This is a genomic window from Xanthobacter sp. DMC47 (assembly GCF_056313845.1).
In genome coordinates this window covers 110,409-207,777 of sequence record NZ_JBQUZM010000007.1, presented here as the reverse complement: position 1 = coordinate 207,777, position 97,369 = coordinate 110,409, and the positions used below count along the sequence as shown (strand labels likewise).

Here is a 97,369-nt window from a genome sequence, read left to right as displayed (position 1 = left end):
GGACGTGGTGGACTTGCCGATGCCACCCTTGCCGTAAAACGCGATCTGTCGCAGCGAAGCCATCTTGCTCTCCTTCGAACCTTCAAAACGAGGATTCGGTGGTCTCCGGACCGGTGCGCAGGACGCGGATCTGTCCGGGGACGTTGCACTCAGGCGCGGATGCGGACGGGGCCCTTCCGGAGCCCACCAGCCAGCAGCCTGGCGCCTGACAGGGGAGTAGCAACGACTGTGCCAGCGATTTTCAGGCGATTTTTTCTTTTTATAACAACTACTTACAGAAACACGTCGGGCATGTTCAAAACCCGACACACGGGTTTTGCGGCTGACACGCCAGTTTAGGGCTGTTTGAAACAGGACACTCCCGAGCCGGCGATCCGGCCTGTCGAAACCCGACAATGGCTGGTCCCGCCGACCTGTCGCGTTTTCGACCCTCCTGTTCGACATGGCATCGGGCGACGCAAAACGGGCCGGCGATGCCGGCCCGTTGCTGTCCATCAAACAGAGGTCTCGCTCCGGCGTCAGCCGATCAGCTCCTGCGCCTTGCTCAGCGCCGCGACGAAGCGGTCCACTTCCTCGCGGGTGTTGTAGAGGCCGAACGAGGCGCGGCAGGTGGCGGCGACGCCGAACCGCTCCAGCAGCGGCATGGCGCAGTGGGTACCCGCGCGCACGGCGATGCCGTCATTGTCGATCAGCGTCGCAAAGTCATGGGCATGGGCACCGGCGATCTCGAACGAGATGATGGCGCCCTTCTCCTTGGCCGTGCCGATGATGCGAACCGAGTTCAGCTCGCCGAGCCGCTCCTGCGCATAGCGGCACAACTCATTCTCATGGGCGCGGATGCGCGCCTTGCCGATGGACTGGATATAGTCCAGCGCGGCACCGAGACCCGCTGCCTGGACGATGGCCGGCGTGCCCGCCTCGAACCGGTGGGGCGGGTCGCCGTAGGTGACCGAATCCTGCCGGACCACCCGGATCATCTCTCCGCCGCCGTTGAAGGGCGGCATGGCCTGAAGATGCTCATACTTGCCGTAGAGCGCGCCGATGCCCGTGGGGCCATACAGCTTGTGGCCGGTGATGATGTAGAAGTCGCAGTCGATGTCCTGCACATCCACGTCGAGATGGACCGCGCCCTGCGAGCCGTCTACCAGCACGGGGATGCCGCGCGCGTGGGCGATCTTCACCACCTCTTTCACCGGCACGGTGGTGCCGAGCACGTTCGACATCTGGGTGATGGCGACGAGCTTGGTGCGGTCCGTGAGCAGCTTCTCGAATTCGTCGAGGAGGAAGTTGCCCTCGTCGTCCACCGGCGCCCACTTCAGGACCGCGCCCTGGTTTTCGCGCAGGAAATGCCACGGCACGATGTTGGCGTGGTGCTCCATGATGGAGAGGACGATTTCGTCGCCCTCCTGGATGCGGGCCTTGCCGAAGGTGGCGGCGACGAGGTTGATCGCCTCCGTCGCGCTGCGGGTGAAGATGATCTCTTCCGGCCGCGCGGCATTGAGGAAGCGCTGCACCGCGTGACGGCCGCCCTCGTAGGCTTCGGTCGCGGCATTGGCGAGATAGTGCAAGCCGCGATGCACGTTGGCGTATTCGGAGGTGTAGACCTGCTGGATGCGGTCGAGCACCGCCTTAGGCTTCTGGGCCGAGGCGCCGTTGTCGAGATAGACCAGCGGCTTGCCGTTGACCTTGAGGTCGAGGATCGGAAAATCCTCGCGCACGCGCATCACATCGTAGGAGCCGTTCGAGACCGCGGGGTGAAGAGCGGTCATGTTTCACTCCCGTCCCAGCAGCCAGGCGCGCGTCGCCTCGGCGAGGGCGGTGCGGATGCCCTCCTCGCCGATGGCGTCGATCACCTCGCCGACGAAGGCCTGGATGAGGAGCGCCTCGGCCTCCTTGGCGGGAATGCCGCGGGCCATGAGGTAGAACTTGATCTGCTGGTCGAGCGTGCCGGTGGTGCAGCCGTGGCCGCACTGCACGTCGTCGGCGAAGATCTCCAGCTCGGGCTTGTTGCAGGATTCCGCCGTCTCGGTCAGCAGCAGCGCGCGGCTGAGCATGCGCGCATCGGTCTTCTGGGCCGCCTGGCGCACGGCGATCTTGCCCTGGAAGATGTCCTGCGAGGCGCCGTCCAGCACCGCGCGGAAGGATTCGCGGCTCTCGCCGGCCAGCGCCGCATGATCGACGGAGAGCATCGTGTCGGCGTGCTGCTTGCCCGCGAGCAGGCTCACGCCGCCCATGTGCGCCTTCACGTTCTCGCCCGCGAGATGCACGAGGAGCTGGTTGCGCACCACGGCGCCGCCGGTGGTGAAGAAGGTGTTGGAGAAGGTCGCGTCGGCCTCCACCTTCGCCAGCATCGTGGCGAGATGCACGGCGTCGCTGCCCTCGGTCGTCACCTTGATGCGCTCGAAGGACGCACCAGCGCCGACCACCAGCTCAAGGGCCGTATTGACCTGATAGGCGATGCCCGCAGGCCCCTCGTGGCTCTCCACCAGGGTGAGCCTGGCGCCATCTTCCACCACCACCAGCGAGCGGGTGAAGGCGGCGACCGGCGTCTCCGCCGTGGTCACGAACACCAACTCCACCGGCCGCGCGATCGACGCGCCGGCGGTCACGTGCACCACCACGCCGTCGCCCATGAGCGCGGTGTTGAGGGCGAGGACGGCATCCGACGAGGCGACGGTGCGGCCGAGATGGATCGCCGGAAGGCCCGCAGGATCGGCCAGAGCATCGGCCATGGAGGTGATGGCGAGGCCGGCCTCCAGATCTGCGAGGTCGGACAGCTCCGGCACGAAAGCGCCGTTCACCACCACGAGACGGCGGAAGCCGAGCGTGGAGAACAGGCTGCCTGCAGCCACCGCCTTCGCCTTGGCATCCGCGTCCGGCAGCGGCGCCAGCGGCTTCGCATCGCGCATCAGCGCGCGCAGGTCGGTATATTTCCAGCTTTCCACCCGGCGGTGCGGCAGGCCGGCATCCGCGAAAGTGTCGAAAGCCGCGGTCCGCTGGGCTGCGACTTCAGGTCCGCCCGGCAGGCTGGCGCGCACGGCGGCGAAGGTCTCGGCCAGCGCCAGTTCGGCGCCGGTCTTCATGGGACGGACGATTGCCGGGGCTGCCGTGGCCATCACGCCGCCTCGCTCTGGTACTGGGCGTAGCCAGTGGCTTCCAGCTCCAGCGCCAGTTCCTTGCCGCCGGTGTGGACGATGCGGCCGGCGTTGAACACGTGCACCACGTCCGGCACGATATAGTCGAGCAGGCGCTGATAGTGGGTGATGACCAGCATGGAGCGCTCGGGCGAGCGCAGGGCGTTCACGCCGTTGGAGACCACCTTGAGCGCGTCGATGTCGAGGCCGGAATCCGCCTCGTCCAGCACGCAGAAATAGGGCTCCAGCAGCATCATCTGCAGGGTCTCGTTGCGCTTCTTCTCGCCACCGGAGAAACCGACATTCACCGGGCGCTTCAGCATCTCGGTGTCGATGCCGAGCTGCTTGCCCAGCTCGCGCACCTTGCGCACCAGCTCGGGGGAGGTCAGCTCCACCTCGCCGCGCTTCTTGCGCTGGCTGTTCACCGCCGTGTGCAGGAACGCCATGTTGGAGACGCCGGGGATTTCCAGCGGATACTGGAAGCAGAGGAACAGGCCCTGCGCGGCGCGCTCGTCGGGCGACAGATCGAGCAGGTTCACGCCCCGGAAGATGACCTCGCCCCCGGTGATCTCGTAGCCCGGCTTGCCGGAGAGAACGTAGGAGAGGGTGGACTTGCCGGCGCCGTTCGGCCCCATGATGGCGTGGACCTCACCGGGATTGATGGTGAGGTTCATCCCGTTGATGATCTTGCGCCCCCCAGCGATCTCGGCATGGAGGTCCTTGATTTCGAGAAGGGGAGCCATGGTGAAGATCCTCTGGTTATTGTTGCCCGGCGACGCGATCTGAAAAGGGATGGAAGGCGTCAGCCGACGCTGCCTTCCAGGCTGATGGAAATGAGCTTCTGCGCCTCGACGGCGAACTCCATGGGAAGCTGCTGGAGCACATCGCGAACGAAGCCGTTCACCACGAGCGCCACGGCATCTTCCTGCGAGAGGCCGCGCTGCATGCAGTAGAACAGCATGTCTTCCGAGATCTTCGAGGTGGTCGCCTCGTGCTCGAACTGCGCCGTGGGGTTCTTCGCCTCGATGTACGGCACGGTGTGCGCACCGCACAGGTCGCCAATGAGAAGCGAGTCGCAGTTCGTGAAATTTCGCGCTCCGGCCGCCTTGCGATGAGCCGACACCAGCCCGCGATAGGTGTTGTTGGACTTGCCGGCCGAAATGCCCTTGGAGATGATCCGGCTCGTGGTGTTCTTGCCGAGATGGATCATCTTGGTGCCGGAATCCACCTGCTGGCGGCCGTTGGAAATGGCGATGGAGTAGAACTCGCCGGAAGAGCCTTCGCCGCGCAGCACGCAGCTCGGATACTTCCAGGTGATGGCCGAGCCGGTTTCCACCTGCGTCCAGGAAATCTTGGAATTCTTGCCGCGGCAGTCGCCGCGCTTGGTCACGAAATTGTAGATGCCGCCCTTCCCTTCGGCATCGCCGGGGTACCAGTTCTGGACGGTGGAATACTTGATCTCGGCGTCATCGAGGGCGACCAGTTCCACCACGGCGGCGTGCAGCTGGTTCTCGTCGCGCATGGGCGCGGTGCAGCCTTCGAGATAGGAAACGTACGAGCCCTTGTCGGCGATGATGAGGGTGCGCTCGAACTGGCCCGTATTCTTCTCGTTGATGCGGAAGTAGGTGCTGAGTTCCATCGGGCAGCGCACGCCCGGCGGGATGTAAACGAAGGATCCGTCCGAGAACACCGCCTGGTTCAGCGTTGCGTAGTAATTGTCAGTCGCCGGCACCACGCTGCCCAGATACTGCTTCACCAGATCCGGATGCTCGCGCAGGGCCTCCGAGATGGGCATGAAGATCACGCCGGCGGCCTTCAGCTCCTCCTTGAAGGTGGTGGCCACCGAGACGCTGTCGAACACCGCGTCCACCGCGATCTTCGGCCGCTCGCCCTCGGGAATTTCCACGCCCGCCAGGATTTCCTGCTCGCGCAGCGGGATGCCCAGCTTCTCGTAAGTCTTCAGGATTTCCGGATCGACCTCATCGAGGGACTTCGGCGCCTTGAACTTCTTGGGCTGAGAATAATAGTAGAGGTCCTGATAATCGATGGGCGGGTAGCTGACGCGCGCCCACTCCGGCTCCTGCATGGTGAGCCAGCGGGCATAGGCGTCGAGGCGCCACTGCAGCATCCACTCCGGCTCTTCCTTCTTGGCCGAGATGAAGCGGATGACCTCTTCCGAAAGGCCCTTCGGCGCCTTTTCGGATTCGATCTGCGTCTCGAATCCGTATTTGTACTGGTCGACGTCGATGGAGCGAACCTGTTCGACTGTGTCCTGTACGGCCGCCATCGGGCCCTCCGTTCAACTGTCAGGCTGCGGCGCCGGGCGCCGCGCGCGGGGGTGGGGAGCGGAGCCCGAACGGCTCCGATCTCGTATCAGTGGAGGGAATACCCGCCGGGACCAGCAGGGATGGCTCCGAGCGGAGCCGATCGTGCCGACATCCCCACCGCGGCGCCGCCGGGCATCATGCCGGAACGCAGGTATTCTCCACCGGGCAAACCACGGCGCACTGGGGCTTGTCGAAATGCCCCTCGCACTCCGTGCACTTCTTGGGGTCGATCACATACATGTCCCGCTTGAGGCTGATGGCAGCATTCGGGCATTCGAACTCGCAGGCACCGCAAACGGTGCACTGGGACGCGACGATCTTGTAGGCCATGGGCTAGCTCCGCACTGTGCAGATTGGCAGGCGCAGACCCTCTTTCAAGCACCGTGCCATCGGGCAAATGATTGATTTTTAATTGTTATTCTTTCTGTTCGAAGACCTGCCCCGCTGTCGTTCACCCGACACGGTGTCGCAAGTGCGACAGCCCGACAGCCTCGCCCGGTTCGCCCCGCCTGATCGCCGGGGAATGGCAGCGGGCACAAAAAAGCCCTCCCCGCGGTGCGGAGAGGGCCGAACGTCGGTTGAGATGCCAAAGGCCGCTGACGGCGACCCAGGCGGATCAGAAGCGCTTGATTTCGATGTCGTGCTTCTTCAGGGCGTAGCCGATCTGGCGGGGCGTGAGGCCGAGAAGGCGCGCGGCCTTGGCCTGCACCCAGCCGGCGCGCTCCATGGCGTCCACCAGCCGCTCTCGCTCGGACAAGTCCTCATCCGGGATCGCGGCGCGCACCGGCACCGCCGGCGCCGGCGCAGGAACCGGAACGGTCAGCGGCGGCAGGCGCGGCACGGTGTTGGAATTGGCCGCCTCGCCGCTGATCGGGGAAAGCGGCGGCATCACCGGCAGGGGAATGTCCATCGGGCGGCGCGTCTGCGGAGCATCGGCCGGGCTGCGCCACAGAAGCGCCGACAGGCATTCGTTGTGACGGCAGGCGAAATCGTCGCCGACGATGTTGCCGCCCTGCGCGAGGGTCGCCGTCCGCTGCACGCAATTCTCCAGCTCGCGCACATTGCCGGGGAAGCCGCAGCCCATCAGCACGTCCATGGCGTCCTGATTGAAGTGCAGGTCGCGGCCGTTTTCGCGATTGAAGCGGTCGAGGAACTCGTTGGCCAGGAGCGGGATGTCGCCGCGCCGGTCGCGCAAAGAGGGCACGATCACCGGGATGACGCTGATGCGGTAGTATAGATCGGCACGGAACTCGTTCTTCGCCACCGCCTCTTCGAGGTTCTTGTTGGTGGCGGCGACGACGCGCACATTCACCTTCAGGGTGTGGCTGCCGCCGACCCGCTCGAATTCCTGCTCCTGCAGCACACGCAGCAGCTTCGCCTGGAAGGCGGGGGAAATCTCGCCGATCTCGTCGAGGAAGAGCGTGCCCTTGTCAGCCAGCTCGAAGCGGCCCTTGCGCGCGCCCACCGCACCGGTGAAGGCGCCCTTCTCATGACCGAACAGCTCGGATTCCAGAACGGATTCGGGCAGCGCGGCGCAGTTGAGCTTGATGAACGGCCCCTTGGCGCGGGGCGAAAGCTCATGGATCGCCTTGGCGATCAGTTCCTTGCCGGTACCCGATTCGCCGCGCAGCAACACCGGCGAATGGGACTTGGCGACGATCATGATCTTGTCGAGCAGGCCGCGGATCTCGCGGCTGTCGCCGATGATGCCATCCACATAGACGCGCTTGCGCTCGCGGCCGGCGTTCGACGGCTTCAGCTCCGACAATTCCTTCTGCAGGCGGCCGCTTTCCGCCATCAGCCGCTCGCGGTCACGCGAGACGACGCGATGAAGCTGGACCGTCTGGCCGATGAGGTTCGCCACCATGGTGAGGAAACGCACATCCGAATCGAGCCGGAAGACGGAGCGGCCGTCCCACACGCGGTCGATGGTCAGCGTTCCGATCACCCGGGAAGCGACGCGGATCGGCACGCCGATGAAGGACACGCGGGTGTCCTCGCTGGCGCCGAGCGCCTGCGCGTCGGCCTCGCTGAAGGCCGGGTGGGAGGCGACATTCTCAGCAATCAGCGGCACGGCGGTCGCGATCACCTGACCGATGGCCTTTTCCGGCAGACGCGCGCGATAACGCGCATCGGTGCCTTCGTTCCAACCGCCGCCGACCGTGATGTCGGGAATGCCGTCATCTTCCAGCAGCGAAATCACGCCATGGCGCATCTGCATGAAGGACGACAGAAGATTAACAACGCTGGAAAGCGTGGTCTCGAGGCGATTCGGGGCCGTCAGAATCTTCGAGATCTCGTAGATCCCGGTCAGAGCCACGTCGCTCAGTGAAACGAGGGGCACATGAGATCGAGGCTGCTCGCGCTCGATTTGCAACGCTTCCTGATGAACCATGGTGCTCTCTCCATCACCCCAGGCACCGTCCCCACCCATTTTGTATGATTAGCGACACTTTGATTTAGTTTCATTCGCATGTCGTGCCCAAGGTGAGGGCAAGATTTGATGCTTGTTTGGGCACGCCCCCGGCAATTGTCGCATTTGCTGCGACAACTTGGCCATTTCCGGCGTCCGCTTCGCCTTGGATTGTCTGAGAAGGGACGAATTGGCCACGTCGCCGGCAAAAAGATTTCGCGGCGCGAAATCATGCCGCCTCTACTTGCCGCAACTTTCCGCAGACTGCCTTTCGCAGTGCAGCGTGGCCCGCCACCCACGACCCGCCACCGCGCTCACGCCTGCGCGATCGGCGCCCCTGTAAACAGGGCCAGGCGGGCGGCGGCGGTGTCCGGGCGCTCGGCCCGCAACAGGTCGGTCATCTCCGGCGCGGCCAGGGGCCGGAAAAAGAGGAAGCCCTGCGCCAGCTCGCAGCCGTTGTCGCGCAGGAAGCGGGCTTGGCCGGCAGTCTCGAGGCCTTCGGCCACCACCCGCATGCCGAGCTTGCGGCCCAGCTCGATCACTGCACAGACGATGGCGGTGTCGAAGGCGTCGCGCTCGATGTCTTTCACAAAGCTCTGGTCGATCTTGATGGTGTCGATGGGCAATTGCTTGAGATGGATGAGGCCGGCGTAGCCGGTGCCGAAATCATCCAGCGCGACGCGCACGCCGGCGCGGTTCAGTTCGTCGAGGATCGGCGCCACGTGGTCGGAGCTGCGCCCGAGGAAGACGGTCTCGGTGATCTCCACGTCGAAATGCGACGGCTCGACGCCCGCGGCGTGGAACTGGCGCAACAGGGTGGGCGCGAGGTCGCGGTTGGTGAACTGGGCGGGCGCGAGGTTGATGGCGACACGCCCGCAGTCGTAGCCAAGCTCGATCCAACCGCGAACGTCGCTCGCCACCCGGCGCACCATGCGCTCGCCGATCAGCACCGCGAGTTCGGGGTCCGACAGCGCAGCCTCGAAGGCGGAGGGCGAGAGGATGCTGTGCGGCGAGCGCCGCCAGCGCACCAGCGCCTCCACCCCGGCGAGGCGCCCCGTGGTGAGGGAAACCTTGGGCTGGTAGTAGGGCACGATCTCGTCGTCGGCGAGGGCGCCGATCATGGCCCGGTTCAGCGCCACCCGTTCCAGCACGGCCTGGCGCATGGCCGGGGCATAGACGACCACGCGGTTACGCCCCTGCTGCTTGGCGGCATAGAGCGCGAGGTCGGCGTCCTTCATCAGCTCGCCGTAGCTACAATCATGCTCGGGACAGGCGGCGATGCCGATGCTGGCCCGCGTGGAGAAATGCCGGCCCGCATGCAGCAGCGGCCGGCGCAGCTCGGCGAGGACGCTCTGGGCCAGGCGGCGGCCGAGCCCGACCGGGTCCGGCCCCTCGACGGCGCAGACGAACTCGTCGCCTCCGAGCCGCGCGATCAGCGCCGGCTGGTCGATGAGGGCGTCGAGCCGGTGCGCCGTCTCCATGAGCACGGCGTCGCCCGCATCGTGGCCCAGGGTGTCGTTGACGTCCTTGAGTCCGTCGAGGTCCATTAGCAGCACGCAGATGCCCTGCCCCGGCTTGCGGCGGGCGAGCGCGGCCTCCAGTCCCTCGTGGAAGGCGGCACGGTTGGGCAGGCCGGTCAGGGCATCGTGGCTTGCCGCATAGCGCGCCTGGCGTTCTGCGGCGCGGCGGTCGGTGACGTCCACCAGCGCGGCGACGAGATTGGGCGCGGGGCCGGAGGGCGTCACCGCGGCTGCCAGCACGACCTGCCGCTCCTCGCCGTCGGCGAGCGTCACCGTGGTTTCAAACTCGGTGGCGATGCCATCGCGGCGCAGGCGATCACGAAGGGAGTGGGCATCCTTGCCACCGAGCGCCGCGTCGCACAGGCCCCCGCCGTCGGGCAGGTCGAGCGTCCCGCCGTAGAAGCGGCGCGCGGCCTCGTTGGACTTGATGTGCCGGCCGTCGTCCAGTCGCGCGACGACCAGCGGAATCGGCACCGCCTGGAACGTATTCTCCAGGATGTCCTCGCTGGCCCGGAGTTTCTCGTTGGCCTCGCGCTCGGCACGCACCACCGACCAGAAGCGCCGCTCCGTCCGGTTGGCGCGGGCCGCGATGAGGGCCAGCATGGTATTGAGGACCGCCACCGCGAGGGCGAGGCCCACGCCCATCTGCCAGCCCGTCGAACGGTCGAGATAGCCGAAGAGCAGCAGCGCACTGGCCCCGAACCCGCCGGACACAAGCCAGCCGAACGGGATGGGCACCGCCAGGTAGAAGACCGTTGGCAGCAGCATCACCACGAACAGGGCAAGGTCGCTGTGCGAACTCACCAGCACCGCAATGGCTGCCGATATGCCCCAGAGCCACACGAGGTAGATGGCGGTCATCCGCCCCGGCGTCGTCGCTATCTGCACCGCCACCAGGCAGAACAGCGACAACGCGACGACCGCGAAACGCGCGCTGACCGCCACCACGAAATGCGCGGTTCCGGCGAATCGCCAGTCGCTCATCAGGAACAAGGCATTGAGGATGACCGAGGCGGCGAACAGGAAACGCCCGTGGCGCCGCGCCTCTTCGAGGCAGGCGACCCTAAATTGCTGCTCCACGGCCCCGTCGACGAACTCGCCGCCGAATGCGCGAAGACGAACGTCTTCCGCGCCTCCAGCTCCGTCCGAGTTTCCGACCTGGCCCGTGATACCTCTCATGTGACGGATTCTAATGGCCAGTTCCGCGCGGCGCCAGCACGCGGCACGGGCGAACGGGGCGTAATCGTACCGCCGGCCACGATTTTCTTCGCACGTTCTTTACGGCCCCATGGCTCGACAGGCCGAAGGTGCCGGAAATGTAATTTCGGGTAGCGATACATCCGGAAACTACTCTGGGCTGCAGAATTACGATTCGCACCCGTCGCGCTCCCGATCCAGCTCGCAGGCCGGGCGCGTTGCATGGCGGCCACGGCGTGCTGTACTGCGACAGGACGACGCCAATGGAGCCGCAGATGCTGAAGGACAAGCGCATCCTCCTCCTCATCGGAGGGGGCATTGCCGCATACAAGTGCCTCGATCTGGTGCGCCGCCTGAAGGAGCGCGGCGCCACGGTCCGCGCCATCATGACCGAGGCGGCCGGGCGATTCGTGACGCCGCTTTCGGTGGGCGCGATCACCGGCGAACGGGTGTTCACCGACCTGTTCGATCTCACCGCCGAGCACGATATCGGCCACATCCGCCTCTCGCGGGAGGCGGACCTCCTCGTGGTGGCGCCGGCCACCGCCGACCTGCTCGCCCGCATGGCGCACGGCCTTGCCGACGACCTCGCCGCCACCTGCCTGCTCGCCACCGACAAGCCGGTGCTTGTGGCCCCGGCCATGAATCCGCGCATGTGGGCGCACCCCGCAACACGCCGGAACGTGGCCCAGTTGAGGGCCGACGGCATCTCGGTGGTGGGCCCCAATTCGGGCGCCATGGCCGAGCGGGACGAGTTTGGCGAGGGCCGCATGGCGGAGCCGATGGAGATCCTCGCCGCCATCGAAGCTCATTTCGGCGAAGGCGCGTCCCGGCGGCTCGCCGGCCGCCGGATCCTCGTCACCTCGGGCCCGACCCATGAGCCCATCGACCCGGTGCGCTATATCGCCAACCGCTCCTCGGGCAAGCAGGGCCATGCGATCGCCGCCGCGGCCCGCGCCGCCGGAGCCGAGGTCGTGCTGGTCTCCGGCCCGGCCGAAGTTCCGGATCCTACGGGCGTGCGGGTGATCCACGTGGAGAGCGCCCGCGACATGCTGGCGGCGGTGGAAGAGAATCTGCCCGTGGACGCCGCCGTCTTCGCCGCGGCAGTCGCCGACTGGCGGGTGGCCGACGCTTCGGAGCAGAAGATCAAGAAGGACGGTGGCGGCGCGCCCACCCTGACGCTGGTGGAGAATCCCGACATCCTCGCCTCGGTCTCGCGCCACCACACCCTGCGTCCGCGCCTGGTGGTCGGTTTTGCGGCGGAAACCGAGCAGGTGGTGGCGCATGCGCGGGACAAGCGCGTGCGCAAGGGCTGCGACTGGATCGTCGCCAATGACGTGTCCCCCGCCACCGGCATCATGGGCGGCGACAGCAACACCGTGCACCTCGTCACCGCCGCCGGCGTGGAGGATTGGCCCTCGGCCACCAAGGCCGAGGTCGCCCGCCACCTCGTCACCCGCATCGCCGACGAACTCTCGGGAACCCATCCGTGACACCGCCCCCTGTGAAGATTCAGCGCCTGCCCCATGCCGCCGGCTTGCCTTTGCCCGCTTACGCGACCCCCGGCGCCGCCGGCATGGACCTCGCCTGCGCCCTGCCGGCCGACGCGCCGCTTGTGCTGGCGCCGGGCGACCGCGCCGCCATCCCCACCGGCTTCGCCGTCGCCTTGCCGGACGGCTACGAGGCGCAGGTGAGGCCGCGTTCGGGCCTCGCCAAGAACCACGGGGTCACGGTGTTGAATGCCCCGGGCACCGTGGATTGCGATTACCGGGGTGAGATCGCCGTCCTGCTCGTCAACCATGGGCGTGAGAGCGTGGAAATCAGCCGGGGCATGCGGATCGCGCAGATCGTGGTGGCGCCCGTGGTTCAAATAATGCTGGAAGAAATCGGAGAATTGAGCCAAACTGCACGCGGTTCCGGTGGTTTTGGATCAACAGGCCTCGGTTCCACGTGATTTAGCCGTCGGTGGACGGCAGGGAGCAACCTCGCCTTTCGAGAAGCCCGTCCTTAAAGGAAGCCGTTCCTCCGATGCCGCGCCTTTCCGACAAGAGCCTCCTCGCCATCGCCGCCGTGGTGGATGTGGCCGTCCACGCCCGCGGCGCGCCGGTTGCCGCCAAGGCCCTGGCCGCCCGCCACGGACTTCCCCCCCGCCGGCTGGAGCCGGTGCTGCAGGCCCTCGTCCATGCCGGCGTCCTGAAGGGCGTGCGCGGCCCGCGCGGCGGCTACGAGCTGGCGCGGGAACGCCGCCGGGTGTCCGTGGCCGAGATCGTGCGGGTGGTCGAGGGCGCCGAGGAGGAGAAGGAGATCATCCTGCCGCCGCTGGTGACGGAAGTGGTGCAGCCGGCCGTGGCCGCGGCCGAGGACACGTTCGACACCGCCCTCGATGGCGTGACGCTGGAAGACCTCTGCCGCGCCGCCGACGACAAGGGCCACGGCTCCGAGCACGAGAGGATCGACTTCGCCATCTGACACCGGCCTCCGGCCGGACCGCCGATCCGGGATCGACCCGGAGGCAGAAAAGAGGTCTATTTCAGCGCGCGAGAGTTCCCCTTCGGGGAAGAGCGCTCCCCGCCTTCGAGGATCATCCCCGACCAAGCTGCCCGAAGCTGCGCCGGCGCACCCGGACCCCACGGCCCGCCCGCAGCGCACGAGACGAGACAAGAAGGAGATCGCCCATGGCACAACCTGCCGCCAAGATCGTGTCCTCCGCCCCCCTCGTGGGCCGGGGTCGGGTCTATGATTCCATCACCGAGACCATCGGCAACACGCCGCTGGTGCGGCTCAAGCGGCTGCCCGAACTGCGCGGAGCCAAGGCGGACATCCTCGCCAAGCTCGAATTCTTCAACCCCATCAACAGCGTGAAGGACCGCATCGGCGTCGCCATGATCGACGCGATGGAACAGGCCGGCGTGCTCGATGCCGACACGGTTCTCGTGGAGCCGACCTCGGGCAACACCGGCATCGCCCTCGCCTTCGTCGCGGCCGCCCGGGGCTACCGGCTCATCCTGGTTATGCCCGAGAGCATGTCCATCGAGCGCCGCAAGATGCTCACCCTGCTCGGCGCCGAGCTGGTGCTGACCCCCGCCAACCTCGGCATGAAGGGCGCCGTGGCGCGCGCCGAGCAGATCATCGCCGAGACGCCGAAGGCGGTGATGCCCCAGCAGTTCAAGAACAAGGCGAACCCCGAGGTGCACCGCCGCACCACGGCCGAGGAGATCTGGAACGACACCAACGGCAAGGTGGACGCCGTGGTGGCCGGCGTCGGCACCGGCGGCACCATCACCGGCATCGGCCAGGTGCTGAAGCCCCGCAAGGCCTCGCTCAAGATGATCGCGGTGGAGCCGGAGGATTCCCCGGTGCTCTCCGGCGGCCCTCCCGGCCCCCACAAGATCCAGGGCATCGGCGCTGGCTTCGTGCCGGAGGTGCTCGACCGCTCGATCATCGACGAGGTGGTGACGGTGGGCAACCAGACCGCCTTCGACACCGCCCGCGCCCTCGCTCGCTACGAAGGCATTCCCGGCGGCATCTCCTCCGGCGCCGCCGTGGCGGCCGCGCTGGAACTGGCGGCGCGGGAGGACATGGCCGGCAAGACCATCGTCGCCATCGTCCCCTCGTTCGCCGAGCGCTACCTCTCCACCGCGCTGTTCGAAGGCCTCTGAGCCTCTGCCCGCGCCCCGGCACCGGCCAGGGCGCGGGCGAAAACTGCTTTCTGCCCAAGCCGCTGGAGCCGCAGCAGCGCGGCATGGCGCGCCGGGTCATAGCCGGTGCCTCCGGCCCGCGCCGCCTTTCGGGCATGACGCAGGGCGCGGGCGATGCCCGCCGGCCCCTCGCAGAACACCTCGAGCCCTCGCATCAACCGCCCCACCTGCGCATCGGCCGCCTCCGCCGCGAAGGCGTGCGCCCGCCTGTCCTTCCCATCTGCACCACCCATGCCGGTTCCTCCAGATCCCGGCCGATGCTGGAGCGGCGCGGGAGACAGGAGGATAAATTCCTATTTCGCGAGCTTGGGCATGCCTCGCGACAAGTGGCATATATTGCTGTTTCTATTGAATTTTCTGTCGGTGAGATACAAACGGTGGTTGCACGCTCTATCCGCCTCCTCTTGCAAGAGCGGATGATTGATGTAGGAATTTTTACCTACAGTGAGCGTTTCCCATGAGCCCCTTGCCCGCCGCCGCCCCCTCGGCCTCCCGCCCTTCCGCCTCTGTCCACGCCTCGCGCGGGTATCCCCGGCCCGGGCTGAAACCCTGCTGCCATCTGGCCGTCGCAATGGCTGCGGCCGATGCCGGAATGACCGTGGAAGCCTTGCTGGCGCACAAACGCTCGACCGCACCTGTCGCCCTCGCGCGGCAGCTCGCCATGTACCTCGCCCACGTGGGGCTGGGGCTGCCGCAGGCGGCGGTGGCGGCGGCCTTCGGCCGGGATCGCTCGACGGTCGCCCATGCCTGCCGGCGCATCGAGGAATTGCGGGATGCCGTGGCCTTCGATCAGAAGGTCGGCCGGCTGGAATCCTGTCTGCGCTGGGCGGCGGAGGCGTGACATGGCCACCTCCGGACCGGCACACGAATCGCCCGTAAAATCAAAGCCTTCCAGCCAAGGGCGGCGACGGCCGGCGGCGGACGCGCCGGGCTTCAATCCGGCGGAAAGCCCCCTCGCTTGGCTGGCGCGGCGGCAGGGCAAGGACGGCCGCGCCATGGTGGATGCGGCCCAGTTGCAGGCGGGGGAACGGCTGAGAGCTGATTTCACCCGGGCCAATCTGACGCCCCGCGTCACCAGCCGCTGGAGCGAGGTGTCGGGGGCCGGCACGCCGGAAGCCTTCACAGACATGGTGCTGGCGGCCAAGCTCCGGGTCACCCGCGCGCTCACGGCGGTGGGGCCGGAATTGTCCGGCGTTCTGCTGGACGTCTGCTGCTTTCTCAAGGGGTTGGAGACGGTGGAGCGGGAGCGGGGATGGCCGGCGCGCACCGCCAAGGTGGTGCTCTGCCTCGCCCTCGACCGCCTCGCCGCCCATTACGGCCTCTCCGCCGCTGCGACTGGACGCAACCGGGCGCCGACCCGCGCCTGGCAGGCGCCCGAGGCAGTGGAAGCCGAATCGCAGTCAGGACAATGACTTGGCTGTCTCGCAAATAATCTGGAAGGCGGCGGCCACGTCGCCTTCCGTGGTCTCCATCGCCCCCGCCTGGAAGCGGATAGCGAGATGCCCGTCGATCCGGGTGGGGGTGAGATAGAGGGCGCCGCCGTCGTTGATGGCGGTCAGGATCGCCAGCATGTGGGCGTCGAGGTCGCGCCCGTCGCCGGGGTCGTGGCGGAAGGTGAAGAGGGAGAGCACCGGCGTGCTCGCGAGCGAGAAGCCGGGCTCCTGCGCCAGCCGCGCGGCCAGCCCCTGCGACCAGCGCACATGGTTGCGCATCATCTCCCGAAGACCGTTAAGTCCATGCGCCCGCAGGACAAACCAAAGCTTCAGCGCGCGGAAGCGGCGGCCGAGCTGGAGCGTCCATTCGCTGTAGTTGGTGATGTCGTCGTGGCCGTGGGTCTTCAGATATTCCGGCTGGATGGACAGGGTGCGCAGGTGGTCGTCCACGCTCCTGATGTAATGGGCAGAGCAATCGAACTGCACGCCCAGCCATTTGTGCGGATTGAGCACGATGCTGTCCGCCGCTTCCACCCCCGCCCACAAATCCCGGAACTCGGGGCAGATCATCGCCGTGCCGGCCCAGGCGGCATCGACATGAACGAACAGGCCATGCCGGTGCGCGATTCGGATGAGTTCAGGTGCCGAATCCATGGCGCCGGTGCCGGTTCCACCGATGCACAGCACGAGTCCGGCCGGCCGGTGCCCGGCGGCGCGGTCGGCGGCGATGGCGGCCTCCAGAGCGGCCGGGTCCATGCCCCGCAGCGGCCCCGCCGTCGGTATCCGGATGAGGTTGTCATGGCCGATGCCCGACACCCACGCCGCCCGGTCGATGGAGGTATGAACTTCCGCTGAGGCATAGACCCGCAGCCGCTCCCGCCCCGACAGGCCGGTGGCATTGCCGGTGAAGCCGAGTGCCCGCTCCCGCATGGTGAGGAAGGCACAGAGGGTGGCGGAGGAGGCGGAATCCTGGATCACCCCCGTGAAATCCGCCGGCAGGCCCACCGCCTGGCGCAGCCAGTCCAGCACCACGCCTTCCAGCTCGGTGGCGGCGGGCGAGGTCTGCCACAGCAGGCACTGCGCGCCCATGGCCGAGGAGAGCATCTCCGCGATCACGCTGGCGGGGCTGGCGTTTGCGGGGAAGTAGGCGAAGAAGCGCGGGTGCTGCCAATGGGTCATGCCCGGCACGATGATGCGGCGGAAATCCTCGAACAGCGCATCCATAGGCTCTGCCTCTTCCGGCGGGCTTTCCGGAAGCTGGGCCGCGATCTCGCCGGGCTTCGTGCGGGCGCGGACGGGCTGATCCCGCAGCGTCTCGCGATAGTCCGCCGCGAAGGTTGCCGCCTCGTGCGCCCAGTGGCGGAAGGTGTCCCCGTCCATCTTCGGTCCTCGTCACTACCCGAGGGGGGACATAGCCGACTTCACCGCGGTGGCAAACGCGACAGCTTGGGCGGGACGGCTTGCCCTCCCGCCTTCGTGTCCGCCGCCGGCCCTTCGCCATGCTAGTGTCTCTGGGGAAAGGGCTTTCCCCGGAGGCTCCGGCGCACTAAGACGGCGCGAAAGCTCCGGATGCAGGCGGCCCGCCGCCCGTCGCCGCAGAGCCCGAGAAGACCACAGACACGACCACAAGACGCGCCCGAATGCGCACGGCGCGACGCAAGAACGAGGCCCGCGAGGATATGCCCCAATACCGCTCCCGCACGTCCACCCACGGCCGCAACATGGCCGGCGCCCGCGGCCTGTGGCGCGCCACCGGCATGAAGGACGGCGATTTCGGCAAGCCGATCATCGCGGTGGTGAACTCCTTCACCCAGTTCGTGCCGGGCCACGTCCACCTGAAGGACCTCGGCCAGCTGGTGGCGCGCGAGATCGAGAAGGCCGGCGGCGTCGCCAAGGAATTCAACACCATCGCGGTGGATGACGGCATCGCCATGGGCCACGACGGGATGCTCTATTCGTTGCCGTCGCGCGAGATCATCGCCGACAGCGTGGAATATATGGTCAACGCGCACTGCGCGGACGCCATGGTCTGCATCTCCAATTGCGACAAGATCACCCCCGGCATGCTGATGGCCGCCATGCGCCTCAACATCCCGGCCGTGTTCGTCTCCGGCGGCCCCATGGAGGCCGGCAAGGTGCTGCTCTCCACCGGCGAGCGGAAGGTGGACCTCATCGACGCCATGATCTCGGCCGCCGACGACAAGGTGTCGGACGCCGACGTGACGGTGATGGAGCGCTCCGCGTGCCCCACCTGCGGCTCCTGCTCCGGCATGTTCACCGCCAATTCCATGAACTGCCTCACCGAGGCGCTGGGCCTCGCGCTGCCGGGCAACGGCTCGGTGCTCGCCACCCACGCCGACCGCGAGCGGCTGTTCGTGGAGGCCGGCCACCTCATCGTGGACCTCGCCCGCCGCTATTACGAGCAGGACGATGCCGGCGTGCTGCCGCGCGCCGTGGCCTCGTTCAAGGCGTTCGAGAACGCCATGACGCTCGATATCTCCATGGGCGGATCCACCAACACGGTGCTGCACCTGCTGGCCGCCGCCAACGAGGGCGAAGTGCCCTTCACCATGGCCGACATCGACCGTCTGTCGCGCAAGGTGCCGGTGCTGTGCAAGGTCGCGCCGGCGGTGGCCAACATCCACATGGAGGACGTGCATCGCGCCGGTGGCATCATGGCCATCCTCGGCGAGCTGGATCGCGGCGGCCTCATCCACACCGACCTCCCCACCGTCCACGCACCGACCATGGCTGACGCGCTGGACCGCTGGGACGTGAAGCGCACCAAGAGCGAGAGCGTCGCCACCTTCTACCGCGCCGCCCCCGGCGGGGTGCCCACCCAGGTGGCGTTCAGCCAGTCCCGCCGCTACGACGACCTCGACCTCGACCGCGAAGCCGGCGTCATCCGCGACGTGGAGCACGCCTATTCCAAGGACGGCGGCCTCGCCGTGCTCTACGGCAACATCGCGCTGGACGGCTGCATCGTGAAGACGGCGGGCGTGGACGCTTCCAACCTCACCTTCACCGGCAAGGCCCGCATCTTCGAGAGCCAGGACGCGGCGGTGGAGGCCATTCTCTCCACCGGGCGCATCCAGCCCGGCGACGTGGTGCTGATCCGCTATGAGGGACCGCGCGGCGGGCCGGGCATGCAGGAGATGCTCTACCCGACCTCCTATCTGAAGTCGAAGGGCCTCGGGAAGCTCTGCGCCCTCGTCACCGACGGGCGCTTCTCGGGCGGCTCCTCGGGCCTGTCCATCGGCCACGTCTCGCCGGAAGCGGCGGAAGGTGGCGCCATCGGCCTCGTGGACGAGGGCGACACCATCGAGATCGACATCCCGAACCGCATCATCCGCGTGGCGGTGTCGGACGAGGTGCTGGCCGAGCGCCGCGCGAAGATGGAAGCCAAGGGCGCCGCCGCCTGGAAGCCCGAGAACCGCAAGCGCGTCGTCTCCCAGGCGCTCCAGGCCTACGCGGCGCTCACCACCTCCGCCGCCCGCGGCGCGGTGCGCGACGTGAACAGCATCCGGCGCTGAGCGTTCGTCGCAACCGCCGCCGCCCTCCGGCTTGACCGGGGGCCCATCCAGCGGCTGCGACAAAACCTTGGAGCGCGGGGGCAAACATCACGATGGGTCCTCCGGTCAAGCGGAGGACGCAACGGCCGTCTCACCGGCAGGTGAGGCGGCCGTTGTCGTTGGCGATGTCACGGCCGGGGCTGCACCAGGAGACGGCGGTGGTGGCTTCCGACCAGCGGCCGTTGCGGTCCTGGCAGGAGGCCTTCAGCCACCCGGCCACCACGCGGATCTCGCGGCAGCTCGCCATGTAGGAGCCGGGCGGGGGACGGTCGCTGAAGCCCGACGAGCCGCCGCGCGAGCAACGCAGGTCGCTGTTGTCGTTATAGATGTCCGCCCCCTGCAGGCACTGGGAGAGCTGGAGCGGCACCGAAGTGCGGAAGGTGCCGCCGCGGTCCTGGCACATGGCGCGCAGGAAGCCGCCGCTCACGCTCACGTCCCGGCAGGTGGAGCGATAGGAACCGTAGGGCACCGGCGTGGTGTTCCAGCCGGAGCCGGACGACGCGGTGGAGGAGGCGCAGCGCAGGATGCCGTCGTCATTCACCACCTCCCGATTGCTGCACCAGGAGAGATAGAGCGAGGAGGCGAGCCACGCGCCACGGCGGCTGAGGCAGGTGCCGCGCAGGGTGCCGGAGTCGAGCGACACGTCCCGGCAGGTCTCCTGGTAGGAGCCGGGCGGGGGATAGTCCCCGGCGTGCTGGGAGGTGAAGGAGCGGCAGGCGAGCCGACCCTCCACATTGGCGATGTCGGCGCCCAGCGGGCAGCCGGTGAGGGAGAGGCCCGCCTCGCGCCAGTTGCCCCAGCCGTCGCGGCAGGTGGCGGAGAGCCAGCTGCCTTCCAGCCTCAGGTCGCGGCAGGAAGAGGTGTAGGAGCCGGCCGGCGGGCGCTGCACCACCGGCGGCGGAGCCGGCGGCTGGGGCCGCGGCGGCGGCGACGGGGCGAGCGTACCGTAGAGCGATCCCGGCGCAGGCATCTCCTTGCAGATGAGCTGGCCGTTGCGGTTGGCGATGTCGCCGTCGCAGGAGGGGAAATCATCAAGGCGCGAGACCACCCATTCCCCCGCGCGGGTGGCGCAGAAGGCGGCGAGATCGCGCCCCCAGCGGACCTGCACCTGACGGCAGCTCTCCAGATAGCTGCCCTGCGGCACGCCTTGCTGCGCCGTCGCCGGGGCCGCGGTGAAGGTGGCGGCCACGGCGATCACGCCGGCGAGACCCCTGAGCGCTGCACGGAACGTCATGCCGGAGCCTCCCGAATCGGCATCGAAGTACCACAGGAGGCATAGCAGGAATCGACGACACTTTCCGCTACGGCACAAAAGAAAAGGGGCGCCGCAGCGCCCCTTCCCCGTTCAGGCCACTCCGCTCAGAAGCAGGCGAGATTGCCGTTCTGGTTGGAGATGTCGCGGTAGTTGCGGCAATTGTTCATGTTGAGCGCGGTGGGGTTCCACGAGCCGTTCACGCGCTGGCACTGGGCGCGCAGCACGCCGCCGAGGCCCATGGTGATGCCGCGGCAGGTGCGCATGTAGGAGCCCGGAGGCGGCTGAAGCTGCTGGCGGGTGCGGCACCACAGCTGGCCGTTCTGGTTGGAGATGTCGGTTCCGGGCTGGCAGGTCAGCGTGTTCAGAACGGAGGGCTGGAAGTTGCCGGCGCGGGTGCGGCAGAAGGCGCTCAGCACGCCGTTGCGGAACTCCACGCGGGTGCAGCTCTGGCGATAGGAGCCGGGCGGGCCGAAGCCGGGGTTCGGCGGGATGGGACCGGGGCCAGGACCGGGACCAGGACCAGGACCAGGACCCGGGCGGCGCTGGCACCACAGCTGGCCGTCCTGGTTGGAAATGTCGCCCCGGCAGGACGGGAAGTCGTTGAGCCGCGTCACCACCCACTGGCCGTTGCGGGTGGCGCAGAAGGCGGCGAGGTTGACGCCTTCGCGCACCTGCGCGTCACGGCAGGACCGCAGATAGCTGCCGGGCGGCACCGACCGCGCCTCGGCCGCCGTGCCGGCCATCAGGCCGAGCGCCAGAATGAGGCCCGCAAGGCGCAGGCCTGTCGCCAAAAACGAACGCATGTTTTCCCCCCAGGCTTTCGTTACGTCGAAACCGCGCCGCTTCTAGCACGGCCCAGGTCCGGGCGCAGCATCGACACGGGCCGGCCGCTTCGCTAAAAGCCGAGGTCGAACAAGGCAAAAGACATCCGATGACCATCCGCCTCCACCGCGGCGACCTGCCCGCGGACTTCGTGGCCTCCCCCGTCGTGGCCATCGACACCGAGACCATGGGCCTCAACCCGTTCCGCGACCGGCTCTGCCTGGTGCAGCTCTCCAACGGCGACGGCAGTGCCGATCTCGTGCAGATCCCGCAGGGCGCCGGCCCCGGCAGCGCGCCCAATCTGGTGCGGCTGCTGACCGACCCGAACGTGACCAAGCTGTTCCACTTCGGCCGCTTCGACATCGCCGTGCTCCAGCACACCTTCAAGGTGATGCCGCAGCCGGTGTGGTGCTCCAAGATCGCCTCCCGGCTGGTACGCACCTATACCGACCGCCACGGCCTGAAGGACCTGCTGCGGGAGCTGCTCAACGTGGACATCTCCAAGCAGCAGCAAAGCTCGGACTGGGGCGCCGCCGACCTCTCCGATGCCCAGCTGTCCTATGCCGCGTCCGACGTGCTGCATCTGCACGCGGTGAAGGCCAAGCTGGAGGACATGCTGGCACGCGAGGGCCGCACCGGGCTCGCCGCCGCCTGCTTCGCCTTCCTGCCGGCCCGCGCCGCCCTCGACCTCTCCGGCTGGGCGGAAGAGGACATCTTCGCCCATTCGTGACCGGCACACGCCGATAAAGGCGTTGCAACCCAGAGGCTTGGGCACGGCCCTTGCCTCGGCGCGCCATTTCGGACACCTTGTGCCCCGCGCGTGGGGCGACGCGCCGGACGCCAGCTTCAGGGGGCGTGCAGCCGACGAGAGGCGCCAGCGGGGCAGGCCCGCCGCCGGAACAGGGCCATGAACCGACACGTGCCGCCACACGATTTCGATGCGCGGGAGGCCGAGGCCTTCACCCCGCCGCCCCCGCCGGACTTCACCAAGGCGCGGCGGCACAGCGCCCGCGTGCGCTGGATCAAGCGGCTGGTGCCGCTCGCCATCATTCTGGCGATTGTCGGCATCGGCACGGTCTCGATCCTGTCCCGGCTCAAGCTGACCATCGACCTGCCGTTCGACATCGGCCACCTCACCCTGTCCGGCTCGCGCCTGACCATGGAGCTGCCCAAGCTCTCCGGCTTCACCGACGACAACCGCGGCTACCGCATCACCGCCAAGACGGCCGTGCAGGATCTCACCCGGCCGGACGTGATCGAGCTTTCCGATATCGAGGCCCGCCTCGAACTCGCCGACAAGGGCTGGGCCAGCGTCAACGCCAAGACGGGCAGCTTCGACACCAAGAAGCAGTTCATCACGCTCGGCGACGGCGTGGACCTCGCCATGAACGGCGGCTACGGCGGCAAGCTGGAAGACGCCGAGGTGGACATCAAGGGCGGCACCATCGCCACCGCCCATCCGGTGGTCTTCACCTATCTCGACGGCAAGCTGGTGGCCGACCGCCTCGACGTGACCGACCGCGGCGCGCGGGCACTGTTCCAGGGCCACGTGCAGCTCGATTTCCGCTTGAACAACCTGCCCGGCCAGAAGCCGGATGGCGCCAGTGCGGGCGCCAGCCCGGCCGGTGCCGCGCCCGCCACCCCTGCGACGACCGCCCCGGCCCGCGCGGCCGATGCGACGCCCGTTGCGGCCCCCACCGCGCCCCCCGCCCCGGCGGCCACCGGAACCGTTACGGTCCCGCCCTCTCCCGCGGCCCCGGCGCTGGCGCCGGCGCCCCTTCCCCCGCGACGCCCGGTCCCTGCTCAATGATGTGTCATGCGACGGCCCTCCTGGGCCGCCTTCCGGTTTCGAGCCTCGCCTTGGCGCTGGCCGCCTTCCTCGTCGCCGGACCGGCTGCGGCGCAGGCGCCCAGCTCCAACGTGCCCAACGCGCTGCAGGGCTTCGCCCGCAACCGCGACCAGCCGGTGCGCATCAATGCCGACGGGCTGGAGGTGCGCGACAAGGACAAGGTCGCCGTCTTCTCCGGCAACGTGCTGGTGACGCAGGGCGACACCACGCTGCGCTCCAAGGACCTGCTCGTCTATTACGAGGGCTCCATGAGCGGGCAGGCCGGCGGTACTCCCCAGGCCGGCACCGATCCGGCGCAGAAGGGCCAGATCAAGAAGCTGGAGGCCACCGGCGGCGTGGTGGTGAAGACCAAGGAGCAGACCGCCACCGGCGACACCGGCGTCTTCGACATGAAGACCAACACCGTCACCATGGTCGGCAAGCCCGTGGTCCTGACCCAGGGCCCCAATGTCATCCGCGGCCAGAAGCTGGTGGTGGACCTCGTGAGCGGCGTCTCGAAGTTCGAGGGAGGCCGGGTGGAGAGCCTCATCGTTCCCGGCAGCTTCAAGGACATGGAGAAGCCCAAGCCCGAACAGGGCGGACAGCAGCCCCCCAAGCGCTGAGCCTCCTTGGCGGCGGTTCCGGCATTTGTCATGCCGCTGTCAAGTAAAATTATTCCCCTTTTGTTTCAACCGGCTAATCCAGCTTTCGCAGAACTGGCAAACGCTCGCGCCTGAAATCGGCCCGCCTCTTGCATGGAGGCGTTGCATCCCCGACTGGGACGTTCTAAACCTTCCAATCTGGGGGCCGGGTTTTCCGGAGGTCGCGTTGAACGTCCTGTCCATGTTCGGCAAGTCGAAGTCTGGGGGAAAGTCCGGCTCGGGCAGCGCCCGCGGCGCGGAGGATGCGCGCGACCACGATCCGAGCAACAGCCCAAGACAGCACGACCCACGTCAGCACGACCCACGCCACCAAAATCTCCCCTACGAGGCGGGCGCACGAGGCGCCCGCGAGTGGGAGGAGGACGATCCGCGCGCCGACGCCGGCTATGACGACCGCACCGCGCTGGACCCCCGCCATCGCGCCTACATGCCCCCCGATGCCACCTATGGCGACGACGCCGATGCGGACGAGGACTATCCCGCATCCTATCCGGGCGACGGGCGGGACGCCCTGCCCTTCAATTCCACCGGGGCGCTGGCCGCCTTCGGCCTCGCCAAGTCCTACGGCGGCCGCAAGGTGGTGAAGGACGTGAGCATGAACGTCCGCCGCGGCGAGGCGGTGGGCCTGCTCGGCCCCAACGGCGCCGGCAAGACCACCTGCTTCTACATGGTGACCGGCCTGGTGAAGGCCGATGCCGGCCGCATCGAGCTGGACGGCCACGACATCACGCCTTTGCCCATGTATCGCCGCGCTCGCCTCGGCGTCGGCTACCTGCCGCAGGAAGCCTCCATCTTCCGGGGCCTCTCGGTGGAGGACAACATCATGGGCGTCCTCCAGGTGTCGGAGCCCAACCGGGCCCGCCGCCGCGAGGAGACCGAGGCGCTGCTTGAAGAGTTCAAGATCACCCACGTGCGCAAGTCGCCCTCCATCGCCCTGTCGGGCGGCGAGCGGCGGCGCCTGGAGATCGCCCGCGCCCTCGCCACCAAGCCGGCCTTCATGCTGCTGGACGAGCCGTTCGCCGGCATCGACCCCATCGCTGTGGGCGACATCCAGGCGCTGGTGCGCCACCTCACCTCGCGCGGCATCGGCGTGCTCATCACCGACCACAATGTGCGCGAGACGCTGGGCCTCATCGACCGCGCCTACATCATCCATTCCGGCGCCGTGCTGATGGAGGGCGATCCGGAAGCCATCGTCTCCAGCCCCGACGTGCGGCGGCTCTATCTGGGCGAGGAGTTCCGTCTGTGAGCACCGCGCCCGCCATCGCCATTGAGGGGGCCGCATCATGGCGATGAGCCCCAAGCTGGAGTTCCGGCAGAGCCAGTCTCTGGTGATGACGCCGCAGCTCATGCAGGCCATCAAGCTGCTGCAGCTCTCCAACATGGAGCTGGTGGCCTATGTGGAGGCCGAGCTGGAGCGCAATCCGCTGCTCGAGCGCATCACCGAGGGCGACGCGGGCGGACCCGAGCCGCAGCCCGAGGTGCGCGAGACGCGCGGCGAGGAGATGGCACGCGGCGGGCTCGACGGCGAGCCGCCCCCGACGAGCGACTGGACCGGCCAGGACAATGAGCAGAGCCGGGCCGCCATGGAGACCCGCCTCGACACCGACCTCGGCAACGTCTTCCCCGACGATGCCCCCGCCGACCGCGGCGTCGCCGGCGGCGGCTCCACCGCCTCCAGCCCCTCCATGGGCGAGTGGAGCGGCGGCGGCGAGCGCGGCGACGACTACAATCCCGAAGCCTTCCTCACCGCCGAGACCACGCTCGCCGACCATCTGGAGGCGCAGCTCGCGGTGGCGGTGAACGATCCTGCGCGCAAGCTCATTGGCATCAACGTCATCGGCCTCATCGACGAGACCGGCTATTTCACCGGCGACCTCGACCTGCTGGCCGAGCAGTTCGGCGTGCCGCGCGCCGAGGTGGAAGCGGTCCTCAAGCTGATCCAGACCTTCGAGCCGTCCGGCGTGGGCGCCCGCAACCTCGCCGAATGCCTCGCCATCCAGCTACGGGAGCGCGACCGCTTCGACCCCGCCATGCAGGCGCTGGTGGCCAATCTCGAACTCCTCGCCCGCCATGACCGCAACGCGCTCAAGCGCATCTGCGGCGTGGACAACGAGGACCTCGCGGACATGATCGGCGAGATCCGCCGGCTTGATCCCAAGCCGGGACTGGCGTTTGGGTCCGGCGTGGTCCACCCGCTGGTGCCGGACGTCTATGTGCGCCCCGGCGCCGACGGCACCTGGATCGTGGAGCTGAATTCCGAGACCCTGCCGCGGGTGCTGGTGAACCAGAGCTACCACGCCACCGTGGTGAAGCACGCCAAGTCGCAGGAGGAGAAGAGCTTCCTCGCCGACTGCCTGCAGAGCGCGAGCTGGCTCACCCGTTCCCTGGACCAGCGCGCCCGCACCATCCTGAAGGTGGCGAGCGAGATCGTGCGCCAGCAGGACGCCTTCCTGCTGCACGGCGTGCGCTTCCTGCGGCCGTTGAACCTGCGCACGGTGGCGGATGCCATCGGCATGCACGAATCCACCGTCTCGCGCGTAACGTCCAACAAATACATCTCGACCCCGCGCGGCGTGGTGGAGATGAAGTTCTTCTTCTCCTCCGCCATCTCCGCCTCGGGCGGCGGCGAGGCCCACTCCGCGGAATCGGTGCGCCACCGCATCAAGACGCTCATCGAGGCCGAGGCGCCGGAGGATGTGCTCTCCGACGACACTTTGGTGCAGAAGCTGAAGGACGAGGGCATCGACATCGCCCGCCGCACGGTCGCCAAATACCGGGAGGGCATGAACATCCCCTCCTCCGTCCAGCGCCGCCGCGAGAAGATGGCGATGCGCAGCGAGGCGAGCTGAGGGGCGGTTCGCCGCGCCCACAAAGGCCAGCGGCGTTGACTTTCCGGGCCGTGGCGTATATCGCACCACCTTCGCGTGGGCCAATGGGCCTGCATCCCGAAAAACCGACCGAAGAAGCCCGTCCATGAGGCGTGGCTGAACACGAAAGCGAGACAAGAATGTTCGCGGTCATCAAGGCAAACGGCAAGCAGTATCGCGTTGCCGCCGCCGACCAGATCACCATCGACCACCTCGACGCCGAGGTCGGCTCCGTCTTCACCTTCCCGGTGCTGATGCTGAGCGGCTCCTCCGTCGCCATCGGCGCGCCCCATGTGGACGGCGCCACCGTGACCGGCGAGATCGTCGAGCACACCCGCGGCGACAAGGTGATCGCCTTCAAGAAGCGCCGCCGGCAGAATTCCCGCCGCAAGCGCGGCTTCCGCGCCGACCTCACCGTCGTGCGCATCACCGAGATTTCCGGCCTGGGCGAGAGCGTCAAGGCTGACGCCGCCGGCGTCGGCGCCTGATCGAGAACGAGGAGAGCAACAATGGCTCATAAAAAGGCAGGCGGCTCGTCCCGTAACGGTCGCGATTCCGATGGCCGCCGTCTTGGCGTGAAGCGCTTCGGCGGCCAGGACGTCATCGCCGGCAACATCATCGTGCGCCAGCGCGGCACCAAATGGCATCCCGGCACGAACGTGGGCATGGGCAAGGACCATACCCTCTTCGCGCTCATCGAAGGCAAAGTGTCCTTCAGCACCAAAGCCAACGACCGCACCTACGTATCGGTCGTTCCTGCCGCCGCCGAGGCGGCCGAATAAACGGCGAGACCTGATAAATGCAGGATCCCGCCGGTCTCGTCGATCCGGTGGGCGCCTGAGCAGGCCTCTCAACGCTCAGACACGAACCGGGGAGACGGGACAACCCTCTCCCCGGTTTTTCTTCGTCTGTGCCCTTGAGGAGCCCGCCATGACCCTGTGTGAGACACCGTCCGGAGCGCCGCTCGCGGAGAGCTGTATCCCCGTCCTCGAAACCGAGCGGCTCGTGCTCCGCGCGCCGCATATCGAGGACGTCGCTGCCGTCGCGGAGCTTGCCAACAACCGCCGGATCGCGGAGATGACCGCGAACCTGCCGTTTCCCTACAAGTCCTCCGACGCCCACGCCTTCGTCGAGACGCTGGCCGCCGTGCCCGATTCCGCCACCTTCGCCGTCTTCCTCAAGGGCGAGGGGCGGATGTCCTTCGTCGGCATGGTCAGCTACGGCCGCCGCCCGCCCGAGCCCGCGCCGGAGATCGGCTACTGGATCGGCGAGCCGTTCTGGGGCCGCGGCATCGCCACCGAAGCCGTCCGCGCGGTCATCGACTACGCTTTCTCGGAGACCGGGGTCGCGCTCCTCCTCGGCTCGGCGCGCGTGGTCAATCCGGCGTCGCGCCGGGTGCTGGAGAAGTGCGGCTTCCAGTGGTCGGGCGTCGGCCTGTGCCGGGTGAAGGCGCTGCGCGCCTCGGTGCCGGTGGACCAGTTCCAGCTCGAGCGGCGTACCTGGGCCTCCATCCGCGCCTGGGGCTCCACCGCCCTTCCGCAGCATCGCGCCACCCACTGACGTTACGTCCCGTGCGCCCCGCTGCCCGCCGCATCTTGCGCGGCGCGGCGGGGCGCGCCATCAGGGGGCACGTCATCTCATCGGGGCCGCCGCCATGTCGAAGAAGCACGAGAAGCACGAGAAGCACGGCGAGGATCTGCCCTATCGCCCCTGCGTGGGGCTCTGCGTGTTCAATGCCGCCGGCAAGGTGTTCGTCGGCCGGCGCCTCGGCGGGCCGGAGCATGTGGACGCCACCCATTCCTGGCAGATGCCCCAGGGCGGCATCGACAAGGGCGAGGAGCCCTATGCGGCCGCCCTGCGCGAGCTTTACGAGGAGACCTCCATCCGCTCGGTGACGAAGCTGGGCGAGGTGGAGGAGTGGCTCTCCTACGATCTGCCCGGCCGCATCGCCGGCGAGGCCTGGAAGGGCCGCTACCGGGGCCAGACGCAGAAATGGTTCGCCCTGCGCTTCACCGGCGCCGACGGGGAGATCGACATTCTTCGCCCCGGCGGCGGCCAGCACAAGCCGGAATTCATGGACTGGCGCTGGGAGGACATCGACGCGGTGGTGGACCTCATCATCCCGTTCAAGCGCGATGTCTACATCGAGGTGGTGAAGCAGTTCCGCCGTTTCGCGAAAGGCTGAACCTTATCCGGCCTAGGGGTGCGCGCTGTGCGCGTGCCCAGCGAGGTCGGGCGGAAACAGCCCGGCCTGGAAGCAGGTGCTCATGTGCTCCACCTTGGCGATGGCCCGCGCCGCCGCCACCTGATCCAGCACCTCCGCCGCCGTCTCCCTGAACAGCGCCACCCAGCGGGTGAAATGCTCGGGCTTGAGCTGGAGCGGGATGTGGGCCGCGAACGGCATGCCGGAATAGCGCGCCGTGCCGAGCAAAGTGCGGGACCAGAAGTTCTGCACGATCTGGTAATGCCCCTCCCAGTCGGGGATGGCGCGGGCGAAGACCGGGCCGAGCAGCGGGTCGGCGGCGGCGCGGCCATAGAAGCTTTCCACGAGCTTTTTGAGATCGTCCTCGGTGACGGAGAGCGGCGCGCCCGGCTGCTCGTTCAGCCCGCCCAGCCCAGCGCCGCGATCCTCCACCAAAGCAGCGAGTTCCGGTGCGGCCGGGGCCTTGCGGTGCTCCACGTTCAGCGGCGGATCGAAGCGGGAGACGATGTCGCGCAGCGTGTGCGCGCGCACCCGTGCCATGGGGCGGTCGAGCACGAACAGCCCGTCCGCCACCCCCGCCTCCCTCGGACTCGCTGCACGGAAGGCGGCCATCGCGGCCGCCATGTCCTCCCCCTCGCCCACATAGAGCGGCAAGGGCCGGCCAGCGATGGAGCGGGTGAGAATGAACAGGCCGGGGCGGGCCGGCGCGGCCTCGGCGGCGGCGAAGGCGTAGCCGGCGAAGTCCGTTGTCGCCCTCTCGGTGACGTCGCTCATGGCTTCTTCTCCGGAGCGACGGGCGCAGCCTCCGGCGCGTCCGTCTCGATCACGCGCAGAACCGGGCCGCGCAGCGGGTTGGCGCGCTTCTGCCCGGTCTTCTGCCACGGCGGCAGGATGCGGATCATGGTGCCGGGCACGATGCGCGGCATGATGGGCGTGTTGCCCTTGTCCCACTTCATGGCGGGCACCTGCTGGATGACTGTTATATACGGACGGTACGAACGCCCCGGCCGCGATGCAAGGGCCGCCCGGCCTCCACTCCGCTCATTTGTTGGGCTCGCCTGAAATTCAGGCGAAATGCGCCGGTCCCTCGTCCGCCGCGCTCCCGGCCTCCGGCAGCCAGATGGAGAAGACGGCGCCCGATCCCGGCGGGCTTTCCACCGCCATGGTCCCGCCCGCGCGCTCGATGAGCGTGTAGCTGATGGAGAGGCCGAGCCCGGTGCCGCCTTGCGGCTTGGTGGTGAAGAAGGGATCGAACACGCGGCCGATCCGATCCTGGGAAATGCCCGTGCCGGTGTCCGCCACCTCGATGCCCACGCCCGTCAGCCGGCCGTGCGTCTCATCCCGCGTGGTGACGGTGAGGGTGCCGCCCTGCGGCATGGCGTGGACGGCGTTGACCATCAGGTTGATGAGCACCTGCTGCAATTCCACCCGGTTCATCATCACAAGGCGGGTTGCGGCGTCGGTGCGGGCGACTTGGATCTCGCTGCGCGAAAGCAGGTGCTGCACCAGCAGCAGGGCATCGCCCACCACCTCGCCGGGCGCCACCGGATCGAGATGGCCGGCGAATTCGGCGGGGCGTGCGAACTGCAGCAGCTTGGAGACGATTACGTTGATGCGGTGGACCTGCTGGTCGATGAGGTTGAACTCGGTCCGCACCGGCCCCGCCGCGCTTCCCAGCACGTCGCGCGCCACATCCAGATTGCCCTGGATGACCGCCACCGGATTGTTGATCTCGTGCGCGACGCCCGCCGTGATCTCGCCGATGGCGGCGAGCTTTTCGGACATGACGAGCTGGCGCTGGGTGGCGGCCAGCTCGGCGTTGGCGTCTTCCAGCTCCTGCGTGCGCGCGGCGACGCGACGGTCCAGCTCCTCGGTCCACCGGCGCAGCTCCGCGTCGCGCTCCTGCAGAAGGTCCAGCATGTCGTCGAGATGATGGGCGACGCGGCCGATCTCGTCCGAGGTGGCGGGAACACCGGTCCGGGCGGACAGGGTGCCGCCCTCCACCGCCGAGATGGTGGCGTTCATCGCCTCCAGCGGGCGGAAGATGGCCGCCGCCCAGCGCAGCAGGACGGGAATGGCCACCATGGCCACCAGCAGGAAGCCCACCGCCACCGCGGCAAGGCTCGCCCGCTTGAGCGCGAGGAACGGCGCCTCGAGGAAGCCCACATAGAGCATGCCGATGCGTTTGCCGTGGCTGTCCACCACCGGCTCGTAGGCGGAGATGTACCAGTCGCTCACCACGAAGGCCCGGTCGAGCCACACGCGCCCCTCGCCCAGCACCGCGTTCCGCACCTCCTGCGAGACGCGGGTGCCGAGCGCACGCCGCCCCTCGAACAGGCGGACATTGGTGGACACGCGCACGTCGTCCACAAACAGGGTGGCGGTGCCGGCCGAGCCCTCGGGCAGGCTGCCGGGGCGGTAGACGAGATCGTTGATGGTGTCGATGAAGTCGAGGTTCTGGTTGAGCAGCACGCCGCCCACCAGCGCCGCCCGCGCTCCACCCGGCATCTCCACCGGCGTGCCGGACTGCACCACCATGCCCCGGTCCTCCGCCTCCCGGCTGGTGGGCACGGCGCCGGGGGTGGGCACGAGGGCGATATGGGCACGCGCCGCCAGCTCCGGAGAGAGGCGTTCCAACTCCTGCGGGCCGAAGATGTCGATCTCGGTGGAGGCGGTGCCGGCAAGCGCCCGGCGCTCCACCGGCCACATCTGGCTCGCCTCGCGCGCGGCGCCGGCGGGCGCAGCGGCGAGGCTGTGGCCATCGGCATCGATGAGATAGAGGAAATCGAGCCCCATCATCTTGCGGCGGGCATCGAGGAAGGCCGCAAGGGCGGCGTTGTCGCCTGATGCAGTGATGCGGGCGAAGGCGACGGAATCGCCCAGCGCATGCAGCGTTTCGTCGGAGCGCTCCCGGAGCCGGTCGAGATACTGGCGGGCGATGGTGAGGTCGCCATTGACCTTGGAGATGAGCAGCCGGTCGAACTGCCGCGTCCACCAGGTGACCACCAGCGCCAGCACCGCCGGCAGAATGATGAGCGTCGGCAGAAGCGCGATGGCGAGGAGCCGCATGCGCACCGAGCGCAGCCGGGCGAGGACGCCGTGCGGCGGATCAACGGCCTTTTTCGCCGCCTCAGCCATTCCAGGCCTTCAACTTGCGGTCCAGCGTCTTGCGCGAGACCTTGAGGCGGCGAGCCGCCTCGGCCCGGTTGCCGCCGGCCTCGGCCAGCACTTTGAGCATGTGCGCCTTCTCCACCGCGTCGAGGGCGACACCGGGAGCATCCTCCTCGTCGACGCCTTCGGGCACCACGTCGCGCGGGAAGTCGCCGAGGATCAGTGAGCGCTCGATCACGTTGCGCAGCTCGCGCACATTGCCGGGCCAGGGATAGCGGGTGAGGAAGGCGAGCACCGGAGCGGTGAGGTCGAGGGGCGGCACGCCGAGCCGCGCGCTCAGTTCGGCGATGAACAGGCGAGCGAGCGGCGCCACGTCCTCCGGACGCTCGCGCAGGGGGGCGAGGTGGATGTTCACCACATTGAGCCGGTAATAGAGATCCTGCCGGAAACGGCCGGCGGCCACCTGTGCCGTGAGGTTGGCATTGGTGGCGGCGACGAGGCGCACGTCCACCGGGACTTCCCGCTCGGCCCCCACCGGGCGCACCTTCCTGTCCTCGATGACGCGCAGCAGTTTCGACTGCATGGCGGGCGGCAGCTCGCCCACCTCGTCGAGAAAGAGCGTGCCGCCCTGGGCGTAGAAGAACAGCCCCTCGCGGGAGGAGGCGGCGCCGGTGAAGGCGCCCTTGAGGTGGCCGAACAGCTCGCTCTCGATGATCTCCGGCGCGATGGCCGCGCAGTTCACCGGCACGAAGGGCTTGGCCGCGCGGGCCGAGACGGCGTGCAGAGCGCGGGCGGTGACTTCCTTGCCGGTGCCGGATTCTCCCGTGATGAGCACGGTGGAGGGCATGGGGCCGACGCGCTCGATCATGGCCCGCACGGCGCGGGTCGAAACGCTGTCGCCGGCCATCAGCGGCGCGGCGGCGCCGGGCATGGCCTTCAGTTCGCGGCGGAGCACGAAATTCTCGCGCATCAGCCGGCCACGATCGAGACAGCGGGCGATGGCGTTGAGGATCTGGTTGGAGCGGAACGGCTTCAGCACGAAATCGGCGGCGCCGGCCCGGAGCGCGGTGATGGCGGTCTCCAGATCCGCGAAGGCGGTAATCAGGATCACGTCGCGGTAGAAGCCGGAGCCGCGCAGTTCCTCCAGCCACTGCAGTCCGGTGCGCCCGGCCATGATGTTGTCGAGGATGATGAGGTCGAACGGCGCCGCCTCAAGGAGCCGCGAGGCGGTGGCGACATCGGGGGCCTCGGCCACGTGGCGGCAGCGCGTCTGGAGCATCCGCACCAGGAAGTTCCGCATGCCCGGCTCGTCGTCCACCACCAGGATGGAGGCGCCGGCGAGATGCGGGCTGAAGGCGACATCCTCCGACGCCTCGGAGCCACCCTGCGCGGCGGGATCGGGGATGGAAGGGGGCATAGGGGGCATGGGCTATCGGCCGTCCGTCTCGGACCCTCGCCGGCACGCGACAAAGGCCGTCCGCGAAAGACGATGGGCGTGACCTCAAGGTCCCCGGCCGCCTCGCCTGCTCTTCACGGCATCCATTGCGCAAATCAGCCGGCTCCGCAAACCGGAAAAGGGCGTGCCCCGCCACCCGGAGGACCGGGCGCGCGGCACGCAGATCGAGCCGGGAGGGCGGAGCACGCGCCGATCAGCCTGCGTTGCAAGCTGATCGGACAACGCGTTCTCCTCTCCCAGGTGAGAGGGCGATTCACCGATCAGATTGTTCCAATCTGATCGGATCGCGCTCTAGCGGAACAGGATCACCGCCTTCTGCAGGGTGATCCAGATGCCCCAGGCCAAGGGCACGCCCACCACCAGCCAGGCCAGCACCACCACGGGCAGCGCGGTGGTGCCGCTTGCGACGGGGGTGGAGGAGCGGGCGGTGGCGGCGAGCGGGCCGTCCTTGGCCTCCTCCTCGAAATCCTCGAAGTCGGCGTGGGTGGCGTCCTCGCGGGCGACCTCCACGGCCTTCTTCTTCAGCTCGTCGTCCTTCATGTAGAGGTGCTCGGCCACGGGCTTGACCAGAAGGTTCGCGACGAGGCCGACCACGAGCAGGCCGGAGAGGATGTACATGGTCTGGTCGTAGGCCGCCTGCTGGGGGATGCCCGAGGCGATCTGGTATTCGCGCAGGTAGTTCACCAGCACCGGCCCGATGATGCCGGCGGTGGCCCAGGCGGTCAGCAGCCGGCCGTGGATGGCGCCCACCATGTGGGTGCCGAAGATGTCGGCGAGATAGGCCGGGATGGTGGCGAAGCCGCCCCCATACATGGACAGGATGATGCAGAAGGCTGCGACGAACAGCACCACCGAGCCCATGTGCGCCAGCGTCGGGACCGCGGCATAGAGGCCGAAGCCGAGCACGAAGAACACCGCATAGGTCATCTTGCGCCCGAGCTTGTCGGAGAAGGAGGCCCAGGCGAAGCGCCCGCCGATGTTGCACAGGGAGAGAAGCCCGGTGAAGCCGGCGGCGATGGCCGCGATCTGCGCCTTCTGCCCCGCATCGAGCTGGGAGAAGGTGAGATCGAGGCCGATCAGCTTGCCGCCGAACACTTCCTGCAGCATGGGCGAGGCCATGCCGATGACGCCGATGCCCGCCGAGACGTTGAGGCACAGCACCGCCCACAGCAGCCAGAACTGCGGCGTCTTCCACGCCACGTCGAGATGGACATGGCGGTGGGTGACCATGGCGTTGGCGGAGGCGGCCGGCGGAGTCCAGCCCTTGGGCGCCCAGCCCTCGCGCGGCACCCGGTAGCCCAGCGCGCCGCCGACCATGAACACGAAATAGATGGCCGCCATGGCGAGGAAGGTCTGCCACACGCCCACCGAGGTCGGGGAGGCGAAATGCTGCATCAGCATGTTGGCGAGGGGCGCGCCGATCATGGCGCCGCCGCCGAAGCCCATGATGGCCATGCCGGTGGCCATGCCGCGCCGGTCGGGGAACCACTTGATGAGGGTGGAGACCGGCGAGATGTAGCCGAGCCCGAGGCCGATGCCGCCGATGACGCCGGAGCCGATCCACAGCATCCAGATCTGGTGCAGGTAAACGCCCAGCGCCGAGATCACGAGGCCGCCACACCAGCAGAAGGCGGAGACGAGGCCCGCCTTGCGGGGTCCCGCCGTCTCCAGCCAGCCGCCCCAGATGGCGGCGGAGGAGCCGAGCAGCACGAAGAACAAAGTGTACATCCAGCCGAGCTGGGAGATCTGCCAGTCGCAGGAGGTCGCGAACAGGCCGGCGACGAAGCTCATGTCGGCCGGGCAGGCCACCGGCTTGGAGACGCCCACGGCGCGGGACAGCGGCAGCCAGAACACGCTGAAGCCGTAGGCCATGCCGATGCACAGATGGATGGCGAGGGCGGCCGGCGGCACGAGCCAGCGGTTGAAGCTGGCCGAGGCGATGGTGCGCTCGCGGCTCAGGAACGGCGGCGGCGCAAATGTGGTGACGCTCATGTCTCCTCCACGGTGTTTCCGCGCCAATTGGCTTGGCGCTTTTCGCGCAGCCGAAGCCGCGCGTGGCGCCGCTCCCTCAGCAAGGGCGGGGCCAACGGGGAGACATTCAGGTTTTCAATGACTTGATAGGTTGAGGCAGGGGCGAATTGGACAAATTGTCCATCCGAGCGTCCGCACGTCGGGTCAAAATGGCCATCCCGGCTTGGTTTGCGGACGTAAAAAACCCGCGCGGCCGGAGCTGCGCGGGGGCTCTTGATCGGGGATCCTGGTCGGGGCGGTCGTCCGACCGGGCGGGCCGGACGCTGAAGATCAGTTCTGCCCGGCGGCCGTGTGGACCAGCGTGCCCACGTGCTCGCCGCGCAGGGCTGCGGTGAGCCGGCCGGGGACGAGGCCGTTCACCACCTGCACCCGCTCGATGTGGCGGGCGGTGCCCATCACCTCGACCAGCGCGCGATCGAAGGGCAGCGTCGCCGGGCCGTTGGCCTTGGCGAGCTCGGCATAGCTCGTCTCGGCGATCAGCTCGGCCTTGGCCCCGTCGGCGCCGTTGGGATCGGCGGTGTACACGCCGTCCACGTCCTCGACGATGGTGAGGCCGGCGGCGCCCAGCGCATCGGCGAGCAGGAAGGCGCCGGTGTCGGCCCGGTGGACCGGAAGGCGGCTGCCCGTGAACTCGTGATGGTGATAGGGCGGGAAGGCGCTGCCCACCACCGCGCGGGTGGCGGTGAGGTGGATGGCGAGCTGGCTCGCGATGGTCGGGTGCTCGATGTAGGAGACACCCTCCGGCGCCAGCAGCGAGGCGAGGATGTGGCCGTTCTGACCGGCCTCGGAGGCGGCGAGCGGGGCGAGCGAGCCCACCGGCAGGCCGAGGTCGAGGCCGACGCCATAGAGATGGCGGGCGCGCACGCCGGCGCCGGTGAGGATCAGCAGGCGATGCTCGGGCAGCACCTTGCGGATCTCCTCCACGATGGGAAGGATCGCGGATGCGCCCTTGTCCATGATGGACCGGCCGCCGATCTTCACCACCTGCAGCCAGGGCAGGAGACGGATGGGGCGCACGCCGGCGACGGGCCGGGTCAGCGCACCGTCGAGGAGGGTCTGGCTCGCGAGCGGCGAGGCGACATGCTTGATGGTGGACGCTTCGGTCATGATCGTGCCTCTCAGCTCGCGGTGATGATGGTGCCGACGTGCTCGCCGGCGAGGGCGCGGGTGAGGTTTCCGGGCACGAGCCCGTTGACCACCTGGACCTCGCGCACATGGCGCGCCTTCTTCAAAAGGTCGAGCATGGGGAATTCGAGGATGGAGTCGGCAAGGCCACGCGAGAGCATTTCGTCCACCGAGATCTTCGGGATGAAGGTGGCGGCCGTGTCGGTCTTCGGGTTGCCGGTGTAGAGGCCGTTCTCGTCCTTCACATAGATCATCGCCTTGCAACCGAACTGCTCGGCGAGCAGGAAGCAGCCCGCGTCGGTGCGATAGGGCGGGATCACGCCGGCCGGGGCCGGGCGGGTCCACAGGCCGTAGGGCGGCATGCCCGAGAACACCACGCCGTTCACTTCCTTGAGGTAGAGCGGCACGGCCGACATGCCGGCGCCGTCCACCATGGAAATGCCGTGCTTGGCGAGAAGCTGGCCGAGCATGGCGGCGTTCTGGTCCGCCACCGAGGCGCCGAGCTGGGAGAGCACGCCCGCCGGCAGGTTGAGGCCGGCCGCGATGGAATAGAGGTGGCGGGCGCGGGTGCCGGCGCCGGTGCCGATCAGGAGCTTGTGCTTGGCGCGGGCAGCGACGATCTCGTCCACGAGGGGATAGAGCGCGGCGCGGCCACGATCGATCACGCTCTGGCCGCCGATCTTGATGACGGTGGCATCGGGGAGGATGCGGAAGTCCGCCGCGGCGTCCGCCGCCGCCAGAAGCTCCGCGTCCGTCAGCGAGCGCTGCATCAGCAGCGCGTCGAGCTCGGCCGTCGTGTTCGCCATTTGAGATGTCCTTCTTAGCTGGCCCGTGGACGTCGGCCCGCCGGGGGGCGGTTTGCCGGTCCGGGGCTCCTGACCCTGCGCAAGCAGCCGCTGGACGGGATGCTTGAACGGGACCGGAACCGTCTTGGGCCTGACTTAGTTTTGCTGGAAGGACAAAGCAATACGTGAAAAGTATGCGAGTTATTCTCAAGACGGCGCAGATGCTGCCCCGTCTCCGGGAAGAATTCGCGGTTTCCGGAACGTCCGGAAGGAACGACACGGAACGCAGGAATTCACATGCCCCTGAGGCAGGCCGACGAAATCTTCGTCAGCCGAGCCAGATGCCGAGCAGCGCCGCGGCGATGACCCACAAGGCGAGATTGCCCCAGAAGGCGCGCTTCGCCTCGGCGCGGCCGATGCCTTCCAGCGACCCTGGCGAGAGGCGGATGCCGTCGCGGGTCGCCTCGTCCAGCTGCTCCACCACGCGGGCGGTGCGGGTGAGGAGGCCGGGCAGGGTCGCGGCGAAATGGCCCATCTCGCCGAGGCCGGAACCGGCCCGCTTCAACTGGCCCACCGGGCCGAGATTGCCGGCGATCCAGTCCTCCACCACCGGCTTTGCGGTGCGCCACATGTCGAGCTGCGGGTCCAGCGAGCGGGCGACGCCCTCCACCACCACCATGGTCTTCTGGAGGAGAAGCAGTTCCGGGCGCGTCTGCATGTCGAACAGGGCGGTGACTTCCAGCAGCAGCGCCAGCAGGCGGGCCATGGAGATCTGGTCGGCGGTGCGCGAATGGATCGGCTCGCCGATGGCGCGGATGGCGAGGGCGAAATCGTCCACCGAATGGTGGAAGGGCACATAGCCCGCCTCGAAATGCACTTCCGCCGTGCGCCGCCAGTTGCGGGTGATGAAGCCGTAGAGGATTTCCGCGAGGAAGCGCCGCTCCTTCACGCCGAGCCGGCCCATGATGCCGCAATCCACCACCACGAGGCGGCCTTGCGCATCCACGAACAGGTTTCCCGGGTGCATGTCGGCATGGAAGAAGCCGTCGCGCATGGCCTGCCGCAGGAAGGTCTGCATGACGATGCGGGCGATCTCCTTGGGATCATGCCCGGCGGCGATGATGGCCTCCTTGTCGGAGAGCTTGATGCCGTCGATCCACTCGGTGGTCAGCACCTCGCGGCCGGAGCGGTCCCAGTCCACGCGCGGGACATGGACTTCCGGGTCGTCCTGGGTGTTCTCGGCCAGCTCCGCATAGGCGGCGGCCTCGAGGCGCAGGTCCATCTCCATGGAGACGGAGCGGGCCAGTGTGTCCACCACCGTCTCCAGCCGCAGGCGGCGGGCCTCGGCGAAATTGTGCTCGGCGAAGGCGGCGATGCGGCGGAAGGTGCCCATGTCGGACGCGAAGCGGCGGTTCACGCCGGGCCGCAGCACCTTCACCGCCACCTCGCGGCGCTCACCGTCCGGCTCGATCACTTCCGCCTTGTGGACCTCGGCGATGGAAGCGGCGGCGACCGCCGGGCCGAACACGGGGAAGATGTCCTTCACCGGCCGCTCGAACGTGTCGGCGACGGTCGCCTCCGCCACGGCCTGCCCGAAGGGAGGCATGCGGTCCTGCAGCACCTCGAGGTCGCGCGCCACCGAGGCGCCCACCACGTCCGGCCGCGTCGCAAGGAACTGGCCGAGCTTCACATAGGACGGGCCGAGCCGCGACAAGGCGGCGGAGAAACGCTGGCGCCGGTCGCCGGCATCCTTGCGGGCGATCAGCCGCGCGACGTCGAGCAGCGGGCGCGCCAGCGGCGGCGCGGCGGCCGGCGAGACGAGCGAGAGCACACCCTCGCGCGCGAGCACATAGCCGGCCCGGGCGAGGCGCCAGGCATCGGCGACGAGAAGGAAGATCATGGCCGAAGCCTCCGGCCGCAGGGCACCGCCATCAGATGCGGAAGCCCGAATGGAGGGCGACCACGCCCCCGGTCATGCGGGTGAAGGTGACGCGGGCGAACCCCGCCTCCCGCATCATGCCCGCGAACGCTTCCGCCGGAGGAAAGCGGCGGATGGATTCGACGAGATACTGGTAGGGCTCCGCATCCCCCGCCACGCGCTTGCCGATCTCGGGGATCACGCGGAAGGAGAAGGCATCATAGACCTTGTCGAGCAGCGGCACGTCCACCTTGGAGAATTCCAGCACGAAGGCGCGCCCGCCCGGCTTCAGCACGCGGCGCATCTCGCGCAGGGCGAGGTCGATGCGCGGCACGTTGCGGATGCCGAAGGCGATGGTCACGGCATCGAAGCTCATGTCCGGGAAGGGCAGCGCCTCGGCATTGGCCTCCTGGAAGGCGACGCGATCAGACAGGCCGCGCTTTTCGGCGCGCTCGCGCCCCACCGCCAGCATGTCGGTGTTGATGTCCGCGACGATGGCGTCGGTGCCCGGCCCGCCGGCCTCGACCACCCGGAACGAGACGTCGCCCGTGCCGCCGGCGAGATCGAGCAAATGGAAGGGCCGCGCGCCCTGCGGCGGGCGCACCTTGGAGACCAGCGCATCCTTCCACGCCCGGTGCAGGCCACCGGACATGAGGTCGTTCATGATGTCGTAGCGCCGCGCCACCTTGTGGAACACGTCGTCCACCAGCGCCTGCTTCTCGGCGAGGGGCACCGTGCGATAGCCGAAATGGGTATCGGCCCCGCTGTCGCGGGTGTCGTCGGTCGCCGGGGCGGAATTGAGGTCCGTCATCTTGTTTCTGGCCGCGCGCTGTTGCCGTTCGGGCGCGACCTTATCGGATGATGCCGCACGGCGCCATAAAGCCGGCGTCGCAGCCGGACCGGCCCTGCGGGGCCGGCCTCAAGCGTCAGTTGCCCTTCGGGCCGCGGGGGTGCCGGGCGATGCCGGTCACGTCGAATTCGAGTCCAGCCTCAGTGTAGCGGGAATTGGCCGGCGCCTCTTCGGTGGCCTTGCAGCCACGCGAGGAGAAGCTGAGGGGGAAGCGGAGACGGCGCTTGCGGGCGTCGATCTCTTTCCGCAGCGGGAAGACGGGAACGTTGATCGTGATCGTCATAGCCACGCTCCAAAAGTATTCGCGCGTCGAGTTAAGCGTGGAAGAGTTACAAATATTAATCACTTGGTAACACTTCCATGCCGCGGAGGCGTGCTTCTATGGCACATCCCCATAACGCTGGCTGAAGGCGGCGTTTATTGGGCGTTCATGGGGATGAACGAGGGCTTAATCGCGAAGCGCGCGCGCTGTGGCGGAAAGGGCGCGCAGGAAGCCGGCGAAAGACTATTCGGCGGCGGCGCGGGCGATGCGCCAGTGGGCGAGGATCGCCCGGAGCGCGGCGGGTTTGAGCGGCTTGTTGAGGATCTCCATGTCCGCCGCGCGGGCCGCGTCGCGCACCTTCTTGGAGCGGTCGGCGGTGATGAGCACGGCGGGTATTTTCCCCAGTTTCCACCTCAGCGACATGATCGCCTCGATGCCGTGGCCGCCGTCCAGATGGTAGTCCACGAGGGCGACGTCGGGCTTCTTCCGGCGGTGGCGGATGGCCTCAAGGGCACCCTGCGCGCTGGCGGCGGTGATGACGTCGCATCCCCATCCGGTGAGCAGCATCTGCATGCCGTCAAGAATGGCCGGCTCGTTGTCGATGGCGAGGATGGTGAGGCCGTCGAGCTGCGCGCCGCGGCGGGCGGGGCTGGGCGCCACCTCGCGCTCCTCCGGCATGGAGACGGCCACCGGCAGTTCCACCGTGAAGGCGGAGCCCTTGCCATGGGTGGAGCGCAGCGCCACCGGATGCTCCAGCACGCGGGCGATGCGCTCGACGATGGACAGGCCGAGGCCGAGGCCGCGCGCCGCCTTCGCCCCCTGGTCGAGGCGCTGGAACTCCTGGAACACCAGCTTGTGCTTGGAGCGCGGGATGCCGACGCCGGTGTCGTAGACCTCCACCCGCACCTTGCCGCCCACCCGCCGGCAGCCGACGAGGATGCGGCCGCGCTGGGTGTATTTCACCGCGTTGGAGACGAGGTTCTGCAGCAGCCGGCGCAGCAGCCGGCGGTCGGAGCGCACGGCGAGCGAGCAGGGCAGGAAGGTGAGTTCGAGGTTCTTCTCCCGCGCCAGCGGGGCAAATTCCGTCTCCAGCGGCTTCAGCACGTCAGCGATGCGGAAGGCGGAGAACTCCGGCCGCATGACGCCGCTGTCGAGCCGCGAGATATCCAGCAGGGCGCCGAGGATCTCCTCCACCGATTCCAGCGAGGCGTCGATGTTGCCGGCGAGGCGCTCCTCCTCCGATCCCTTGGCCCGCTCCACCATGCTGGTGGCGTAGAGGCGGGCGGCGTTGAGCGGCTGGAGGATGTCGTGGCTGGCGGCGGCGAGGAAGCGCGTCTTGGAAAGGTTGGCCTCGTCCGCCTCCGCCTTGGCGATCTCCAATGCGCCGTTGAGCCGCTCCAGCTCCTCGGTGCGCTCGCGCACGCGCCGCTCCAGCGTCTCGTTGGCGCGCTCCAGGGCGAGCGCGGCCTCGACGCTCGCCGTGATGTCGGTGAAGGTCACGGCGATGCCGCCGTCCGGCATAGGGTCCGAGCGCGCCTCGATCACCGCACCGCGCTGGTGCAGGCGCTCGGAGAATTCGGGGTCGGGGCTCACGTAGCGGGTGACGCGCGTGGCGATGTCGCCGCTTTCCGCATCGTCGGCGGGCGCGGCGGCAAGGATGTCGGTGAGCGGCACGCCCACCGCGTAGCATTCGCCCGGCAGGTCCAGCATCTGGCCGAACTGCCGGTTCCAGCACACGAGGCGCAGGTCGCGGTCGAACACCGCGATGCCCTGGCGCACATGGTCGATGGCGCTTTGCAGCAGCTCGCGATTGTACTGGATGGCGGCGGAGGCATCGTCCAGCAGCTTGAGGGCCGCCTTGGTGGAGACGGCCCGCTTGCGCAGGAGCAGCGAGAGCACGAGGCGGGAAGAGGCCGCGCCCACCGCCGAGGCCAGCAGATGCTCGGCGTGGCGCACCATGCCCGCGTCCGCCTCGCGGTGGGTATCGAGGGCGAAGCCGTGCTGGCGGGCGTAGCTGTCGAAGGCGGCGCGGGCGCGCTCGGCGCCGAGATAGCGCTCCACCGTCGCCATCAGCTCGCCGAGGGAGACGGAGGACCGCCAGCGCAGGAAAGCCGGACGCGCCGGTGGCCGGTCGCCTGCCCCCGCGAACAGGCGCGCCTGCGTGCGCTCGATCTGCGAGGGGCGGGTGAGAAAGGAGACGATGACCAGCGCGAGCGTGTTGAGCCCGAGGCTCCAGGCGACGCCGTGGGCGAGCGGCCCGGCGGTGAGGCCGAGGAGCGCCGTCGGCCGCAAAAGGCCGATGCCGAAAGGCCCATTCTGGAGCACGCCGGCGGAGATCAGCCCGGCCTCGGCGAGGCTGGGCATCATCAGCGTATAGGCCCAGGTGGCGCCGCCCACCACGATGCCGGCGATGGCCCCGGCGGCGGTCGCGCGCTGCCAGAGGAGCCCGGCGGCGAAGGCCGGCCCCACCTGCGCGATGGCGGCGAAGGAGAGAAGGCCGATCTGCGCCAGCTGCACCTCGCCGGTGGTGCGATAATAGAGATACGCGAGCAGGACGATGGCGAAGATCGAGATGCGCCGCACCATCAGCAGCAGGCCGGTCATGTCCTCGCGCGGCTCGCCTTCCGGCTTGGCCGCGCGACGGCGCAGCAGCAGCGGCATCACCAGGTCGTTGGAGACCATGATGGCGATGGCCACGCACTCCACAATGACCATGGCGGTGGCCGCCGAGAGGCCGCCGACGAAGGCGAGCAGCGCGAGGCTGTCGAAGCCGGCGGCGAGCGGCACGGCGAGCACGTAGACGTCGCTGTCCACGAGGTTCAGCGGAAACAGCGTCATGCCCGCCAGCGCCAGCGGCACCACGAACAGGTTGATGAGCACGAGATAGAGCGGGAACAGCCAGCGGGCGCGGCGGATCTCGCTCTCGCCCTTGTTCTCCACCACCGCCACATGGAACTGGCGCGGCAGCAGCATGAAGGCGCCGCCGGACAGGATCGTCATGGTGAGCCAGTTTTCCAGCGACAGCCCGCGCTCGAACGGCGCCAGCGCGCTCGCCTCCCGTGCCGCGTAGAACAATGCGGACGGCCCGTCGAAGATGACGAAGGTCACGAGCAGGCCGACGCCGAGGAAGGCCGCGAGCTTCACCAGCGATTCCGTGGCGATGGCCAGCATCAGGCCGTTCTGGTGCTCGGTGGCGTCGGTGTGGCGGGTGCCGAACAGGATGGCGAAGGCGGCCATGGCGCAGGCGACGAACAGCGCGAGGTCGCCCACCAGCGTGCCACGCCCGTGCTCCCCCGCGAAATGCCCGAGCAGCGCCACCAGCGAGGCCGACACCGCCTTCAGCTGCAGCGAGATGTAGGGGATGGCGGCGATGATGGCGACGATGGCCACCAGCGCCGCGATGCCCTGGTTCTTGCCGTAGCGGGCGGCGATGAAGTCGGCGATGGAGGTGATGTTGTTGGCCTTGGCGAGCCGCACCACGCGCAGGAACAGGGGCGCGCCCACCGTCATCAGGATGATGGGCCCGAGATAGATGGTGAGAAAGTCGAAGCCCTGGGTGGTGGCGAGGCCCACCGAGCCGAAGAAGGTCCAGGAGGTGCAGTAGACCGCCAGCGACAGGGAATAGATCATCGGCCGCGCGGCGCCGCGGCCCGCGTCCGGGCGCAGCCGGTCGCCATAGCTCGCGATGGCGAACAGCAGGCCGATATAGGCCAATGCCACGAAGATGACGACCGAAGCCTGAAGCATGTCCCCCGTCCGGTCTCCCCCACCGGAAACCGCCCGTTCTTGCTCTGTTTAGGGCGACCTCATCACTTCGTAGGGGGCTTGTCCAGCGGGTGGATCAAAGCCGGCTCAGGACGTGGCGCCGGTGGGCACGGGGACGGGTTCCAGGAAGAAGGCCACCGCCAGCCCCACCACCGGCGGCTGCCAGGCGTGGGGGCCGTTGTATTCCATGTAGGTCACGTCGTAGCCCGCCTCCTTCAGCAGGGCGGAATGCGCCCGGCCGGAGCGCTGCACGGGGATCTGCTCGTCGTTCACCCCGTGGGAGATGAACACGCGCGGCGCCCCGCTCTGGCGCTGGACGGACATGAAGCCCGCCGAGGAGACGATGAGGTGGGTGACGAAATGGCCGTTGGTGAGGCCCAGCGAGAGGGTGTAGCTGCCGCCGTCCGAATGGCCGGCGAAGCAGATGCGCGTGCGGTCGATCTCGAAATGCCGGGCGACGAGGGCGAGCGCCGTCTCCAGCCGCTCGCGGTCCGGCCCGTTGCCGGCGATCACGATGTCCCAGGTGGGGAAGACCGATTGCGGCACCAGGAGCAGGAAGCGGTGGGTGAGCGCATGCTGCTCCATCATGGGCAGGATCTTCTGCGCGCTGCCGCCGCCGCCGTGGAACAGCACCATCAGCGGCACCGGAACACCCGGCTCCAGCCCCTCCGGCACCACCAGCAGCGCATCGCGCTCCGCCGAGAGGCCGAGAGCGTGATGGCCGGGGGCGAGCGGCGGCAGGTCTGGCGCGGCGGGGGCGAAGGTGATGTGGCCGGCGAGATGTGGATCGAGCATGGCGGCCTTCCGGTTGTTCTGGCGTTTCCGCATCCGGTGTACCGTATACAAACGCGGGGATGAAGCCGCCGATCAGCCCTGCGCCGCCTTCTCCAGCGTCGCGCGCAGGGCCGTGACCTCGCGCTGGAGGCGCACCACGTCCTCAAGCTTCAGGCCGGTGGCGGCGAGGATGCAGCCGGGGATGTGCCGCGCCTTTTCCTGCAAGGCGCGGCCCTGCGGCGTGAGGCGGACCCGCACCACCCGCTCGTCGGCGGGATCGCGGCTGCGCGAGACATGGCCGAGGGCCTCCAGCCGCTTCAGCAGCGGGGTGAGGGTGCTCGATTCCAGTCCCAGCGAGGTGCCGAGGCTGCCGACGGTGCGGTCGTCCTCGGTCCACAGGCTCACCAGCGCGAGATATTGCGGATAGGTGAGGCCGAGCGCGTCCAGGTGCGGCTTGTAGACCCGCGTGAAGGCGTGGCTCGCGGCATAGAAGGCGAAGCACACCATATCCTCCACCGGCATCGGCGCGGGGACGGCGGGCGTGGGATCTGGACGTGTCTCGGACATGGCGGGCCTCGGGGGGCTCCCTTTCAGATAAATCGCGCACGATAGGATCGCAACCGCTTGACGGGGGCGATCGCCTCGGCTATTTTGATCGTACACGATTTAATCGCTCACTAAATTAAAACCTCAGGAGCCCACCATGCCCGTCAACGTCCTCTACTCCACCTCCGCCCGCGCCACCGGGGGCCGCGATGGCCGCTCCGGCACGCTGGACGGCAATTTCGAAGTCAAGCTCGTCACCCCGAAGGAGCTGGGCGGGCCCGGCGGCGAGGGTGTGAACCCCGAGCAGCTGTTCGCCACCGGCTATGCGGCCTGCTTCCTCGGCGCCATGAAGTTCGTGGCCTCGCAGGGCGGCACCGCCAAGGTGCCGGCGGATGCCACCGTCACCGCCACCGTGGGCATCGGCCCCCGCTCGGAAGGCGGCTTCGGCCTGGAGATCGCGCTGGCCGTGTCCCTGCCGGGCGTGGACCACGCGGAGGGCGAGGCGCTCATCGCCAAGGCGCATCAGGTGTGCCCCTATTCCAACGCCACCCGCAACAATATCGACGTGAAACTCAGCCTCGTCTGATCTCCCCGCCCTGCTGCCCCGACACACCGCCGCTCTCCTCCGGAGGGCGGCGGTTTTGTTTTTGGCGTTGCCTTCGCTCAAGCGCCGCGCGGATGGTTTTTCGTTGCCTTCGCTCAGGCGCCGCGCGGGCTTGGCCGCGCGCGCTACCGCCAACCGCTCAGGCGCCCGAAACGCCCACAGGCGCCACGGCCGATGGGGCCGCGCGCCGGTCAGTGCAATGCTGAATGGGGTGGGAGGCTGGACGAAGACCCGAGACCGGGCTCGTTGGGGCTGCTTCCTTCCGGACCTGACCCGGTTGGCGAGTGGCTCGTCCACCGCCAACCTCCCACGCGCTATATGGCAGGGGGAGGGGTGGGATGCAAGAGCGCCAGCGCCGTGCCGCGTCTCTACCCCAAACCGTCGTCATGCTCCGGCTTGACCGGAGCATCCATGGTTCCGCTGGCGAGGCTTCCGGTGCAGTGTAGCCGCTGTCGCAGCGGAGCTTGAGCATGGAGCGGCGCTATTTCGTCTATCTAGTCGCCAGCAAGCCCCGGGGAACGCTCTATGTGGGCGTGACCAACGACCTGACGCGCCGCATCTTCGAGCACCGGCTCGGAACCACCGGCTTCACCAGCCGCTACCATGTGCAGCGCCTCGTCTGGTTCGAGATCCACGATACGGTCCTGGCCGCCATCCAGCGCGAGAAGCGGCTGAAGACGTGGCTACGGCAATGGAAGATCGATCTGGTGGAAAAGAACAATCCCGAATGGCGGGACCTATTCGACGAGATCGCGCTTCGCTGAGGCATGGGCCCTCCGGTCAAGCCGGAGGGCGACGGCGGGGAGGAAGCCCGGTCGCGGGAATGTCGCGGTGGCGCTGCCCCACCCACCCGCCCAAGCAGCCGTCATGCTCCGGCTCGACCGGAGCATCCATCGGCGGGGGCAGACGCAGAGGTGTGGGATAGGGATGCGAAGCGGGACGAAGACCCAAAACCGGACTCGTTGGGGCTCAATCACTCCCTTCCCGCGCGCCACGACCCTTTGCCTCGTCATATTTTCCTATGTTCGTAAACAGATACCCGATCAGAGCCCCAAATAACGCTCCTACCGCGCTTCCCGCAAGAATACCTTCAAGGGCCAATATAAAAATCATCGGAAGCAATACGACAATTGCTAAAAATTGAATCGAACGCACCCCAAGACCCATTTCTCTTTTGATTCTATGGATCATTATCAGAGATATGCCGACCGGAACCGTAGCTGCTAATATAACCTCGATCCAAAATCGTGCGCTGGATTGGTCCATTAGATTATCCCCCGAGAGCAGATTTCAACTTAAAGTAGGCTTTGCGTCGCGCGCAAGCCTCCATTTTCCCCGGCAACCCCCTTTCCACCCCACCCCTCAACCCGCTCACCCCCCATCCACCCCTACTGGCACCCGCAGCCCCCTAACCCCCTGAAATCACACACGCTCCCCCTCTGGCACACCCCTTGCTGAAACCATTCCAATCCCCCGGCCTCGACGCCGGTGGGGAGGACAAGTCAGCCCAAAGGTCAACCAAAGGGGGGACGCCTTTATGGCCCTCGAGACGTTCTATGAGGTCATGCGGCGGCAGGGCATCACCCGCCGTTCGTTCCTGAAATACTGCTCGCTCACGGCGGCGGCCCTCGGCCTCGGGCCGGAGTTCGCGCCGCAGATCGCGCAGGCCATGGAGACCAAGCCGCGCACCCCGGTGCTGTGGCTGCATGGGCTGGAATGCACCTGCTGCTCGGAGAGCTTCATCCGCTCGGCGCATCCTCTGGTGAAGGATGTGGTGCTGTCGATGATCTCGCTCGACTATGACGACACCCTCATGGCCTCCGCCGGCCATCAGGCGGAAGCGATCCTCGACGAGGTGATGACCAAGTACAAGGGCAACTACATCCTCGCGGTGGAGGGCAACCCGCCGCTGAACGAGGATGGCATGTATTGCATCATCGGCGGCAAGCCCTTCGTGGACCAATTGAAGAAGGTGGCGAAGGACGCCAAGGCCATCATCTCCTGGGGCTCCTGCGCCTCCTATGGCTGCGTGCAGGCCGCGCGCCCCAACCCCACCCGCGCCACGCCCGTGCATGAGGTGATCTTCGACAAGCCCATCATCAAGGTGCCGGGCTGCCCGCCCATCGCCGAGGTGATGACCGGCGTCATCACCTACATGCTCACCTTCGACCAGCTCCCCGCCCTCGACCGCCAGGGCCGGCCGCTGATGTTCTATTCCCAGCGCATCCACGACAAATGCTATCGCCGGCCGCACTTCGACGCCGGCCAGTATGTCGAGAGCTTCGACGACGAGGGCGCGCGCAAGGGCTATTGCCTCTACAAGGTGGGCTGCAAGGGCCCCACCACCTACAACGCCTGCTCCACCGTGCGCTGGAACGACGGCGTGTCCTTCCCCATCCAGGCCGGCCACGGCTGCATCGGCTGCTCGGAAGACGGCTTCTGGGACAAGGGCTCGTGGTACGCGCGCCTCGCCGATCTCAAGGGCTCCGGCTTCGGCATTGAAGCCAATGCGGACCAGGTGGGCCTCATCGCCGCCGGCGCGGTGGGCGCGGGCGTCGCGGCCCATGCCGCCATCAGCGCGCTGAAGCGCGCCCAGCACAAGAATACCGACGGCGCGACCAAGACCGAGGGAGGCGAGAAGTGACCATCCAGACGCCGAACGGCTTTTCCCTCGACACTTCAGGCAAGCGCATCGTCGTCGATCCGGTGACGCGCATCGAAGGCCACATGCGCTGCGAAGTGAATGTGGATTCCAACAACGTCATCCGCAACGCGGTCTCCACCGGCACCATGTGGCGCGGGCTGGAAGTGATCCTCAAGGGCCGCGACCCGCGCGACGCCTGGGCCTTCGTGGAACGCATCTGCGGTGTGTGCACCGGCTGCCACGCGCTGACCTCGGTGCGCGCGGTGGAAGACGCGCTGCAGATCAAGATCCCCAACAATGCCTTCCTGATCCGCGAGATCATGGCCAAGGTGCTGCAGTGGCACGATCACGTCGTCCACTTCTACCATCTGCACGCGCTGGACTGGGTGAACCCCGTCAATGCGCTGAAGGCGGACCCGAAGGCGACTTCGGTGCTGCAGCAGTCCATCTCCGCCCATTCCAAGTCCTCGCCGGGCTATTTCCGCGACGTGCAGAACCGGCTGAAGAAGTTCGTGGAGAGTGGCCAGCTCGGCATCTTCAAGAACGGCTATTGGGACAACCCGGCCTATCTCCTGCCGCCGGAAGCCGACCTCCTCGCGGTGACGCACTATCTGGAAGCCCTCGATTTCCAGCGCGAGATCGTGAAGGTCCACACCATCTTCGGCGGCAAGAATCCGCATCCGAACTATCTGGTGGGTGGCGTGCCCTGCGCCATCAACATGAACGGCGACCTCGCCGCCGGCGCCCCGCTCAACATGGAGCGGCTGAACTTCGTGAAGCTGAAGCTTCAGGAAGCCTTCGAGTTCTCGCAGAACGTCTATGTGCCTGATGTGATCGCCATCGCCTCCTTCTATAAAGGCTGGCTCTATGGCGGCGGCCTCTCCGGCCAGAACGTCATGGACTATGGCGATTACGAAGCCATCCAGGGCCAGAAGAAGACCGACCGCCTGCCCGGCGGCGTCATCCTCAACGGCAACTGGAACGAGGTGCATCCCATCGACCCGCGCGACCCGGCGCAGGTGCAGGAATTCGTCGCGCACTCCTGGTACACCTACGGCGAGGGCAACAACGACAAGGGCCTGCACCCGTGGGACGGCGTGACCGACCCGCAGTACAAGCTCGGCCCCAACGCCAAGGGTACCCGCACCAACATCGAGGCGGTGGACGAGAACGCCAAGTATTCCTGGATCAAGGCGCCGCGCTGGAAGGGCAATGCGGTGGAGGTGGGCCCGCTCGCCCGCTACATCCTCGCCTATGCCCAAGGCGTCGATTACGTGAAGGGGCAGGTGGACGAGGCGCTCGGCACGTTCAACACGCTCGCCGGCACCAACCTGACGCCTAAGCAGGCGCTGCCGACCACCATCGGCCGCACCCTCGCCCGGGCGCTTGAGGCGCACTATTGCGCCAAGATGATGCTGGACGATTTCGACCACCTCATCGCCAACATCAAGGCCGGCGACACCTCCACCGCCAACATGGAGAAGTGGGACCCCGCCACCTGGCCGAAGGAGGCCAAGGGCGTCGGCACCGTCGCCGCGCCGCGCGGCGGCCTCGGCCACTGGATCAAGATCAAGGACGGGCGGATCGAGAATTACCAGTGCGTGGTGCCCACCACCTGGAACGGCGGACCGCGCGATCCCAAGGGCAATATCGGCGCGTTCGAGGCCTCCCTCATGAACACGCCCATGCAGCGCCCGGAAGAGCCGGTGGAGATCCTGCGGACCCTCCACTCCTTCGACCCGTGCCTCGCCTGCTCCACCCACGTCATGTCCGACGACGGGGCTGAGCTGGCGCGCGTCACCGTGCGCTGAGGGGAGGTGGCCATGAGCGACACCTCCCTCTCCGGCACCGCCCCTCCGGCGGCGCCCACAACCCCGGTCGCGCAGGCGATCGCCGGTGGAAAGAAGCTGACCACCGTCTATGTCTACGAGGCGCCGGTGCGCCTGTGGCACTGGGTGAACGCCCTGTCCATCCTGGTCCTGTGCGTCACCGGCTACTTCATCGGCTCGCCCTTCCCCACCCTTTCGGGCGAGGCGAGTTCGCACTACCTCATGGGCACCATCCGCTTCGTGCATTTCTCGGCGGGCTACATCCTCGCCGTGGGATTCCTGGGGCGGATCATCTGGGCCTTCTTGGGCAACAAGTATTCGCGGGAGCTGTTCACCTTCCCTTTCTGGCGGAAGAGCTTCTGGCGCGGCTTCTTCACCGAGGTGCAGTGGTATGCCTTCCTGAAGCCCCGGCCGCTGAAGTTCGTGGGGCACAATCCGCTGGCGCAGGTGTTCCTGTTCTTCGTGATGGTGCTGGGCCTCGCCTTCATGATCCTCACCGGCTTCGCCCTCTATTCCGAGGGCACCGGGCTCGGCTCGTGGCAGGCGAAGCTGTTCGGCTGGGTCATCCCGCTGCTGGGCGGCTCCATGCAGGTGCACACGCTGCATCACCTCGGCATGTGGGTGATCATCGTGTTCATCATCATCCACGTCTATTCGGTGATCCGCGAGGACATCATGTCCCGCCAGTCCATGGTCTCCGCCATCACCAACGGCCACCGCACCTTCCGGGACGACGATCCGGACTGAGCGGCGACCTCTGCGGGGGCAGAGGGCAAGACCCGACGACAAGAGGGCGCGGCGCTGGCCGCGCCCTTTTTCTTTGACGAGATGCCCGGCGCGGACATGGTGCGGCGCATTCCACTTGGTGCTGCATCTGCTAACGATCGTCGCAGGCAGCCCTCGCCCGACCCGGCGAAAACGCTTTCCGGATGGCGGAATATGGACGATCTATTTCCATCTATATCGAAAATCGGTCATAATCCTTCCGATTTCTGACCGGCGAACGGTCCGGCGCCTTCGCCGTCTCTTGATCCGAATCAAGCCTTTGGCTGGCGTCCGCCGCGCTTGGCACGGTCCTTGATTTAGTCGAACTCGAAATCAGACGGCGGCAGACCGTCGTGGGAGGCCATCGCAGGGAGGGCGGCGTCGCATGGACGGCGAACGGATTTGCGCGCGCATTCTGGTGCTCGGCATCGGCAACATATTGTGGGCCGACGAGGGCTTCGGCGTGCGGGTTCTGGAAACCCTGGACCGCGCCTACACCTTCCCCGAGCCGGTGACGCTGCTCGATGGCGGCACCCAGGGCCTCTATCTCCTGCCCTATCTCGAAGAAGCCGAAGGCGTGGTCATCGTGGACGCGGTGGATTTCGGCACTCCGCCGGGCACCGTCCACATCCGCGCCGATGCCGACGTGCCCGCCGTGCTGGCCGCCCGTAAGGTGAGCCTGCACCAGACCGGCTTCCAGGAAATCCTCGGCCTCCTCGCCTTGCGCGGCCACACCCCCGGCCGCATCGTACTGGTGGGCGTGCAGCCGGAGGTGCTGGACGATTACGGCGGCGGCCTCACCCCAACCGTCGCGGCGCAGATCGAGCCCGCCGCGCGCAAGGTGCTCGCCATCCTGAAGGACGAGTTCGGCATCGTGCCGGAGCCCCGTGCGGGCGAAGGATCTCTCGTCACCGCCGCCGTCGCCCGCGATCCCTATGAGACCGAGCGCCCCAGCGCCGAGGAGGCTTGCCGCATCGGCGATGCGCGCGTGCTCGTTCGGGGAGACGCCTGAGCCATGTGCCTCGGCCTGCCCATGCGCATCGAACGCCTCGAAGGGCCCTACGCCCTCTGCTCGGCCGAGGGACGGGAGGAGCGGGTCGATCTCTCCCTCGTGCCGGAAGCCGGCGAGGGCGATCACGTCCTCGTCTTCCAGGGCGCCGCCCGCCGCCGGCTGGAGGCGGAGGAAGCCCGCCTCATCACCGAAGCGCTTTCCGGCGTCGCCGCCATCATGGCGGGGGAGGCCGACACCGCCCTCATCGACCGCGCCTTCGCCGATCTCGTGGACCGCGAGCCGGTCCTGCCGCCCCATCTCGCCGCGGCCTATGCCGCCGGCCAAAAGGAAGCCTGATGCCCCCGCTCGCCGCTCCCGATCTCCATCCCCTCGTCCGTCGCCTCAGCGAGGCCGGCGCCTGGCCCGCCGTCGAGACGCTGGAGGATGCCTCGACGCTCGACGCACGCGACCACCTCCTGTTCCTGCCCTCCCACGGCAAGGCGCATCTGGAGAGCCCTGATATCGCCGTGGTGCTGCCCGAGCTGGTGAAGGCGCTGGGCGGCTCCGAGGCCATCGGCATCGCCATCGCCGGCCCCAAGGCGGAGACGGCCCTGCGGGACAGCATGAGCCTCGCCCTGCCGGCCATCGTGGTGCTGCGCGCCGGCCAGCCGGTGGGCGCCATCGCCCGCATGCGGGACTGGGACGAGTATCTCGACAAGCTCCGTGCCCTGCTCGCCGCCCCCTCCGCCGCCACCCACTGAAGGCTGCCCCCAATGTCTTCGTCCCCCTTCGCCACACAGCCCCCCATCGGCTTCGGCCCCGGCAGCCAGTCCACCTCAGAGGACGAAGGCCTCGCCTACCTCCAGATGCCCTCGGGCATGCGCACCTTCGAGGCGCATCTCATCGAGGTGGAGGACAAGGACCGCTACGCCCCCGCCTTCGCCGTGCTGGAACAGGTCATCGCCGCGTTGGAAAGCTGGCAGCCGGGCGAGAGCCGCATCATCGACCTCGCCCATCTCGACGCCGCCAACCTCGCTCTGGTCGACGAGGCCATGGGCGAGGGCGAGGTGGCGGTGAAGGTGGAAGGACGGGGCGATGTCCGCCCCATGGAAATTCAGGAAGCAACTTTCGCCGGCGTGTGGCGCCTGCGCGGCGCGGCGGGCACCGACCGCATCGAGATCGGCGCCTTCCCGCGTGGCGCCGTGGTGCGCGCGTTCGGCGGCGGGTCCGGCATCGATCTTTCCGGCCTCGACGCGCCCGCGCCCGGCATCTTCAACGCCCCCGCTTTGCTGGTGGAGATCGACGACCGCGCCCGCAGCCGCCAGCCGGGCGATGCGGCGCATATCATCAACCTCTCCCTGCTGCCGCACACGCCGGAAGACCTCGCCATGCTGGACGCGCGGCTCGGCCCCGGCGCGACCACCGTGCTCTCCCGCGGCTACGGCAATTGCCGCATCGACGCGACGGGCACCCGGCATGTGTGGCGGGTGCGCTTCTACAATTCGCAGGACATGCTCATCCTCGACACCATCGAGGTGAGCGAGGTGCCGGAAGTGGCCTGCGCCGCCCGCGAGGATATCGCCGATTCCGCCGAGCGCCTCACCGAGGTGCTGGCGGCCATGCGGTGAGGTTCAAAATGTCCCAGCACAGCTTCTTCGACGGCTCCTATCTCGGCGATCGCGCGCGGCTTGCCCCCACCGCGCGGCTGGAATGCAAGGTCTGCTGGCACGTCTACGACCCCGCCGAGGGGTGCGAGGCGTGGCAGATTCCCCCCGGCACGCCGTTCAACGCTCTGCCCGATCACTGGCGCTGCCCCGTCTGCGACGGCGCCCGCGACGCCTTCATGGTGCTCGACGGCGGCACGCCCGATTTGCCGGCCGTGATGCGCCCCGCCCCGGTCGATCCGGCGCTGGAGCGCCAGCTCGCCGAGGCCCCAAGCCTGTTCGAGGCGGTGTTCCGCGAGATCCATGCGGCGAAGATGAAGGGCGTGCCCTTCGTCAACGGCACCCTCGGCGTGAAGGCGGTGGGCTTCCGCATCCATGCGGGGCGGGTGATGGGCGTGCTGGTGACGCCCTGGTTCATGAACATCGTGCTCCTGCCCAATGCTTCCGACGACTGGTCGCAGCTCAAGACCGGCGAGCGCGAATTCATCGATTTTCCCTCGGGCACCTACGAATTCCTCGCCGCCAACCGGCCCGAGACCGGCCCCTACAAGGCCTGCTCGCTCTTTTCCCCCATGTTCGATTTCTCCTCCATGCTGCAGGCGGTGGAGACGGCCGAGGCGGTGATGCCCGGCCTGCTCGATGCAGCCAACCGGGAGGACGGCACCCGCTCCGGCGAAATCCGCCGCCGGGCGGAAGCGGAAGAAGCCGCGCGCATCGCCGCTGAGACGGCGGCGCTGACGCCCGAGGCCGAGGCGCCCGCCCGCCGCGAGGCGCCGGCGGAACTCTCCCGCCGCTCGCTTCTCCTCGGTCCGCGCGCTGGTGCCGAAGGATTGCGCGCCGAAGATCTGCGGGACGGCGCCGCATGAACGGCTCCCGCGCGCTCCGCAGCCTCACCCTCACGCCGGACGGGCGCGCGGGCGGCTGGCGCGTGGCGCGGGAAGAGGGACCGGACCCCGCCGCGGCCCTCGTCGGCCGCACGCCGAAGGAGGCGGCCCGTCTTGCTCCTCTGGTCTTCAACCTGTGCGGCGCGGCCCACGCCGTCGCCGCCCGTTCCGCCCTCGGCCTCCCGGTCGCGGCGGATGCGGAGGCGATGGCGCGCGAGACGATGCGCGACCATGCGCTCGCCCTGCTCCACACCGTGCCCGTGGCGCTGGGCATGACGCCGGACCGCGCCGCCCTCGCCCTCCTCGCCCGGCCGGATGGCGCTGCCTTCCATGCCGCCCTTGTGGGCGACGCCAGCGATCTTTCCGCCTTCTCCCCCTCCGAGCTGGAAGCCTGGCTCACCGAAGCGCCCACCCCCACCGCCCGCGCCTTCGCCCGCATCCGCGAGGCCGATCCAGCGGAAGGGCGCGTGCATCTGCCGGAGCTGAGCGCGGATGTGCTCGCCGCCACTCTTGCCCGACCGCCCGCCGCCATCGGCTCGCACCGCGAGACCGGCGCGCTCGGCCGCGTCGCTGGGACGCCGCTGATCTCAGCGTTGCTGAGTTCGGAGGGACCGAGCCTGTTCGTGCGGCTGCTGGCGCGGCTGGTGGATGGCCTTGCCCATCTCGCTCCCCGCGCCGCCCCGTCCCTTCCGGCCGGAATCGCACCGGCCGCGCGCGGGCTGCTGGGGCATCGGGCCCAGGTGGAGGACGGGCGGGTGACCGCCTATCGCATCCTCTCCCCCAGCGCCTGGAACCTTGCGCCCGGCGGGTTATTGGAACGGGCGTTCGCCGCGCTCTCGCCGGGCTGGCGGACGCGGTGGCTTGCGCCGCTGCTCGTTTGCGCCATCAATCCCTGCGTGCCCGTCACCCTCTCCTTCGCCACGGAGCCCGCCTATGCATGAGATGGCCGTGTGCGAGAGCCTGCTCTCGGCGATGGAAGAGGCGGCGAAGGCACAGAATTTCTCCCGCGTAACCCGCGTGCGCCTCGCCATCGGCCGCTTCGCCGGCATCGAGGTGGAGGCGCTGCGCTTCGGTTTCGACGTGGTGACGCGCGGATCGCTGGCGGACGGTGCCGAGCTGGTGGTGCTGGAGGAGGAGGGCACCGCCTGGTGCTTCGACTGCTCCGACACCGTGCCGCTCGATCACCGCCTCGCCCCCTGCCCGCGCTGTGGCGGGGAACGGCTCGTGCCCAATGGCGGCACGGACATGAAGATCAAAGACCTGGAGGTGATGTGATGTGCACGGTCTGCGGCTGCAGCGGCGACGGCGCCACCATTTCCGAGGCGCACGGTCCTTCCCATGCCCACTCTCATGCCCATGGTCACGACCATCCGCACACCCACACCCATGCGGACGGCACCACCCACAGCCATGCCCATGATCACGCCCACGGGCATGACCACGGGCATGACCACGACCATGGTCATCACCATCATCACCACGACGATCACCTCCACTCCGCCCCCGATACCGGCACGCTGGACTACGGCGCCGGCCCCGCCCGCGCCCATGCGCCGGGGCTCAGTCAAGCGCGCATGGTGGAAATCGAGACCTCCATCCTCGCCAAGAACGACGATTACGCCGGCCGCAACCGTACCCGGCTGAACGCCGCGGGCGTGCTGGCGCTGAACCTTCTCTCCGGCCCCGGCGCGGGCAAGACCACGCTTCTCGTGGAAACGCTGAAGGCGCTTTCCGGCCGCATCCCCTGCGCCGTCATTGAGGGCGACCAGCAGACCGACAACGACGCCGCCCGCATCCGCGCCGTGGGCACCCCCGCGGTGCAGATCAACACCGGCAAGGGTTGCCACCTCGACGCCCACATGGTGGGCCACGCGCTGGAGAAGCTGCCCCTGCCGCCCGGCGGCGTGCTGTTCATCGAGAATGTGGGCAACCTCGTCTGCCCCGCCGCCTTCGACCTCGGCGAGACGAAGCGCGTCACGCTCATCTCGGTGGCGGAGGGCGAGGACAAGCCGCTCAAGTATCCCGACATCTTCGAGGGCGCGGATCTCGTCCTCATCACCAAGGCCGACCTCGCGCCGCACGTGGACGCGGACATGGCGCTGCTTGAAGCTAACATCCGCCGCATCAACCCCACGGCGGACATCCTCACCACGTCCTCGCGTGGCGAGATCGGGCTCGCCCGCTGGATCGGCTGGCTGGAAGCCGCCCGCGCCGCGCGCCTGAACGAGCTTGCGAGCGCTCGCGAGGCCGAGGCCTCGGCCCTGCGCGCAGCGGCGGGAGGGGCGCGATGAACCGGCGTCCGGCCATTCTGGTGGTGGATGACGAGCCGCGCTCGGTGGAGGTCATCGCCCGCGTGCTCGACGAGGAGTTCGACGTCTTCACCGCCCTGAATGCGGAGGAGGCGCGGCGCATCCTCGAAAACGAGTGGATCCAGGTGATCTTCTGCGACCAGCGGATGCCGCAGACCTCCGGCGTCGCGCTGCTCACCGAAGTGCGCGAGCGCTGGCCGGACATCCTGCGCATCATCGTCACCGGCTACACCGAGCCGGAGGACATGATCGGCGCCATCAACGACGCCGGCATCTACCAGTTCATCCCCAAGCCCTGGCATCCCGACCAGCTGCTGCTCGCCGCGCGCAACGCCGCGCACCTGTTCCAGCTCCAGCGGGATCACGAGCGGCTGAACCTGGAAATGAAGCTCACCGCCGGCAATGCCGAGGCCCGCCTCGGCGCGCTGGAAGCGCGGGTGAAGCAGAATTTCCACTTCGACACTTTGGTGCGCGCCCCCGGCAGCCCGCTCTCGCAGGTCTGCACCCGCGCCGCGCAGGTGGCGACCTTCGACGTGCCGGTGCTGATCCATGGCGAGACGGGCACCGGCAAGGAATTGCTGGCCCGCGCCATCCATTATTCGAGCCTGCGCTCGGACCGGCCGTTCTTCGCGGTGAACTGCGGGGCGATCCCGGACGAGCTGCTGGAGTCCGAGCTGTTCGGCCACAAGAAGGGGTCGTTCACCGGCGCGCACGTGACGCGCATCGGCCTGCTCGATCAGGCGGACGGCGGCACCATCTTCCTCGACGAGATCGGCGACGTCTCGCCCGCCTTCCAGGTGAAGCTGCTGCGCTTCCTGCAGGAGGGCGAGATCCGCCCGGTCGGCTCCAACGAGGCGAAGCGGGTGAACGTGCGCGTGCTCGCCGCCACCCATCGGGACCTCAAGGGCGAGGTAGCCCGCGCCCGCTTCCGCGAAGACCTCTATTACCGCCTCTCGGCCATGGTGCTGACGCTACCGGCGCTGCGCGAGCGGCGGGCGGACATTCCGGTGCTCGCCCAGAGCGTGCTCGATGCGCTCTCCAGCCAGCACGGCAAGCGGGTGCGCGGGTTCAGCGACGAGACGCTCGCCTGCATGTCCGCCTATGACTGGCCGGGCAATGTGCGCGAACTGCAGAATGAGGTGACGCGCATGCTGGTGCTCGCCGAGCGCGACACCCTCTCCGCCGATCTCCTCTCCCCCCACGTGGTGCGTGCCGCCGCCGCCGAGACGCGGGCGCCGGAGACTTTGGCCAATTCCTCCATCGCCCTGCCCGACAGCGGGCCGCTGAAGGACCGCATCGAGCGCATGGAAGCCACCATCCTCACCGAGACGCTGGTGCGCTGCCGCTGGAACAAGAGCCGCGCGGCGGAGGAACTCGGCCTCTCCCGCGTGGGCCTCAGAGCCAAGCTCGACCGCTACGGCATCGCCCGTGGCGGGGCGTTTGGGCAGCATTGAGGGGGTGGGGGATGGATCGGGATCAATCCATGCCGGCCTGCCTCCCCTCTCCCCTTGCGGGAGAGGGGTTGGGGGTGAGGGGTGAAGGCGTTTGCCGCACCTCACTGACTCCGGGACAAATGGAGGGAACACCCCTCACCCCGACCCTCTCCCGCAAGGGGAGAGGGAGTTTCTTTCGCAGGTAGGAGCCCCCCATGTGCCTCGGCATTCCCGGACAGATCGTCGCCGTCGCGGATGCGGAGGCCATGTTGTGCGTGGTCGATGTGTCCGGTGTCCGCCGCACCGTGGACGTGGTGTGCGTGGCCGAGCCCGGGGCACCGCTTGACGACCTCGTGGGCGCCTGGGTGCTGGTTCACGTGGGCTTCGCCATGAGCCGCATCGACGAGGAAGAGGCCGCCGCCACCCTCAAGGTGCTCTCCGAGATCGGCGAGGCGGCCGTCGAGATGGAAGCCCTCACCACCGGCAGCGTCGAGCTGCTGTCCACCCCGCGCTGAGGAGCCGGACATGCGCTTCGTCGACGAATTCCGCGACCCCGCCCTTGCGAGCGCCCTCGTGAAGGAGATCGGCGCCATCGCCGCGCGTCTGGAGCGCGGGCGGGATCGCCCCTTCGCCATCATGGAGGTGTGCGGCGGGCACACCCACGCCATCTTCCGCTACGGGCTGGAGGGCCTGCTGCCCGACCTCGTGGAATTCGTCCATGGCCCCGGCTGCCCGGTCTGCGTGCTGCCCATGGGCCGGGTAGACGATTGCGTCGCCATCGCCGAGCGGCCCGAGGTGATCTTCACCACCTTCGGCGACGCCATGCGCGTGCCGGGCTCGAAGAAGAGCCTGCTCCAGGCCAAGGCGGACGGCGCCGACGTGCGCATGGTCTATTCGCCGCTCGATGCGCTCACGCTGGCGAAGCGCAATCCCGACCGCGAGGTGGTGTTCTTCGGCCTCGGCTTCGAGACCACCATGCCCTCCACGGCGCTCACCGTGCAGCGGGCGGCGCGGGAGGGCGTCACCAACTTCTCGCTGTTCTGCAACCACATCACCATCATCCCGACGCTCCGCGCGCTGCTGGAGCAGCCGGACCTCGGCATCGACGGCTTCATCGGGCCCGGGCATGTGTCCATGGTCATCGGCACGTCGCCCTATCGCTTCATCGCGGAGGAATTCGGCCGGCCGCTGGTGGTGTCGGGCTTCGAGCCCATCGACCTGCTGCAATCCCTGCTTATGGTGCTGCGGCAGATCGAGGCCGGGAAGGCGCTCATCGAGAACCAGTATGCCCGCGTGGTGCCGGAGCATGGCAACCCGGCCGCGCTGAGGGCGGTTCAGGAGGTGTATGAGCCGCGCGAGACGTTCGAGTGGCGCGGCCTCGGCTCCATCGCCGGCTCGGGGGTGCGGCTGACGGCGCCCTATGCGGCCTTCGATGCGGAAAAGCGCTTCGCCGTGCCTGATATCAAGGTGGCCGACCCCGCCCAGTGCCGCTGCGGCGAGGTGCTCACCGGCGCCGCGAAGCCCTGGGCTTGCCCCGAGTTCGGCAAGGGCTGCACGCCGGAAACGCCGCTCGGCGCGCTGATGGTGTCTTCCGAAGGTTCTTGCGCGGCTTACTATCAATATGGCGGTATACGGGGAGAGGCCGCATGAACATCCCCTTTCCCACCCCCGCCGCCACGCGCCGGCGGCCGCTGACGCAGAAGACGGTGACGCTCGCCCATGGCGGCGGCGGCAGCGCCATGCGCGATCTCATCGACGACGTGTTCCTCGCCGCCTTCTCCGGCGAGGGCCGCGCCGCGCCGGAGGATCAGGCCCGCTTCGACCTCGCCGCGCTGATGGCGCGGGGTGACCGCCTCGCCTTCACCACCGACGGCTTCGTGGTGGACCCCCTGTTCTTTCCCGGCGGCGACATCGGCAAGCTCGCCGTGTGCGGCACGGTGAACGACCTTGCGGTGGGCGGGGCGACGCCGGTGGCGCTCTCTTGCGCCATCATCATCGAGGAGGGGCTGGACGTGGAGACGCTCCGCCGCGTCGTCCGCTCCATGGCCGAGACGGCGCACGCGGCGGGCGTTTCCATCGCCACCGGCGACACCAAGGTCGTGGCGCGGGGCGCCTGCGACAAGCTCTTCATCACCACCACCGGCATCGGCGTCATCCGCGCCGGGCTCGACGTGGGCGTGACCAAGGCGCGGCCGGGCGACAAGGTGATCGTCAACGGCCTCCTCGGCGACCACGGCGCCGCCATCCTCACCGCCCGCGGCGACCTTGCGCTGGACACCGCCATCGAGAGCGACTGCGCCTCCCTCAACGGCCTGATCGACACGCTGATTTCCGCCGCCCCGGGCCTGCGCATGATGCGCGATGCCACGCGCGGCGGCATCGCGGCGGTGGTGAACGAGCTGGCCGAGGCGAGCAAGGTCGGCGTGCGGCTAGACGAACTGAGCCTGCCCATGCGGCCGGAGGTGATGGGCTTCTGCGAGATCCTGGGCCTCGACCCGCTCTATCTCGCCAACGAGGGCAAGATCCTCGCCGTGGTCCCCGCCGGGGAGACCGATGCCGCGCTCGCCGCGCTGCGAGCTCATCCGCTGGGGCGCGAGGCGGCGGTGATCGGCGAGGTCACGTCCGAGCGGCCCGGCCGGGTCGTCATGAGAACGCGCTTCGGGGGCGAGCGCATCGTCGACATGCTGGTCGGCGATCAACTGCCCCGCATCTGCTGACCCTTTTTTCAAACCTTCAAACACCGGGGAGAACTTCATGCACCGCACACTCCGCACGGCAGCCGCCGCTGCCGCCTTGGCCCTCCTGCCGCAGATCGCCTTCGCCCATACCGGCGTCGGCGACGTGCACGGCTTCAGCCACGGCTTCGCCCATCCCCTCGGCGGGCTCGATCATCTGCTCGCCATGGTCACGGTGGGCATCTTCGCCTGGCAGCTGGGCGGTCGCGCCGTGTGGGCGGTGCCCGCCACCTTCGTCGGCCTGATGGCCGTGGGCGGCGCCCTCGGCATCTCCGGCATCGACGTGCCCTTCGTGGAGCTGGGCATCGCCCTGTCGGTGATCGTGCTGGGCGGCGTGGTGGCCTTCGGCGTCAAGGCGCCGCTGGCGGCGGCCATGGCCATGGTCGGCTTCTTCGCCATCTTCCACGGCCACGCCCATGGTGCGGAAATGCCGGCGGACGCCTCGGGCCTCGCCTACGGCCTCGGCTTCATGTCGGCGACCGCCCTCCTCCATGTCGCGGGCCTCGGGCTCGGCATGGCCATCGGCCGCTTCGGCGAGATGCATGGCGAGAAGTTCGTGCGCGGCGCGGGCGCGGCGGTGGCGGTGGCCGGCGTCGGCATCCTCGCCGGGCTCGTCTGAGCGCAAAGCCCGCGCGGCGCCTGAGCGACCCACTCGGTTCCGGCCGCAGGCCGGGGCCGATGGTAGAGACCCCCAACCATGCTATAGCGCCCGTCCGACACGCTTGAGAGGCCGGACGGGTGCTGTACGACGAGGCGTATCTGGCGCGGACCGAAGAGATGGTCCGGGCCCATCTGCCGGACTGGGGCCTGCCGCCGGATGCGGCGCTCCAGCTCCTCTCCATCTCCGAGAACGCCACCTTCCGCGCCACCGCGGGCACGCAGGACATCGTGGTCCGCGTCTACCGGCCGGGCTATCACGCGGCGGCGGAAATCCGCTCCGAACTTGCCTGGATCGAGGCCCTGCGTGCCGACGCCGTGGTGCCCACCCCCGCCATCATCCCCACGCGCGACGGCCACCTCCTGAATGAGGTGAGCGCGGACGGCGCCCCGCGCCGGCTGGCCGCCTTCGCCTTCGTGCCGGGCATCGAGCCGCAGGAGGGCGCGGACCTGCCCGGCTGGTTCCACCGCCTCGGCGCCTTCCACGCGCGTCTCCACGCCCATGCCAAAAGCTGGCGGCGGCCGGCTGGCTTCACCCGCAAGGCGTGGGATTTCGAGAGCATGCTGGGCGACAGCCCGCTGTGGGGCGACTTCCGCGCCGCGCTGGGCCTCGATGCACCCGGCCGCGCGCTGCTGGAGCGCACGGCGCTCGCCCTGAAGGACCGCCTCGCGCCACTGACGACGCCGGACAGCTTCGGCCTCATCCATGCGGACCTGCGCCTCGCCAATCTGCTGGCGGACGGGGACAGCCTGACCCTCATCGATTTCGACGATTGCGGCTTCTCCTGGTACCTTTACGACTTCGCCTCGGCTGTCTCCTTCATGGAGCATTCGCCGTTGGTGCCGGCCCTCAAGAATGCGTGGGCGGACGGCTACCGCGCCCTCGCTCCCCTGCCGGCGGATGCCGACGCGCAGCTCGACCTGTTCGTGATGCTGCGCCGGATGCTGCTCACCGCCTGGGTCGCCTCCCACGCCGAGACGCCGACCGCACAGGCCATGGGCGCGCCCTATACCGCCGGGACGCTGGCGCTGGCGGAGGATTTCCTCAGCCGGCTGGGATAGGCGCGTCCGCCTCCATCGTCCTCCGCACTGCCACCATCAGCACGATCGTCGTCCTCCGGCTTGACCGGAGGACCCATGGCGCCGTTCATTCCGCCCTCCCCGCGCCTGCTCCGGCGGAGGGATGGGCCCTCCGGTCAAGCCGGAGGGCGACGGGAAGCGGGGATGGCGCAAGCCGCAACGTGACAGCGCCCCATTGCTCGGCTATGGGCGTGCCCCCGTCACCGCAGGAGAGGATGAGACAACATGGCCGCCGCACCGCAGGGCAACGCAGACGCCATCGCCCGCCTCATCGCCACCGAGATCAATGCCCGCCCGGCGCAGGTCACGGCCGCGGTCTCCCTCATCGACGAAGGTGCCACCGTCCCCTTCATCGCCCGCTACCGCAAGGAAGTGACGGGCGGCCTCGACGACACGCAGCTGCGCACGCTGGAAGAGCGCCTGTCCTACCTGCGCGAGCTGGAGAGCCGCCGCGCCGCCGTGCTCTCCTCCATCGACGGGCAGGGCAAGCTTTCCGACGAACTGCGCGGCAAGATCGAGGCGGCCACCACCAAGGCCGAGCTGGAAGACCTCTACCTCCCCTACAAGCCCAAGCGCCGCACCAAGGCGGAGATCGCCCGCGAGAAGGGCCTCGGGCCGCTGGCCGAGGCGATCCTCGCGGACCGCTCCATGGCTCCGGCCGACCGCGCGGCGGCGTTCCTGAATGAGCAGGTGGCGGACATCAAGGCGGCGCTGGATGGCGCGCGCGACATTCTGGTGGAGACCTTCGCCGAAAATGCCGAGCTGGTGGGTCGCCTGCGCGGGCACCTGAAGGCCAACGCCATGCTCAAGGCCAAGGTGGCCGAGGGCAAGGAGGAGGCGGGCGCCAAGTTCCGCGACTATTTCGACCATGCCGAAAAATGGGCCACCGCCCCGAGCCACCGCGTGCTCGCCATGCTGCGCGGACGCAACGAGGAGATGCTGACCCTCGACCTGGTCGTGGACGAGGACGCCACCACGCCGGTGAAGCCCGCCGAGCGCATCGTCGCCGAGGCCTACGACATCCCGCTGGCCAATGGCGCGCCGGCCGATTCGTTCCTCCTGGATGTGGCCCGCTGGGCATGGCGGGTGAAGCTCTCGCTGCACCTCACCGTGGAGCTGATGGGCGAGATGCGCGAGCGGGCGGAGGAAGAGGCCATCCGCGTCTTCGCCCGCAATCTCAAGGATCTGCTGCTGGCCGCTCCGGCCGGCTCGCGCGCCACCATGGGGCTCGACCCCGGCATCCGTACCGGCGTGAAGGTGGCGGTGGTGGACGGCACCGGCAAGCTGATTGCCACGTCGACCGTCTATCCCTTCCAGCCGCGCAACGACGTGCAGGGCGCCATGGCGGAGCTGGCGCACCTCATCCGCCGCCACAATGTGGAACTGATCGCCATCGGCAACGGCACGGCAAGCCGCGAGACGGACAAGCTCGCCGCCGACCTCATCGCCGCGCTGCCGCCGGACGCGTCGGGGAAGAAGCCCATCAAGGTGGTGGTGAGCGAGGCCGGTGCCTCGGTCTATTCCGCCTCCGCCACCGCCGCCGCCGAGATGCCTGACATCGACGTGTCCATCCGCGGCGCCGTTTCCATCGCCCGCCGTCTGCAGGACCCACTGGCGGAGCTGGTGAAGATCGAGCCGAAGGCCATCGGCGTCGGCCAGTATCAGCACGACGTGGATCAGGCCCGCCTCGCCAAGGCCCTCGACGCGGTGGTGGAGGACGCGGTGAACGCCGTGGGCGTGGATCTCAACACCGCCTCCGCCTCGCTGCTCGCCCGCGTCTCCGGCCTCGGCGCCTCGCTGGCGGAGGCCATCGTGGCGCACCGCAATTCCGTGGGCGCGTTCAAGACCCGCAAGGAACTCTTGAAGGTCGCCCGCCTCGGCCCGCGCACCTTCGAGCTGGCCGCCGGCTTCCTGCGCATCCCCGACGGCGCCGAACCGCTCGATGCCTCGGCCGTGCATCCGGAAGCCTATGAGGTGGCGAAGAAGATCGTCGCCGCCTGCGGGCGCGACGTGCGCCAGATCATGGGCGATACGGCGGCGCTGAAGGCGCTGGACCCGCGCGCCTTCGTGGACGAGCGCTTCGGCCTGCCCACCGTGCGCGACATCCTCACCGAGCTGGAGAAGCCCGGCCGCGACCCCCGCCCCGCCTTCAAGACCGCCACCTTCGCGGAAGGCGTCCATGAGATGAGCGACCTCAAGCCCGGCATGGTGCTGGAAGGCACCGTGACCAATGTCGCCGCCTTCGGTGCCTTCGTGGACATCGGCGTCCATCAGGACGGGCTGGTCCACGTCTCGGCGCTGGCCGACCGCTTCGTGAAGGACCCGCACGAGGTGGTGAAGGCCGGCGACGTGGTGAAGGTGCGCGTGGTGGAGGTGGACGTGAAGCGCAAGCGCATCGCCCTCTCCATGCGCAAGGACGACGCCGGCGCCTCCCGCCCCTCCGGCGGCCGTCCGGAGCAGCCGCGTAACGACTTCAAGGGCAACGACGCCCGCCGCCCGCAGCAGGGCAAGCCGGCCGACAAGGGCGGCGACAGGGGCGGGACTGGCGCCTTCGGCGCGGCGCTGGCCGAGGCCATGCGGCGCAAGGGGCAATAGACCTCAAACGAAAACGGCCGGGCGTCAGGCCCGGCCGCATTCAAAACGAAAAGAGGAAGCGTCAGCGCCGGGCGTGGACCCGCGCGAGCTTGGGCACGAGGCGTGTCAGGCGGGCGCGGCGGCCGGAGGGCGGGCCATCCTCGTCGTCCATCAGCATCACGGCAAAGCCCATCTGCACGCTGCCGAAGGTGATGCCCAGCGCCACTGTGAGGACGCCGAGGGCCAGCAGCCCATCCGGCGAATGGGCGAACAGGCTGGCGAGGTGCGCCACGTCGAACGCGACCAGAAGCGCCACGAATACGGCGGCGACGCCGATGCCGATGGCGGCGTGACGGAGAAGGAAGCGGACCAGGAACGGCATGGCGGTATCCTCGGCAGGGCTGGGGGCGTTCCGGCGATGCGACAGCACCATTACGCGGCGACATCTGGCGCCGATCACCTCAAGGATCGCCCAGCCGCAAACCCTCAACGGAAGCGTCTCACGCCGGTTCCCGTGCGACAAGCGCCCGGCCTGTCGTCAGATGGTCGCAGATGACACGCGCGCGGTTTGTCTCTGGACAAAGCCCCGTCCCCTCCCATGTGACACAAGGACATGACCACCGGCCCAAAGAACGCTCAAGCCGGCGCTTCCGGTGTCGCGCGATCAGGGAGACAGGGACATGACAAAGCCCGACAAGATGAACCGCCTCGTGGTGGTGTGCGACGGCGCCAAGGCCGTCCTGCTCGCCGATGCCGGCATCGCCCCGGCGCCGCGCTTGTCGGTGCTGGAAAGCTTCAGCGAGCCCCATCCCGGCACCGCCGCCCTCGGCACCGACCGGCCGGGGCGTGTACACGAATCCGCGACCGTCGCCCGCAGCGCCGTGGAGACCACCGATCTGCACGCCGAGGCCGAGGCCGCGTTCATCGCCCGCGTCGCCAAGCGGCTTGATGCGCTGGTGACGGCGGGGGAGGCCCCTGACCGCATCCTGCTCGTCGCCCCGCCCAAGGCGCTGGGGGTGCTGCGGGAGGCGCTGACCCACCGCGTGACGCCGCTGGTAGACGGTGAGATCGCCAAGGATCTGGTGAAGCTGCCGGTGGACGAGATCGCGAACCACATCGCCACCTGAGAGATCCCCGCCCCTACGGAGGTGGCGAAACGATCCATCGGAGGGTGGCGTTCGGATAAGGACAAACCGCCGCCCGCATGGACGGCGGTGGAAAGGTGTTGCCAGATGTCCGTGACTTCCACCCGTTCGCTTTCGCCCTGCGCCGTGTCGCGCCTGCGGCTGCTCGGCTGCCTCGTGCTGATGCTGGGCGTCGGCGCGGTCGGCGGGGCGGTGACCTCGCCGGCCATCCCTGCATGGTATCAAGGTCTGGTGAAGCCCGGCTGGACGCCGCCCAACGCCGCCTTCCCTATCGTCTGGACCCTGCTCTATCTGATGATGGCGGTGAGCCTCTGGCAGCTGTGGGACAAGGTGCCCCGCTCCTCCGCCCGCACCGTGGCCATCGGCCTCTTCCTGGCGCAGCTCGCGCTGAACTTCCTGTGGTCGCCGGTGTTCTTCGGCCTGCATGCGGTGAATGCGGGCCTCGTCATCATCATCGGGCTGGTCGTGCTGCTGGTGCTGACGCTCCGCGCCACCTTCCCCCTTGACCGAACGGCGGGCTGGCTGCTGGTGCCCTATCTCGTCTGGGTGTGCTACGCCTCGACGCTCAATGCCGGCATCGCCGTGCTCAACTGAGCGCCGGGAGGATCAAGAGATGGTGCACTGGTCGATCTATCTGTTCATCCCGCTGGCGCTGGCGCTGGTGGCGGGCGTGCTCTTCCTGGGCCTCTTCAATTTCGCCTCGGGCGGATCGCCCCAGCGTTCGCAGAAGCTGATGCAGATGCGGGTGCTGTTCCAGTTCCTCGCCATCATCATCGTCATGGCCACCATCTTCGCCATGGGCCGCTGACGATTATGGTCAAGCTGAACAAGATCTACACCCGCACCGGGGACGACGGCACCACCGGGCTCGGGACCGGAAGGCGCGTCGCCAAGTACGACCTGCGCGTCGAGGCCTATGGCGCGGTGGACGAGACCAATGCCACCCTCGGCATCGCCCGCCTGCACCTGTCGGGCGAAACCCTGCTGGATGGCATCCTGGTGCGCATCCAGAACGATCTGTTCGACCTCGGTGCCGATCTCTGCGTGCCGCCCGCGGCCAATGAGGAGGACGGCGCGAGCCTCCGCATCGTGCCGGCGCAGGTGACGCGGCTGGAGGACGACATCGACCTCCTCAACGCCGAATTATCCCCCCTCACCTCCTTCGTGCTGCCGGCCGGCACCGCCGCATCCGCCCACCTGCATCTCGCGCGCACCGTGTGCCGGCGGGCCGAGCGCATCATGGTCGCATTGTCGCACCAGGGCGAAGGCACGGTGGGTGCGCCTGCGCTGCATTACGTGAACCGGCTGTCCGACCTGCTTTTCGTCGCCGGCCGCTATGCCAACGCCCGCGGCGCGGCGGACGTGCTGTGGGTGCCGGGCAAAAGCCGCACCTGAAAGAGCCGTGCCTGAAACCGCGTCTGACGCTGGGTCCGTTGCGGGGGCGCTCCGCCCTGCTCTAAGCTTGCTCCTACGGGACAGGACGGACGCAGGCGGCGGACGGGTCCCCGGGACCGTCTGATGTTCGTTCCGATCGCCGACGCCAATCCGCTGGAGCATGTGCGCCGCCCCTACGTCACCTGGGGGCTGGTCGCGCTCAATGTGTTCGTCTTCGTCGCCCTCCAGCACGGCGCGTTCGGGCCGGTGAGCGAGGCCGGCGTGCTGGGCTTCGGCGCCATTCCCGCCGTGGTGAGCGGCGTCGCCATCCTGCCCGACGGCTACGAGCGGCTGCCGCCGGCCCTGACCCTCGTCAGCTACATGTTCCTGCACGGCGGCTGGCTGCACCTCATCGGCAACATGGCCTTCCTTTTGGTGTTCGCCGACAATGTGGAGGACGCCATGGGCCATGCCCGCTTCCTCCTGTTCTATCTGCTCTGCGGCATCATCGCCGGGCTGGTGCATGTGGTGGCCGAGCCCGGGTCGGAGGCGCCGCTGGTGGGGGCGTCCGGGGCCGTGGCCGGGGTGATCGCGGCCTATCTCGTGCTCCACCCCAACATCCGCCTGTGGGCGCTGGTGCTGATGAAGATCCCGCTGCGGGTACCCGCCTACTGGGCGATCGGCGCCTGGTTCGGCCTCCAGGTGTGGCAGATCCTGTCGAGTTCGGACCAGGAGACCGCGTGGTGGGCGCACGTGGGCGGCTTCCTCGCCGGAGCCGTGCTGGTGGCACTGATGCGCCGGCCGGGCGTCGCCCTGTTCGATCGCGATCCCTCCGGCGTGCCGAGCGTCCGAACGCCGCGCCGGAGCGAGCGTTGACACACTTTCTGGCCCCTCCTACGTTGCCCGCCCGCAAGAAATGCTGCAATGCAGGGATAAGAGCGGAAGTCACGACCATCGGTGGATTTTGCGACCGTCGGTCGAGATTTCGGGAACGGGGAGCGTGTGTCGATGAAGATCCTGGTGCCCGTTAAGCGGGTGGTGGATTACAACGTTAAGGTCCGGGTGAAGTCTGACGGTTCGGGCGTGGAGCTTGCGAACGTCAAGATGTCCATGAACCCGTTCGACGAGATCGCGGTGGAAGAGGCGCTGCGCCTCAAGGAAGCCGGCAAGGCGACCGAGGTGATCGCGGTGTCCATCGGACCGGCCCAGGCCTCCGAGACGCTCCGCACGGCCCTGGCCATGGGTGCCGACCGCGGCATCCTGGTGAAGACCGACGGCGTGGTCGAGCCGCTCGCGGTGGCCAAGATTCTCAAGGGCGTGGTGGGCGAGGAAGCCCCCGGCCTCGTGATCCTCGGCAAGCAGGCCATCGACGACGACTGCAACCAGACCGGCCAGATGCTGGCGGCGCTCCTCTCCTGGCCTCAGGCCACCTTCGCGTCCAAGGTCGTGGTGGAGGACGGCGGCGTGGTCGTCACCCGCGAGATCGACGGCGGCCTGCAGACCATCAAGCTCAACGGCCCGGCCATCGTCACGACGGACCTGCGCCTCAACGAGCCGCGCTACGCCTCGCTCCCCAACATCATGAAGGCGAAGAAGAAGCCCATCGCCGAGAAGACGCCGGCCGATTACGGCGTGGACGTCGCCCCCAGGCTCGAAGTGCTGAAGACCGCCGAGCCGGCCGGCCGCAAGGCGGGCGTGAAGGTGGGCTCGGTTGCCGAGCTGGTGGCGAAGCTCAAGGATGAGGCGGGGGTGATCTGATGGCCGTTCTGCTCATTGCCGAACACGACAATTCGGCCCTCAACGGCGTCACCGCCAAGGCCCTCACCGCTGCCGCTGCGCTCGGCTCGCCCGTGCACGTGCTGGTCGCCGGCCAGAACGCCAAGGGCGTGGCCGAGGCCGCCGCGAAGCTCTCGGGCGTCGAGAAGGTGCTGCTCGCCGACGATGCGCTCTATGCGCACCGTCTCGCCGAGCCGCTGGCTGCGCTGGTCGTCTCGCTGGCGCCCGGCTACGACGCCATCGTCGGTCCCTCCACGGCCAGCGCCAAGAACGTGCTGCCGCGCGTCGCCGCGCTGCTCGACGTGATGCAGGTGTCCGATATCACCAAGGTGGTCTCGCCCGACACGTTCGAGCGGCCCATCTATGCCGGCAACGCCATCCAGACCGTGAAGTCCAACGACGCCAAGAAGGTGGTGACGGTGCGCACCGCCTCCTTCGCCGCCACCGGCGAGGGCGGCTCGGCCGCCATCGAGACCGTGGGCGCGGCGTCCGACCCGGCCCTCTCCACCTTCGTGGAAGAGAGCATCGCCGCCTCCGACCGTCCCGAGCTGACCGCCGCGAAGATCATCGTGTCGGGCGGCCGCGCGGTGGGCTCGCGGGAGAAGTTCGCCGAGCTGATCGAGCCGCTGGCCGACGCGCTGGGCGCGGCGGTGGGCGCCTCGCGCGCCGCGGTGGACGCGGGCTATGCCCCGAACGACTGGCAGGTGGGCCAGACCGGCAAGGTCGTCGCCCCCGAGCTTTATGTCGCCCTCGGCATCTCCGGCGCCATCCAGCACCTCGCCGGCATGAAGGACTCCAAGGTCATCGTCGCCGTCAACAAGGACGAGGAAGCCCCCATCTTCCAGGTGGCGGACTACGGCCTCGTCGGCGATATCAACACCGTCATCCCCGAACTGAAGGCGGAAATCGCCAAGGTTAAGGGATAGGATCACTCTGACTGCGGCCGGAGTACCACCGGCCGCAGTTTCGGGGAGGCCCGCCCCGGTCACCGGCAACAAGGCGAAACGAGAGAATCATGCCGCTCGAGATCAAGAAGGTCGGGGTCATCGGCGCAGGCCAGATGGGCAACGGCATCGCGCACGTGTGCGCGCTCGCCGGCTATGACGTCGCGCTGCACGACGCGGACGCAGACCGCATCCGCTCCGGCCTCGCCACCATCAACGGCAACATGGCCAAGCAGGTGTCCAAGGGCGTCGTGTCCGAGACCGACCGGCAGGAAGCCCTCACCCGCATCGCCGTCGCCGAGAAGACCGAGGATCTCGCCGACTGCGACCTCGTGATCGAATCCGCCACCGAGCGGGAAGAGGTGAAGCGCAAGATCTTCTCCGCGCTCTGCCAGACGGTGAAGCCGGAGGCGATCCTCGCCTCCAACACCTCCTCCATCTCCATCACCCGCCTCGCCGCCGCCACCGACCGGCCGGAGCGCTTCATCGGCATTCACTTCATGAATCCGGTGCCGCTGATGGAGCTGGTCGAGCTGGTGCGCGGCATCGCCACCGACGACGAGACCTTCGAGGCCTCCAAAACCTTCGTCACCCGCCTGCACAAGACCTATGCGGTGGCCGAGGACTTCCCCGCCTTCATCGTCAACCGCATCCTGCTGCCGATGATCAACGAGGCCATCTACACCCTTTATGAGGGTGTGGGCTCGGTGGATTCCATCGATCGCGCCATGAAGCTTGGCGCCAATCATCCCATGGGTCCGCTGCAGCTGGCCGACTTCATCGGCCTCGACACCTGCCTCGCGGTGATGCAGGTGCTGCACGAGGGCCTCGCCGATTCCAAGTACCGGCCCTGCCCGCTGCTGGTGAAGTATGTCGAGGCCGGCTGGCTCGGCCGCAAGACGCAGCGCGGCTTCTACGACTACCGCGGCGAGAAGCCCGTCCCCACCCGCTGAGGCATCGGGCGGAGAGGCCGACAACCCGGCCTTTCCGCCGATCAGCCCAGCCCAAGGCCGCCGGGCTCATGTTCCTCGGCGGCTGCAGCGGCCGGCAGTTCCACCTTTTGCAGCAGGCCGCCCCCCGGGCGGTTCGAGAGGATGAGCCGCCCGCCGTGGCGGCTGATGATCTCGTTGGCGATGGCGAGGCCAAGGCCCGCACCCGGGATTTTCACATGCCGCGCCGGATCGACCCGGAAGAACGGCTCGAATACCTGCCCCATCAGCGCCTCGGGAATGCCGGGGCCGTCATCCTCGATCACCAGCACCACCCGCGTCGCATCGGCGCTGACGGCGAGCCGCGCGCCGCCGCCGAGGCTCGCGCCATGGGTGGCGGCGTTGACCGCGAGGTTGCGCACCGCCCGCTTGAGCGAGAGCGGCCGCCCCGCGACGCACGCCGGCGACGCCGCGAAGATGGCGACGCTGAGCCCGATCTCCCTCAATTCCATCGCCACATCGGCCGCCAGGCGGTCGAGCCGCACCATCTCCAGCGCGCCCCCCTCCACCTCCTCGCGGACGAGGCGGATGGCGCTGTCAGCGATGCGGTCCAGCTCCGCGAGATCGGAGAGCCACTGGGTGCGGTCCTCCCCATCCGGGATGAATTCCGCGCGCAGCCGCATCCGGGTGAGCGGGGTACGCAGGTCGTGGGCGGCGCCGGCAACGATGCGCATGCGGCTGTCCATGGAGGCCTTCAGCCGCGCCGACAGACTGTTGATGGCGGCCGCCGCGGCGCGCACCTCGGCCGGTCCCCGCTCCGGCAGCACGGGCAGTTCGCCGTCGGGACCGATGCGCCGCGCCGCCTCCTCCACCAGGGCCAGCGGACGGGTGAGGCGGTGGACGGCGAGGATGACGACCCCGGTGACGCCGAGGATCATGAAGGCAAGCCACACCGCAAAGCCCGCCGCGCCGCCTGGCGGGCCGGGCGGCGGTCGCGGCTGTCGGCGGCCATCCACCACCAGCCAGCGCCCGTCCGGCAACCGCAGAGCCGTGACCCCCGTGATCTCGCTGGGGCCCCCCGGCGGTTCCGGGGCGGCCGAACCCGGTCCACCGGGCGGCGGCGGGCGGCGCAGGACCTGAACGGGCAAAGTGGAGCCAAGCCTTGCCAAGGCCTCGGTCAGGAGACGCGTCTCTTCCGGATCGATCTCGCCCGCCGGCGGCTCCGGCCGCAGCAGCGCCCCCCCGACCTGCGACCGGACCTCGGTACCCTGCGGAACGGCTGCCGCCAGATCGGCCATGAGGAGGAGGTCGGCGGCATGGGTGCCATGATCGCCGAAGGGCGGCCAGTCCGGACGGACGATGAAGAAGGACGCTCCGTTCGCCAGCGCGATCACCACAAGCACGGCCACCACGAGGATGGCCGTGACCTGGGCGCGCAGCGTCCTCACGGCGCCTCCTCCATGTCCACCCGCACCGAGAGCTGGTAGCCACCATTGCGCAGGGTCTTGAGGATCTGGAACGCCCCCTGGTCACCGAGCTTGCGCCGCAGGCGGCTGACCAGCACGTCCACCGAGCGGTCGAACGGGCCAGCCTCCCGCCCGCGGGTGATGTCGAGCAGCTGGTCGCGGGAGAGAATGCGGCCGGGCCGCTCGAGAAAGGCCATCAGCAAGTCGAACTCGGCCCCAGTGAGCGCCACTTCCGAGCCGTCGGCCGCCGTGACGCGGCGCAGGTCCGGCTCGGCGCGGAAGCCGGCGAAGCCGTAGGCGCGCACAGGGGAGGACGCCGGCTCGGTGGCGCTCGTGCGCCTGAGGACGGCGCGGATGCGGGCCACCAGCTCGCGCGGATTGAACGGCTTGCCGAGATAATCGTCCGCGCCGATCTCGAGGCCGATGATGCGGTCCACATCCTCCTTCAGGGCGGTGAGCAGGATCACCGGCACCCGCGAGCGGGCGCGCAGGGCGCGGCACAGGTCGAGGCCGGATGCGTCGGGCAGCATCAGGTCCAGCACCACGAAGTCGATGCGCTGGGTGGTGAGCTTGTCCTCCATCTCCCGCCCGTCGCCGGCGGCGGTCACGCGGAAGCCCTGCGCGGCGAGATAGCGGCTGAGCAGCTTGCGGATTTCGAGATCGTCGTCGACGACGAGAATGTGGGGTCCGTCCTGTTGCACCGGTTCCTCCGTTCGGGCCGATGCTAGCCCCTGGGCCCGGCCGCCGCACGCTTGCATGCTTCCCAGCATTGCCATGCGGTGGCCGGCAACATTCAGTCACAAAATCCGCCCGGGGGGACATCTAGCGATACCTCCCCGACCTCTTTTGGCTACGAGCCGCCGCCATCCTCGCGTCAACCTGATGGACAGGAGACGCGCCATGCCGTGCGAAGAGCCGATGCGGAAGACACCCCGCCAGAGTTTCCGGGCCCTCATTCTCGCCAGCGCGAGCGTGACCATCCTGGCGATTGCCGGTTTCATCGCGTCTTCTCCGGGATACGCCAAGGTCGACGATAACCCGATCCCGCAGGACCAGCACACCGCCGCGGCCGACGCTCCCCCGCCGCCCTTCGGCCCTCCGGGGCCGCCGCGCGGACCCGGAGGCGGACCGGCTGGCTTTCCTGGCGGCTTTCCTAGTGGCTTTGCTGGCGGCGGTCTTGCCGGTGGTCCCCCGGGTGGCCCTGCGGTTGGCCCTCCCGGCCCGATGGGCCTCGCCCGCAACCTTGCCGCCGCCGAGGCCGCCCTCGGCATCCGCGCCAACCAGCTCGACGCGTGGCGCGACTTCACCGATGCGCTGCAGGAGGCCTTGCCGCCCCCGCCGCCGCCCCCTCAACCCGGCGCCGCGCCGCTCTCCCTCGTCACCGCGTTCGGAGCGCGCAGCGAGGAGGCCGGCAAGGCCGGAACCCGGCTCCTCAAGGCCGTGGACACCCTCAAAGCGCGCCTTTCGCCCGACCAGATCGAGAAACTGGGCCGGCTCGAGTTCGCACTTCTCCCGCCGCCCCCGCCGCCTCCGGGCGTGCCTTTCGGCGGCCACCCCGATCGCCCCACGCCGCCCCCCGCGCGTCCGTGAGGCCACGAGAAGGAAGGGAATCTCGCCGCCCTTGATCTTCCCTTCCCCGCAGCGGGCGTGCCTCGGCACGCCCGCTGTCCGCATTTCGACCCCGCGCCCGCCCGCCCCCGTCACACGCCTGTCGCGCACCCCCTTTACTGATCCTGAAAACGGTTTCACGCTCGATTGAAGCAACCGAGTGAAGCCAGCCGGGGTCGCACGTGCCGCGCATCGTCACCATCAGGACCGTCGCCGAGCGGGCGGGCTGCTCGATCGCCACGGTCAGCCGCGTCATCAACCGCTCGGCGCCCACCAGCGCCGACGTGGAAGCGCGGGTCCGCGCGGCCATCGACGAACTGGGCTTCCGCCCGAGCGAGATCGGCCGGGCGCTGAAGACGCTCAAGGCCCGCACCGTCGGGGTGGTGATCCCGAGCCTCACCAATCCGGTGTTCGCCGCCTCGGTGGCGGGCATGCAGGCGGCCGCCCGCGAGCGCCGGCACACCCTCCTCCTCACCGCCACCGATTACGATCCCTCCGCCGAGGCGGAACTGGTGGAGACGCTGGTGGCGCAGAACGTCGCCGGCCTCGTGCTCACCGTCGCCTGCGCCAGCCACAACGCCACCCTCGATCTGCTTGAGGCGGAGAGCATCCCCTTCGTCCTCGTCCATAACGAGCCGGAGGGCGATGCGCGCGCCGCCGTCTGCGTGGACAATGGCGCCGCCACGTCCGCCTTGACCGGGGCGATGATCGCCGCCGGGCACCGGCGCATCGCCTATCTCGCCGGCCGCTTCGCCACATCGGACCGCTCGCTGAAGCGCTACGAGGGCTATCGCGCGGCCATGGAGAAAGCCGGACTGGTGGCCGCGCCGCCGCTGGAACTCGACTATCTGGGCGACGCCCCGAGCCATGCCGCGGCGCTCTCCGGACTGTTCGGCGCCAAGTCCCCGCCAACCGCGGCGCTCTGTTCCAACGATCTGCTCGCCCTTTCCGTGACCGGAGCGCTGCGCGACCTCGGCATCCGCGTACCGGACGATGTGTCCGTCGCCGGCTTCGACGGCATCGCCCTCGGCCGGGCCATGAGCCCGAGCCTCGCCACCGTGGACACCCCCACCCGCCGCATGGGCGAGCAGGCGGTGGAACTGCTGTTCGAGATGATCGAGACCGGCACCGCGCCCCGTGTGGAGCGGCTGCCCTTCAGCCTGCGGCCCGGCGGCACGCTTGCCGCCGCGCCGAAGCGTACCCCCCGTCAAGCCCCCACCCCGCCGACCCCACCCAATCCGTGAGGCCCGCCATGCGTCCCCTCAAGACCCTTTCCGCCGTGACGCTTTCCGCTCTTGGGCTCGCCGCCGTCGCGGTCATCGCCCCCGCCCGTCCGGCCGCTGCGGCCGACGCCATCTGCTACAATTGTCCGCCCGAATGGGCCGACTGGGGCGCGATGCTGAAGGCCATCAAGGCCGACACCGGCATCGACGTGCCGCAGGACAACAAGAATTCCGGCCAGTCCCTCGCCCAGATCCTCGCCGAGAAGGCGAGCCCGGTTGCGGACGTGGCCTATCTCGGCGTCACCTTCGGCATCAAGGCGAAGGATGCCGGCGTCACCCAGCCCTACGAGCCCAAGGGCTTCGCCGACATCCCGGACGGCCTGAAGGACAAGGACGGCAACTGGTTCACCATCCATTCCGGCACGCTCGGCCTGTTCGTGAACAAGGATGCGCTCGGCGGCGCGCCGGTGCCGGCGTGCTGGGCGGACCTGCTGAAGCCCGAATACAAGGGCCTCGTCGGCTATCTCGACCCCACCTCCGCCTTCGTCGGCTATGTGGGCGCAGTGGCGGTGAACGGCGCGCTGGGCGGCTCGTTCGACGACTTCAAGCCGGGCATCGAATACTTCAAGAAGCTCCAGGCCAACCAGCCCATCGTGCCCAAGCAGACGTCCTACGCCCGCGTCGTCTCCGGCGAGATTCCGATCCTGTTCGACTATGATTTCAACGCCTATCGCGCGAAGTACAACGAGAAGGGCAACTTCGCCTTCGTCATCCCCTGCGAGGGCTCCGTCGTCGTCCCCTACGTGATGACCATGGTGAAGGGCGCGCCGCACCCCGAGGCGGCCAGGAAGGTGCTCGACTACGTGCTCTCCGACAAGGGACAGGCCATGTGGGCCAAGGCTTATCTGCGCCCCGCCCGGAACATCGAGCTGCCCGCGGATATCGCCAGCCGCTTCCTGCCCGCCTCGGACTATGCCCGCGCCAAGCCCGTGGACTATGCCCGCATGGAGACGGCGCAGAAGGCCTTCTCCGACGCCTACCTCAACAATGTGAAGTGAGGCGGGCTCAAGCCTGACGCCATGCACAGCGCCGATCGCCTCGCCCGCCTGTTCCTGCTGCCGCTTTTCCTGTTCGTGGCGGCGTTCTTCCTGCTGCCCATGGTGCGGCTGATCGGCGTCGCGGGGTCCGGCCCCAACGGGATGGCGGAATATGTCGCCATCCTCCTCAACCCGCGCTACTTCGCGACCCTCGTCGCGACGCTGCTGCTTTCGGCGGCGGTGACGGCGGCGACCCTCGCCATTGGCACCGTCGTCGCGCTGTTCCTCGCCCGCAACCGCTTCTGGGGCCGGCCGCTGCTGGTCTCCTGCCTGACCCTGCCGCTGGCCTTTCCCGGCGTGGTGGTGGGCTTCATGGTGATCCTGCTGGCGGGCCGGCAGGGGCTGCTTGCCAGCCTTTCCATGGGCCTCGGCATGGGGCGATGGGTGTTCGCCTATTCCATGGCCGGTCTGTTCGCGGGCTATGTCTATTTCTCTTTGCCGCGGGTGCTCGTGACCCTCATGGCCGCCGTGGAGAAGCTCGATCCGGCGCTGGAGGAGGCCGCCCGCTCGCTCGGCGCCGGGCGCTTCGAGGTGCTGCGGGACGTGACGCTGCCCGGCATCGCGCCGGCGCTGATGGCGTCGGGGGCCATCGCCTTCGCCACCGCCATGGGCGCCTTCGGCACCGCCTTCACGCTGGCGACGCGCATCGATGTGCTGGCTATGACCATCTATACGGAGTTCACCCTCAACGCGAACTTCGCCACCGCGGCGGCGCTCTCCATCGCCCTCGGCCTCATCACCTGGGCGGTCCTCGCCCTCTCGCGCAACCTCGCCGGCTCCGGCGTGGCGGCGGCCGGCTGAGGCGCGCCATGAAAACCCACCGCCTCACCTTCGCCTTCCAACTGTTTGTGACCCTGCTGGCGGCCGCCTTCCTGATGGTGCCGGCCGGCGCCTCCATCCTTGCCGGCTTCACCGCCAATTACTTCCGCGGCGTCTCCTCCGGCCTGACGCTGGATTGGGTGAAGCAGGTGCTGGCGCTTTATTCCGACACCATCTGGCTCTCCATCGCCCTCGCGCTCGGCACCCTCGCGGCAACCCTCGTGCTCGCCGTGCCCGCGGCCTGGGCGCTGGTGCGGCGGCCCTCGCGGCTTGCCCGCATCGTGGAGGAGGTGGTGACGCTGCCGGTGGCGGTGCCCGGCCTGGCGCTCGCGCTGGCGCTCATCCTCGCCTATGGCGCCATCCGCGAATTCCGCATGAGTCCGGCCTTCATCCTCACCGGCCACGTGCTCTACACTTTGCCCTTCATGCTGCGCGCGGTGATGGCGGTGCTCGCCGCCGTGGACATCCGCTCGCTGGAGGAAGGCGCGGCCTCGCTCGGCGCCTCGCCGCTGCAGCGTTTCTTCCATGTGGTGCTGCCCAATGCGAAGGGCGGCATCCTCGCGGGCTCGCTGATGGTGGTGACGCTCTCCGTCGGCGAGTTCAACCTCACCTGGATGCTGCACACGCCGCTGACCAAGACGCTGCCGGTGGGCCTCGCCGACAGCTACGCCTCCATGCGCCTCGAAATCGCGAGCGCCTACACGCTGGTCTTCTTCGTCATGATCGTGCCCCTCCTCCTCGCCCTCCAGTTGTTCGGCCGCACCACGGGGAACGCGCGATGACCAACTCCACCGGCGCCGCCATTTCCATCGCCGGCTGCGGCAAGACCTATCCGGACGGCACGCGGGCGCTCTCGCCGGTGGATCTGGAGGTGAAGGCCGGCGAGACGCTGGTGCTGCTCGGCCCCTCCGGCTGCGGCAAGACCACGTTGCTGCGCCTCATCGCCGGGCTGGAGACGCCCGACGCGGGCGGCCGCATCGCCTTCGACGGGGCGGACGTGACGGCCCTGCCCATCGAGAAGCGCAACGTGGGCATGGTGTTCCAGTCCTACGCTCTGTTTCCCAACATGAGCGTCATCGACAACGTGGCCTACGGTCTGCGGGTGCGCGGCGTGGGGACGTCCGAGCGGCGGGCGCAGGCGGCTTCCGTGCTCGCCATGATGCGCATCGAGGCGCTGGCGGAGCGGCGCATCGACCAGCTCTCCGGCGGCCAGCGCCAGCGCGTCGCCCTCGCCCGGGCGCTCGCCGTCCGGCCCCGCGTGCTGCTGCTGGACGAGCCTTTGACCGCCCTCGACGCTGCCCTCCGCGAGCATCTGCGCAGCGAGATCGACGCCCTGCTGCGCCGTCTCGCCATCACCGCCGTCTATGTCACCCACGACCAGGCCGAGGCGCTGGCGCTGGGAGACCGCATCGTGGTGATGAAGAACGGCGCCATCGCCCAGGTGGGCACCCCGCGCGAGGTCTATTTCCAGCCGGCGGACGATTACGTCGCCGGCTTCGTCGGCATCACCAACCGGCTGGAGGGCATCGTGCGCAACGGCCGATTCGAGACCGCCGCCGGCATCCTGCCCGTGGCCGCGCCGGACAAGTCCAAGGCGCGGCTCCTGTTCCGGCCCGAGGCGGTGCGCCTCGTGAGCCCGGCGGACGCGACGCTGGTATTCCAGGTGGCACAGGTCGAGTTTCAGGGCCCGCGCCAGCGGGTGACGCTGAACGCCGGCGACGGCACCCGCATCATCGCCGAGGCACCAGCGGACATGCCTCTTGCTGCCGGGGCGGCCATTGGCCTTGCCCTCGACGCCAACCGCTACACTCTGGCCTGACCCATGCTGATCGCCCAGCTCACCGACACCCACATCCGCCGTCCCGGCACGCTGGCCTACGGGGTCGTGGACACCGCGACCTACCTGGAGGCGGCGGTGGCGCATATCCTTGCGCTCGATCCGAAGCCCGACGCGGTGATCGTCACCGGCGACCTGACCGATTTCGACGACCCGGAGGAATTCGCCCGCTTCCGCGCCATCGTCGCGCCCCTCGGCCTGCCGCTGTTTCCCGTTCCCGGCAATCACGACAGCTCCGCCGGGTTGCTGGCCGCCTTTCCGGAGATTGCCGCGCGCTGCGCGGGCGGACGGGTGAACTATGTGGTGGAGGACTTTCCGCTCCGGCTGGTGATGCTCGATTCCACCGTCTACGGCCGACCTCACGGCACCTTGGGCGACGCGGGGCTCGCCTTTCTGGGTGAGGCTCTGGCGGCGGCGCCCGACAGGCCGGCGCTGGTGTGTGCCCACCACCCGCCGTTCCTCACCGGCATCCGCCACATGGACGTGCAGAACCTGTTCGATGCCGCGGCGCTGGAGGTGGTGCTGCGGCGGCATCCGCAGGTCGTGGGCTTCACCTGCGGCCATGTGCACCGGGCGGTGACGACCAGTTTCGCCGGCATCGCCGCCACCATCGCCCCGGCGCCCGCCCATTCGGTCAGCCTCGCGCTGGACCCGGACGCGCCGCCCACCTTCCACATGGAGCCGCCGAGCCTGTCGCTGCACCTGTTCGCGGAGGGGCGGCTCGTGACCCACCGCAGCTTCATCGGCAGCTTTTCCGGCCCGCATCCTTTCTTCGGGCCGGACGGCAAGGCCATCGGCACGCCCGCCTGAGGCTCAAAAACAAAAAGCCCCGGACGAGCCGGGGCTTTTCAGATGGGGAGAGATGGGGTCAGCCGCCAGCCACCGGCAGCGGGATCGGCGCCGGGCCGGCCGCGGTGCTGCGCGAGGCGGTGTGCTTCGCAACCCGATCCGCATAGGGCAGCTCCAGCCGCTCCCACACGTCGGACAAAGCGGTCGCCAGATGGGCGATCAGCGCGTCGTCATGGAACGGGGTGGGGGTGATGCGCAGACGCTCCGTGCCGCGCGGCACGGTGGGGTAGTTGATGGGCTGGATGTAGATGCCGTACTCGGCGAGCATCAGGTCGCTCGCCATCTTGCAGGCCTTGGCGTCGCCCACCATCACCGGGACGATGTGGGTGGGCGTCTCCATCTGCGGCAGGCCGGCGGCGGCGAGGGCCGCCTTGACCTTGGCGACCTGGGTGCGCTGGCCGATGCGCTCTGCCTGCGACGTCTTCAGGTGGCGCACCGAGGCGGTGGCCGCCGCGGCGACGGCCGGCGGCAGCGCAGTGGTGAAGATGAAGCCCGGCGCGTAGGAGCGCACGGCATCGATGATGAGGCGCTTGCCGGTGATGTAGCCGCCGACCACGCCGAATGCCTTGCCCAGCGTGCCCTCGATCACGTCCACCCGGTGCATCACGCCGTCCCGCTCGGCGACGCCGCCGCCGCGCTCGCCATACATGCCGACCGCGTGAACCTCGTCGAGGTAGGTCATGGCACCGTAGCGCTCGGCGAGGTCGCAGATCGCGCCGATGGGGGCGATGTCGCCGTCCATGGAATAGACGCTCTCGAACACCACCAGCTTGGGCCGGTCGCCCGCCGCCTTCAGCAGCTCTTCGAGATGGTCGAGGTCGTTGTGGCGGAAGATGGCCTTCTGCCGGCCGCCGTGGCGGACGCCCTCGATCATGGAATTGTGGTTCAGCTCGTCCGAGATCACCACGCAGTCGGGGATCAGCTTGACGATGGTGGAGATGCCGGTGGCGTTGGAGATGTAGCCCGAGGTGAAGACGAGGCCCGATTCCTTGCCGTGCAGGTCGGCCAGCTCGCGCTCCAGCATCACGATCTCATGGCTGTTGCCCGAGATGTTGCGGGTGCCGCCCGCGCCGGCGCCGCGCGCCTTGGCCGCCTCGCACATGGCGGCGACCACGTCGGGATGGCTGCCCATGCCGAGATAGTCGTTGGAGCACCACACCACGATGTCGCGCGGACCGCCCGGCGAATGCCACACCGCCCGCGGGAAGCGCGAAGCGTCCCGCTCGATCTCGGCGAAGGTGCGATAGCGGCGCTCCTTGCGCAGGGCGTCGATGGCGTCGGCAAAGAAATGGTCGTAGGTCATTCCGAACCCTGCGGCGGCAGACGGGATCGCGGGTGGATCCTCATTGTTCTAAGATTATGCAGCAACCTTGCTCCTTGTATTGATACCAATCAAGGGCAGAGCGCGACGCGCGGCGATCCGGCGCAACCCCGTGCTGGAACTGCACAAATGCCGCACCGCAACAGGTCGCGCGGAAGCAAGGTGGGGCAACGGCCTTCCGTGCAGCTTGCGTGAAAATGGCGGCTTCCGGCGGATCGCGCCGCGACCTGTGCGATCTCGTCAGACCTGCCCTGCGCGCCTGCACTGATCTTCATCAAATTGCCCCTTGCGAAGGCGGTACGAATCCCCTACATCCGCGTTGCCCAAATTCGCACGTGCCTGTGGTCGCGTGTCGGTCGGTAGGATCTCCGGACAAGAGGCCGGAAAGCTGCCAGGACGATCGACAAGCCGGAGGGAACCGGCCCACCCCGCTCCTCAATGCGGGGGACGTGACTTGAAGCAACGACGTAAGGGCTTTTTTGGTCTCGGTCGGCCCTCCAAAGGTCGGCGTTACTAAAGAGGCACTACATCTTGCCGGCCGTGCGGAGCGGGACTCTCCCTCTCCAATCGTGCGCAGTCGTCCTCGCTCCTGCTTTGCCTTGCGGCCAAGCGGGCGGTTCTGCTGCCGTTCGGTCCGATGATGCGGCCGGGTAAAGCCCCGGCGAAGCGGGTACGGCCCGCAGACGTTCGGCGTGTCCACATCGCCGGGCGAATGCGAGTGCGTGCCCCGGGCTCTCCCAGAAGGAGCGTCCGTCCTGTCGTCGCGCAGTTCCCTGCGCTTCACTGGCTTCAGGTCACGGGGAGGTATCCATGACCGATCGCATCCGCGAATTCCTGCGTACCCGGCGAGAGGATGGCCCCTGCGTGGTGGTGGACCTCGACGTGGTCCGTACCAACTATCTCTCGTTCGCCCGCGCGCTGCCGGACACCCGCGTGTTCTATGCCGTGAAGGCGAACCCCGATGCCGCCATCCTGCAGGCGCTGGAGGAGCTCGGCTCCTCGTTCGATTGCGCCTCCACCGGCGAGATCGACATGGTGCTCGCCACCGGCGCGGGCGCCGACCGCATCTCCTTCGGCAACACCATCAAGAAGGAGCGCGACATCGAGCGCGCCTTCAAGCTGGGCGTGCGCCTGTTCGCCGTCGATTCCTATGAGGAAGTCGAGAAGATCGCCCGCGTCGCCCCCGGCGCCAAGGTGTTCTGCCGCATCCTCTGCGACGGTGCCGGCGCCGAATGGCCGCTGTCGCGCAAGTTCGGCTGCGAGCCGGAGATGGCGGCGGACGTGCTGGAGCACGCCCATCGCCTCGGCCTCGCCGCCTATGGCGTGTCCTTCCACGTGGGCTCGCAGCAGAAGAACGTGCACGCCTGGGACGGCGCGCTCGCCTCTGCCGCCGCGATCTTCCGTGCCTGCGCCGAGCGGGGCATCTCGCTGTCCATGGTCAACCTGGGCGGCGGCTTCCCCACCCGCTACCTGCAGGACGTGCCGGGCGCCATCTCTTATGGCGAGGCGATCTTCGCCTCCCTGCGCCGCCACTTCGGCAACGCCATCCCGGAGACCATCATGGAGCCGGGCCGCGGCATGGTGGGCAATGCCGGCCTGATCGAGACCGAGGTCGTCCTCATCTCGAAGAAGTCCGAGCAGGACGCCATGCGCTGGGTCTATCTCGACATCGGCAAGTTCGGCGGTCTCGCCGAGACGATGGACGAGGCGATCCGCTACCCGCTGCGCACCCCGCGCGACGGCGACGACACCGCCCCCTGCGTGCTCGCCGGCCCGACCTGCGACTCCGCCGACGTGATGTATGAGAAGACCCCGGTCGAGCTGCCGCTTTCGCTCTCCATCGGCGACAAGATCATCATCGAGGCGTGCGGCGCCTACACCACCACCTATTCGGCGGTGGCGTTCAACGGCTTCCCGCCGCTGAAGTCCTACGTGATCTGAGGGCGGCCTCAAGCCGCCTGACGGTCCAAGCCAGCGCGGCGCTTGAGCGAAGCCGTGCAAAACCGCCCGCGCGGCGCCCGAGCGTATTCCGCGACCCGGCCGCAAAAGGTCCCCCGGCATCGGCTTCTGCCGTCCGGGGCGTGAGGAGGGGATGTATCCCCTCGTCTTCCGCACCCGTCCTGTAGGCATTTCGCCTGGCTGCAATGCAGCCGGGACGGGCTTCTTCACCTCTCACGTTGGCGCAGGAGTTGCCGATGACCGAGATCGTGCTTGAATCCGTGGAAGATGTGGCCCCCCGCGAGGCCCTGCTCGACCTGTGCATGGGCGAGGGGCGCAAGGCCAAGTCGTCCGAGCGTCTGCGCGAGGGCCGCCTGCCGGCGGAGGGCCTCGCCTTCTCCGCCCACGGCCCGGACGGCCGTCTGGCCGGCACCGTGCGGCTGTGGAACGTGACGGCGGGCCCCGCCCGCCCGGCGCTGCTGCTCGGCCCGCTCGCGGTCCATCCCTGGTTCCGCGCCCGCGGGCTCGGCGGCGACATGATGCGCGCGTCCATCGAGGCGGCGCGGGCCAAGGGCCACGGCGCCATCGTGCTGGTGGGTGACGCGGCCTATTATGAGCGCTTCGGCTTCTCCGCGGAGAAGACCGGGGAGCTGTGGATGCCCGGCGCCTACGACCGCAACCGCCTGCTGGCGCTGGAGCTGAAGGCTGGCGCGCTGGATGGCGCCCGCGGCCTCATCAGCCCCACCGGCGCCCGCATCGCCCTGCCCTCGCTGGAAGAGCTGCTGGCACCGGCGCTGCTGAAGACCGCCTGATCCGATCACGCGACGACACATGAAAATCCCCGGCTCGATCCGTCGAGCCGGGGATTTTTGTTTCGGGTCCGGGATCAGGTCAGCCCTTCCGAGGCCGCTTCGGCTTCGGAGCGGCGAGGCGGTGCGCCGCCTGGAGCGCCGAGGCCAGCGTCGCCTCGTCCACCACGGTGAGGTCGCAGCGGGTCGCGCCCATCCGTCCCCAGCCGCCCGGAACCGGCGCGAAGGCCTCGGGCACCTGCTCGCAATAGAAATCCCGCAGGTCGGGATCGAACATCAGATTGAGGTCGAGGCCGCTCGGCCCCAGCGTCGCGAAGATCTTGCGCGGCGTGCGGAACGCCTTGCGGTCGACGTGCGGCTCCTCGCTCGCCTCGGGCAGAGCGAGGGCCATCTCCCGGACACGGGCGGCATCGACAGCCATGGAAGGCCTCCTTCTAGAGAGGAGGCCTCCGCCGGCCTCACCGCACGATGATGTTCTTGAACTGCCACGGATCCTCGAGGTCGAGATCCTCGGGGAACAGCTTCTGCCGGCCGGTCAGGGGCGTCCAGTCGGTATAGGTGCCGATCACCGGGCCGAGATAGGGCGTCTGCACTTCGAGGCAGCGGCGGAAGTCCATCTCGTCGGCCTCGACGATGCCCGCCTCGGGATTCTCCAGCGCCCACACCATGCCGGCCAGCACGGCGGAGGTCACCTGCATGCCCGTGGCGTTCTGGTAGGGGGCAAGCTCGCGTGTCTCCTCGATGGAGAGCTGGGAGCCGAACCAGTAGGCGTTCTTCGCATGGCCGTAGAGCAGCACGCCCAGTTCGTCGATGCCGTCCACGATCTCGTGCTCGTCGAGGATCTTCCAGCTCTCCTGGAAGTGCCCGCCGTTGCCGAACATCTCGTGCAGCGACAGCACCGCGTCGTTGCAGGGGTGGTAGGCGTAGTGGCAGGTCGGGCGGTAGACCACCTGATCGCCGTCGCGCACCGTGAGGTAGTCGGCGATGGAGATGGCCTCGTTGTGGGTGACGAGGAAGCCGTACTGGGCCTGCGGGGTCGGCGTCCACGAGCGCACGCGGGTGGCGGCGCCGGGGGAGAGCAGGTAGATGGCCGCGCCGCAGCCCGCCTCGTGGGTACGGCCGTCCGGCGGCAGGCTCTTCTCGTGGGTGCCCCAGCCCAGCTCGGCCGGCTGCAGGCCCTCGGAGACGAAGCCCTCCACCGACCAGGTGTTCCAGAACTGGCCCATGATCTTGGGTTCGCGGGCACGCTGGGTGTCGCGCTCGGCGATGTGGATGCCCTTCACCCCCACTGCGCGGGCGAACTGCGCCCATTCCTCGCGGGTGGTCGGCTCGGGCCGGTCGAGGCCGGTGTCGTGGGCGACGTTGAGCAGCGCCTGCTTCACGAACCAGGACACCATGCCCGGATTGGCGCCGCAGGTGGACACCGCGGTGGTGCCGCCGGGATTGCGGCGGCGGGCGGCGAGCAGGCTCTCGCGCAGCGCATAATTGGTGCGCGCCGCGGTGGGCATGTCCTCGTCGAAATAGAAGCCCTTCCAGGGTTCCACCACGGTGTCGATGTAGAGCGCGCCGATCTCGCGGCACAGCTCCATCACGGCCACCGAGGACACGTCCACCGAGAGGTTCACGCAGAAGCCCTGGCCGCCGCCGTTGGTCAGCAGCGGTGTGAGCAGGTCGCGGTAGTTCTCGGCGGTGACTTCGGACTGGACGAAACGGATGCCCCGGGAATCGAGCAGCTTGCGGTGGTCCGCCACCGGATCGATCACCACCATGCGCTCGCGGTCGAAATCGAAATGGCGCTCGATAAGCGGCAGGCAGCCCCTGCCGATGGAGCCAAATCCGATCATCACGATGGGGCCGTCGATCTTTGCGTGGACCGGCCAGTCGCTCATGGTGAAACACTCCTCGGGCGTAGCGGCGCCGGTTCATCGGGGCGCCGCGAAGGTCACAGGACGCGCGAAACCGGGGCAACCCGTGGACTCGCGCGGCGTGGAGACGATGCCGCGCACGGGCGCGGGGCGGAAACGCCGCCGCGCAGAGTCGCGGCGAGCGGGTCAAGGCCGCGCGGAAGCGCAGGCGCGCGCACCATGGGAAAAGCGCGGCCCGGCGTCAACCGGAGAGCTTGAGCAAAGCCGGCAAACCAAGCAGCGGCGCGGGTGCGGCGGGTTTGGATCAGCGCCGGGTTTCGACCTTCACCGGCATCGCGTCCACGTGGAACAGGGCCGGAAACAGCCGCGTCCACAGCGCCACCACGAGGAGCGTTCCGACGCCCCCCACCACTCCTGCGCCCACCGTGCCGATGAGCGCGGCGACCATGCCGGATTCGAATTCCCCGAGCTGGTTGGAGGTGCCGACGAACAGGGAATTCACCGCGCTGACCCGCCCGCGCATCTCGTCCGGGGTGGAGAGCTGCACGAGGGAGGAGCGGATGACGACGCTCACATTGTCCGCAGCGCCCAGCACGAACAGCGCGCCCAGCGACAAAAGGAAGCTGGAGGAGAGGGCGAACACCACCGTCGCTACGCCGAACATCGCCACGGCGGCGAACATGACGTGTCCCACCTGCCGCGTGGGCGGCCGGCGCACCAGCACGATGGACATGAGCACCGCCCCCACCGCCGGCGCGGCGCGCAGGGCGCCGAGGCCCTGCGTTCCCACCTGCAGGATCTCGGCCGCATAGATGGGCAGCAGCGCGGTGACGCCGCCGAGCAGCACCGCGAACAGGTCGAGGGAGATGGAGCCCAGCACCACCGGGCTGCGGCGGATGAAGGCGAGCCCGGAGAGCAGGGTCTCCAGGGTCATCGCGTTGCGCGGCCCCGGCGCATGCACATGGCGGATGAAGGCCATGGCAGCCGCAGCCACGGCGTAGCAGGCCGCCGCCAGCGTCAGCGGCACGGCGGGCCCGAAGATATAGGCGAAGCCGCCCACGGCGGGGCCGGCGATGGTCGCCATCTGCATGGCGGAGGAGGCCACCGCCAGCGCGCGCGGCAGCACCTCGCCGGGAACGAGGCGGGGCAGCAGCGCCGCCATGGTGGGAGCCTCGAACGCGCGGCTCGCCCCGATGGTGACGACGGCAGCATAGATCGGCAGGAGGCCGGCATGGCCGGAGCCCTCCGCGAGGGCCAGCGCGCCGACCGTGAGCGCCGACACCGTCTGGCAGGCGAGCACGATGCGCCGGCGGTCGAAGGTATCGGCCACATGACCCACCAGCAGTGTCAGGCACAGGATGGGCAGGAACTGCGCCAGCCCCACGAGGCCGAGGGCGGCGGCGCTGCCGGTAAGGCTGTAGACCAGCCAGCCCACCACCACCCCCAGCATCTGGAAGGCAAGTGCCGAGGAGACGCGACTGATCCAGAACAGGACGAAGGCGGGATGATCCCGCAGCCGCTGCGGCACGGCGGGCGCGGCAATGGTCACGACGGCGGCAAGGGTCGGAGCGGGGCAGTCACGGGGCAGATCCGTGTGGGAGGTCCGCGGGGCTGGGTCCGGGAAAAGGACCCTGCCCGAGTACCGTTACAGGCAGGGGTTGGCAACTCCTGCCCCAGCGTCCGCTCACGAACCGTTCAACCGCTTGCCGTTCAATCGCTCGCCAGAATGTGGTTCTGGACGATGGGATAGACCTGACCCGCCCATTTGCGGCCCGAGAACACGCCGTAATGGCCGACGCCGGCCTGCATGTGGTGGCGCTTCTTGTGCGGCCGAAGCGCCGAGCAGATGTCCTGTGCCGCCATGGTCTGGCCGATGGAGCAGATATCGTCCCGCTCGCCTTCCACCGTCAGCAGCGACGTCTTGCGGATGGCGCGAAAATCGATGGGCCGGCCGCGGTAGGTCAATTCGCCCTTGGGCAGACGGTATTCCTGGAACACGTAGCGCACGGTCTCCAGGTAGAACTCGGCGGCCAGATCCAGCACGGCGAAATATTCGTCGTAGAAGGCCTTGGTGGTCTCGGCCTTCTCCTCGTCGCCCTCCGCGAGGGAGTTGTAGAGGTCGAGATGCGCCTTGATGTGCCGCGTGAGGTTCATGTTCACGAAGGCGGTAAGCTGGAGAAAGCCGGGATAGACCCGCCGCCCCGAGCCGGCAAAACCCTTGGGCACCGTCGAGATCAGGTTCTTCTCGAACCACGAAATAGGCTTCGAGGTGGCGAGCTCGTTCACCTTGGTGGGGTTGATGCGGCAGTCGATGGGCCCGGCCATCAGCGTCATCGAGGCCGGCACCGCCGGGTTCTTCTCCTGCGCCATCACCGCCGCGGCGACGAGGGACTGCACGCAGGGCTGGCACACCGCCACAAGATGGGCGCCCGGCCCCATGATCTCCAGGAAGCGGATGACGTGCTCGACATAATCGTCGAAGCCGAACGGACCGGCCGAAAGGGGCACCTCGCGGGCATTGTGCCAGTCCGTGATGTAGACGTCATGGTCCGGCAGCATCGTCTTCACGGTATTGACGAGCAGCGTCGCGAAATGGCCGGAGAGGGGCGCCACCACGAGGACGCGCGGCTGGGCGATGTCCACGTCCTTCTTGAACCGCAGCAGGGTGCCGAAGGGCAGGACGGCGGTGTTTTCCTCCGTCACCAGCACTTCGCGATTGCCGACTTCAACCGTTTTGATGCCGAAGGACGGTCGGCCATGGGTGAGGCCGGCCCGCTCGATCAATTCGCAGGCGGCCGCGATCTGCCGGAAGCCAAGATGGCCGTAGCCGTTGACGAGGGGGCCGTTGAGGGTCTGCCGCGCGAGGCTGGCGAAGAACCTCATCGGGCTCATGAGGTCGGCCTGGGCCTGATAGGCGGAGTACATCATGGCAGCGTGCGCCGGACCGTCCGGCACCGCGGTGCCAGAGGAGTGAACCTGGAAGAAGTCTGCAGCATGATGCCGAAAGGTCCTTCTGCTCCGCGTCCCCCACGCCCGGCCCCCGACGGCCGGCGGAAGCATTAAGTAGTTGTCGCAGGCCCAGCTTTCCGCTTTGCAGCAAGCCTGAACAGATGTACCTGTTAAGTTGATATTGGAGCTATGCGTGGTGCATTGCAACACGCATCCTTAGCAGTAGGGCCGACGGCCGAGCGACCGCGCCGGATGCCCGATCAAAATCGAAGCCGCCGGCTGCGCCAAAAACAAACAAAGGCGGAAGGGTCGAGGGGAACGGTCAGGTCAGGGATCGCAAATCCGAGGCACGGGACAGGCATGGCGACGCTCACCATCTCCAGCAAGAACTACTCCTCCTGGTCCATGCGCGGCTGGCTGCTGTGCAAGATGGCCGGCCTCTCCTTCGAGGAGGAGCGGGTGCCCACCGACGATCCCGACGCCAAGGCGGAGCTGCTGCTGCTGTCGCCCTCCTTCCTCGTCCCGCGCCTGGTGCACGAGGACGTGACGGTGTGGGACACGCTGGCCATCGCCTCCTTCCTCAACGAAGTCTTCCCCGAGGCCGGTCTGCTGCCCGCCGACCGCGCGGTGCGCGCCCATTGCCTCTCCATCTCGGGAGAGATGCACTCGGGCTTCGCCAACATGCGCTCGGCGCTGCCGATGAACATCAAGGCGCACTATCCCGGCTTCAAGGTGTGGGCCGGCGCGCAGGCGGACATCGAGCGCATCACCGCCATATGGCGCGGCTGCCTCACCGCCCACGGCGGACCGTTCCTGATGGGCGCGGCGCCGACGCTGGCAGATGCCATGTATGCGCCGGTCTGCTCCCGCTTCACCACCTACGACGTGAAGCTCGATCCGGAATCCGAGGCCTATCGCGCCCGCATCATGGAGCTGCCGCTGGTCCGGGAGTGGATCGACGGCGCGTTCTCCGAGCCGGAAGAACTGGAAGAGCTGGACGCCGAATTCTGATCCGGCCGGACCCATTCGGGTGATTGAAACGGCGGCCGCCGCCGTCTCCTCCATCAATCCGGGGCTGATCGCCGCGGGCTTCGCCGTGCTCGTGCTGGCGGGCATGGTGAAGGGCGTCATCGGCATGGGGTTGCCCACGGTCGGGATCGGGCTGCTGAGCGTGTTTCTCGCCCCGCCCGATGCGGCGGCGCTGCTCATCCTCCCGGCCACGGTGACCAATTTCTGGCAGTATTTCACTGGGCCGAACATCCTGCCCATCGCCCGGCGCTTCTTCTGGATGATGGTGATGGTGGTGGCGGGCACGCTCGTCGGGGGCCTGCTCCTGGGCGGCCTCGCCTCGCCCGCGGCGCAGCCGGTGCTGGGGGCGACGCTGCTGGCCTACGCGGCGCTGGGCCTGTCCTCGGTGCAGCTGAAGGTGCCGGTGCGCCACGAACCCTGGCTATCCCCGGTGATGGGCTTCCTCACCGGTCTCGTCACCGGCACCACCGGCGTCTCGGTGATGCCCTCGGCGCCCTATCTGCAGTCCCTGGGACTGGCGCGGGACGATCTGGTGCAGGCCCTCGGCCTCACCTTCATCGTCTCCACCACGGCCCTCGCGGTGGTGCTGTTCCATCCGGGAGACGGCGGCGGGGCATTGGCCGATCCCGCCACCGCGCTCGCCTCGGCGGCCGCGTTGCTGCCCGCCTTCATCGGCATGCAGCTCGGCGCCATGGTGCGCCGGGCGGCCTCCCCGCAGATGTTCCGGCGCATCTTCTTTTCCGGGCTCGGCCTGCTCGGCACCTACATGCTGGTGCGCGGCCTCATCTGATCCGGCCGCCCCTCACTCGGAGAGGCGGTGGATGTCGTGGATGACGATGCCGATGGAATCGTCCGGCTTCCTCAGCCATTCCTTGCGGCGCAGGGTCTTCACCGTGTCCTCGTAGCCGGTCTGCCAATGCTCGCGCATGGAGGTCTGCGAGAACTCGTAGTCCTTGGATTCCCGCTCGTAGGTCTTTTCCTGATAGATCAGGTGGCAGATGTTGACCGGGCCGGAGCTGGAATAATCGTCGATGAGGGCGATGTCCTCCTCGGTGCGCAGCTGCTCGGGAATGCGCTGGAGCGCGTCGTAGAGCTTGGAGCGCAGGTCCTGCACGCGGCGGAAGACGTCCGTGGTGTAGCGGGTGCGGCTCGAATAGGCGACGTCCTTCTGCCGCTCGGACACGTCGAACATGTCGCGCGGCAGCTGCCCGCGGGCGCTGAACAGATCCACCTGGAACACCAGCGCGCTCGGATGGTCCGGCTGGTCGAGCAGGAATTGCAGCGGGGTGTTGGAGACGACGCCGCCGTCCCAGTAGAACTCGCCGTCGATCTTCACGGCCGGGAAGCCGGGCGGCAGCGCGCCGGAGGCCATGATGTGCTCGGGAGCGATCTTGTGCTCCTGATTGTCGAAATAGATGAAATTACCGGTGCGCACATTCACCGCGCCCACGGAGAAGCGCTTCTCGCGGGAATTGATGCGGTCGAAATCGACGAGCCGCAGCAGCGTGTCGCGCAGGGGCGAGGTGTCATAGAAGGAGGTCGCGCCCGGCGCCCCCGACGGCAGCATCCAGGGATTGGGGAAGCGCGGCCTGAAGAAGCCGGGCTGGCCCTGAAGGATCGTGCGGGTAGCGCTCAGTTGGTTGCGCCACTGGCGGTAGATGTCGCCTTCGAGGTTGAACGGCAGGATCCGCTGGGAGGTGATGGTCTCCCAGAAGTCCCTGAGCTTGGTCACCCGGTCCTGCGGGGCATTGCCGGCGATGATGGCCGAGTTGATGGCGCCGATGGACACGCCGGAGATCCAGTTGGGATCGCACCCCACCTCCGACAGCGCCTCGTAGACGCCGGCCTGGTAGGCACCGAGCGCTCCGCCGCCCTGAAACACCAGCGCAACGCGCTTGTATTCGTCGATGATGTCACACAGCTCGCTGGAGCGCTGGTTGGCAGCCTCGGTCATCGGCCTTCATCCCCTTGAAATTGTTTCCCCCGACCCGGCGGCGCCCGGAGCGCCGCCGGAATGATCAGGTCAGGCGCCTTCCTTCATATAATCGTAGACCACCTGGCCGAGGCCGAGCGTCAGGTCCGCCTTGATGTGCACGGCGGAGAGGACCTCCAGCACCGGCAGGGCCGCGACGTTGCATAGCGCGTGGGGGAACAGGCCGAGCGCGCCGGGCCCGACCCAGCATTCCTTGAGCGTGACGTCCTCGAGATAGTAGCGGACCAGCTCGCAGATGCGCGGGGTCGCGTCCACGTCCGGGATGATCTTGAGCAGGAAGCTCGGGGTCAGGAGGGAAGCAAGCACCTTCTCCTTGTCGCCGGCCTTCCACTTGTAGCCCATGGAGCCGGAGGCGCAGAGCACGCTGCCGTAGTGAAGGGTGCCGACCAGCGTGTCGGTCTCCACCTCGAGCTTGGGACGCGCGTACTTCTTGGGGAAGCCCCACAGCTCGCGGCCGCCGGCGATCGGCGATTCATCGTCCAGATACATGGAGTGGACGTAGCCGCCCTCCTGCCCGTTGAAGCGGACCGGGATAACCTGTCCGGTTTCGGTGTAGTCACCGAAGCCGGTGGAATCGGGCATGCGGATGAATTCGTACTTCACCACCGGCTCGGTGATCTCGAGCGGCTCGGGCACCACCTTGGCCAGGGCCTCCGGATCGGTCCGGTAGGTGATGATGAGATATTCGCGGTCAATGAAGCGATACGGGCCCGGCGGAAACGACGGGTTGGTGAGCGGCATCGAGTAGGCAGTGCGTCGAACGTCGGCGATCTTCATCGGCGGGTCTCTCGTGCGGCTGTCGCGTTTCGCACCTGCGAATGGACGGCCGTCAACGTAAAGCGGCGCGCCCGCGCTGAAAAGCCGCCCGGCCGCGCAATCCGCCTAACCGGCTAAGGACTTCGCTCCGATTCCCGCACGATTTGGCGCCGGAAGGACCGATGCGGTTCAGAAGACGAGCAGCCCGCCCTTGCCCTTGTCCGTGCCGAACGCAACCGCCCCGCCGGAGCCGTGCCAGGCCATGGCGGTCACGGGGTCGCTGTCGGGCGCGCGCAGCAGGATCTCCGCGCCGTCCGAGATGCGCACCATCATCACCATGCCGTCCTCATAGCCGATGGCGATGACCGGGTCCTTGGGGTGCGGCGCCACCACCGTCACCCGCGTGGTGGGCGAGGGTGCGAGCATCATGGGTTCCTTCCCCATGGGCCCGTCCTTGGCCTGGAACGGCCACAGGATGGCCTCGCCGGAGCCGGAGGTGGCCAGCCACTTGCCGTCGGCGGTGAAGGCGAAGGACTTCACCCGCGAGGGATAGCCGGACATGCGCATGTGCGCTCCGTCCACGACGCGCCAGCCGTGCAACGCCGGCTCCTGCATGGTGCTGACGAGGAAGCGGCCATCGGGCGAGAACACCACCCCGAGGTGCGAGCCCTTCCAGCCGTACACCTCCGGCTTGGCGCCCGCCGCATTGGGAAACCACAGCGTCACGCCGCCGTAATGCGCCACCGCGAGGCGCAGGCCCTTGGGGGCGAAGGCGAGCCCGCCCACCGTGGACGGCACCTCCAGCGACTTCGGCTCGCCCTTCTGCAGCAACACATGGGCGACCTTGCCGGCCGAATAGGCGATGGCCCCGTCCGGCCCCAGCGCCACCCGGTCGATCCAGCGACCCTTCTGCTGCGCCAGTTCGCGGGTGGTGCCGTCGGCGCGCGTCTCCATCACACGCCCGTCGTCACCACCGGTGACGAGCCGCCTGCCATCGGAAACCGCGGCGAGCACGCCGCCGTCGTGGACCGGAACCGGGACCGGCGTTGCCCCCTCCTCCAGCCCGATCAGAAACACCGCGCCGTCCGTGCCCACGAAGGCGGCCTTCGCATCGAGGAAGGCGAGGGCGACGATGCCGGCCTCGAAAGCGAGCGGCCGGACCTTGCTGGTAAGGCTGGACGGGGCGGAAACCATGGTGCTCTGATCCCGGTGATGGACGGGGCGTTCCTTAAGGCACCGATGCGCGCCGCTGGCAAGGTGGCCCTCCCCCTTGGCCTTCGCACGGCGCGGCCGCATAAGGGCGGCGCGCGCCATGTTCGACACCACCCTCCCCATCGACGCCGTGCTCGGCGACATCCGCTCGACGCTCGCGTCCAATCCCTGCGCCGTGCTGGTGGCCCCACCCGGTGCCGGCAAGACCACGCGTGTGCCCCTCGCCCTACTCGACGAACCCTGGGCCGTGGGCGGAAAAATCCTCGTGCTGGAGCCGCGCCGCCTGGCCGCCCGCGCCGCCGCGCGGCGCATGGCCCAGACCCTCGGCGAGGCCGTGGGCGGCACCGTGGGCTTCCGGACGCGGCTCGCCTCCGAGGTGTCGCGCCGGACCCGCATCGAAGTTGTCACGGAAGGCATCTTCACCCGCATGGTGCTGGACGACCCGGAACTTGCCGGGGTCGCCGCCGTGCTGTTCGACGAATTCCATGAGCGCAGCCTGGATGCCGATCTCGGCCTCGCCCTTGCCCTTGATTCCCAGCGCGGGCTCCGGGACGACCTTCGCCTCCTCGCCATGTCGGCAACGCTGGACGGCGCCCGTGTCGCCTCGCTGATGGGAGCGAGCGCGCCCGCCCCGGTGATCGAGAGCGAGGGGCGTGCCTTTCCGGTGGAGACGGCCTATCTCGGCCGCGATCCGCGCGCGCCCATCGACCGCCAGATGGCCGACGCCATCCGCCGCGCGCTGGACCGGGAAGAGGGCTCCATCCTCGCCTTCCTGCCCGGCGCCGCCGAGATCCGCCGCACCGAGACGCTGCTGCTGGAGCAGGTGCGCGACCCGAAGGTCGATATCGTCGCCCTGTTCGGTGCTCTCGATGCCGCCGAGCAGGACCGCGCCGTGCTGCCGGCACCGGCCGGACGGCGCAAGGTGGTGCTGGCCACCTCCATTGCCGAGACCTCGCTCACCATCGAGGGCGTGCGGGTGGTGGTGGACGGCGGTCTTGCCCGCGTGCCGCGCTTCGAGCCGGATGTGGGGCTGACGCGGCTCGAGACCGTCCGCGTCTCCCGCGCCGCCGCCGACCAGCGCCGGGGGCGCGCGGGCCGCACCGAGCCCGGGGTCTGCTATCGCCTGTGGAGCGAGGGCGAGACAGCGAGTCTCCCCGCCTTTGCCACGCCCGAAATCCTCGCTGCCGACCTCACCGGCCTCGTGCTCGACCTCGCCCGCGTGGGCGTGCGCGATCCCGCCGCCCTCCCCTTCCTCGATCCGCCCCCCGCGCCCGCCGTGACCGAGGCGAAGGCGCTGCTGCGCCTCCTCGGCGCGCTCGATGCCGACGAGGCGGTGACGCCGCTGGGCCGCCTCATAGCGCGCCTGCCCTTGCCCCCGCGGCTTGCCCACATGGTCGCCATCGGCGCGGCCCGGGGCGTGGGGCGGCTGGGGGCGGAGATCGCCGCGCTGCTGGTGGAGCGCGGGTTGGGCGGCGACAGCGTGGACCTGCTGGCGCGGCTCGACGGCTTCCGCCGCGACCGCTCCCGCCGCGCGGAGGACTCACGCCGCCTCGCAGCCCGTTGGGCGGAGATGGCGGGGCGGGAATCGGTGACGGAAAGATCGGACGGCCCGCTCCCCTCGCCGGCCGCCTTGCTGGCGCTCGCCTTTCCCGACCGGGTGGCCAAGGCCCGCGAGGCGCGGCCCGGCGAGACGCAAATCCGCTTCCTGATGGCCAACGGCCGGGGCGCGGTGCTGGAGGGCACCTCCCCGCTCGCACGCGCCCCGTTCCTTGCGGTGGCGGAAGCCTCCGGCCGCGCGGAAGGCGCCCGCATCACCCTCGCCGCCGCGCTCCCGGTCGAGGAGATGGAAGCGCTGTTCGCGGACGACATCACCTCCGGGCTGGAGATCGCCTTCGATCCGGCCGCCATGGCCGTGCGGGCGCGGGAGGTGCGGCGGCTCAGGGCGCTGGTGCTCGCGGCGCGGCCGCAACCGGTGCCCACGGACGGGGAAACCGCGCGCGCCCTCGCCCGCGGCATCGCCGTCGCCGGAATCGAGCGCCTACCTTTCTCGGCGGCCTCGCGGCAGTGGCGTGAACGGGTCATGTTCCTGCGCGCGACCGAGGGCGAACGCTGGCCCGACCTCTCCGATGCGGCACTGGCAGCATCGGCGGAGACGTGGCTCGCGCCCTTCCTCACCGGCCGCACGTCCCTCGCGGACATCAGCGGCGCGGACGTGGGCAATGCCCTGCACGCCCTGCTGCCCTATGAGCTCACGGCCCGGCTGGAGGCCGAGGCGCCCACCCATTTCACAGCCCCCACCGGCTCGCGCCTCGCCATCGACTATGGCGCCGAGGGCGGGCCGGCCGTGGAAGTGAGGGTTCAGGAGCTGTTCGGCCTCACCACCCATCCCGCCATCGCGGGCGGGCGGGTGCCTCTCACCCTCGCGCTGCTTTCGCCCGCGCACCGGCCGATCCAGGTGACGAAAGACCTGCCGCAATTCTGGCGCGGCTCCTGGCGCGACGTGCGGTCCGACATGCGCGGCCGGTATCCCAAGCACCCCTGGCCGGAAAACCCGGCCGAGGCGCCCCCCACCACCCGGGCCAAGCCGCGCGGGACGTGAGGGGTTTGCCGCGGCTCACTCCGTCGGAATCGCCCGCGGCCGACCCTCGCCGTCGATGGCGACGAAGGTGAAGACGGCCTCCGTCACCTTGGTCGACTGCTCGCT

At 68.6% G+C, this 97,369-nt stretch carries 93 protein-coding genes, 1 other RNA gene and 1 pseudogene (1 of these 95 running past the window's edge); 56 read left to right on the top strand and 39 right to left on the bottom strand.

The features are described 5' to 3' along the window. The 8 genes and pseudogenes from ACT54R_RS24545 to ACT54R_RS24510 all read right to left on the bottom strand — a co-directional run. Positions 1–63: pseudogene (locus tag ACT54R_RS24545) on the bottom strand (AAA family ATPase); the annotation flags it as partial. A gap of 455 nt (positions 64–518) precedes the next feature. Continuing rightward, positions 519–1,769 carry a cysteine desulfurase gene (locus ACT54R_RS24540; protein WP_476331373.1) on the bottom strand — a complete coding sequence of 417 codons (1,251 nt, stop codon included), beginning with the start codon at positions 1,767–1,769 and terminating at the stop codon, positions 519–521. Positions 1,770–1,772: 3 nt separating this feature from the next. Then, the gene (sufD, locus tag ACT54R_RS24535; RefSeq protein WP_476331370.1) at positions 1,773–3,116 is read right to left on the bottom strand and encodes a Fe-S cluster assembly protein SufD; all 1,344 of its coding nucleotides are present in this window, start codon (positions 3,114–3,116) and stop codon (positions 1,773–1,775) included. Next, complete coding sequence (sufC, locus tag ACT54R_RS24530; protein WP_168457244.1) at positions 3,116–3,877, bottom strand: Fe-S cluster assembly ATPase SufC; 762 nt, start codon at positions 3,875–3,877, stop codon at positions 3,116–3,118. Before sufC ends, sufD begins: the two co-directional genes overlap by 1 nt. Positions 3,878–3,936: 59 nt before the next feature. Beyond that, positions 3,937–5,421, bottom strand: coding sequence for a Fe-S cluster assembly protein SufB (sufB, locus tag ACT54R_RS24525; RefSeq protein ID WP_168457243.1), 1,485 nt, complete (start codon positions 5,419–5,421; stop codon positions 3,937–3,939). 175 nt (positions 5,422–5,596) lie between these two features. Then, positions 5,597–5,791, bottom strand: coding sequence for a 4Fe-4S binding protein (locus tag ACT54R_RS24520; RefSeq protein ID WP_029555939.1), 195 nt, complete (start codon positions 5,789–5,791; stop codon positions 5,597–5,599). A gap of 286 nt (positions 5,792–6,077) precedes the next feature. After that, the gene (gene nifA, locus ACT54R_RS24515) at positions 6,078–7,856 is read right to left on the bottom strand and encodes a nif-specific transcriptional activator NifA (protein ID WP_476331367.1); all 1,779 of its coding nucleotides are present in this window, start codon (positions 7,854–7,856) and stop codon (positions 6,078–6,080) included. A gap of 332 nt (positions 7,857–8,188) precedes the next feature. Further along, positions 8,189–10,573 carry a putative bifunctional diguanylate cyclase/phosphodiesterase gene (locus ACT54R_RS24510; protein ID WP_476331364.1) on the bottom strand — a complete coding sequence of 795 codons (2,385 nt, stop codon included), beginning with the start codon at positions 10,571–10,573 and terminating at the stop codon, positions 8,189–8,191. 293 nt (positions 10,574–10,866) lie between these two features. On the opposite strand from ACT54R_RS24510, the gene coaBC reads away from it, so the two are divergent. From coaBC to cysK, 4 genes are all read left to right on the top strand, one after another. Next, the gene (coaBC, locus tag ACT54R_RS24505; protein WP_476331403.1) at positions 10,867–12,084 is read left to right on the top strand and encodes a bifunctional phosphopantothenoylcysteine decarboxylase/phosphopantothenate--cysteine ligase CoaBC; all 1,218 of its coding nucleotides are present in this window, start codon (positions 10,867–10,869) and stop codon (positions 12,082–12,084) included. Next, positions 12,081–12,545, top strand: coding sequence for a dUTP diphosphatase (gene dut, locus ACT54R_RS24500; RefSeq protein WP_476331361.1), 465 nt, complete (start codon positions 12,081–12,083; stop codon positions 12,543–12,545). The genes coaBC and dut overlap by 4 nt, the downstream gene beginning before the upstream one ends. A 74-nt stretch (positions 12,546–12,619) precedes the next feature. Then, positions 12,620–13,060 carry an RrF2 family transcriptional regulator gene (locus ACT54R_RS24495; RefSeq protein ID WP_024281083.1) on the top strand — a complete coding sequence of 147 codons (441 nt, stop codon included), beginning with the start codon at positions 12,620–12,622 and terminating at the stop codon, positions 13,058–13,060. Between the two features lie 206 nt (positions 13,061–13,266). Then, positions 13,267–14,250, top strand: a complete 984-nt coding sequence (gene cysK, locus ACT54R_RS24490) for a cysteine synthase A (RefSeq protein WP_476331359.1) — start codon at positions 13,267–13,269, stop codon at positions 14,248–14,250. On the opposite strand, the gene ACT54R_RS24485 is transcribed toward cysK, so the two are convergent. Further along, entirely contained in the window at positions 14,217–14,522 is a 306-nt protein-coding gene (locus ACT54R_RS24485; RefSeq protein ID WP_476331356.1) for a hypothetical protein, read from the bottom strand. The two genes, cysK and ACT54R_RS24485, sit on opposite strands and share 34 nt — an antisense overlap. Before the next feature lie 224 nt (positions 14,523–14,746). Here ACT54R_RS24485 and ACT54R_RS24480 point away from each other — a divergent pair, with 224 nt between their 5' ends. Together ACT54R_RS24480 and ACT54R_RS24475 are read left to right on the top strand one after the other, a co-directional pair. Further along, a complete protein-coding gene (locus ACT54R_RS24480; RefSeq protein ID WP_476331353.1) occupies positions 14,747–15,130 on the top strand; it encodes a helix-turn-helix domain-containing protein in 384 nt (127 codons plus the stop codon). A 1-nt stretch (position 15,131) separates the two neighbouring features. Beyond that, complete coding sequence (locus tag ACT54R_RS24475; protein WP_476331350.1) at positions 15,132–15,701, top strand: DUF6456 domain-containing protein; 570 nt, start codon at positions 15,132–15,134, stop codon at positions 15,699–15,701. Here ACT54R_RS24475 and ACT54R_RS24470 read toward each other — a convergent pair. After that, entirely contained in the window at positions 15,690–17,102 is a 1,413-nt protein-coding gene (locus ACT54R_RS24470) for a pyridoxal phosphate-dependent decarboxylase family protein (RefSeq protein ID WP_476331347.1), read from the bottom strand. The two genes, ACT54R_RS24475 and ACT54R_RS24470, sit on opposite strands and share 12 nt — an antisense overlap. A 299-nt stretch (positions 17,103–17,401) precedes the next feature. On the opposite strand from ACT54R_RS24470, the gene ilvD reads away from it, so the two are divergent. Then, positions 17,402–19,255, top strand: coding sequence for a dihydroxy-acid dehydratase (gene ilvD, locus ACT54R_RS24465; RefSeq protein ID WP_168457235.1), 1,854 nt, complete (start codon positions 17,402–17,404; stop codon positions 19,253–19,255). A gap of 130 nt (positions 19,256–19,385) precedes the next feature. On the opposite strand, the gene ACT54R_RS24460 is transcribed toward ilvD, so the two are convergent. After that, entirely contained in the window at positions 19,386–20,528 is a 1,143-nt protein-coding gene (locus ACT54R_RS24460; RefSeq protein WP_476331344.1) for a CVNH domain-containing protein, read from the bottom strand. Between the two features lie 125 nt (positions 20,529–20,653). Further along, positions 20,654–21,352 (bottom strand): CVNH domain-containing protein, encoded by a 699-nt coding sequence (locus ACT54R_RS24455; protein ID WP_476331341.1) that lies wholly within the window; start codon positions 21,350–21,352, stop codon positions 20,654–20,656. 128 nt (positions 21,353–21,480) lie between these two features. On the opposite strand from ACT54R_RS24455, the gene ACT54R_RS24450 reads away from it, so the two are divergent. The 9 genes from ACT54R_RS24450 (at position 21,481) to ACT54R_RS24410 (ending at position 28,916) form a co-directional block, all read left to right on the top strand. Beyond that, positions 21,481–22,101 carry a ribonuclease D gene (locus tag ACT54R_RS24450; protein WP_476331338.1) on the top strand — a complete coding sequence of 207 codons (621 nt, stop codon included), beginning with the start codon at positions 21,481–21,483 and terminating at the stop codon, positions 22,099–22,101. Between the two features lie 177 nt (positions 22,102–22,278). Continuing rightward, the gene (locus tag ACT54R_RS24445) at positions 22,279–23,181 is read left to right on the top strand and encodes a hypothetical protein (RefSeq protein ID WP_476331335.1); all 903 of its coding nucleotides are present in this window, start codon (positions 22,279–22,281) and stop codon (positions 23,179–23,181) included. After that, positions 23,178–23,822, top strand: a complete 645-nt coding sequence (locus tag ACT54R_RS24440) for an LptA/OstA family protein (RefSeq protein WP_476331333.1) — start codon at positions 23,178–23,180, stop codon at positions 23,820–23,822. Before ACT54R_RS24445 ends, ACT54R_RS24440 begins: the two co-directional genes overlap by 4 nt. Positions 23,823–24,027: 205 nt before the next feature. Continuing rightward, complete coding sequence (lptB, locus tag ACT54R_RS24435; RefSeq protein ID WP_476331330.1) at positions 24,028–25,110, top strand: LPS export ABC transporter ATP-binding protein; 1,083 nt, start codon at positions 24,028–24,030, stop codon at positions 25,108–25,110. Between the two features lie 37 nt (positions 25,111–25,147). Continuing rightward, positions 25,148–26,713, top strand: a complete 1,566-nt coding sequence (rpoN, locus tag ACT54R_RS24430) for an RNA polymerase factor sigma-54 (RefSeq protein WP_168457230.1) — start codon at positions 25,148–25,150, stop codon at positions 26,711–26,713. Between the two features lie 158 nt (positions 26,714–26,871). Then, on the top strand, positions 26,872–27,219 hold the full coding sequence (rplU, locus tag ACT54R_RS24425) for a 50S ribosomal protein L21 (RefSeq protein WP_476331326.1): 348 nt from the start codon (positions 26,872–26,874) through the stop codon (positions 27,217–27,219). 21 nt (positions 27,220–27,240) lie between these two features. Further along, complete coding sequence (rpmA, locus tag ACT54R_RS24420) at positions 27,241–27,513, top strand: 50S ribosomal protein L27 (RefSeq protein WP_168457227.1); 273 nt, start codon at positions 27,241–27,243, stop codon at positions 27,511–27,513. Between the two features lie 148 nt (positions 27,514–27,661). Beyond that, positions 27,662–28,291, top strand: a complete 630-nt coding sequence (locus ACT54R_RS24415) for a GNAT family N-acetyltransferase (RefSeq protein WP_168457226.1) — start codon at positions 27,662–27,664, stop codon at positions 28,289–28,291. A 94-nt stretch (positions 28,292–28,385) separates the two neighbouring features. Continuing rightward, on the top strand, positions 28,386–28,916 hold the full coding sequence (locus ACT54R_RS24410; protein WP_476331322.1) for an RNA pyrophosphohydrolase: 531 nt from the start codon (positions 28,386–28,388) through the stop codon (positions 28,914–28,916). 12 nt (positions 28,917–28,928) lie between these two features. On the opposite strand, the gene ACT54R_RS24405 is transcribed toward ACT54R_RS24410, so the two are convergent. The 13 genes from ACT54R_RS24405 to ACT54R_RS24345 form a co-directional block, all read right to left on the bottom strand. Beyond that, on the bottom strand, positions 28,929–29,708 hold the full coding sequence (locus ACT54R_RS24405; protein WP_476331319.1) for a group III truncated hemoglobin: 780 nt from the start codon (positions 29,706–29,708) through the stop codon (positions 28,929–28,931). After that, positions 29,705–29,890 carry a hypothetical protein gene (locus tag ACT54R_RS24400; RefSeq protein WP_476331316.1) on the bottom strand — a complete coding sequence of 62 codons (186 nt, stop codon included), beginning with the start codon at positions 29,888–29,890 and terminating at the stop codon, positions 29,705–29,707. Before ACT54R_RS24400 ends, ACT54R_RS24405 begins: the two co-directional genes overlap by 4 nt. A 109-nt stretch (positions 29,891–29,999) precedes the next feature. Continuing rightward, a complete protein-coding gene (locus tag ACT54R_RS24395) occupies positions 30,000–32,072 on the bottom strand; it encodes a sensor histidine kinase (RefSeq protein ID WP_476331313.1) in 2,073 nt (690 codons plus the stop codon). Further along, complete coding sequence (locus ACT54R_RS24390; RefSeq protein ID WP_476331400.1) at positions 32,065–33,462, bottom strand: sigma-54-dependent transcriptional regulator; 1,398 nt, start codon at positions 33,460–33,462, stop codon at positions 32,065–32,067. Before ACT54R_RS24390 ends, ACT54R_RS24395 begins: the two co-directional genes overlap by 8 nt. A 330-nt stretch (positions 33,463–33,792) precedes the next feature. Continuing rightward, entirely contained in the window at positions 33,793–35,493 is a 1,701-nt protein-coding gene (locus tag ACT54R_RS24385) for an OFA family MFS transporter (protein WP_476331310.1), read from the bottom strand. Positions 35,494–35,802: 309 nt separating this feature from the next. After that, entirely contained in the window at positions 35,803–36,639 is an 837-nt protein-coding gene (locus tag ACT54R_RS24380) for an amino acid kinase family protein (protein WP_476331307.1), read from the bottom strand. An 11-nt stretch (positions 36,640–36,650) separates the two neighbouring features. Next, positions 36,651–37,463, bottom strand: coding sequence for an amino acid kinase family protein (locus ACT54R_RS24375; protein WP_476331304.1), 813 nt, complete (start codon positions 37,461–37,463; stop codon positions 36,651–36,653). Between the two features lie 307 nt (positions 37,464–37,770). Beyond that, a complete protein-coding gene (gene ubiB / locus ACT54R_RS24370) occupies positions 37,771–39,342 on the bottom strand; it encodes a 2-polyprenylphenol 6-hydroxylase (RefSeq protein WP_476331301.1) in 1,572 nt (523 codons plus the stop codon). A gap of 31 nt (positions 39,343–39,373) precedes the next feature. Next, positions 39,374–40,171 (bottom strand): bifunctional demethylmenaquinone methyltransferase/2-methoxy-6-polyprenyl-1,4-benzoquinol methylase UbiE, encoded by a 798-nt coding sequence (ubiE, locus tag ACT54R_RS24365; RefSeq protein WP_476331298.1) that lies wholly within the window; start codon positions 40,169–40,171, stop codon positions 39,374–39,376. A 115-nt stretch (positions 40,172–40,286) separates the two neighbouring features. Next, complete coding sequence (locus tag ACT54R_RS24360) at positions 40,287–40,493, bottom strand: hypothetical protein (protein WP_168457216.1); 207 nt, start codon at positions 40,491–40,493, stop codon at positions 40,287–40,289. A gap of 222 nt (positions 40,494–40,715) precedes the next feature. Next, positions 40,716–44,219, bottom strand: coding sequence for a PAS domain-containing hybrid sensor histidine kinase/response regulator (locus tag ACT54R_RS24355; RefSeq protein WP_476331294.1), 3,504 nt, complete (start codon positions 44,217–44,219; stop codon positions 40,716–40,718). Between the two features lie 105 nt (positions 44,220–44,324). Then, positions 44,325–45,032, bottom strand: coding sequence for an alpha/beta hydrolase (locus tag ACT54R_RS24350; RefSeq protein WP_476331292.1), 708 nt, complete (start codon positions 45,030–45,032; stop codon positions 44,325–44,327). A gap of 72 nt (positions 45,033–45,104) precedes the next feature. Next, positions 45,105–45,533, bottom strand: coding sequence for a MarR family winged helix-turn-helix transcriptional regulator (locus ACT54R_RS24345; protein WP_476331397.1), 429 nt, complete (start codon positions 45,531–45,533; stop codon positions 45,105–45,107). Between the two features lie 181 nt (positions 45,534–45,714). Between ACT54R_RS24345 and ACT54R_RS24340 the strand changes: the two genes are divergently transcribed. Then, positions 45,715–46,143, top strand: coding sequence for an organic hydroperoxide resistance protein (locus ACT54R_RS24340; protein ID WP_476331289.1), 429 nt, complete (start codon positions 45,715–45,717; stop codon positions 46,141–46,143). Between the two features lie 228 nt (positions 46,144–46,371). Here the strand turns inward: ACT54R_RS24340 and ffs are convergent. Continuing rightward, an RNA gene (gene ffs, locus ACT54R_RS24335) (signal recognition particle sRNA small type) lies at positions 46,372–46,470 on the bottom strand. 161 nt (positions 46,471–46,631) lie between these two features. Between ffs and ACT54R_RS24330 the strand changes: the two genes are divergently transcribed. Beyond that, positions 46,632–46,925 (top strand): GIY-YIG nuclease family protein, encoded by a 294-nt coding sequence (locus ACT54R_RS24330; RefSeq protein WP_476331286.1) that lies wholly within the window; start codon positions 46,632–46,634, stop codon positions 46,923–46,925. Positions 46,926–47,130: 205 nt separating this feature from the next. On the opposite strand, the gene ACT54R_RS24325 is transcribed toward ACT54R_RS24330, so the two are convergent. After that, a complete protein-coding gene (locus ACT54R_RS24325) occupies positions 47,131–47,427 on the bottom strand; it encodes a hypothetical protein (protein WP_394113940.1) in 297 nt (98 codons plus the stop codon). Positions 47,428–47,698: 271 nt separating this feature from the next. Here ACT54R_RS24325 and ACT54R_RS24320 point away from each other — a divergent pair, with 271 nt between their 5' ends. From ACT54R_RS24320 to ACT54R_RS24235, 18 genes are all read left to right on the top strand, one after another. Further along, on the top strand, positions 47,699–48,805 hold the full coding sequence (locus tag ACT54R_RS24320) for a hydrogenase small subunit (protein ID WP_476331282.1): 1,107 nt from the start codon (positions 47,699–47,701) through the stop codon (positions 48,803–48,805). Beyond that, positions 48,802–50,616 carry a nickel-dependent hydrogenase large subunit gene (locus ACT54R_RS24315; RefSeq protein ID WP_476331279.1) on the top strand — a complete coding sequence of 605 codons (1,815 nt, stop codon included), beginning with the start codon at positions 48,802–48,804 and terminating at the stop codon, positions 50,614–50,616. The genes ACT54R_RS24320 and ACT54R_RS24315 overlap by 4 nt, the downstream gene beginning before the upstream one ends. A gap of 12 nt (positions 50,617–50,628) precedes the next feature. Then, positions 50,629–51,381 (top strand): Ni/Fe-hydrogenase, b-type cytochrome subunit, encoded by a 753-nt coding sequence (gene cybH, locus ACT54R_RS24310; protein WP_476331276.1) that lies wholly within the window; start codon positions 50,629–50,631, stop codon positions 51,379–51,381. Positions 51,382–51,784: 403 nt separating this feature from the next. Next, complete coding sequence (locus ACT54R_RS24305) at positions 51,785–52,411, top strand: HyaD/HybD family hydrogenase maturation endopeptidase (RefSeq protein ID WP_476331273.1); 627 nt, start codon at positions 51,785–51,787, stop codon at positions 52,409–52,411. Positions 52,412–52,414: 3 nt separating this feature from the next. Then, positions 52,415–52,747, top strand: coding sequence for a HypC/HybG/HupF family hydrogenase formation chaperone (locus ACT54R_RS24300; protein WP_476331270.1), 333 nt, complete (start codon positions 52,415–52,417; stop codon positions 52,745–52,747). Beyond that, positions 52,747–53,151, top strand: a complete 405-nt coding sequence (locus tag ACT54R_RS24295; protein WP_476331267.1) for a thioredoxin domain-containing protein — start codon at positions 52,747–52,749, stop codon at positions 53,149–53,151. Before ACT54R_RS24300 ends, ACT54R_RS24295 begins: the two co-directional genes overlap by 1 nt. Positions 53,152–53,163: 12 nt before the next feature. Beyond that, positions 53,164–54,018 carry a hydrogenase expression/formation protein gene (locus ACT54R_RS24290; RefSeq protein WP_476331264.1) on the top strand — a complete coding sequence of 285 codons (855 nt, stop codon included), beginning with the start codon at positions 53,164–53,166 and terminating at the stop codon, positions 54,016–54,018. A gap of 8 nt (positions 54,019–54,026) precedes the next feature. Further along, positions 54,027–54,920, top strand: a complete 894-nt coding sequence (locus ACT54R_RS24285; RefSeq protein WP_476331261.1) for a [NiFe]-hydrogenase assembly chaperone HybE — start codon at positions 54,027–54,029, stop codon at positions 54,918–54,920. Beyond that, complete coding sequence (locus ACT54R_RS24280) at positions 54,917–55,879, top strand: nickel-dependent hydrogenase large subunit (RefSeq protein WP_476331258.1); 963 nt, start codon at positions 54,917–54,919, stop codon at positions 55,877–55,879. Before ACT54R_RS24285 ends, ACT54R_RS24280 begins: the two co-directional genes overlap by 4 nt. Next, positions 55,872–56,213, top strand: coding sequence for a hydrogenase maturation nickel metallochaperone HypA (gene hypA / locus ACT54R_RS24275; RefSeq protein ID WP_476331255.1), 342 nt, complete (start codon positions 55,872–55,874; stop codon positions 56,211–56,213). Before ACT54R_RS24280 ends, hypA begins: the two co-directional genes overlap by 8 nt. Continuing rightward, a complete protein-coding gene (gene hypB / locus ACT54R_RS24270) occupies positions 56,213–57,229 on the top strand; it encodes a hydrogenase nickel incorporation protein HypB (protein WP_476331252.1) in 1,017 nt (338 codons plus the stop codon). Before hypA ends, hypB begins: the two co-directional genes overlap by 1 nt. Then, positions 57,226–58,701: a sigma-54-dependent transcriptional regulator gene (locus ACT54R_RS24265; RefSeq protein ID WP_476331249.1), complete on the top strand. Its 1,476-nt coding sequence runs from the start codon at positions 57,226–57,228 to the stop codon at positions 58,699–58,701. The genes hypB and ACT54R_RS24265 overlap by 4 nt, the downstream gene beginning before the upstream one ends. Positions 58,702–58,895: 194 nt before the next feature. After that, the gene (locus ACT54R_RS24260; RefSeq protein WP_476331246.1) at positions 58,896–59,195 is read left to right on the top strand and encodes a HypC/HybG/HupF family hydrogenase formation chaperone; all 300 of its coding nucleotides are present in this window, start codon (positions 58,896–58,898) and stop codon (positions 59,193–59,195) included. A 10-nt stretch (positions 59,196–59,205) separates the two neighbouring features. Continuing rightward, on the top strand, positions 59,206–60,330 hold the full coding sequence (gene hypD, locus ACT54R_RS24255) for a hydrogenase formation protein HypD (RefSeq protein ID WP_476331243.1): 1,125 nt from the start codon (positions 59,206–59,208) through the stop codon (positions 60,328–60,330). After that, positions 60,327–61,397 carry a hydrogenase expression/formation protein HypE gene (hypE, locus tag ACT54R_RS24250; RefSeq protein WP_476331240.1) on the top strand — a complete coding sequence of 357 codons (1,071 nt, stop codon included), beginning with the start codon at positions 60,327–60,329 and terminating at the stop codon, positions 61,395–61,397. The genes hypD and hypE overlap by 4 nt, the downstream gene beginning before the upstream one ends. A 37-nt stretch (positions 61,398–61,434) precedes the next feature. Next, a complete protein-coding gene (locus ACT54R_RS24245) occupies positions 61,435–62,034 on the top strand; it encodes a HupE/UreJ family protein (RefSeq protein WP_476331237.1) in 600 nt (199 codons plus the stop codon). A gap of 119 nt (positions 62,035–62,153) precedes the next feature. Next, complete coding sequence (locus ACT54R_RS24240) at positions 62,154–63,134, top strand: phosphotransferase enzyme family protein (protein ID WP_476331234.1); 981 nt, start codon at positions 62,154–62,156, stop codon at positions 63,132–63,134. Between the two features lie 243 nt (positions 63,135–63,377). Next, entirely contained in the window at positions 63,378–65,747 is a 2,370-nt protein-coding gene (locus ACT54R_RS24235; RefSeq protein ID WP_476331231.1) for a Tex family protein, read from the top strand. Between the two features lie 61 nt (positions 65,748–65,808). Here the strand turns inward: ACT54R_RS24235 and ACT54R_RS24230 are convergent, their stop codons facing one another. Further along, entirely contained in the window at positions 65,809–66,108 is a 300-nt protein-coding gene (locus ACT54R_RS24230; RefSeq protein ID WP_476331228.1) for a hypothetical protein, read from the bottom strand. Positions 66,109–66,406: 298 nt separating this feature from the next. Here ACT54R_RS24230 and ACT54R_RS24225 point away from each other — a divergent pair, with 298 nt between their 5' ends. The 8 genes from ACT54R_RS24225 (at position 66,407) to ACT54R_RS24190 (ending at position 71,918) form a co-directional block, all read left to right on the top strand. After that, positions 66,407–66,853, top strand: a complete 447-nt coding sequence (locus ACT54R_RS24225) for a host attachment protein (RefSeq protein WP_476331225.1) — start codon at positions 66,407–66,409, stop codon at positions 66,851–66,853. Positions 66,854–66,958: 105 nt separating this feature from the next. Next, complete coding sequence (locus ACT54R_RS24220; RefSeq protein WP_476331222.1) at positions 66,959–67,465, top strand: TspO/MBR family protein; 507 nt, start codon at positions 66,959–66,961, stop codon at positions 67,463–67,465. 19 nt (positions 67,466–67,484) lie between these two features. Next, positions 67,485–67,679, top strand: a complete 195-nt coding sequence (locus ACT54R_RS24215; RefSeq protein WP_476331219.1) for a twin transmembrane helix small protein — start codon at positions 67,485–67,487, stop codon at positions 67,677–67,679. 5 nt (positions 67,680–67,684) lie between these two features. Beyond that, complete coding sequence (locus tag ACT54R_RS24210; RefSeq protein WP_476331216.1) at positions 67,685–68,266, top strand: cob(I)yrinic acid a,c-diamide adenosyltransferase; 582 nt, start codon at positions 67,685–67,687, stop codon at positions 68,264–68,266. Positions 68,267–68,389: 123 nt separating this feature from the next. Next, positions 68,390–69,121 carry a rhomboid family intramembrane serine protease gene (locus ACT54R_RS24205; protein ID WP_476331213.1) on the top strand — a complete coding sequence of 244 codons (732 nt, stop codon included), beginning with the start codon at positions 68,390–68,392 and terminating at the stop codon, positions 69,119–69,121. A 132-nt stretch (positions 69,122–69,253) separates the two neighbouring features. Next, complete coding sequence (locus ACT54R_RS24200) at positions 69,254–70,003, top strand: electron transfer flavoprotein subunit beta/FixA family protein (RefSeq protein WP_476331210.1); 750 nt, start codon at positions 69,254–69,256, stop codon at positions 70,001–70,003. Next, complete coding sequence (locus ACT54R_RS24195; protein WP_168457187.1) at positions 70,003–70,947, top strand: electron transfer flavoprotein subunit alpha/FixB family protein; 945 nt, start codon at positions 70,003–70,005, stop codon at positions 70,945–70,947. Before ACT54R_RS24200 ends, ACT54R_RS24195 begins: the two co-directional genes overlap by 1 nt. Before the next feature lie 89 nt (positions 70,948–71,036). After that, positions 71,037–71,918: a 3-hydroxybutyryl-CoA dehydrogenase gene (locus ACT54R_RS24190; protein WP_168457186.1), complete on the top strand. Its 882-nt coding sequence runs from the start codon at positions 71,037–71,039 to the stop codon at positions 71,916–71,918. Positions 71,919–71,959: 41 nt separating this feature from the next. Here ACT54R_RS24190 and ACT54R_RS24185 read toward each other — a convergent pair whose 3' ends face one another. Both ACT54R_RS24185 and ACT54R_RS24180 read right to left on the bottom strand, forming a co-directional pair. Next, the gene (locus ACT54R_RS24185; protein ID WP_476331206.1) at positions 71,960–73,342 is read right to left on the bottom strand and encodes an ATP-binding protein; all 1,383 of its coding nucleotides are present in this window, start codon (positions 73,340–73,342) and stop codon (positions 71,960–71,962) included. Beyond that, complete coding sequence (locus ACT54R_RS24180; RefSeq protein WP_476331203.1) at positions 73,339–74,061, bottom strand: response regulator; 723 nt, start codon at positions 74,059–74,061, stop codon at positions 73,339–73,341. The genes ACT54R_RS24185 and ACT54R_RS24180 overlap by 4 nt, the downstream gene beginning before the upstream one ends. A gap of 523 nt (positions 74,062–74,584) precedes the next feature. Here ACT54R_RS24180 and ACT54R_RS24175 point away from each other — a divergent pair. From ACT54R_RS24175 to ACT54R_RS24145, 7 genes are all read left to right on the top strand, one after another. Beyond that, a complete protein-coding gene (locus ACT54R_RS24175) occupies positions 74,585–74,950 on the top strand; it encodes a hypothetical protein (RefSeq protein ID WP_476331200.1) in 366 nt (121 codons plus the stop codon). 200 nt (positions 74,951–75,150) lie between these two features. Then, complete coding sequence (locus ACT54R_RS24170) at positions 75,151–76,212, top strand: substrate-binding domain-containing protein (RefSeq protein WP_476331198.1); 1,062 nt, start codon at positions 75,151–75,153, stop codon at positions 76,210–76,212. Positions 76,213–76,220: 8 nt separating this feature from the next. Continuing rightward, positions 76,221–77,249 carry an ABC transporter substrate-binding protein gene (locus ACT54R_RS24165; RefSeq protein ID WP_476331195.1) on the top strand — a complete coding sequence of 343 codons (1,029 nt, stop codon included), beginning with the start codon at positions 76,221–76,223 and terminating at the stop codon, positions 77,247–77,249. A 21-nt stretch (positions 77,250–77,270) separates the two neighbouring features. Further along, a complete protein-coding gene (locus ACT54R_RS24160; protein ID WP_281804680.1) occupies positions 77,271–78,089 on the top strand; it encodes an ABC transporter permease in 819 nt (272 codons plus the stop codon). A gap of 8 nt (positions 78,090–78,097) precedes the next feature. Then, on the top strand, positions 78,098–78,889 hold the full coding sequence (locus ACT54R_RS24155) for an ABC transporter permease (RefSeq protein ID WP_476331192.1): 792 nt from the start codon (positions 78,098–78,100) through the stop codon (positions 78,887–78,889). Then, a complete protein-coding gene (locus tag ACT54R_RS24150; protein ID WP_476331189.1) occupies positions 78,886–79,926 on the top strand; it encodes an ABC transporter ATP-binding protein in 1,041 nt (346 codons plus the stop codon). Before ACT54R_RS24155 ends, ACT54R_RS24150 begins: the two co-directional genes overlap by 4 nt. 3 nt (positions 79,927–79,929) lie before the next feature. Beyond that, a complete protein-coding gene (locus ACT54R_RS24145; protein ID WP_476331186.1) occupies positions 79,930–80,754 on the top strand; it encodes a phosphodiesterase in 825 nt (274 codons plus the stop codon). 58 nt (positions 80,755–80,812) lie between these two features. Here ACT54R_RS24145 and hemA read toward each other — a convergent pair whose 3' ends face one another. Continuing rightward, positions 80,813–82,096: a 5-aminolevulinate synthase gene (hemA, locus tag ACT54R_RS24140; RefSeq protein ID WP_476331183.1), complete on the bottom strand. Its 1,284-nt coding sequence runs from the start codon at positions 82,094–82,096 to the stop codon at positions 80,813–80,815. Between the two features lie 828 nt (positions 82,097–82,924). On the opposite strand from hemA, the gene ACT54R_RS24135 reads away from it, so the two are divergent. Together ACT54R_RS24135 and ACT54R_RS24130 are read left to right on the top strand one after the other, a co-directional pair. Further along, the gene (locus ACT54R_RS24135; protein WP_168457174.1) at positions 82,925–84,055 is read left to right on the top strand and encodes a type III PLP-dependent enzyme; all 1,131 of its coding nucleotides are present in this window, start codon (positions 82,925–82,927) and stop codon (positions 84,053–84,055) included. Between the two features lie 254 nt (positions 84,056–84,309). Continuing rightward, the gene (locus ACT54R_RS24130; RefSeq protein ID WP_476331179.1) at positions 84,310–84,864 is read left to right on the top strand and encodes a GNAT family N-acetyltransferase; all 555 of its coding nucleotides are present in this window, start codon (positions 84,310–84,312) and stop codon (positions 84,862–84,864) included. A gap of 79 nt (positions 84,865–84,943) precedes the next feature. Here ACT54R_RS24130 and ACT54R_RS24125 read toward each other — a convergent pair whose 3' ends face one another. From ACT54R_RS24125 to ACT54R_RS24110, 4 genes are all read right to left on the bottom strand, one after another. Next, entirely contained in the window at positions 84,944–85,282 is a 339-nt protein-coding gene (locus ACT54R_RS24125) for an MmcQ/YjbR family DNA-binding protein (protein ID WP_476331176.1), read from the bottom strand. Between the two features lie 37 nt (positions 85,283–85,319). Continuing rightward, positions 85,320–86,750: a homospermidine synthase gene (locus ACT54R_RS24120; protein WP_476331173.1), complete on the bottom strand. Its 1,431-nt coding sequence runs from the start codon at positions 86,748–86,750 to the stop codon at positions 85,320–85,322. 280 nt (positions 86,751–87,030) lie between these two features. Continuing rightward, complete coding sequence (locus ACT54R_RS24115; RefSeq protein ID WP_476331394.1) at positions 87,031–88,269, bottom strand: MFS transporter; 1,239 nt, start codon at positions 88,267–88,269, stop codon at positions 87,031–87,033. 167 nt (positions 88,270–88,436) lie between these two features. Continuing rightward, positions 88,437–89,654 carry a polyhydroxyalkanoate depolymerase gene (locus ACT54R_RS24110; protein ID WP_476331170.1) on the bottom strand — a complete coding sequence of 406 codons (1,218 nt, stop codon included), beginning with the start codon at positions 89,652–89,654 and terminating at the stop codon, positions 88,437–88,439. Between the two features lie 381 nt (positions 89,655–90,035). On the opposite strand from ACT54R_RS24110, the gene ACT54R_RS24105 reads away from it, so the two are divergent. Both ACT54R_RS24105 and ACT54R_RS24100 read left to right on the top strand, forming a co-directional pair. Next, positions 90,036–90,686, top strand: coding sequence for a glutathione S-transferase family protein (locus tag ACT54R_RS24105; protein WP_168457170.1), 651 nt, complete (start codon positions 90,036–90,038; stop codon positions 90,684–90,686). Between the two features lie 19 nt (positions 90,687–90,705). After that, positions 90,706–91,494, top strand: coding sequence for a sulfite exporter TauE/SafE family protein (locus ACT54R_RS24100; protein ID WP_476331167.1), 789 nt, complete (start codon positions 90,706–90,708; stop codon positions 91,492–91,494). Positions 91,495–91,506: 12 nt separating this feature from the next. On the opposite strand, the gene ACT54R_RS24095 is transcribed toward ACT54R_RS24100, so the two are convergent. From ACT54R_RS24095 to ACT54R_RS24085, 3 genes are all read right to left on the bottom strand, one after another. Next, positions 91,507–92,658: a patatin-like phospholipase family protein gene (locus ACT54R_RS24095; RefSeq protein ID WP_476331164.1), complete on the bottom strand. Its 1,152-nt coding sequence runs from the start codon at positions 92,656–92,658 to the stop codon at positions 91,507–91,509. Between the two features lie 69 nt (positions 92,659–92,727). Next, positions 92,728–93,474, bottom strand: a complete 747-nt coding sequence (locus tag ACT54R_RS24090; RefSeq protein WP_168457168.1) for an acetoacetate decarboxylase — start codon at positions 93,472–93,474, stop codon at positions 92,728–92,730. 168 nt (positions 93,475–93,642) lie between these two features. After that, on the bottom strand, positions 93,643–94,647 hold the full coding sequence (locus tag ACT54R_RS24085; protein WP_476331161.1) for a WD40 repeat domain-containing protein: 1,005 nt from the start codon (positions 94,645–94,647) through the stop codon (positions 93,643–93,645). A 118-nt stretch (positions 94,648–94,765) separates the two neighbouring features. Between ACT54R_RS24085 and hrpB the strand changes: the two genes are divergently transcribed. Further along, positions 94,766–97,264, top strand: a complete 2,499-nt coding sequence (gene hrpB, locus ACT54R_RS24080) for an ATP-dependent helicase HrpB (RefSeq protein WP_476331158.1) — start codon at positions 94,766–94,768, stop codon at positions 97,262–97,264. A gap of 15 nt (positions 97,265–97,279) precedes the next feature. On the opposite strand, the gene ACT54R_RS24075 is transcribed toward hrpB, so the two are convergent. Continuing rightward, on the bottom strand, positions 97,280–97,369 hold the final stretch of the coding sequence (locus ACT54R_RS24075) for an acyl-CoA thioesterase (RefSeq protein ID WP_168457165.1). 303 nt of this gene lie beyond the right edge of the window; the window shows 90 of its 393 coding nt (coding positions 304–393); its start codon lies beyond the right edge, outside the window; its stop codon occupies positions 97,280–97,282.

Coding starts and splice junctions, on each gene's coding strand:
- ACT54R_RS24295 (WP_476331267.1), top strand. CDS start 52,747: ATGCCCCCGCTCGCCGCTCCCGATCTCCATCCCCTCGTCCGTCGCCTC.
- ACT54R_RS24350 (WP_476331292.1), bottom strand. CDS start 45,032: ATGCTCGATCCACATCTCGCCGGCCACATCACCTTCGCCCCCGCCGCG.
- ACT54R_RS24520 (WP_029555939.1), bottom strand. CDS start 5,791: ATGGCCTACAAGATCGTCGCGTCCCAGTGCACCGTTTGCGGTGCCTGC.
- ACT54R_RS24385 (WP_476331310.1), bottom strand. CDS start 35,493: ATGAGCGTCACCACATTTGCGCCGCCGCCGTTCCTGAGCCGCGAGCGC.
- ACT54R_RS24095 (WP_476331164.1), bottom strand. CDS start 92,658: ATGACCGAGGCTGCCAACCAGCGCTCCAGCGAGCTGTGTGACATCATC.
- ACT54R_RS24205 (WP_476331213.1), top strand. CDS start 68,390: ATGTTCGTTCCGATCGCCGACGCCAATCCGCTGGAGCATGTGCGCCGC.
- cybH (WP_476331276.1), top strand. CDS start 50,629: ATGAGCGACACCTCCCTCTCCGGCACCGCCCCTCCGGCGGCGCCCACA.
- hemA (WP_476331183.1), bottom strand. CDS start 82,096: ATGACCTACGACCATTTCTTTGCCGACGCCATCGACGCCCTGCGCAAG.
- ACT54R_RS24470 (WP_476331347.1), bottom strand. CDS start 17,102: ATGGACGGGGACACCTTCCGCCACTGGGCGCACGAGGCGGCAACCTTC.
- ACT54R_RS24460 (WP_476331344.1), bottom strand. CDS start 20,528: ATGACGTTCCGTGCAGCGCTCAGGGGTCTCGCCGGCGTGATCGCCGTG.
- hypA (WP_476331255.1), top strand. CDS start 55,872: ATGCATGAGATGGCCGTGTGCGAGAGCCTGCTCTCGGCGATGGAAGAG.
- ACT54R_RS24485 (WP_476331356.1), bottom strand. CDS start 14,522: ATGGGTGGTGCAGATGGGAAGGACAGGCGGGCGCACGCCTTCGCGGCG.
- ACT54R_RS24345 (WP_476331397.1), bottom strand. CDS start 45,533: ATGCCGGTGGAGGATATGGTGTGCTTCGCCTTCTATGCCGCGAGCCAC.
- hypB (WP_476331252.1), top strand. CDS start 56,213: ATGTGCACGGTCTGCGGCTGCAGCGGCGACGGCGCCACCATTTCCGAG.
- ACT54R_RS24290 (WP_476331264.1), top strand. CDS start 53,164: ATGTCTTCGTCCCCCTTCGCCACACAGCCCCCCATCGGCTTCGGCCCC.
- ACT54R_RS24260 (WP_476331246.1), top strand. CDS start 58,896: ATGTGCCTCGGCATTCCCGGACAGATCGTCGCCGTCGCGGATGCGGAG.
- ACT54R_RS24210 (WP_476331216.1), top strand. CDS start 67,685: ATGGTCAAGCTGAACAAGATCTACACCCGCACCGGGGACGACGGCACC.
- ACT54R_RS24160 (WP_281804680.1), top strand. CDS start 77,271: ATGCACAGCGCCGATCGCCTCGCCCGCCTGTTCCTGCTGCCGCTTTTC.
- ACT54R_RS24135 (WP_168457174.1), top strand. CDS start 82,925: ATGACCGATCGCATCCGCGAATTCCTGCGTACCCGGCGAGAGGATGGC.
- ACT54R_RS24235 (WP_476331231.1), top strand. CDS start 63,378: ATGGCCGCCGCACCGCAGGGCAACGCAGACGCCATCGCCCGCCTCATC.
- ACT54R_RS24405 (WP_476331319.1), bottom strand. CDS start 29,708: ATGAGCGACGTCACCGAGAGGGCGACAACGGACTTCGCCGGCTACGCC.
- ACT54R_RS24265 (WP_476331249.1), top strand. CDS start 57,226: ATGAACCGGCGTCCGGCCATTCTGGTGGTGGATGACGAGCCGCGCTCG.
- ACT54R_RS24145 (WP_476331186.1), top strand. CDS start 79,930: ATGCTGATCGCCCAGCTCACCGACACCCACATCCGCCGTCCCGGCACG.
- ACT54R_RS24305 (WP_476331273.1), top strand. CDS start 51,785: ATGGACGGCGAACGGATTTGCGCGCGCATTCTGGTGCTCGGCATCGGC.
- ilvD (WP_168457235.1), top strand. CDS start 17,402: ATGCCCCAATACCGCTCCCGCACGTCCACCCACGGCCGCAACATGGCC.
- ACT54R_RS24150 (WP_476331189.1), top strand. CDS start 78,886: ATGACCAACTCCACCGGCGCCGCCATTTCCATCGCCGGCTGCGGCAAG.
- ACT54R_RS24390 (WP_476331400.1), bottom strand. CDS start 33,462: ATGCCCCCTTCCATCCCCGATCCCGCCGCGCAGGGTGGCTCCGAGGCG.
- ACT54R_RS24415 (WP_168457226.1), top strand. CDS start 27,662: ATGACCCTGTGTGAGACACCGTCCGGAGCGCCGCTCGCGGAGAGCTGT.
- ACT54R_RS24220 (WP_476331222.1), top strand. CDS start 66,959: ATGTCCGTGACTTCCACCCGTTCGCTTTCGCCCTGCGCCGTGTCGCGC.
- rpoN (WP_168457230.1), top strand. CDS start 25,148: ATGGCGATGAGCCCCAAGCTGGAGTTCCGGCAGAGCCAGTCTCTGGTG.
- ACT54R_RS24440 (WP_476331333.1), top strand. CDS start 23,178: ATGATGTGTCATGCGACGGCCCTCCTGGGCCGCCTTCCGGTTTCGAGC.
- sufD (WP_476331370.1), bottom strand. CDS start 3,116: ATGGCCACGGCAGCCCCGGCAATCGTCCGTCCCATGAAGACCGGCGCC.
- ACT54R_RS24410 (WP_476331322.1), top strand. CDS start 28,386: ATGTCGAAGAAGCACGAGAAGCACGAGAAGCACGGCGAGGATCTGCCC.
- ACT54R_RS24475 (WP_476331350.1), top strand. CDS start 15,132: ATGGCCACCTCCGGACCGGCACACGAATCGCCCGTAAAATCAAAGCCT.
- ACT54R_RS24320 (WP_476331282.1), top strand. CDS start 47,699: ATGGCCCTCGAGACGTTCTATGAGGTCATGCGGCGGCAGGGCATCACC.
- ACT54R_RS24190 (WP_168457186.1), top strand. CDS start 71,037: ATGCCGCTCGAGATCAAGAAGGTCGGGGTCATCGGCGCAGGCCAGATG.
- ACT54R_RS24510 (WP_476331364.1), bottom strand. CDS start 10,573: ATGAGAGGTATCACGGGCCAGGTCGGAAACTCGGACGGAGCTGGAGGC.
- nifA (WP_476331367.1), bottom strand. CDS start 7,856: ATGGTTCATCAGGAAGCGTTGCAAATCGAGCGCGAGCAGCCTCGATCT.
- ACT54R_RS24285 (WP_476331261.1), top strand. CDS start 54,027: ATGTCCCAGCACAGCTTCTTCGACGGCTCCTATCTCGGCGATCGCGCG.
- ubiB (WP_476331301.1), bottom strand. CDS start 39,342: ATGATCTTCCTTCTCGTCGCCGATGCCTGGCGCCTCGCCCGGGCCGGC.
- ACT54R_RS24230 (WP_476331228.1), bottom strand. CDS start 66,108: ATGCCGTTCCTGGTCCGCTTCCTTCTCCGTCACGCCGCCATCGGCATC.
- ACT54R_RS24110 (WP_476331170.1), bottom strand. CDS start 89,654: ATGATGTACTCCGCCTATCAGGCCCAGGCCGACCTCATGAGCCCGATG.
- ACT54R_RS24395 (WP_476331313.1), bottom strand. CDS start 32,072: ATGGCTGAGGCGGCGAAAAAGGCCGTTGATCCGCCGCACGGCGTCCTC.
- rplU (WP_476331326.1), top strand. CDS start 26,872: ATGTTCGCGGTCATCAAGGCAAACGGCAAGCAGTATCGCGTTGCCGCC.
- hypE (WP_476331240.1), top strand. CDS start 60,327: ATGAACATCCCCTTTCCCACCCCCGCCGCCACGCGCCGGCGGCCGCTG.
- ACT54R_RS24200 (WP_476331210.1), top strand. CDS start 69,254: ATGAAGATCCTGGTGCCCGTTAAGCGGGTGGTGGATTACAACGTTAAG.
- ACT54R_RS24495 (WP_024281083.1), top strand. CDS start 12,620: ATGCCGCGCCTTTCCGACAAGAGCCTCCTCGCCATCGCCGCCGTGGTG.
- ACT54R_RS24450 (WP_476331338.1), top strand. CDS start 21,481: ATGACCATCCGCCTCCACCGCGGCGACCTGCCCGCGGACTTCGTGGCC.
- sufC (WP_168457244.1), bottom strand. CDS start 3,877: ATGGCTCCCCTTCTCGAAATCAAGGACCTCCATGCCGAGATCGCTGGG.
- ACT54R_RS24130 (WP_476331179.1), top strand. CDS start 84,310: ATGACCGAGATCGTGCTTGAATCCGTGGAAGATGTGGCCCCCCGCGAG.
- ACT54R_RS24360 (WP_168457216.1), bottom strand. CDS start 40,493: ATGACGATCACGATCAACGTTCCCGTCTTCCCGCTGCGGAAAGAGATC.
- hrpB (WP_476331158.1), top strand. CDS start 94,766: ATGTTCGACACCACCCTCCCCATCGACGCCGTGCTCGGCGACATCCGC.
- rpmA (WP_168457227.1), top strand. CDS start 27,241: ATGGCTCATAAAAAGGCAGGCGGCTCGTCCCGTAACGGTCGCGATTCC.
- ACT54R_RS24245 (WP_476331237.1), top strand. CDS start 61,435: ATGCACCGCACACTCCGCACGGCAGCCGCCGCTGCCGCCTTGGCCCTC.
- ACT54R_RS24375 (WP_476331304.1), bottom strand. CDS start 37,463: ATGGCGAACACGACGGCCGAGCTCGACGCGCTGCTGATGCAGCGCTCG.
- ACT54R_RS24340 (WP_476331289.1), top strand. CDS start 45,715: ATGCCCGTCAACGTCCTCTACTCCACCTCCGCCCGCGCCACCGGGGGC.
- ACT54R_RS24175 (WP_476331200.1), top strand. CDS start 74,585: ATGGGCCTCGCCCGCAACCTTGCCGCCGCCGAGGCCGCCCTCGGCATC.
- ACT54R_RS24105 (WP_168457170.1), top strand. CDS start 90,036: ATGGCGACGCTCACCATCTCCAGCAAGAACTACTCCTCCTGGTCCATG.
- ACT54R_RS24165 (WP_476331195.1), top strand. CDS start 76,221: ATGCGTCCCCTCAAGACCCTTTCCGCCGTGACGCTTTCCGCTCTTGGG.
- ACT54R_RS24215 (WP_476331219.1), top strand. CDS start 67,485: ATGGTGCACTGGTCGATCTATCTGTTCATCCCGCTGGCGCTGGCGCTG.
- ACT54R_RS24540 (WP_476331373.1), bottom strand. CDS start 1,769: ATGACCGCTCTTCACCCCGCGGTCTCGAACGGCTCCTACGATGTGATG.
- ACT54R_RS24300 (WP_476331270.1), top strand. CDS start 52,415: ATGTGCCTCGGCCTGCCCATGCGCATCGAACGCCTCGAAGGGCCCTAC.
- ACT54R_RS24355 (WP_476331294.1), bottom strand. CDS start 44,219: ATGCTTCAGGCTTCGGTCGTCATCTTCGTGGCATTGGCCTATATCGGC.
- ACT54R_RS24155 (WP_476331192.1), top strand. CDS start 78,098: ATGAAAACCCACCGCCTCACCTTCGCCTTCCAACTGTTTGTGACCCTG.
- ACT54R_RS24330 (WP_476331286.1), top strand. CDS start 46,632: ATGGAGCGGCGCTATTTCGTCTATCTAGTCGCCAGCAAGCCCCGGGGA.
- ACT54R_RS24125 (WP_476331176.1), bottom strand. CDS start 85,282: ATGGCTGTCGATGCCGCCCGTGTCCGGGAGATGGCCCTCGCTCTGCCC.
- sufB (WP_168457243.1), bottom strand. CDS start 5,421: ATGGCGGCCGTACAGGACACAGTCGAACAGGTTCGCTCCATCGACGTC.
- ACT54R_RS24400 (WP_476331316.1), bottom strand. CDS start 29,890: ATGAAGTGGGACAAGGGCAACACGCCCATCATGCCGCGCATCGTGCCC.
- ACT54R_RS24325 (WP_394113940.1), bottom strand. CDS start 47,427: ATGGACCAATCCAGCGCACGATTTTGGATCGAGGTTATATTAGCAGCT.
- ACT54R_RS24120 (WP_476331173.1), bottom strand. CDS start 86,750: ATGAGCGACTGGCCGGTCCACGCAAAGATCGACGGCCCCATCGTGATG.
- cysK (WP_476331359.1), top strand. CDS start 13,267: ATGGCACAACCTGCCGCCAAGATCGTGTCCTCCGCCCCCCTCGTGGGC.
- coaBC (WP_476331403.1), top strand. CDS start 10,867: ATGCTGAAGGACAAGCGCATCCTCCTCCTCATCGGAGGGGGCATTGCC.
- ACT54R_RS24380 (WP_476331307.1), bottom strand. CDS start 36,639: ATGACCGAAGCGTCCACCATCAAGCATGTCGCCTCGCCGCTCGCGAGC.
- ACT54R_RS24280 (WP_476331258.1), top strand. CDS start 54,917: ATGAACGGCTCCCGCGCGCTCCGCAGCCTCACCCTCACGCCGGACGGG.
- ACT54R_RS24455 (WP_476331341.1), bottom strand. CDS start 21,352: ATGCGTTCGTTTTTGGCGACAGGCCTGCGCCTTGCGGGCCTCATTCTG.
- ACT54R_RS24195 (WP_168457187.1), top strand. CDS start 70,003: ATGGCCGTTCTGCTCATTGCCGAACACGACAATTCGGCCCTCAACGGC.
- hypD (WP_476331243.1), top strand. CDS start 59,206: ATGCGCTTCGTCGACGAATTCCGCGACCCCGCCCTTGCGAGCGCCCTC.
- ACT54R_RS24445 (WP_476331335.1), top strand. CDS start 22,279: ATGAACCGACACGTGCCGCCACACGATTTCGATGCGCGGGAGGCCGAG.
- ACT54R_RS24090 (WP_168457168.1), bottom strand. CDS start 93,474: ATGAAGATCGCCGACGTTCGACGCACTGCCTACTCGATGCCGCTCACC.
- ACT54R_RS24480 (WP_476331353.1), top strand. CDS start 14,747: ATGAGCCCCTTGCCCGCCGCCGCCCCCTCGGCCTCCCGCCCTTCCGCC.
- ACT54R_RS24085 (WP_476331161.1), bottom strand. CDS start 94,647: ATGGTTTCCGCCCCGTCCAGCCTTACCAGCAAGGTCCGGCCGCTCGCT.
- ACT54R_RS24225 (WP_476331225.1), top strand. CDS start 66,407: ATGACAAAGCCCGACAAGATGAACCGCCTCGTGGTGGTGTGCGACGGC.
- ubiE (WP_476331298.1), bottom strand. CDS start 40,171: ATGACGGACCTCAATTCCGCCCCGGCGACCGACGACACCCGCGACAGC.